This is a genomic window from Nocardia sp. NPDC055050 (assembly GCF_053608345.1).
Genome location: NZ_JBSGVG010000025.1, coordinates 1 through 109,712, shown reverse-complemented (window position 1 = coordinate 109,712; position 109,712 = coordinate 1). Strand labels below are relative to the sequence as shown.

The following is a 109,712-nucleotide window of genomic DNA, read 5'->3' as shown; positions in this document are numbered from 1 at the left end:
CATCCGAAGGGCGAGACGGAACGCCGAAGGCGCAGTATCGCCCTTCGGATGCGAGGCCCTCAGGGCCGAAAATCCCGCGGCGCCAGCCGCCAAAAAACACAGGAGCTACACATGACTGACCAGGTGATCTGCGCAGGCCGCACCGTAATCGTCACCGGCGCAGGCCGCGGAATAGGCCGCGCCCACGCCCTGGCCTTCGCCGCGGCGGGCGCCCGCGTGGTGGTCAACGATGTCGGCACCGCGCTCGACGGCGCAGCCACCACGGAAACCCCCGCTCAGCAGGTCGTCGACGAGATCGTCGCGGCCGGTGGCGAGGCCGTCGCCAACTACGACGACGTCGCCGATTGGGAAGGCGCCCGCCGCCTGATCCGTCAGGCCGTCGACACCTTCGGCGGCCTCGACGTGCTCGTCAACAACGCGGGCTTCGTGCGTGACCGCATGCTGGTGAACCTCGGCGAGGACGAGTGGGACGCTGTCGTACGCGTGCACCTCAAGGGCCACTTCGCCACCATGCGGCACGCGGCCGAGTACTGGCGGGGCGAGTCGAAGGCGGGCCGCCCGGTGGACGCCCGCGTGATCAACACCAGCTCCGGCGCCGGTCTGCAGGGCAGCGTCGGCCAGGGCAACTACGGCGCCGCCAAGGCGGGTATCGCGGGTCTCACACTGACCGCGTCGGCCGAGTTCGGGCGCTACGGCGTGACCGTGAACGCCATCGCTCCCGCCGCCCGCACCCGGATGACCGAGACGGTCTTCGCCGACACCATGTCCGCCCCTGATGCGGGCTTCGACGCGATGGCTCCGGAGAACGTCTCACCGCTGGTGGTGTGGCTCGGCAGCACCGAATCCGCCGGGGTGACCGGCTGGATGTTCGAGGTGGAAGGCGGAAAGGTGGCGCTGGCGCAGGGCTGGATGCACGGCACCCCGGTCGATCGCGGCGCTCGCTGGAACCCCGCCGAACTGGGTCCGGTCGTCAAGGAACTGATCGAGAAGAGCACCCCGCCGGAGCCTGTGTACGGTGCATAGCAAACTTTGAGGCGTGCGGCCGGGGAAATGTCCCCGGCCTGCACTTATGGCATGTCACACACGTCCAGGGGGCTGGACGACTCTTGCTCTCTTCTGCGGTCCCGGGACCGTGGGTTTACTATGGGCTACTGTTCGTCGATCCCGGAATGTGTCGCGACCGGGGGTAATTCTGCGCTGAATAACTAAGGGGATGATCTAGCGCATGGCCATTGGTCGCATGTTGCGCGTGTTTGCCGCTGCGAGTGTGCTGGCCGGCTGTGCGCTGTTAGGGCCCGCGGTCGCCATGGCCGCCCCGGAAAAGCCGCCGACGCCTGCCGCGCAGGCCCCCGGCAGCGGAAGCTCGGGGCAGGGCAACGGCAGCGGTGGCAACGGCGGTCAGAGCACCCCGACTCCCAAGCCCGATGAGCTCAGCCTGCCCGGTCAGGGGCAGAACCAAGGCAACGGCAACGGTCAGGCGACCAACCCGGCTCCCGGTACCGACCCGGTTGCTCCGCAGGCGGGCGCCCCGGTCGCCGGTGAAGGCGAATGGACCCCGCTCACCATCCCCGGCCAGTCCAGCGCTGACGTTCCCAAGAAAGAAGTCGCGGGCCCGCTCTCCGGATCGGCCGCCGCGGGCTCGGCCGCCGCGGGCGTGGTCCTCGGTACCGGTTCCGCGGGGCTCGGAGTGCTGCTCGGGACCGGTTCGGCAGGTCTCGGGGTGGTTCTCGGTACCGGTTCCGCTGGCGTGGCCGCCGTCCTCGGCACCGGCTCGGCAGGCGCCGCCGCAGTGCTCGGCACGGGTTCGGCCGGTGCCGCGGCGGTACTCGGCACGGGTTCGGCCGGTGCCGCGGCGGTACTCGGTACCGGCTCGGCCGCAGTCGGCTCGGCCGCCGCGGGTACCGGTTCGGCCGCCCTCGGCGCGGGCTCCGCTGTCCTCGGAACAGGTTCTGCCGCAGTGGGTTCCGCTGCCGCCGGTTCCGCCGCGGTAGGTTCCGCGGGTGCGGGCTCGGCCGCTGTCGGTTCCGCCGCTGTCGGTTCGGCGGCGGTCGGCTCGGCCTCGCCCCTGCTGTTGTTGCTGATCCCGATCCCTTCGGTCCCGGCCGTTCCGGCGCTTCCGTCGATCGCGATCCCACCCACTCCCGCGGTCCCCGGTGTCCCGAATATCGCTGTGGCAGTACCCATTCCAGCCGCCGCACCACCGGCGGCCGAGGCTCCGGCCCCCGCCGCACCACCCGCCGCGGCGGCACCGGCACCGGCGGCCAAGCCGAACCACGAGTTCAAGCCGACCAGTGACAACAGCGGCCTGCCCGAACCCGAACTCCTGTCGGTGATCGGCGGCCTGATAGCGCTCACACTGGCCGGAACCGGTTCGGGCGCAGTGAGTTTCCAAGGTGCCGCGGCAGCCCAAGCACGGGTGAACGCGGCGCGTGCCGAGTTCTTCGGACCGAGGTCGTGAGGGGATCTTCGATGAGTAAGAGCAAGACCCAGAGCACCTCCCGGTCCTATCGCCGCGTCGCCGCCGCCGTCGACGCGGTGTGCGCGGTGGCCGCCGACTCCGACGCCACCAGCCTCGACGAGGTGGTCCATGCCATCTCGCTGGAGCGCAAACGCGAAATCGAGATCACCAGCGCGAACCTCGGCCCCGGCGTGTGCGGTCAGCGCCGGTTCTACCCCGAACGCGACATCATCGTGCTCGCCGACGCTCTCCCGAGTCGCGATCACACCCTCGCCCACGAACTCGGCCACATCGTCTTCGACCACGAGGGCGCGCCCGCGGTGGAGACGACCCTCGAGGTCAGCGACGATCTGATCGCCTACATGCTCAGCCAGCGCGCCCACGCGCAGATCGTCGACGACGGCGCCGACGATCTCGCCGAATGGGAAGCCGAGACCTTCGCGGCCATGCTCATGACGCGCCTGCGCGTATTCAGCAACCGGGGCGCAGGCGTCTCGGTCCTTCGATTCGATGAGGCACTCGGATGACACTCTGGTTGACAGCCCTGCTGGTCTGGGTTGCCGCGGGTGCGCGAGTGGGTCGCGTGCTGGTGAAGCCCGCGACGACCGCCCGCGTGGCCATCGTCGTCGCGGTCGCCGCCGTGGCACTCGCGGTCACCGTCGCCATACCCGAGATGGCTGTTGCCATCGACAACCTGATGAAGGGCGGTGTGCACAGCGGCTGGCTGTCCACCGGTCTCGTGATCTCCGCCTGGATCCTGTTCACCACGGCCACCTCGGTGGTGGCCTCGGCGGCGTGGCCGGTGGTCTCGCGGCGCAACCTGCGCCAGGTCGCGATGGTCGTGTACGGCATCGGCGCGGTGGCGATCGCGATCACCCTGGCGTGGTCGTTCACCTTCGGCTGGATCGCCGTCGCGCTCGGCGCGGTGTTCATCGTCACCACCGGTCTGCGCAACCTGGACTGGACGATTCTCGGTCGTGGCATCGCCATCTACATCACGGGCACCGCGATGGTCGCGGTGCTCGCGGTCGCCAATGTGGGCCGCGCGTTCCGGAATGCCGCGCCGACGCCGCCCAACGAACCGCTGTGGGGCTGGGCCGCGTGGGAGATCGCGGCGCTGCTGATCGCGCTCGGTGCCGTGTCGATCGTGATCGAGCTGTGGTGGCGGGCCAAGCTCCTGCTGCGCAAGATCCGTCCGCTGCACCAGTTGATGGTCGGCCGGTTCCCCGAGGTGGTCGCGCCCGAACAGAACGCCACCTCGGCCCAGCTCAAGGCTTCCGATCACATGGCACAGGTGATGGACGCGCTGTATCTGCTCTCCGGCAGCGGCATCGTGATCCCGGCGGCCGGTGAGCCGCCGAGTTCGGTGCCGCAGCGGGCCGCGGTGGTGGCCGAGTGGGCGCGAAATCCGTTGGGGGACTTGTTTGTCGACGCGCGATGGATCGCACCGCCGCCCGGCATCAGTCCCCGCGGCTGGGTGCTGGCGCTGTCGAATCAGTACGAGTACGCGGTGGCCGACGCGAAGACGGCACCGCAGAACGCCGCTTCCTCGACCTAGGTCGATACGCAGAAAACGGGCCTGAGCTGGTGATTTACACCGTCTCAGGCCCGTTGTCTGCGTATCCGACCTATTTACGGCCGTACCCAGGACACCATCAGGTGCGTCAGGCCGGCCGCTGCGTGGATCCTATTCTGTTCCGTCCGGAGGAATTTCGGGCAAGCCTTCGCTGGCCCGTAGCTTCTCCGCCATCGAGGTGAGCAGATTCTGTGATTCTTCGGACAGGTCGAATGCCCTACTCGACAGTCGACGAAGTCCATAACCCTGCAGCTGCGCGAGCAGCTCCAGGTCGTGATCGATCTTGGCCGCGTAGATATCGTTGAAGAAGTAGTCAGGCTTGACCTTGAAGAACTTCGCCAGGGCGGCCACCGTCTCGTCGGACGGATTCGTTCGTTGTCCCGACCGCAACTGCGAGAGATACGGCTTCGAGATCGGATGCCCGGAGGCAGTCAGCGCAGCCGCAACCTCTGCGTTGGTGTGCGGCTTGCGCCCCGGGGGATGCACGGTTTCGAACAGCTTGTTCAGCCGCGCCGCGAAATCAGCCATTGTGAGCCGCCCAATTCCCTTCACTGTACTAACAGTCGTTATCTCGGATACGTATCATTGATATTAGCGGCTCAGTAACTGAAAACCTACGCCTGATTGGGGATTTCTCTACGATTTCCGACGCTCACCTGCGTGCAGGGGCGGCGGCGGTCGCGTTTGCGGGTCGCGCCAACGACTCTTGTGGAGCGCTGGGGTGCCCGGGTTCGTGCCCGTCGCGGGGTTCTTCCACCATGCCCCCATGATAGCCCAAAGATAGCTGACATCTCATGATCCCCCTGCCCCCCGTGACTTTGTGGCGTACGACACGTTCCGGGCGCCCTGGGATGAATGTTCAACCTGGGCGCCCGGTTTCGGTAAGGGCCAGTCTACAGGCGCTCGATGATGGTGCCCGTCGCCAGTGCGCCGCCGGCGCACATCAGCACCATGGCAGTGCCCTGACCTGTGCGTTCGAGTTCGTGTAACGCGGTCGTGATCAATCGGGAGCCGGTAGAGCCCACAGGATGCCCGATTGCGATCGCGCCGCCGTTGACATTTACCCGTTCCATGTCAGGTTGATGTACGGCAGCCCACGAAAGTGCGACCGACGCGAATGCTTCGTTGATCTCGAATAGATCGATATCGCCAATCGTCATTCCGGAGCGCTCGAGCAGTCGGGTGCACGCCTGCACCGGACCGTCCAGATGGAACTCCGGTTCGGCGCCGACGAGTACCTGGGTGTGAATCCGGGCGCGCGGACGCAAACCCTTTCGGCGCGCGACGGTTTCGTCCATCAGCAGCACGGCGGCGGCGCCGTCGGAGATCTGCGACGAGGTGCCCGCGGTGTGGATGCCGTCGGCCACGACCGGCTTCAGTGCCGCCAGCCCTTCGCGGGTGGTCGCCCGCAGACCCTGATCGCGGGCGACCTCCACCTTTTCGCCGGTGGCCACGCCCTCGCCATCGAGTACCGGCGCCGAGACCGGAAGTACCTCGCGGTCGTAGCGGCCCTCGGCCCACGCCTTGGCCGCCAATTGCTGGGAGCGCAAACCGAATTCGTCGATATCGGACCGGGTGATCCCGCGCCTGCGGGCGATGCGCTCGGCGGCGCCGAACTGGTCGGGCAGATCGATCGACCACGACGCGGGCCGTCGCGGCCCCGCCTCGGTGCCGACATTGGCGCCGAGCGGCACCCGGCTCATCGCCTCGACGCCGCACGCGACGCCGACGTCGATCGCGCCGGTGGCGATGAGGCCCGCGATGAGGTGGTTGGCCTGCTGGGCCGAGCCGCACTGGGCGTCGATCGTGGTCGCGCCGGTCTGCCACGGCAGGCCCGCGTGCAGCCAGGCGACGCGGGTGACGTTGTTGGATTGCTCGCCCGCCTGGGTGACGCAGCCGCCGATGACCTGCTCGACCTCGGCCGGGTCGAGACCCGCCCGGTCGAGTAGTCCGCGCTGGGCCAGGCCGAGCAATTCGGCGGCGTGCAGTCCCGAAAGTTGCCCTCGACGTTTGCCGATGGGGGTCCGCACGGCCTCGACGATCACGGGTGTGCCCATGTGATTCTCCCTTATAACTGCAACAGGTTCTGATCTTGAGCTCAGGGTAAAACCGCGAGGTTCTTCCGTCGCGGCGACCGCTATGCTTGAATGATTATAGAACGTGTTTCAGTTTGTCGAAGGAGACATCTGGTGGTAGATCCGAGCACCGCACACGCCGGCCCCGTGACGGGTGCCCGGCCGAACCTGCCGGACGGGTTCGACGTTACCGACCCGGCGATCTACGCCGAGCGGATTCCGGCCGAGGAGTTCGCCGAACTGCGTCGTACGGCCCCGATCTGGTGGAACCCGCAGTCGCCCGAGGTGGGCGGGTTCCATGACGACGGCTTCTGGGTGGTGAGTAAGCACGCCGACGTCAAAGAGGTGTCGCGCCGCAGCGATGTGTTCTCCACCTTCGAGAACACCGCGATCCCGCGCTTCAACGACGACATCCAGCGCGAGCAGATCGAACTGCAGCGCTTCGTCCTGTTGAACAAGGACGCCCCCGAGCACACCAAGCTGCGCAAGCTGATCGCCAAGGGCTTCACCCCGCGCGCGATCAACGGCCTGCGCGCCGAACTCTCGGCCCGTGCCGAAGGCATTGTGAAGCGAGCCCTCGAGTCCGGCAGCGGTGACTTCGTCACCCAGGTGGCGTGTGAGCTGCCGCTGCAGGCGATCGCCGAACTGATCGGTGTGCCGCAGGAGGACCGGATGAAGGTCTTCGACTGGTCCAACGACATGACCAGCTACGACGATCCCGACAGCACCGCCGATCCGGTCGCCGCGTCGATGGAGATCCTCGGCTACGCCTACCAGATGGCCGAAGCCAGGAAGGCCTGTCCGGCCGACGATCTGGTGACCACGCTGATCGAGGCCGACGTCGACGGCGAGCACCTCACGCCGGAGGAATTCGGCTTCTTCGTGATCGTTCTGGCCGTCGCCGGCAACGAGACGACCCGCAATGCCATCACCCACGGCATGATCGCCTTCATGGAGAACCCCGACCAGTGGGAGTTGTTCAAGAAGGAGCGCCCCGCCACCGCGGCGGACGAGATCATCCGCTGGGCCACCCCGGTGACCTCCTTCCAGCGCACCGCGCTCGAGGACACCGAACTCGGCGGCGTGCAGATCAAGAAGGGCCAGCGGCTCGTGATGCTGTACCGCTCGGCAAACTTCGACGAGGACGTGTTCGAGAACCCGGAGACGTTCGACATCACCCGCGCCGACAACCAGCACCTGGCCTTCGGTGGCACCGGCGCCCACTTCTGCGTCGGCGCGAACCTGGCTCGGCTCGAGGTCGATCTGATCTTCAACGCGATTGCTGATCATCTGCCCGATATCACGCAAATCGGTGATCCGAAGCGGCTGCGTTCGGGTTGGCTCAATGGGATCAAGGAGCTGCCGGTCGACTACAAGCCCGCCGGCTGCCCCGTCGCGCACTGAGTCGCTGACAACGAGAACAGCCCGAGACCGAAAGGTCCCGGGCTGTTCTCGCGTTTACTGCTAGACGACGGGACGCGTGGTCGCGACCGCGCGGTCCACTTCCCAGAACGCGCGCAAAGCGGCGATCTTCCCGTCGGCATCGACCTTGTAGGTGAACACGCCCTCGGCGTCGATGACGTGGCCGGCCATGGTGGTGCGGATCAGGCCGGTGAAGGCGATTTCGTTCCCGCAGGCGAAGGAGTCCTCGAAGCGGAATTCGATGGATTCGGTCAGGGCGATGGCCTTGTCCCAGAAGGCGCCGATGGCCTCGTGGCCGCGGTGGCCGACGCCCTCCGGATCGAAACCCGAAGGACCGACGGGATCTTCGACGATGCCGTCCTCGGCGAACAGGGCGACCCAGGCCGCCCGGTCCTTCGCCCTGACCGCGGCCTGAGATGCCAGGCCCGCGGCACGGGCGGTGCGTTCGATGGTGGTCATGGCTGCACCTTCGCGATGATGGGGTCGGCGATGTACTTCTCGGCGAACTTGCGCAGCGAGTCCTGCTTGGCCGCCAGCTCGCCGTCGAACCCGATGCCGTCGGCCAGCCACGGCACGACGATGTTGTCGGTGACGCCCGCGTCGGCCAGGTCCTGATAGCCGTCGCGGCCGAACTTGTCGATGCAGACGGACTGGATCTCGAAGGGCTCCTCGGACCGGCCGTATTCGGCACGCAGGTCGCGCAGCGTGCCGATGGTGGTGACCAGGTCGTCGAACTTCATCATCGCCGAGGTCCAGCCGTCACCGATGCGGGCGGCCCGGCGCAGCGCCGGGCCGGTGTGGCCGCCGATGTAGAACGGCACCCGCTCGCTCGGCGCGGGGCTCATCTGCAGCTGGTCGAAATCGAAGAACTCGCCGTGGAATTCGACCATGCCGCCGTCGAGGACGAGCCGGATGACCTCGATCATCTCGTCGACTCTGGCGCCGCGACGCGCGTACGGGACACCGCACCATTCGAATTCCTCAGGTGCCCAGCCGATCCCGATGCCGAACCCGAACCGGTTGCCCGACAGGTTGGCGATCGAGCCGACCTGTCGGGCCAGCAGCAGCGGATTGCGCGAGCCGAGCTTGAGGACATTGGTGTAGAAGCGCAGGTTCGTGGTGACCGCGGCCATGGACGCGGCGGCGATCAGCGGATCCACCCACGGAGTCTCCGGCCCCCAGAAGCGGCTGCCGTCCGGGGTGTACGGGTAGTCGGCGGCCTGTGACTTCATGTAGAACAGCGAATCGGGCAGGCCGATGGAGGTGAACCCGCATTCTTCGGCCGTCTTGGCCAGCTCGGTGAGCTGATCCAAGGGGCTCAGTGCGACACCGAGGGTGAATTTCATGCCGGACGCTCGCTTCCCACGACCCACATCGAAAAGTACTGGGAGCCACCGCCGTACGCATGGCCGAGGGCCTTGCGTGCGTTCGGTACCTGGTACGCGCCCGCGCGGCCCATCACCTGCTTGGCCGCTTCGGCGAACCGGATCAGGCCGGAGGCGCCGATCGGGTTGGACGAGAGGACGCCGCCCGACGGGTTCACCGGAATGCGCCCGCCGATCTCCGTCTCGCCCTTGTCGGTGAGCTTCCAGCCGTCGCCCTCGGCCGCGAAGCCGAGATTCTCGAGCCACATCGGCTCGAACCAGGAGAACGGCACGTAGATCTCGGCGACGTCGATCTCTTCCAGGGGATCGGTGATCCCGGCCGATTTCCACAGGGCCGTGGCCGCGTCCCGGCCCGCCTGCGGATTCACCTGGTCGCGACCGGAGAAGGTGGTCGGCTCGGTGCGCATCGCGGTGCCGTGTACCCAGGCCACCTTCTTGCCCTCGGCTTCGACCACCGCGGCGGCCTCGGCATCGCCGATCACCACGGCGCACGCGCCGTCCGACGACGGGCAGGTCTCATCGAAACGGATGGGATCCCAGAGCATTTGGGAGGCCAGCACCGACTCGAGCGTGATGTCGGGCTGATGCAGGTGCGCGAGCGGGTTCTTCGCGCCGTTGCGTCGATCCTTCACCGCCACCATGGCGCCGATGTGCAGTGGCGCGTTCGAGCGACGGATGTAGGAGCGCACGTGGGGGGCGAAGTAGCCGCCCGCGCCCGCGCCGACCGGCATGGTGAACGGCACCGGAATCGACAACGCCCACATGGCATTCGACTCCGACTGCTTCTCCCAGGCGATGGCGAGGACGCGCTTGTGCACCCCACCCTGCACCAGGTTGGCGGCGACGACGCCGGTCGAGCCGCCGACCGAGCCCGCGGTGTGCACGCGGATCAACGGCTTGCCCGCCGCACCGAGCGCCTCGGCCATGTACAGCTCGGGCATCATGACGCCCTCGAAGAAGTCGGGGGCCTTGCCGACGACGACAGCGTCGATGTCGGCGATGGTCAGACCCGCGTCATCGAGTGCGCGATCGATGGCCTCACGGCACATGCCCGACATGGACACGTCCGTACGTTTTGTCACGTGATGGGTTTGGCCGGTGCCGAGCACCGCTGCGGGGAAGCTCACTTGACCTCCATGACGGCGACCAGATTCTGTTGCAGCGCAGGGCCGCTGGTCGCATGAGCGAGGGTCCGGTTCGCGGTGCCGGACATGATGGCTTGGGCGGCGCTGCCGATTCGTTCGAGACCCGCGGCGAACATCGGATTGGCGGCGAGGGCGCCACCGGAGGGATTGATCCGGGTGTCCGCGGACAGCCCGATCGCTTCCGCGAGGATCAACTGCTGGTGACTGAACGGCGCGTGCAGCTCGGCGACGTCGAAGGTGGTGTTGCCGCCGGTCGCCACCGCGGCCGCCTTGGTGGTGGAGGGGGAGCGGGTCAGGTCGCGACCGCCGAGCGCCTGGGCGTCGATGTTGTGCGCGATTCCGGTGATCCACGCGGGCCGCTCGCAGAGCTCGCGCGCGCGATCGCCGACCGCGAGCACGATCGCGGCCGCGCCGTCGGTGATCGGTGCGATGTCGTGGGCGCGCAGCGGGTCGGCTACGTAGGGTGCGCCGAGGTCACCGCCCGCGACCGCCGCCATGTCCTGCTCGGTCCACCGGCCGGAGTCCAGGCCGGCACGTGCCTGCAGACCCGCGATCGAGACCGCGTCGGGCCACATCGGCGCGACCAGGTAGGGGTCGAGCTGCATGGTCAGCACCTGGCGCAGCGTGCCTGCCGACGACTTGCCGAAGCCGTACACGAGTGCGGTCTGCGCCTGTCCGGAACGCAGCTTCACCCACGCTTCGTAGAGGGCCCACGCGGCGTCCATCTCCACGTGCGATTCGTTGATCGGCGGGACGGCGCCGATCGCATCGATCGCCGAGATGAACGAGAACGCGCGTCCAGCGAGGAAGTCGGAGGACCCCGAGCACCAGAAGTCGATATCGGACTTGGTGATGCCGAGATCGGCGTAGAGCTGCTGGAAGCACGGCACGAGCATCTCGACGCCGTTGGTGGTGCCGTGGGTTTCGGGTACGTGTGGTGCGTGGGCGAAGCCCACCACCGCGATCTCGGGCAGGCTCGCGTCGCTGCCGGAGGATGCTGATGTGGTCAACGTCGCCTCTCTAGAGGTGGTGCTGGTAGGACTCGTAGGGAGCGTCGGGCTCCCCGGTGGGCCGGAAGTGGTCGATATTGGCCAGCGTGTGGCCCCACTCCTCGCGGGGTTTCCACACCGCCTCGACCTGCATGCCCATCCGCACCTCGTCGGCCTCGCAGCCGAGGATCAGGTGCAGGACCGGGATGTCGGCGCCGTCGAGGAGCACATAGGCGGCCACGTACGGCGGCTTGATCCGCTGGCCGAGGAACGGCACGTTGACGATGCAGAAGGTGGTCACCGTGCCCTTGTCGGACAGCTCGACCAGATCGTCGGTGGGTCTGCCGTCGGTCGGGTTGGCGCCGCGCGGCGGGAAGTACACCCGCCCGCCCGCTTCGGAGCGGCCGCCGATGAGCTTGCCTTCGGCCAGCCCGCGCAGATAGACGCTCTCCTGCGGAGAGGCCGTGTGCTTGTAGTCGAGGTCGACGGGCGTGGTCAGGATGGTGATCGGTGTTTGTTCGGAGTAGTCGGCGGGGCTGGTGCGCTCGCCGGGTTCGAAGCAGGCGATGTCCTGGATGCGGCCGGTGCGCTCGTCGGCCCAGCGGGCACTGACCCGCATTCCGGTGCTGAGTTGTCCTGGGTCGGTCACGTCCAGGGCATGCAGCAACGCCGTGTCGGCGCCGTCGAGCTGGATCAGCGCCCATGCGAACGGTCGGTCGAACGGCTGGCCGGGCAACGGCTCGGACACCCACGTCCAGGACGTGACGGTGCCGGTCGCCGCGACCTCGACCAGTTCGGCCAGCGCCGCGCTGGTGTGTGGATCGTATTCGGGCGGTGGCACGAGTATTCGCCCGTCGCTGCCGCGCGCGCCGAGTATCCGGCGTTCGCGCAGTCCGGTCAGAAATGCGCCGATGATGGGTCCGACGGACCTGGTGTAGTCGAATCGCACCCTCAGGGGTGCACTCAATACTTCCACTGCGGTATTCCCCTGGGTCACGATATCGAGTAGAACAGGTTCTTATTCTGCTCGCAAGGATTCGCCGAAAGGGCGCCGATCATGAAATTCGGATTGCAACTCGGATACTGGGGCGCGCAGCCGCCCGCCAACGCAGGCGAGCTGGTGGTCGCGGCCGAGGAAACCGGCTTCGACGCGGTGTTCGCGGCCGAGTCGTGGGGCTCGGACGCCTTCACCCCGCTGGCCTGGTGGGGGTCGTCCACCGAGCGCGTGCGGCTGGGCACCTCGGTCGCGCAAATGTCGGCCCGCACTCCTGCGGCGGCCGCGATGCACGCGCTCACGCTGGATCACCTCAGCGGCGGCCGGGCCGTTCTCGGCCTCGGCGTCTCCGGACCGCAGGTGGTGGAGGGCTGGTACGGACAGCCCTTCGCGCAGCCGCTGCGGCGCACGCGCGAGTACGTCGACATCGTGCGCAAGGTGCTGGCCCGCGAGGCGCCGGTGACGTCGGACGGCAAGCACTACGGTCTGCCCTACACGGGTCCCGCAGCGACCGGGCTCGGCAAACCGCTCAAGCCGATCGTGCATCCGCTGCGCGCCGATCTGCCGATCTGGCTGGGTGCGGAGGGTCCGAAGAACGTCGCACAGACCGCTGAGATCGCCGACGGCTGGCTCGCGATCTACTACGCACCCCGACTGGCCGGGATGTACAACGAGTGGCTCGACGAGGGCTTCGCGCGGCCGGGCGCGCGCCGTTCGCGCGACGACTTCGAGATCGCGGCGAGTGCGCAGGTGGTGATCACCGACGATCCGGCCGGCGAGATCGAGCGGATGCGGTGGGTGAGCGCGCTCTACATCGGCGGCATGGGCGCGCCCGAGCTGAACTTCCATGCTCAGGTGTACAAGCGGATGGGCTACGCCGCCGAGGTCGACGAGATCTCCGCACTGTTCCAGGCGGGACGCAAGGCCGAGGCCGCGGCGGCGGTGCCCGACGAGCTGATCACCGACACCGCGATCTTCGGCGACGAGGCCCATGTCCGCTCCCGGTTGAAGGAATGGGAGGACGCGGGCGTGACGATGATGCTGATCTCGGTCTCGGATGCCGAACAAATGCGTCGGCTCCAACCCCTTGTCACCATGTAGAACACGTTCTAAATTCGAGGGGTGAGCCAGCAGACAACGGAAGTCCTCGGACTGTGGAATATCGCCGAGGCCGATCCCGAACGGATCGCCCTCGTCGACCCGGACGGTAGAGAGATCAGCTATCGAGAATTGGCCACCCTCGCCAACCGGTACGCCAACGGGCTACGCGGCATCGGATTGCGCACCGGCGACGTGGTGGTCAGCATGCTGCACAACGGGGTCGAGGCCATCGCCGCGTACTTCGCCGCCTACCAAGCCGGTTTCTATATCGTCGCGGTGAACTGGCACCTCACCGCGCCGGAGATCGCCTACATCCTCGGCGACAGCGAGGCGTCGGCGTTCCTGGCCAGTGAGCGGTTCGCCGACACCGCAGCCGAGGCCGCCGACCTCGCGGAACTGTCCGCCGACGCCCGTTTCTCGGCGGGCACCATCCCCGGCTTCCGGCCGGTGTCCTGGCTCGGCGCCGCCGACACCGGTCGTCCGGACGAGCGGTCCATCGGCGCGCCGATGCTCTACACCTCGGGCACCACCGGTCGGCCCAAGGGCGTTCGCCGCCCGCTGACCGGTGCGGATCCCGATGTCGTTCCCGCGGCGAACCAGGCCTACTTCAGCCTGTTCGGCCTCGGTCCCTACGACGATCACGTGCACATCTGCGGTTCGCCGCTCTATCACACGGCCGTGCTGAACAACTCGACGATCTCGATCCAGATGGGGCACAAGCTCGTGCTGATGGATCGCTGGGACGCCGAAGGCATGCTCGCGCTGATCGAGAAGTACAAGGTCACCCACAGTCACATGGTGCCCACCCAGTTCAACCGGCTGCTGGCCCTGCCCGACGAGGTGCGGGCCCGCTACGACATGTCCTCGCTGCGCAGCATGATCCACGGTGCGGCGCCGTGCCCGCCGGACACCAAGCGACGCATGCTCGAGTGGTGGGGACCGGTCGTCACCGAGTACTACGCCGCGACCGAAGGCGGCGGCACGGTGATCACCGGCGCCGAGTGGCTGGAAAAGCCGGGCTCGGTGGGCAAGGCGTGGCCGTGGTCGGTGGTGAAGGTGCTCGACGAGCAGGACGGCACCGAACTGCCCGCGGGCAAAGAGGGCCTGATCTACATGAAGATGGGCGCATCCAGCTTCGAGTACCACAAGGCCAAGGAGAAGACCGAGGAGTCGCGCGTCGGTGAGATGTTCACCGTCGGCGACATCGGCTACTTCGACGCCGACGGTTACCTGTTCCTCTGCGACCGGCGTTCGGATCTGATCCTGTCCGGTGGGGTGAACATCTACCCGGCCGAGATCGAGGGCGTGCTGATGAGCCACCCGAAGATCGCCGATGTGGCGGTTCTCGGTGTGCCCGACCCGGATTGGGGTCAGCAGGTGAAGGCGTTCGTGCAACCGGTGCCCGGCACCGAGGGCAGCGACGAACTCACCACCGACATCCTCGAATTCGCCGCGAGCCAGCTCGCGAAGTACAAGCTGCCCCGCACGGTGGAATACCGTGCGGAGCTGCCCCGCGATCCCAACGGGAAGCTGTACAAGCGCCGCCTGCTCTGAATTTCGTTCCCGCTCAGACGGGCTCGCGCCACTCCGGCTCGAGCCCGAAGAGCGGGAACAGGCGCTGGGTGTCGAGGAAGAAGTTGAGGCCGGCGATGGTGTCGCCCTCGAGTTCGAGCACCGTGATCGACCACGGCACCCAGACGCCGGGCTCCTCGCTCGGCTTGTAGTGGCCGAAGGCGGGCGAACCGTTGGCGCCGACCAGCGGCACCATCCGCGAATTGCGGCACGCGCTGCCCGTGCTGAGCATGAACGCGGCCACGTTCTCCGGGCCCGAGATCCAGAGATCGAACGGCGGCATCGACAGCGCCACATCGGCTTTGAGCAGGGTGGTGAGCGCGTCCATGTCGTAGGCCTCGAACGCCTTGACGAAATCGTCGATCAGTTTGCGCTGATCCGGATCGGTCTCGTCGAAGCTGTCGGACACGGTCGGCTGCACCTTCGACATGGTGGCCCTGGCCCGCTGCAGCGCGCTGTTCACCGACGCCGGCGACATCATCAGCGCCTCGGCGGTCTCACCCGCGGAGAAGCGCAGCACCTCGCGCATGATCAGGATCGCGCGCTGAGTGGCGGGCAGGTGCTGGCAGGCCGCGACGAACGCCAGGCGCAGCGTGTCCCTGGTGGAGGCGTGGTCGGCCGGGTCTGCGCCGAAGGCCAGCGCGTTCGGGATCGGCTCGATCCACACGTAGTCGGGCTGGGGCATGGGCAGCGGGGAATCCGGGCGGCCCGGCCCGTTGAGATCCATCGGTCTGGCACGACTCTGGGGACGGTCGAGCATGTCCAGACAGATATTGGTGGCGATCTTGTAGAGCCACGAGCGCAGGCTCGCGCGGCCCTCGAAGGAATCGTAGGAGCGCCAGGCGCGGGTAAAGGTTTCCTGCACTGCGTCTTCGGCCTCGAAGGAGGACCCGAGCATCCGGTAGGCATACGCGCACAACTCGCGCCGATGCGTCTCGAATTCGGCGAGTACAGCGGGATCGGGGCCGGTGGTGGCGGTTGTGGCGTCGCTCATAGTTTCACGATGCCACAGGGGTCCGACAGCCGACAGAGGCGAAAACGGACTATCGCGATTTCGCGAACTTCGCGCCGCTGCGATGAATCCGCGTCGACCGCCACGTCTACATGTTCGAGACCGCAACGACGCCCCGAAAGGCTGAATCCCATGAGCAACAAGATGATCTTCATCAACCTCCCCGTCGCCGACCTCGACCGCTCGAAGAGCTTCTACGAGGCGCTGGGCTGGAAGGTCAACGAGGATTTCACCGATCAGAACGCGTCGTGCATCGTCATCGACGACAACATCTGCCTGATGCTGCTGACCAAGCCGTTCTTCTCGACCTTCAGCACGCGTCCGATCGCCGACACCATCAACACCGCCGCCGCCGGGTACGCGCTGTCGCTGGCCAGCGCCGAGGAGGTCGACGCGCTGACCGACGCCGCAGTCGCCGCGGGCGCCACCGAGCAGACCAACGAGGACAAGCGCGCCCAGGAGGCCCAGGTCGGCATGCACGGCCGCACCTTCCTCGACCCCGACGGCCACCAGTGGGAGCCGTTCTACATGAACTACCCGGGCGCGTAGGCCCCACCGCCATCAGGCCGCCGGGCACCGAGCCCGGCGCCCGGCGGCGTGTCAGGAGCCGGTGAAGTTCGGCTTGCGCTTCTCGGCGAAGGCTCGCGGCCCTTCCTTGGCGTCGGCTGATCGGAACACCTCGATGCCGATCTTCGCCTCGATGGGAAACGCCTCGTTCTCCGGCATGGCCTCGGTTTCACGCAGGGTGCGCAGCATCGCCTGGACGGCGAGCGGGCCGTTGTCGGCGATCTGGCCTGCCAGTGCCATGGCCTTGTCGAGGGCGGTTCCGTCGGGGACGACGTGTCCGATCAGGCCGATCTCCTTGGCCTCGGCAGCGGTGATGTGCCGACCGGTCAGCAGCAGATCAGCGGCCACCGTGTACGGGATCTGCCGGGCCAGACGCACCGCGGAACCACCCAGCGGGAACAGGCCCCAGCGGGCCTCGGAAACGCCGAACTTCGCGCTTTCCCCGGCCACGCGCAGGTCGGTGCCCTGCAGGATCTCGGTGCCACCGGCGATAGCGGGGCCCTCGACGGCCGCGATCAGCGGCTTGGCCAGTCGCCGTCCCTTCAGCAGCGCGGGGAGGTAGGCGGGGTCCCAACTGCCGGAGGAGGCGGTGTCCCCGGGATGCTGCGAGCTCATCGCCTTCAGATCCATTCCCGCGCAGAAGGCCCCGCCCGCACCGGTGAGGATCGCGACGCGGATGTCGGGATCGCTGTCCACCTGGTCCCAGGCGTCGCGCATGATCGCCATCATCTCGCCGGAGAGGGCGTTGCGCGCCTCGGGGCGGTTCATGGTGACGATGAGGACATGGTCGCGTTTCTCGACCAGGCAGTGGGCCATTTTCGTACTCCTGACAAGTTGAGTCTTGTCAGAAACAGTAACACGTTCTATTTTTGTCCTTGTGAGCTACAACATAGCCGATCTCGTCGAACATGCCGTCGACTTGATGCCCGACCGGATCGTGCTGGTCGGCGAACATCGAGAGTCGACCTACGCCGAACTGGAGGAGCGGGCCAACAAGTTGGCCCACTACCTGCTGGAACAGGGTGTGCGTCCCGGCGACAAAGTCGGAATCTATTCCAGGAACACCGTCGAGGCCGTCGAAGCGATGGTGGCCGTCTTCAAGGCGCGGGCGGTGATGATCAACGTCAACTTCCGCTACGTCGAGAACGAGTTACTGCACATCTTCGACAACTCCGACATGGTCGCGCTGATCCACGAGCGCCGCTACACCGACAAGGTGGCGGCGGTTCGGGAGAAGGTGCCCGCCCTGAAGACGGTGATCGTCGTCGAGGACGGCACCGATGGGCCCACCGGCGCGGACACTGTGGAGTACGAAGCGGCCTTGGCCGATTCGTCGGGTGAACGTGACTTCGGGGAGCGCTCGCCCGACGACATCTACATGCTCTACACCGGCGGCACCACCGGCCTGCCCAAGGGCGTGATGTGGCGGCACGAGGATGTCTGGCGGGTGCTCGGCGCCGGCATCAACTTCGTCACCGGCGAGTACACCAAGGACGAGTGGGAGCTGGCCAAGGTCGGCGCGGCCAACCCGCAGATGGTGCGCTTCCCGATTCCGCCGATGATCCACGGCGGCTCGCAGTGGGCCACCTTCCACAGCCTGTTCGGCGGTGGCAAGGCCGTGATGATTCCCGAGTTCAGCGGGCACGGAGTGTGGCAGGCCGTCGACAAGCACGGCATCAACCTGATCTTCATCACCGGCGACGCGATGGCGCGCCCGATGCTCGACGCGCTGGCCGAAGGCAACCCGGAAACCGGTGAGCCCTACGATCTTTCGACCCTGTACGTGCTGGCCAGCAGTGCGGCGCTGTTCTCGCCGTCGCTCAAGGACAAGTTCCTCGAGGTGCTGCCCAACCGGATGATCTCCGACTCCATCGGTTCCTCGGAGACCGGTTTCGGTGGACTCTCCCTGGTCGCCAAGGGCGCCACCCACACCGGTGGTCCCCGGGTGAAGATCGACGCGGCCACCCAGGTGCTCGACGAGGAAGGCAATCCGGTCGAACCGGGTTCCGGCGTCGTCGGCCTGCTGGCGCGCAGCGGGCACATCCCGCTCGGTTACTACAAGGACGAGGTCAAGTCGGCCGCGACGTTCAAGGAGTTCAACGGCGTTCGCTTCGCGATCCCCGGCGACTACGCGCGCGTCGAGGAGGACGGCTCGGTCACCATGCTCGGCCGTGGTTCGGTGAGCATCAACAGCGGTGGCGAGAAGATCTACCCCGAAGAGGTGGAGGGCGCCCTCAAGGCGCACCCCGAGATCTTCGACGCGCTGGTGGTCGGGGTCGAGGACGCCCGCTGGGGCCAGCGAGTCGTCGCCGTCGTCCAGTGTCGTGGCGAGAACCGCCCCACCCTGGCCGACCTGAAACCGGTACTGGCCCAGGAGATCGCGTCGTACAAGCAGCCACGCAGCCTGTGGTTCGTCGACGAGATCAAGCGCTCGCCCGCGGGCAAGCCGGACTACCGATGGGCCAAGTCGCAGACCGATGAGCGGCCTGCGGACGAGCACGCGGAGGCGGGCTCGGCGTAGTACCCGCACGATACGAACAAGCCCGCCCGGCAGCGTCGCCGGGCGGGCTTTCGTCGTGTTCGGAATCGGTGGTGGGGAAACGGGTTCCGGTCAGCGGTTGCCGAGTTCGGAGAGTTGGTAGGCCAGCTTGGCGCGGACCGCGGGGATGCGGGTGAGCAGGCGGAAGGCGGTGTTGCGGGCGGTGCGTGCCGGGGCGGACTGGAGGGTCGCCATCGAGGTCATGCGGTGGGTGAAGGCGACGACGTCGAGTGCGATGGGCCTGCGGGTGGTTTCGTAGGTGTCGAGAATCGAATCCGGTTCGCCTGCGTCGACTTTCGCCAGCAGAGAGCCCAGGAGTGCCGCGTCCTGGATGCCGGTGTTCATGCCCTGGCCGCCTGCGGGGCTGTGGACGTGGGCGGCGTCGCCCGCGAGGAGGACGCGGCCTGCGCGGTACTGGTCGGCTACGCGGTGGTGGACCCGGAATCGGGAGCTCCACAGCACCTCGTCCACGTGGATCTCGCCCGCTGGGCCGCGGGTGTTCAGCAGGGTCTGGATATCGGTGCGGGTGGGGTGTTCCGGGGCGTCGTCGACGGTGGCGACGACGCGGTAGCGGTTGTGCGCGTCGTCGGGAAGGGGCGCGACCACGGTGACGCCTTCGGGGGAGAGGTGCAGCGACACTTCCGAACGCGGGGTAGGCCAGCTCATGCGGACGTCGGCGAGGACGAAGGAGGCGGGGTAGGTATCGCCCGTGAAGCCGATGCCCGCTTGCTCGCGCACGACGCTGTGCATGCCGTCGGCGCCGATGACATAGTCGGCCTCGATCTCGCCGCGCTGGTCGTTCTCGTCGACGTATTCGACAGTGACGCTGTCGTTCTCGTCGCTGACCCGGGTGACGGTGAGCGGCCGGTGCACCGTGCCGCCCAGCTCGTGCAACCGGTCCAGGAGCACCTGCTCGGTGACGTCCTGCGGCACCATCAGCGTGTACGGGAAGGCGGTGGGGAGATCGCCGAACTCGATGGTGGCCAACGTCTTCGCGCCGTCGTGGAGCTTGAAGGTGGGCACCTGGATTCCGAGTTCGACGAGCTTGCTCGTGATGCCGAGCCCGTCGAGCACCTCGAGTGTCCTGGCGTGCACCACCGCGGCCCGAGAAGTGTTGGCGCCCTCGCCGAGTCGATCGATGAGCACATGGTCGACGCCGGCTTCGGCGAGCACGATCGCGGCGGTGAGCCCGGCGGGACCCGCGCCGACGATGACGACGGAGGTGGCTTCGGGAAGTGAGGTGGCGGGCATTTCGACTCCTGGTCAACGCTTGTTTGCCAACGCTTGTAGGCATAACGGTAAACCCGCTCACGGATGAAAGTCAACAGTTGTTGGCCTACAATTGTTGACATGCCTGACCAGGAGATTCCCACCCGTCGTTCCGACGCGACGAAGGCCGCCATTCTCGAGGCCGCTCGCGCCCGCTTCGCCGCCGACGGCTACGCCAAGGCCACGATCCGCGCGATCGCCGCCGACGCCGAGATCGATCCCTCGATGGTGATGCGCTATTTCGGCAGCAAGGACGGCCTCTTCGCCGCCGCCGCTCAGATCGACCTGGACCTCCCCGACCTGAGTGCCGCCGACCCGAACGCCATGGGCGAGTTGATGATCCGCCGCTTCCTCGAGATCTGGGAGGGCAACGACAACACCGTTCTGCTGATCCTGCTCCGCTCTTCGATCACCGACGAGGCGGTCGCGGCCCGCTTCCGTGAGATCTTCGCCGACCAGGTCCTGCCCGCCGTCCTCCGCTTCGGCACCCCCGCAGACGCCCCGCGTCGTGCCGCGCTTATCGTCACTCAACTCCTGGGCCTGGCCCTGTGTCGGTACGTCCTGCGGCTGCCGCCGGTAGTCGCGCTTACGCCACAGCAGATCGTCACCGACCTCGCCCCCACCCTGCAGCGCTACCTGACTTCGGGGTTGGATCTCCATCGGTAGGCAGGAGTGCATCGGTGCCTTGCGACGCCATTTGAGGCGCGGCCGGCCTACGGCGTCAAGAGTCGGTGAGAACCGGTGGTCAGTGCTTCAAAGCGGTAGCGAGACGGGATGCGATCTCGGGAACATCGATCACTGCGCCACTGGCGACGTCGATCATGAGGTTGTACGTGAGGTCTTCGTCGAGAGAGCTCGTGTCGATGCCGTTGTAGGCCAGGAAGACGATCGCGCCAGCGATGGCAAGACGCTTGTTGCCGTCGACGAGTGGGTGGTTGGCTGCGATCGAATGCAGGAGCGCTGCGGACTTCTCCCAGATGCCTGGGTAGGCGTCGGTCCCGAACACGGTGGTTGCCGGGCGCGCGGCCGCCGAGGCGAGCAGTCCCGCGTCGCGTACGACGTACGGCCCTGCCACATCCTCGGCGATTGCTCGCAGGTCGGCGACCGTGAGGTAGTAGATCTCCGCTTCGCTCACTCGGCGAGCCTGTCGAGCAGGCTCCTGTGACGCTCGGCGAATTGTCGCGATAGTGCGCGGACTTGGCTGTTTGCGGTCTCGGCCATCGAATCCGGCACCACGGCCGCTACGCGGCGGCCATGACGGGTCAAGTGCACGACGGTGCCGCTCTCGGCGGCCGCAATCACCTCGGCGAGGCGCTCCCTGGCTTCACTTACCGGGAGTTCCCAGTTCTCGGGCGAGGGGGCTGCAGTCATGCTTTGAATTGTACATCTTGGCCGACAGTTCGTACGAACTGTCGGCCAAGAGTTAGTTCGCCAGTTCCGCGCCGAGGGCGAGGAGGTGGGGAGTTGCGCCGCCGAGGGCGAATTCGTTGTGCTTGGCGGCGGTGAAGTAGTTGTGGGTGATGTGGTCGCGGTCGATGCCGAGGCCGCCGTGGATGTGGACGACGGTGTGGGCGACCTTGTGCCCGGCCTCGGCCGCCCAGAACTTGGCGATGTGAATGGACTCGGCGGCGGGGAGGTCCTCCGAGAGGCGCCAGGCGGCCTGGGTGACGGTGAGGCGCAGACCGCCGATGTCGATGTAGGCGTCGGACAGGCGCTGGGCCACCGACTGGAACGAACCGATCGGCTTGCCGAACTGTTCGCGGGTGCGGGTGTGCTCGGCGGTCAGCTCGAGTGCGCGCTCCAGTGTGCCGAGTTGCAGGGCCGACAGGCCGAGCCAGGCGTGTTCGCGCAGCCAGGTGAGGATGTCGGCGCCCGCCTCGATGCTGCCGAGCAGTTCGGCGGGGGCGGCGGCGAGGTCGACGGCGAACTCGGGGCTCAGGTCGACGACCTGCTGGGCGGTGCGGGTGACCGAAGCGTGCTCCGGATCGACCACGAACACGCCGACACCGGTAGAGGTGATGGCGGGCACCAGGATTCGTTCGGCACGATCGGCGACGGCGACCGTGGTCGCGGTACCGGTGAGCGTCCATCCGGCGCCGGCGGCCTGGGCGACGATCCCGGGTGCGTCGGTGGTGGCGCGCAGTTCCTCGGCCAGCGCGGCGGTGAGCACGATCTCGCCCGCGCTCGCGCGCGCGGCCAGCTGCTGCTGGTCGGCATTGCCGAACTTCGCCAGCGCGCCCGCGCCGAGGACGATCGACCACAGGTAGGGCACCGCGGCGACGACGCGGCCGAGTTCACGCAGGATCGCGGTCTGCTCGAGCATGCCGAAATCGCTGCCGCCCAGGGCTTCCGGCAGCGCGGCGGCCAGCACGCCGGTCTCGGCGAGCGACTTCCAGAGCTGCTCGTCGAAGCGGGCGGCGGTGTCGAGTTCGCGCAGCCGATCGGCGGTGACCAGCTTGGCGCAGATCTCGCCGGTCAGCCGGGCGAGATCGGTCTGGGCTTCGGTGGGAGTGAAATCCATGGGGAGATACCGGCTTTCGGAATCAGCGGGCGGACGCGGGCTGGCGCAGGGCGGTCATGGCGATGATGTCGCGCTGGACCTCGTTGGTGCCGCCGCCGAAGGTGAGAATCAGTGCGGCGCGGTGCATCCGCTCGAGCCGGCCGAGCAGTGCGGCGCCGGGGGAGTCCTGGCGCAGGTACGCGTGGGGGCCGACGACCTCCATCAGCAGGCGATAGGCCTCGGTGGAGAGTTCGGTGCCGTAGACCTTGCAGGCGGAGGCGTCCCACGGCTTCGGCGCGGCCTCGCCGCCCTGATCGGCGCGGCTGGCGATCTCCCAGTTCAGCAGCTTGAGGTATTCGACCTTGGCGTGCACCCGAGCCAGGTTGAGCCGGGCCCATTCCTGGTCGATCACGCGCTTGCCGTTGGGCAGGGTGGTTTCCCGTGCCCACTCCACGGTCTGGGCGACCGCGAGGCTCAGCGGACCCGCCGAGGTGAGGGCGACTCGCTCGTGATTGAGCTGGTTGGTGATGAGCGACCAGCCGCCGTTCTCGGGACCGACCACCGACGAGGCGGGCACCCGCACGTCCTGGTAGTAGGTGGCGCTGGTGTCGGGCCCGGCCATCGTGTGCACCGGCGTCCAGGAGAACCCGTCGACATCGGTCGGCACGATGAGCATCGTGATGCCCTTGTGCTTCTTGGCGGCCGGATCGGTGCGCACGGCCAGCCAGATGTAGTCGGCGTAGGCGATGAGGCTGGTCCACATCTTCTGGCCGTTGATGACGAAGTCGTCGCCGTCGCGCACCGCGGTGGTCCGCAGCGAGGCCAGGTCGGTACCGGCGCCCGGCTCGGAGTAGCCGATGGCGAAGTGCAGCTCACCGGAGGCGATCTTGGGCAGGAAGAACTTCTTCTGCTCCTCGGTGCCGTACTGCATGATCGTCGGCGCCACGGAATTGAGCGTCAGGAAGGGAACCGGCGCGCCCGCGATGGCCGCTTCCTCGACGAAGATCAGCTGATCCATCGTGGTGCGGTCCTGGCCGCCGTACTCCTTGGGCCAGCTCAGGGTGAGCCAGCCGTCGCGGCCCATCTCGCGCACGACCTCGCGGTACACGTTGCCGGAGCCGTATTCGCCGGTCGTCATGCTCAGCGCCGCGCGACGTTCCGGTGTCATCAGCTTCGCGAAATATTCGCGCAGCTCGGCGCGCAATTCTTCCTGCTGCGGCGTATACGCGACGCGCATGCTTCCTACCTCGGTGTCGAGCTGAAAGGGCGGGTGGCGGGGCGCAGGGGGTGAGCCCCGCCGAAACCGATCATTGCATATGAACTGGAACATGTTCCAGTATTGATGGTGATTCGGTGCCTGTTCCGCTTCGGGGACCAGGCTGTCTGGGTTAGTGTCGCGAAGACCGTGTGGAAGGAAGTTCTCATGAAGATCATCGTCGATTTCGACCGATGTGAAGCGAACGGCGTCTGTGTAGGAATCGCCCCTGACATGTTCGAACTTGATGACGACGACATGTTGACCGTCGCCGAGGGCGATGTCGCGCCCGATCGCCTCGCCGACGCGGAGGAGGCCGTGGCGCAGTGCCCCAAGGCCGCGCTGAGGTTGGCGTGATCCGCTCTTGTCGGATGGTGGAACACGTTCTAGAGTCGGCCGAATGAGTGTGACGCAGATTTCATTGGAGGGCCGGGTCGCCATCGTGACCGGTGCGGGCGCCGGGCTCGGCAGGGCCGAAGCTCTCGCGCTGGCGTCGGCCGGTGCGGCGGTGGTCGTCAATGACCTGACCGAGGACGCCGCGGCCGAGACCATCGCCGCCATCCGCGAGCTCGGTGGCAAGGCGGAATTCGTCGGCGGCTCCATCGCCGAACGCTCGACGGCCGACGCGCTCGTCTCGACCGCGCAGGAATCGCTGGGCGGGCTCGACATCGTCGTCAACAACGCGGGCATCACCCGCGACCGCATGCTGTTCAACATGTCCGACGAGGACTGGGACGCGGTGATCGCGGTGCACCTCCGCGGACACTTCCTGCTCACCCGCAACGCGGCCGCCTACTGGCGCGCGGCATCCAAGGCGGCGGGCGAGCCGGTCTACGGCCGGCTGGTCAACACCTCCTCGGAGGCGGGCCTGCTCGGACCGGAAGGCCAGGCGAACTACGGTGCGGCCAAGGCCGGCATCACCGCCCTCACGCTCACCGCGTCGCGCGTGCTGTCCAGGTACGGCGTGCGCGCCAACGCGATCTGCCCCCGGGCCAGGACCGCGATGACCGAGGCGGTCTTCGCCGACGCGCCTGAAGGCGCGGTCGACCCGCTGGCGCCCGAGCACGTGGCCAAGCTCGTGGCCTACCTCGCCTCGCCCGCGGCCGATGCCGTGAACGGTCAGGTCTTCGTCGTCTACGGACCGATGGTGGCGCTGATGGCGGCGCCGACGGTCGAGCGGCGATTCGATGCCGCGGGTGCCGAATGGTCCGAGGCCGACCTGGCCGCCACCCTCGGTGGCTACTTCGCAGAGCGCCCTGCGGATCACACCTTTTCGGCGCGCGACCTCCGCGATCTGGGCTGAGCAGTCCAGTCCGCGGTTTGCCTGATGTTGGCTGACCGCATACCCCGCCGGATTTGTCTCGCCTGTCGTGTTGATCACCAGTCCAGGTATTGGTAGACATGACCGTCGGGGTGTGTGCCGCCTCACAGGAAGGTCGCCGAATTGAATAAGTATCCGTTTCAGTTTTGACAGCGTTTTACGAGAAAAAGTCCTGCTCTGAGTCTACGAATATGGCAGACATTAGTAGGAACATGTTCTAGTCTTTGGGCAGTCTTCAGATCGGGGTGGCGGTGAAGTACGGGTACGCGGACACATCGGTCCGCCCGTCGAAAGAGGAGGATTCGGTATGAACAACCTCCTTGCTGTCCCGTTGCGGGCGGTCGGCGGATTCTTCGAACTCGGCGCGGAAGTGGCACGCGCCACCGTCCGTAAGCCATTTCAATGGCGCGAATTCATCGACCAGGCCTGGTTCGTGGCTCGCGTCTCGATCGTGCCGACGCTGTTGGTCGCCATCCCGTTCACGGTGCTGGTGGTCTTCACGCTCAACATCTTGCTGCGCGAGATCGGCGCCGCCGACCTCAGCGGCGCGGCCGCTGCGTTCGGCGCCGTCACCCAGGTGGGACCGATCGTCACGGTGCTGATCGTGGCGGGCGCGGGCGCCACCGCGATCTGCGCCGACCTGGGCGCACGCACGATTCGCGAAGAGATCGACGCGATGAAGGTGCTCGGCATCGACCCGGTCAGCCGACTGGTCGTGCCGCGCGTGTTCGCCTCGATGTTCGTGGCACTGATGCTCAACAGCCTGGTGTGCACCATCGGCATCGCCGGCGGCTTCGTGTTCTCGGTCTTCCTCCAGGGCGTGAACCCCGGCGCGTTCGTCAACGGGATTCCGCTGCTGACGAATCTGTCCGAGCTGATCATCTCCGAAATCAAGGCGGGCCTGTTCGGCTTGATCGCCGGAATGGTCGCCTGTTATCTCGGGCTCCAGGTCAAAGGCGGACCCAAGAGCGTCGGTGACGCGGTGAACCAAACAGTGGTATTCGCGTTCATGGCGCTGTTCGTGGTGAATGTCGTTGTCACCGCGATCGGCCTGAAATTCACGGTGCGGTGACCACGATGGCATTCATAGTTCGCAGTAAGTTCCCGCGCACGGTCCGCCGTTTCGACCGAATGTCGAAATCGGTGGATTCCCTGGGCGATCAGGCCATCTTCTACATCAAGGCGCTCGGCTCGGTGCCGCGCGCGCTGGTGCACTACCGCACCGAGACCATCCGCCTCATCGCCGAGATCAGCATGGGCAGCGGCGCTTTGGCCGTGATCGGCGGCACCGTGGTGATCGTCGGCTTCCTGACCCTCATGGCAGGCGGCACCATCGCGGTGCAGGGCTACAGCTCGCTCGGCAATATCGGTGTCGAGGCCCTGACCGGCTTCTTCGCCGCCCTCATCAATGTGCGCATCGCGGCACCGGTGATCTCCGGCATCGGTCTGGCCGCCACGATCGGCGCCGGCGCGACAGCGCAGCTGGGCGCGATGCGTGTGGCCGAGGAGATCGACGCGCTGGAATCCATGGCTATCCGGCCGATTCCGTTCCTGGTCGGCACCAGGGTGCTGGCGGGCATGATCGCGATCGTGCCGCTCTACGCGCTCGCGGTGATCGCCTCGTTCATCGCCAGCCGGTTCGCGACCGTCGTGATCTACGGGCAGTCGGCAGGCGTCTACGACCATTACTTCTCGACCTTCCTCATCCCGAGCGACATCCTGTGGTCGTTCGCGCAGGCGATCGTGATGGCACTGGCCGTGATGCTCATCCACACCTACTACGGTTTCCACGCCGCGGGTGGTCCGGTCGGCGTCGGCATCGCGGTCGGTAACGCGGTGCGGTCGTCGCTGATCGCTGTCGTCACAGTGACGCTGCTGATCTCGCTGGCGATCTACGGCACCTCCGGCAACTTCCACCTCTCGGGATAGCGTGATGGACACTTCACGGATCGTTGCCGCATTGCAGGGCGGGCTCGGGCGCAAGCTCGCCGCGCTCACGATGGTCGGCTTGCTCGTCGGGCTCGCGGCCTTCGCGTTCGCCCTCTTCCAAGGTGCGTTCACCACCACCGCCAAGGTGCTGGTCGACGCTCCCCGCTCGGGCCTCGTGCTCGACCCCGACGCCAAGGTGAAGGTGCGCGGCGTCGAGATCGGCCGGGTCGCCGAGATCAACCTGCGCGACGACGGCGCGCAGATCATGCTCGAGGTCGACCCCGAACAGCTGAAGCTGGTGCCGTCGAACGCGGGCGTCGACATTCGCTCGACCACGGTGTTCGGCGCCAAGTACGTGAACTTCGTTGTCCCCGAACAGCCGTCGTCCAGCCCGCTGAAGCCGGGCAGCACGGTCGCGGCGACGTCGGTGACGGTGGAGTTCAACACCCTGTTCCAGCACCTGTCCGATGTGCTCGCCCAGGTGGAACCGGAGAAACTCAACGCCACGCTGACCGCGCTCGGCACCGCACTGCAGGGCCGCGGCGACAAGTTCGGCGACCTGCTCGTCCGCTCGGATCGCTACCTGCGCGAGATCAACCCCTATCTGCCCACACTGCAACAGGATCTGGACAAGACGGCCCAGGTGACCAATATCTACGCCGATGCCTCCGGCGCGCTGCTGCGCACCGTGGACAACGCCACGGTCACCGCGAAGACGCTGTCGGAGATGCAAGCCGAGCTCGACAATGTGCTGGTGAACGTGATCGGGCTGTCCGATACCACCGGTTCGGTGCTGCGGGAGAACGAATCCGACCTCGTCACCGCGCTCGACCTGCTGCGGCCGACGACCAACCTGCTGTTCGAGTACGCGCCCGCGCTGAGCTGCATCATCAACGGCCTCGGCCCGCTGATGCCGTTGGCCGAGGAGGTATTCGGCGGCGTGCTGCCCGGCGTCGGTATGAACGCCTCGCTCATGCCCGGCTCCAAGCCCTACACCTACCCCAAGGACCTGCCCAAGGTGAACGCCACCGGCGGACCGCATTGTGACGGCGTGGTCACCCGTGCACCGGACAGCCACTCGAACTATGTGGTGACCGATACCAGTCAGGGCACGGTGTACACACCCAGTACCGCGCCGCTCGCGTTGAACGACAGCGCACCAAAGGTTTTCCAGCTCTTGCTGGAAGGACTGCCGGGAGTGACGCGGTGAGAAACACGGCGACGACAGTCAAGCTCGCGATCTTCACCGTGGTGATGACGCTGGTGTTCGCCGGCTTGGCGATCGTGCTGAGTCAGGCACGGTTCTCCAGCGAGAACGGGTACAAGGCGGTGTTCACCAACTCCTCGGGCATGCTGCCGGGGTCGAAGGTGCGGATCGCGGGTGTGCCGGTCGGCTCGGTGACCTCGGTGAAGGTCGGCGACGACGATCTCGCCCATGTCGAGTTCGACGTGGACACCAAGTACTCGGTGCTCTCCAGCACCCGCCTGGCGATCAAGTACGAGAACCTGGTCGGTGACCGGTACCTGGAGCTGAAGGAAGGTCCGGGCTCGGCCCGCGAGTTGCCCGCCGGCGCCACCATCGGCAAGGAGCAGACCACGCCCGCACTGGATCTGGACCTGCTGCTCGGCGGCTTCAAGCCGCTGCTGCGTGGGCTCGATCCCGGTCAGGTCAACGACCTGACCTCGGCGCTGCTGCAGATCTTCCAGGGCCAGGGCGGCACCCTGGTCTCGCTGCTCAACAGCGGTGGCAGCTTCGCCAAGACCCTCGCCGACCGCGATGCCCTGATCGGCAGCGTGATCGACAACCTGAACACCGTGCTGGCCACCATCGACGATCGCGACGAGCAGTTCGCCACCACGATCGACGAATTGCAGCGCCTGGTCAGCGGATTGGCCGCCGAACGCGACCCGATCGGCGCCGCGCTACCGCGGATCGCCGGTGCGACAAAGGAACTCAACGACCTGCTGACCACCGCCCGCCCCGACCTGCGCAACACGATCGAGCAGACCGGCAGGCTGGCCACCAACCTCGACAACGGCTCCGACCACCTCCAGTGGGTGCTCGAGAAGCTGCCGCAGACCTACAAGCAACTCGTCCGCGTCGGCGCCTACGGTTCGTTCCTGCAGCTGTACATCTGCGGCACCAACTTCGTTGTCGACGGCCCGAACGGTCAGCCGATGGAAGTGAAGGCGCCGGGCCTGCAGGCGACCGGAAGGTGTACGCCCAATGAGTGAGAAGAAGTCGTCGGCCGTCACCATCGGCATCGTCGGCATTGTGCTGGTGGTGACGATCTCGCTCGCCACCCTGCAGTACACCAAGCTGCCGTTCATCCGCTCCGGCGCGACCTTCACCGCGTTCTTCGTCGACGCGGGCGGGCTGGTGCCGGGCGACCCGGTGCACGTGGCCGGTGTGCGTTCCGGTGAAGTCGACCAGGTCTCGCTCGACGGTCCCAAGGTGCTGGTGAAGTTCACCCTCGACGAGTCGATCGTGCTGGGCCAGAAGACATCCGCCGCGATCAAGACCAACACGGTCCTCGGTCGCAAGTCCCTGGATGTGGTGCCGACCGGACAGGGCGCGCTGCGTACCTCCGACACCATCCCGCTCGACCGGACCACCTCGCCGTACTCGCTCAACGAGGCACTCAGCGACCTCGGCGCGACCGTCCGCGATCTCGACATGGATCAGGTCGACAAGACCCTGGATGTGCTCTCGGCCGCCTTCGCCGATACACCGGGCCCGTTGCGCAACGCCCTCGACGGCGTTACCGCGCTCTCGCGCAGCATCAATACGCGCGACCAGGCGCTCACCGATCTGCTCGGCCGGGCGCAGAACGTCACCAAGGTGCTGGCCGACCGTAGTTCGCAGCTCAACGCGCTCCTGCTCGACGGCAACAACCTGCTGGGCGAACTCGACAACCGCCGTGCCGCCATCAACCAGCTGATCGTTTACGTCGACTCGGTCGCCAAGCAGCTCTCCGGGCTGGTCGCCGACAACGAGGCGCAGATGAAACCGACACTGGACCGGCTCAATTCGGTGCTCGGCCTGTTGCAGCGCAACAAGGAGAACCTGTCGGAGGCGCTGGAGGGTATCGGCCCCTACGCCTCGGCACTCGGCGAGCAGGTCGGCAACGGTCCGTGGTTCAACGCCTACGTGGTGAACGCGACGAGTACCGAGCTGCGTCCACTGGTGGACGCGCTGGTCTGGCCCGAGCACCTGCCGCAGGACCTGATCGACATCTTCACGCACCCGGCGCCGCCGAGCATCGTGCCGACCGAGGAGGATCCGCCGCGATGAGTGGTATCGCATCGAAAGTCCGTGGCGTGCCGCGTTGGACGCTCGCGGTCGCCGTGGTGGTGATCGTCGCGCTGGTCGCGGTCGGGGTCTACACCACCCTCGGCATCGGCAAGACCAAGATCACCGCCGCCTTCACCTCGACCACCGGCCTGTACGCGGGCGACGAGGTGCGGATGCTCGGAGTCAAGATCGGCAAGATCGACTCGATCGAGCCCGGCGAGGGCCGGGTACAGGTACGGATGTCGGTCGACCGTGGCATCGACCTGCCCGCCGACGCCCGCGCCGTGCTGATCGCACCTTCGCTGGTGTCGGCCAGGTTCATCCAGCTCGCGCCCGCCTACGACGGTGGCCCGAAGATGGCCGACGGCGCGCAGATCCCGATCGAGCGCACCGCGGTCCCGGTGGAGTGGGACGACATCAAAGCCGAACTCTCCAATCTCGCCACCGCTCTGGGTCCGGTCGGCGACGACCAGCAGGGCTCGTTCGGGCGTTTCGTCGACACTGCCGCGAACAACCTCGACGGCAACGGCCAGAAGTTCCGTGACACCCTGCACGAACTGTCGGCGACGCTGAATACCTTGTCCGACGGGCGAACCGACTTGTTCGGCACCATCCGCAACCTGCAGAAGTTCGTCGAGGTGCTCTCGGCGAGCAACGAGCAGATCGTGCAGTTCGGCGGCCGCCTGGCCTCGGTGGCCTCGGTACTCGCGGGTGCGTCGGAGGAGCTGGGCGCGGGACTGGACAGTCTGGATGTGGCGCTCGCCGATGTGAAGCGCTTCCTCGAAGGCAGTGGCGCCGAGCTCACCGACGGTGTCGAGCGGCTCGCCGATGTCACCCAGACGCTGGTCGACAAGCGGCCGGAGATCGAACGGCTGCTGCATTCCGCGCCGACCGCGCTGGTGAACTTCTACCAGATCTACAAGCCGGCCCAGGGTTCGCTCAGCGGCTCTGTGTCACTGAACAATACGTCCAGCCCGCTGACCTTCCTCTGCGGTTCCATCCGCGCGCTCGAGCACAACGACTCGGACCGGTCGGCGGACCTGTGCGCGGAATTCATCGCTCCGGTGATCAGTTCGCTGGCGATGAACTACGTGCCGATCATGCTCAACCCGGTCGGCGGCACGCAGGCCCTGCCCGGCCAGTTGACGTACAGCCCGCCGAGTTTGGCCGCGGAGGTGCCGTCCGCGCCTGCGTCCCCGGCGACGGCTCCGATCACCGTGCCGAACGGTCTCGCCGGACTCGCGGTTCCAGGAGGACAACGATGACGCCCCAACGCATGCTCGCCGGGTTGGCGGTGGGCGTCGCCGTGACGCTCGGCGCGACCGGCTGTCAGTGGGACGGGCTGAACTCGCTACCCATGCCCGGCTCCGAGGGCTCCGGCCCCGGTTCGTACACGGTGCGGATCCAGATGCCCAATGTCACCACGCTGACCCGGAATTCGCCGGTGCGCGTGGACGATGTCGAGGTCGGCAATGTCACCGGGATCGACGTCGAGGGCTGGCACGCGCTGGTCACGGTGTCGCTGAATCCCGAGGTGAAACTGCCCGCCAACGCGATCGCCAAGATCGGGCAGACCAGCCTGCTCGGCAGCAATCACGTCGAACTGTCCGCCCCCACCAATACGCCCGCCGTGGGGCAACTACGAAACAACGACGTGATCCCACTCGAGCGGGCAGGTGCCTACCCGACCACCGAGCAGGTGCTGTCGTCGCTGTCGGTCGTGCTCAACGGCGGCGGCATCGCCCAGCTCGAGACCATCACCAGGGAGATGAACGCGGCGCTCAACGGTCGCGAGGCCGAGATCGCCGACCTGCTGCCGCAGCTCAACGAGCTGACCACCGGCCTGGACAGGCAGACCGGCAACATCATCGCCGCGATGGAGGGCCTCGACCGGCTGGCGGGCAACTTCGCCGACCAGAAGGACGTGCTGGCCCGCGCGATCGACGATATCCACCCGGCACTGACCGCGCTCGCCGACCGCACCGCCAACATCACCAGGGCGGTCACCGCGCTGGGTGAGCTCAGCGATGTCACCGAGCGGATCATCCAGACCAGCGGTGACGATCTGAAGGCCAACCTGGCCAGCCTCGGCCCGGTGCTGGAGACCCTGGCGAACACCGGCACCAACCTCGTCGACGCGATGGGCATCATTCCCTCCTTCCCGTTCCCGATCAAGAACATCGGCAACGCGATCAAGGGTGACTACCTCAACCTCTACATCACCTTCGACCTGACCGGTAAGCGCTTGGACAGCAACTGGCTCACCGGTACTCCGCTCGGCGGCCGCTTCGGTGGGGTCGAGGGCGTGCTCGGTAGTTTCGCGCCTACGACGGCGACCGACGCCGGCGATCCGACGAAGCTCCCGCAGGCACCCGCACCCAGTGCGGCGCCGACGCCGACCCTGCCCGGACTGCCGTCCATTCCCGGCCTGCCCTCCATCCCCGGAATCACCGTGCCGCTGCCCGGCCAGGAAGGGGCGGGACGATGAAACTCACCAGGTTCGTCCACGTTCAGCTCGTGATCTTCGCGGTACTCACCGTGGTCGGTCTCGTCGTGATGGGCGGGACATACATCCAGCTACCCGCGATGTTCGGGATCGGCCGCTACGGGGTGACGGTCCAGCTCGCCGCCACCGGCGGGCTGTATCCCACCGCCAATGTCTCCTACCGCGGCACCAATATCGGCAAGGTCGAGGCGGTGCGGCTCACCACGGCGGGGGTCGAGGCGGACCTGTCGATCGACAGCGATTACAAGGTGCCGTCGGACTCGATCGCCTGGGTGCGCAGTGTTTCGGCGATCGGCGAGCAGTACGTCGACCTGGTGCCGGAGGCGAATTCCACCTCGGGCGACCTGCGCGACGGTTCGGTGATCCCGGTGCAGCGCACCAAGCTGCCTCAGGACGTGGGCTCGCTGCTCGACCAGACCGACAAGCTGCTCTCGACCGTCGCCGATACCCGGCTGCGCCAGGTGATCGACGAGGCGTTCCTGGCGTTCAACGGCGCGGGCCCCGACCTGCAGCGGTTCATCGACTCGGCGGCGCTGCTGGTGCAGCAGGCCGAAACCGATGTGGAACCGACGAAGAAACTGCTCGATCAGATCGGTCCGCTGCTCGACACCCAGGTCCAGTCCGATGCCAATATTCGTTCCTGGACAACAGATCTCGCGACCCTCACCGATCAGCTCCGCGAGTCCGACCCGACCCTGCGGAACCTGTTGCGCGACAGCCCGTCCGCGATGCAAAAGGTGACCGAGCAGTTCCAGAGTCTGCGTCCGACGCTGCCGCTGCTGGCGGGCAATCTGGTGAGCCTCGGCCAGGTGGGGGTGACCTATCACGCTGGTCTCGAACAACTTCTGGTCGTCTTCCCGCCGTTGATCGCGGCGTTGCGGACGGTCCTGCGCGGACCCACCAAGTACGGCGCGATGGTCGACTTCATGACCGTGGTCCACGACCCGCCCGCCTGCACCACCGGCTTCCTGCCCGCCGACCAGTGGCGTGAGCCGAGTGATTTCAGCCCGATCGACACTCCGGAAGGGCTGTACTGCAAGGTAGCTCAGGATTCTCCGATCGAAGTGCGCGGTATTCGCAACAGTCCGTGCATGGAGTATCCCGGCGTCCGGGCGCCCACTCCCGAACTGTGCCGGACGGGGTACGTGCCGCAGGGCACGAACCCGCCGTTCGGCGCGCCGCAGCCGGTAGCCCCGGCCTCGGCCCCCACCGGCGCGTCCACCGGCGGAGTCACCCCCGCCGCCGCGCGCCCCTATGATCCGTCCACGGGCAGCTATCTTGGCCCGGACGGACGCATGTACCGCCAAGGTGATATCGCCTCCGATGGCTCGGGCACTGTCCCGGCCAGCTGGCAGGCGATGTTGGAGGAGCAGCAGAGATGAGTGAAAGCAACAACGGCCGCCCGCGTAGGCGGGCAGCTAGGTCGGCGGGTCCGCCGGTGGAGGATGTGCAGGTCGTCGACGTGACAGTCGACGCGGGTGCGGTCGAATCGGCCGAGGTGGCCGATGCCGAGGTGGCTACGGCCGAGGAAGCCACCGTAGTCGCGGCTCCCGTCGAGTTGACGAAGGCCGCGGTGGTGGACGAGGAGGCCGACGATGATTCGGCCGAGCTAGACGAAGAAGATGCGAAGCTGACGCGGCTCGGGCAGATCATCGGGCTCGCCGCCGCCGCGGTGCTGGTGTTGGCGCTGGTCGTCGGTGCCACGTTCACTGCGCTCGCGGCGCGGTCGGGCAATCAGGACGAGGATCTGCGCGCGCAGTACACCCAGACCGCCCGGCAGGCGGTCATCAACCTGACCACCATCCGCGCCGACTCCGCCAAGGAGGACATCGACCGGATTCTGGCGGTGGCCTCGGGCGAGTTCAAGAACGAGTTCGACGGTCGCGTCGACCCGTTCATGGATGTGGTGAAGCAGGCGAAGGTGGTCTCCACCGGCGAGGTCGTCGAGTCGGGGATCGAGTCCGTCGACGAGAACTCGGCCAAGGTGCTGGTGGCCGCGAAGCAGATGGTGAGCAACACCGGGTCGGCCGAACCGCAGTCGCGCCAGTATCGATTCCGGATCACCGTGTCGAAGGGCGATTCCGGGATGACCGTGTCGAAAGTGGAGTTCGTGGGATGAGCAAGCGAATCAAGATCGTCTTCGGCGCCCTCGCGGCGGCTGGTGTGATCGCGGCCGTCATCCTGGGCGTCAGCGGGTATCAGCTGTGGCAGCAGGACATGACCGAGCAGGCGCGCACCGACGCGATGAGCACCGCGAGCCGGACGGTGAGCGCGATGTTCACCTATGAGCCCGCCACCGTCGACACCGAGTTGCCGAGGGCGGCCGACAATCTCACCGAGTCGTTCCGGGCCGACTACCTGAAGCTGATCGAGCAGGCCATCGCGCCGGGCGCCAAGGAGAAGCAGCTCACCGTCAAGGCCACCACCCAGGCCGAGGGCGTGGTCTCGGCGGATCCGGAACACGCCGTCGTCCTGCTGTACCTGAACCAGCTGACCACCAGCAAGGACTCACCTGAGGGCGCCACCTCGGGCAGCCGGGTGCGGGTCACCCTGGACAAGGCGGACAACCGCTGGCTGGTCGCTCAGGTCACGCCGGTCTGATCGATGCACGCCGCGACCAGCCGGCTCGGTGCTCACGCTGAGCCGGCCTGGTCGCCGCGTGGCAGCCGCACGGCGAAGGTCGCGCCACCACCCGGAGTGGCCTCGACCTGAACGGTGCCGCCGTGGGCCGCGACGAGTGCCGCCACGATCGACAGGCCGAGTCCGCTGCCGCTCGTCATGGTGGCGTTGCTGTCGCTCGTGCCGCGGCGGGTACGGGAGATATCCGCACGGTAGAAGCGTTCGAAGACGTGGTTCGCGTCTTCGGTGGTGAGGCCGGGGCCGGTGTCGACGACCTCGAGGCCGACCTCGTCGGTGGCCGGGGTCAGGCGGACGGTGATCGAGGTGCCGTCGGGGGTGTGGGTGCGGGCGTTGTCGAGGAGGTTGGTGAGGACCTGGCGCAGGCGGTGTTCGTCGCCGCGGACTTCCAGGGTGCCGGTACCTTCGGCGATGTCGAGGGTGATCGGATGGTGTCGGCCCGCGGCGGCTTCGACCGCGCGGGCGCTGTGCACCGCGTCGCCTGCCACGGCCAGCAGGTCCACCGGGCCCAGTTCCACGGGCCGCTGGGCATCGAGTCGGGCGAGCATGAGCAGGTCTTCGACCAGCAGGCCCATGCGCTGTGCCTCGTGTTCGATGCGGTTCATGAACATCGCGGGGTCGGTGGTCGCGCCCTGACGGTACAGCTCGGCGAAGCCGCGGATCGTGGTGAGCGGGGTGCGCAGTTCGTGACTGGCGTCGGCGACGAAACGGCGCATCTTCGCCTCGGAAACGCGCGCGGCGGTCTCGGAGGCCTCGGTGGCGGCGAAGGCCTGCTGGATCTGGGTCAGCATGCTGTTCAACGACTGTGACAGTCGATCGACCTCGGTGACGTTGCCGTGCACCGGGATTCGATGATGCAGCTCGCCACCGGCGATCGCCGCCGCTGTCGCCTCGACCCGGTGCAGCGGTCGCAGACTGCCGCGCACCACGAAATAGGCCGCGATGGCCAGCGCGATCAGCACGATCGCGCCGACGATCAATTGCAGCACAACGAGATTGCGCACCGTCTCGATGTTCTCGGTCAGCGGCCAGGCGACCGTCGCCGTGGCGCGATGACCGTTGACAGTGAGCACCCGCCACTGATCGCCCGAATCGTCCGTCGAGCCGACCGTAATCGGCTGTAGCGCGGGCGGATCGGGTAGGTCGGGCTGGGAATCGGTACCGAAGACGTTGTCGAGGCGCACGTTTCGGGTGCCGTCCGTGCTCTCGGCGGTCACGAAATATCGCCCGGGCGGCTGTCCGGACTCCGAGGAGGGCGGCGGCAGATTCGGCGCGGGCAGCCCCACCCGCCGCTCCCACTCCATCGCCGCGTCCTGCAACTGCTGATCGGTGCGATTCTGCAGCGAGTTCTCCATCGCCTTGGTCACCACGAAACTCGAAGCGACCAAACCGAATCCGGCCAGCGCGACCAGCATCAACACCAGCGTCACCCGCAGGGGAAGTCTGCTCACCGCGTCGGCTCACGCATCACATAGCCGACACCGCGCAGCGTGTGGATCAGCCGCTGCTCGCCGGTGTCGACCTTCTTGCGCAGGTAGGACACGTAGGTCTCCACCACGCCCACCTCGCCGCCGAAGTCGTAGCGCCACACGTGATCCAGGATCCGGGGCTTGCTCAGCACGCTGCCCGCGTTCACCATGAAATAGCGCAACAGCGTGAACTCGGTGGGGGACAAGGCCACCGGCTCGCCCGCTTTCCACACCTCGTGCGTGTCGTCGTCGAGTTCGATATCGGCGAAGCGCAACCGGGTGCTCGCCTTCTCGGGTTCGGCGTGGCCCGCGCGGCGCAGGATCACCCGCAGCCGCGCCACCACCTCCTCCAGGCTGAACGGCTTGGTGACGTAGTCGTCGGCGCCGAGGGTGAGCCCGGTGATCTTGTCGTCCACCTCGTCGCGCGCGGTCAGGAACAGCACCGGCGCGTCGATCCCGTCGGCGCGCAGCCGGCGCAGCAGGCCGAAGCCGTCCATGCCGGGCATCATCACGTCGACGATCAGCGCCTGCGGGCGGAACGTGCGCGCCCGATCCAGCGCCTCGGCGCCGTCGGCCGCCGTCGCCACCTCGAACCCCTGGTAGCGCAGGCTCACCGCCAGCAGCTCGACGATCATCGGCTCGTCGTCGACGACGAGTACCCGCGCCTCGGGCACATCAGGCACACCGCTCATGCCCCTATGCTCCACCACCCCGCTGGGAAGTGGCTGGACCGACGCTGTGAGGTCGCTGTGTGCCGCTAGCGTTGGTCGGCGGGGTAGGTCTGCTCGTCGCTCATCAGCGCCGAACCCGCAACATTGCCCTGCGACAGCGCGTCGAGGAACGCGCGCGCCCAGCGTTCGACATCGTGGGTGAGCACCTGGCGACGCAGGGACCGCATCCGGCGGCGCTTGGTGTCGCGATCGTCGTCGAGGGCGCCGATGATCGCGTCCTTCACGCTGTCCAGGTCGTGCGGGTTGCACAGGTAGGACTGACGCAGCTCGGCCGCGGCGCCGGTGAACTCGCTCAGCACCAGGGCGCCGTTGAGGTCGCTGTGGCAGGCCACGTACTCCTTCGCCACCAGGTTCATGCCGTCGCGCAGGGGCGTCACCAGCATGGCGTCGGCGGCGATGAAGAATGCGATCAACTCGTCGCGGGGGATCGGGCGGTGCAGGTAGTGCACGACCGGGTAGCCGACGCGGGCGAATTCACCGTTGATCCGGCCCACCTGACGTTCGATGTCGCCGCGCATCTTGATGTAGCTCTGCACGCGTTCGCGGCTGGGGGTGGCCAGCTGCACCATCACCGTCTCGGTCGGGTCGACGCGGCCCTCCTCGAGGAGTTCCTGGAGCGCGTTGAGCCGGATGTCGATGCCCTTGGTGTAGTCGAGGCGGTCGACGCCGAGCATGATGTTCTTGGGATTGCCCAGCTCCGCACGGATTTTCGCGGCCCGCTCGCGCACCGAACGACGCCGCGACGACTCGTCGAGTTCGGCCGAATCGATCGAGATGGGGAACGCGCCGACGCGCACCGTGCGGAAACCGACCTGCACGACACCCAGTTTCGAGCGAACCCCGATCGTGCCGCGGGAGGTGGGCTGACCGGCCAGTCTGCGGGCCAGGTAGAGGAAGTTCTGCGCGCCGCCGGGCAGGTGGAAGCCGATCAGGTCGGCGCCGAGCAAGCCCTCGACGATCTCGGTGCGCCACGGCATCTGCATGAACAGTTCGACCGGCGGGAACGGGATGTGCAGGAAGAAGCCGATGGTCAGATCGGGGCGCAGCATGCGCAGCATCTTGGGAACCAGCTGCAGCTGGTAGTCCTGCACCCACACCGTGGCGCCCTCGGCGGCCACCTTCGCGGTCTCCTCGGCGAAGCGCCGGTTGACCTCGACATAGGCCGCCCACCACGCCCTGTCGTACACCGGGCGCACGATCACGTCGTGGTACAGCGGCCAGAGCGTGCCGTTGGAGAACCCCTCGTAGTAGTCCTCCACCTCCTGCGCCGTGAGCGGCACCGGATACAGCTCGAGCCCGTCTTCGATGATCGGCTCGACCTCGACATCGGGCACACCTGCCCAGCCGACCCAGGCGCCTTTGTTGCTGCGCAGCACCGGTTCCAGCGCGGTCACCAGCCCGCCGGGGCTGCGCTTCCACCTGGTGGTGCCGTCGGGCAGGCGCTCGAGGTCGACCGGGAGCCGGTTGGCGACGACAACGAATCCCGAACCAGCGCCGTTCGGCACGAGGGTTTCACTGTTTTCGGACGGACGGTCGTTGGACGGTTGATCGATCATTTGGTCCACTCACGCATCCTTATGCGTCGCAGGGGTGCGCTGTGTCAGGCGGGGGCGATGCCGAGCATCGACAGCAGCATGCGGCATTCGTCGGCGTCTTCGGCGTGTGCCGCGACGACCTTCTGTGCCTGGCGGGCGGTCTCGTCGGCAAGCGGCTCGAGTTCGTCGTCGGCGATGTCGTTGGCGGTGCTCTTCGCGGCCATAATGGGTTCGTCCTCCCGGTTTCCCTGCGCTCTACCTGCGAGTGATCAATACTATCGGGCGCCGGCGCACGGCCGATGAAGTAGCGACGCGTAACACCCCGCCCCGGTGCCGTGTCGTGGCGGTCCCGTTACCGTGGGGCAGTACACGATCGACCCCGCAGAGAGGTTTCTTTCATGCCACTTGCCACGGTGAACGGCATCGCACTGAACTATCAGGTCAAGGGCGACCGTACCAAGGGCACCGACGTCAAGGGCGGTGGTCCGCTGGTGGTGTTGATCATGGGAACGGGCTCGCCGGGCCGGGTGTGGGAGCTGCATCAGGTTCCCGCGCTGGTCGCGGCCGGTTACCGGGTCTGCGTGTTCGACAACCGTGGGATCGCGCCGTCGTTCGAGGCCCCGGGCGGGATGCGGATCGAGGAGTTGGTCGCCGATACCGCCGCGCTCATCGAGTTCCTCGACGAAGGCCCCGCGCTGGTCGCGGGCACGTCGATGGGTGCGCGGGTGGCGCAGGAGCTGGCGCTTGCCCGGCCCGATCTGGTGCGCAAGGCCGTGTTCATGGCCGGACACGGCAGGCTGGATCAGTTCCAGAAGACGTTGTCGGTGGGTGAGCAGGAGCTCGACGCCTCGGCGGTGAAGCTCCCCGCGAAATTCGAGGCGGCGTTGAGCGCGGTGATGAATCTGTCGCCCGCGACGATGGCCGACACCAACTCCGCGCGCGACTGGCTCGATCTGTTCGAGTTCAGCGTGGGGACGCCCTCGGCCGGTGTCCGGGCCCAGCGAGCGATGGATCACGAATTCGATCGGGTCGCCGCGTATCGTTCGATTACGGTGCCCTGCTTGGCAATTGGGTTCGCCGATGATCGGATGATTCCGCCGTACCTCTCGCGTGAGGTCGCCGAGGCCATTCCCGGCGCCCGCTACCAGGAGGTCCCGGATACCGGTCACTACGGCTACCTGGAGCAACCCGAGGCGATCAACAAGATCTTGCTCGACTTCTTCGCCGCCTGACCGCCGTGACCGGGGCAGCATCGGGTAACTCCCTACCAGTAACGTATGCCTTGCTAGGGTCGACACAACGCTCGTGGCTTCGCGGCCGCGCAGTGATCCTGTACACAGCGCCAGTATCCAGTGAGGTGAAATGAGCACCAACCCCTTCGACGACGAGGACGGCCGCTTCTTCGTTCTGGTCAACGATGAAGAGCAGCACTCCCTGTGGCCCGCGTTCGCGGAGGTCCCGGCGGGCTGGCGTGTCGTGTTCGGCGAAGAAAGCCGGGCAGCGTGCGTCGAGTACGTCGAGAAGAACTGGACCGACATGCGGCCCAAGAGCCTGCGTGACGCGATGGCCGCCGACGACGCAGCCCGCGCCCAGTCCTGATCTCCTCCGCCACCGCGTGACACCCATCCGGTGTCGCGCGGTTGGCGTGCGCGGCTAAGATAGTCGCGCACCACCCGCCTCCTTAGCTCAGTGGTAGAGCACCGCTCTTGTAAAGCGAAGGTCGTCAGTTCAATCCTGACAGGGGGCTCGACAAGGACCTGACCTGTGAAAGCAGGTCAGGTCCTTTTTCGTCTCGCGACCATTGTGGCAGTGGCCGGTTAGGGTCGGTGGATGGTTCCGCTGTCTCATGCGGCGGCATTCGTGGTTGCCGCGTTCGTCATCATCGTGATTCCGGGTCCGAATGTGCTGTTCGCTATCGGGCGGGCACTCACCCTGGGGCACAGGCAGGCGATTCTGTCGGTGATCGGCGCGGTGGCCGGCTCGGGGGTTCCGCTGGTCGCGGTGGCCTTCGGGCTGGGGGCGGTGTTGATGGCTTCGTCCGCGCTGTTCCTGATCGTGAAGGTCGCCGGCGCCGGTTACCTCGTCTACTTGGGCGTCGTGACGATTCGGGACCGGAAGAAATTGGTGACAGCGCTCGAAGCGGAGGTGCCGAACACCACGGGTCGGCGGGTGCTGTGGCAGGGCTTCGTTGTCGGCGCGACCAACCCCAAGACGATGGTGTTCTTCGGTGCGGTCCTGCCGCAGTTCACAGTGCCGGAGGCGGGCGCACTGCCCGCACAGCTGCTGGTGCTCGGGGCGATCTTCCTCGTGATTCAGATGGCTTCGGACAGTGCGTGGGCCCTGCTCGCCGGCACCGTGCGGACGTGGTTCGCGCGATCTCCGCGCCGACTCGAGGCGGTCGGCAGCGTGGGTGGGGCGATGATCATCGGAGTGGGCAGCAGCGTGGCGTTCTCCGGGGCCAACTGACCGGTGCGGTGGCGTTATGGGCGGTCGTAGATTCCGTGGTCGCCGATTCGTCGCCAGACCAGGATCGGCTCGCTCTCGTTCGTCTTCTCCAGGTGGAACGTGGCCCTACCGTCCGGTGAGGTGAAATTCCACGTGAGTGAGTAGACCTCGCAGTTGCTCAGTTTGTGAATCCGCAGGTGTGTCGGCCAAGGTGGTGAGCCCGCGAACGCTCCGGCGTCGATGGCCGGCAGGAAGAGTGAGCGTAGGGCTTGCTGAAACATGCGTTGATGTTCAGCGGGCAGACGTCGCAAGTCTCGATCGAACGATGCAAGCGTCCGGTATTTCACTCCACCGCCTCGCTGGGCCCCGACGCCAGCGTGTCGAGGTGCGCCAAGAACGATTCGGCGTTGTCGAAAGTGCTGTGTCGCCCAGCTTCGGCATCGGCTTCGGCCTCGCGTTCAGCTGCCTGGTGGCCCTCGCTCCAGAACCAGATCTCATCGACTGGGACCGGCAAGGTGGGCCGAAGCTCGATCACGCCGTCTTCGCGTTCGGTGATCTCCAGCTGCGCACCTGGCTCGTCCAGCCGGTACTTCTTCCGAAGCTCGGCGGGCAGCGCGACCGTGCCACGTCCCTGGATTGCCGCGTATCCGCGAAAATTGCCCATCGCCCCACTATCCCGCTGAGCAGTAAAGCGGTCAAGCAGCAAAGCTGCTATCCCGGAATGCTCGAGGCTCGTGGATCGATGCGCCCATTTCGGAGAAGATTCGGGGAATCTCGTCGAGAGTTGTCGTATCCGGGTCGGCCCGTTCGTGGTGTGGGTAGAGGCAGCCGATCGGCGGCCACCGAGGAAGGGAAATCGCCATGACTCAGTACCTGCTTTCCGTTGTTGTCGAACCGAGTGTTTATGACATTCCGCAGGAGGAGGCGCAGCCGCAGTACGAGGCGACGGGGAGGTTCAACGACGAGCTCAGGGCCGAAGGGGCGTGGGTCTTCGCGGGTGGGCTCGGACGGATCGATGAGGCCACCACGGTCGACAACACCGGTGCTGACGTGGTTGTCACCGACGGGCCGTATGCCGAGACCAAGGAATGCCTCGGTGGGTTCTGGGTCGTGGAGGCGCCCGACCTCGATGCGGCGCTGAAGATCGCCGCCAGGGCGTCGAAGGTCTGCGAGCAGAAGATCGAGATCAGGACGTTCGACGGCGCATGAGCGACGACACTCGCGCCCGGATCGATCGGATCTACCGCGAGGAGTACGGCCGGGTGGTCGCCTCGCTCGCTCGACGGTTCGGCGATCTTGACATCGCCGAGGACGCCGCGGGCGAGGCCCTGCTCACCGCCATCGAACGGTGGCCGGTCGACGGCATACCGCCCAACCCGGGCGGCTGGCTGACGAAGACCGCGGGCAACCGCGCGATCGACCGGATCCGCCGTGAATCACTGCGCGACGCGAAACACCAGGCAGCCATGATCATCGACGATCACACACCGCACGAACCGACCGGACCGATCAACGACGACCGTCTCCGGCTCGTCTTCACTTGTTGCCATCCGGCATTGGCGCCGGAGGCGCGAGTCGCGCTGACACTGCGCCTGCTCGGCGGGCTCACCGTCGGCGAGATCGCTCGTGCGTTTCTCGTTGCCGAAACGACCATGGCGCAACGCATCACCCGCGCCAAGGCCAAGATCAAAGCCGCGCACATCCCGTTCCGCGTGCCCGATCGCGAGGACGTCACCGATCGGCTCGGCGGTGTGCTCGAGGTCATCTACCTCATCTTCAACGAGGGGTATCTGGCAGGCGCGCAATCTGTTCGGGCCGACCTGACGGCCGAGGCCGTTCGGCTCGGCCGCATCATGCGCGATCTGCTGCCCGAGGACGGCGAGGTTGCCGGGTTGCTCGCGCTGATGTTGCTCATCGACGCCCGCAGCGCGGCACGTTTCGCGGGCGGGGAGCTGGTGACGCTCGACGAGCAGGACCGCGGCGGCTGGGACCACACCCTCATCGCCGAGGGACACGCGCTGGTACGCGAATGCCTGCGCCGAGTCGCGGCAGGCGGCGACCCACCTGGTCGCTATCAGATCATGGCGGCGATCAACGCGGTCCACACCGACGCGGCCGACCCCCGCGACACCGACTGGAACCAGATCGTCGCCCTCTACGACCAGCTCTACACCGTCACCCCGACCGCGATCGTCGCCCTCAACCGAGCCGTCGCCATCGCCGAACTGGACGGCCCCAATGTGGCGCTGGCACAGATAGATTCACTGCCACTCGACGGCTATCATGCCTGGTACGCCGCCCGCGCCGACCTGCTGCGCCGGTTGGGGCGCAGCGCCGAGGCGAGATCGGCCTACGACGCCGCGATTGCCGCCACGCAGAACCCCGCCGAGCGCGCGTACCTGAGCAGGAGGCGTGAGCATCTTGTGTAGAACTGCTGTGACGTCCGGCATGGACTCGCTTGGTCAGCGCGGCCCGTTCGTGTTGAGGTAGAGGACGGGGTCGTCGCCGAATGCGCCCTGCTCGTTCATCGCCAGCAGCGCCGCCATGGCCTTGGCGGTGTAGACCGGTTCGAGGTGCAGGTGCTCGCGGTCGCCTGACAAGGTTTGAGCGCGTTCGCCTTCCGACGTCGGGTGGCCGTAGCCGCTGCCGAGCCAGTCGGTGACGATATCGATGTCCTCGACTCGCGGTTCGAGATCGGACAGGTCCGCGCCTCGCTGACGCAGCAGGCGCGCGGTACGGCGGGCGAGCCGGGTGATCGTCGCCGGGTCCAACCGCAGCGTGTCGTTGACGACGACACCGACTGCCCGGGTCGTCAAGCCCGCCATCCGCAATCCGAGCTGCAGCCCCGCGATCGTGCCGCCGGATCCGACGGCGGTCACGAGGTGGGTGGGCTCGGGTAGCTCGCCGCGGTCTACTTGTCCGGCCAGTTCGAGCGCGGCCTCGACGTAACCGAGGACACCGACCGGCGAGGACCCGCCGGGCGGCAGGAAGTAGGGCAGATGCCACCCAGTGGTGTGCCGGGCGAGCAGCATCGGCGCGGTGAGGATGGTCCGCGTCTTCGAATGCGTGAAATACAGCGCGGCGCCACAGTTCTCGAGTCGGTTCAGCTGGGCACGAACGTGCTCGTCCACGGGCTGGTCGACGAGGGCGAGCGCGGTGCCGAGCCCGTGATCGCGTGCGTACAGGGCGACGGCCAGTCCCCAGTTCGTCCCCAATCCGCCGACGGTCAGGATGGTCCGGGAGCCGCGCCAGTGCGCGTCGGGCAGGATCCATTCCAGCTTGCGGACTTTGTTGCCACCCCACCCGCCGTCACCGAACGCGCCGTCGTCCTTGAGCCAGACCGGCGCGCCACCGGTAGGCAGCGCATCGAGCCTACGGACCGGTGTCGGGCCGGAGCTCAGTCCGATATGCGGCAGGGATTCGCGCAGGCGTGGAAAGCGTTGGTGCAGAAGCGGAGTATTCATCGGCCGGTGTCGCGGAACCAGTCGCCGATCCGTGGGCGCGGCACATTTTCCTCCTCGGATTCGCTACTGCCTACCGTATCGAATCCGCTCCGCGCGCTCACCGAAATCGCCGCCGCCCATGCCGTGACCGAGCGAGCCGGCTCGCTACGAAATCCTGCTGCCCGTGGCGCGAACGGCGGTGTCGTCGCTCGATGATCCGCCCGGCTGACGAGCGCTACGGCACGTAGAGGTCTGCGCCGGAGCACTGCATGGTCTGGCCCGCGGACAGACCGGAGGTGCCTACCGCACCGGTCAGGCGGACCGTGCCCCAGCCGGTGTTCACGTCGAAGCTCGGCATGTCGGCGCCGACGGTGCCGTCCTGGGCGACGACGCCGGATTCGCCGGTGTCGAGATTGGTCCAGTTCACGGTCGCGTGATAGCCGAAGGGACCGAAGTTCGAATCGCCGCGGGGCTGAATCGAAATGGTGCCGGGTCGGTCGTCCGATGAGGTCGCCACCAGCGACAGATAGAACGGGTACAGGTGGAAGTTCGCGTTCGAACCGAGGCACTGAATCTTCGCATCGCGTACCTCCGCCGACGCTGTGCCTGCCCCGAGTAGGGATATCGCAACGACGGTGGTGAGTCCAACGGTCAAACGCATCTGCGAAACCTTCCGATAGGAACGAACCGGAGCCCAGTACATCGTTTCCTGGGCGAAAGAGCAAGTGTCGCTCGCCCCGGCGCCGAACCGTACTGTCGTTCCCCCTTACTCGCTCGGATTCCGGGTAACCGTGCTGGCCGACGGAAATCCATGAGGGTAAAGTCGAATAGAATAACTGGTGCATGCAACCAAACTGTCCACATCGCCAGATTTCAACGCCAGGCACTTGATTCGACCCCATTTAGATTCATCCACCTCCGAAATCTGGAGTATCTCCAGGGACTGAGATCGGTCGGCCAGGTCGATCGTCATAGTGTTGAACAACGTCTTCATTTTCAAAGCGAATACGCTGAAGAATCTAATAGATACAAAAGTCGGATCCGGAGACCTGTCGAAACTGCGTAGCTCCAATTCCGACAGAGAAAGGTTGTAGCGCCACGGCCTGAACTTGAATCCAAAGTGGATCGGAAGATCGCCATCAATTCTCGTATACTCGCGATCAGGTGAAGGGGTTGTCATACCGACTTCCGTTTCGATAGAAGAACACGTTCGACAACGAGCTGCGATTATCCATGATATACGACAATTCCCAGGGGGTTACATGGCCGTCGAAAATTGGGTCAGTTCCTCTTGCTCGTCCAGCTGAAGTGATCCACTCTTGGTCATCGAGTCCGTCGAGGTTGAAATGGACAGGAGTATCTGGATCTTGTACAAAATTTTGAAATTCATTGACCCAATCATCGCCCTGCGAAGGCCAGTCATGATACGACCGCGCCCCGACCGAACTGGCAAAATCCTGTAGAGCCATCGGGTCGCCATCGATTTCGCTGAAGCCTAGAGCAATTCCGCCATCGCAGTCAGGCGCGAGCCCTAGGGAGTCCGACCAACGCGTCGGATTCCGTGGATACGTCGCCGGGTTAGGCGCGGGTGCGAGCCCGAGTGGATCTTGGGTGAGATAGCGACCGGTTTCTGGGTCGTAGTAACGGTGGTGGTTGTAGTGGAGGCCGGTTTCAGGATCGTGTTGTTGGCCTTGGAATCGGTGGGGCGTAGTGGTGCCCGTCCAGATAGTCTGACCCCAGAGGGTAGTGGTGGCTGTTGAGGCGATTTCGCCGGTGGTGGGGTCGGCGAGGTGAATTGGGGCGCCCTGGAGGTTGGTGACGATTGCCCAGAATTGGTCGTCGACCGATTGTGTGAGGGGGACATGAGTGATGGGATGGTTGGCCCAGGTGTGGGTTTGGGCGCCAGAATTTGCGGTAGTGGTGGTTTGTTCGGCGAGATGGATTCCCTCCCAGGAGAAGCGGGTTTCGCTCGATCGGTGACGTTTGGTGGTTCGGCGGCCGAAGGGGTCGTAGGTGTAGGTCCAGGTGTCGTTGTCGGGGGTGGTGACTTCGGTGAGCTGATCGAAGGCGTTGTAGCGGTAGTGCCAGATGGCGGGTTTGCGGGAGATCCGGGTCTTTTCTTTACGGATGAGGCGGCCGGCGGTGTCGTAGTGGTAGCGGATGCGACCGGCTCGGATAAGGAGGTTGTTGCGGTATTCGAACCGCGGATCAGTTGCAGGTTCGGATGGGTTGTTGTCGGGCGGGACAGGATCAGATGGTGCTGGTGATGAGGGAATCTCGGCCGTAGTGAGGTTCGACAGGGCGTCGTAGCTGTACTGCTCGGTGACACCGTCGCTTGGGGCGGCGATGTGAGTGATTCGGCCGAGGGCGTCGAGGGTGTAGTCGCGGCGACGACTGGTGGTGGGTGACGTGGTGGTGTGGCTGGTGATGTAACCGTCGGGGCGCCAAGCATATTCGTCGCGTTCGAGGAGTCGGGTGGGGGTGCTGGTGCGCGGGTCGAGTCGGACGAGTTCACGGCTGACGGTCTGGCCAGACGCGCTATAGATGTTGTGTTGTCCGATACCGGCACTGTGCCAGCTGTTCTGGCGTCCGATCGAGTCGTGGGTGAAGTCGAATCGGTGCCCGTTAGTAGTTAGTGCGGAGATTCGCCCGGTCGGGGTGCGTTCATATTTGGTCGACGCGCCGCTGGGAGTCGAGTATCCGATGCGGCGGCCGTGTTCGTCGTAGTCGTAGGTGACAGGTCTTCCGTCGACGTGCTGGGTCAGGACTCGGCCCGCTGGAGTGTGGGCGAAGGTGACCGAATGGACCACGTCAGCATGGATCCCGTTTCGGGCGGTCGCGAGTTGCCCGGTCGGGGTGTAAGTGTTGGTGATCCATTCACCGGTGTCTGTGCTGACACCGGTGAACCGGCCCAGGATGTCGAAGGTGAGGCGGCGTTGGACACCGGTGGGTGTGGTAATGATGCTGGGCCGGTTGAGGAGGTCGTAGTCGGTGCAAATGACTGAGCCGTTGAAATCGGTTTCGGTGCAGACATTTCCAGCCGGGTCGTATTCGTAGGTCCAGGTATCACCGAGTGGGTTGGTGACCGAGGTGAGCCGACGTTCGGTGTCGTGGGTGTAGGAGGTAACCGCACCATCGGGGGTTTCGCGGGTGGCTACCAGATCGAAAGTGCCGTATGTGTAGCGGGTGATCGCACCGACTTGGTTGGTGTGGGTGAGTAGGTTCGCTTCACCGTCATAGGTCCACGACTGGACAGTGCCATCAGCATCGGTACGTGACAGCCGCTTTCCCTCGACCGAGTATCGGTTGATGCTCGTGTAGCCGAGGGGATCTGTGATCGTGACCGGTCGACCGAACATGTCGCGTTCGACGACAGTGACGGCGTTGCCGGGTTCGACGATCCGGATCGGTAGGCCGGCGTCGTCGACGTCGATGCTGGTGGTGGCACCGGTCGAAAGCGTGACCGAGGCCGGTGCACCGCACCGATGATGGGTGTAAGCAGTGGTGACACCGTCCGCATCCGTGACGCTGGTGAGGTTGCCATGGTCGTCGTAGGTGCGGGTGGTGGTGGTGCCGTCGACGTCGGTGATCGTGGCCGGACGCCGTGGTGCGGTGTAGCTGATGCTGATGGTTTGTTGGTCGGGGCGTCGGACCAGGACCAGGTCGCCGTCGGGGTTGTAGAGGTAGACGGTGGTGTTGGCGTAGGCGTCGACGTGGCGGACTGGTTGGCGGTACTCGTTGTAGTCGGTGATCGAGGTGGCACCGCGTGGGTCGATCAGGTTGCGTAGGCAGAGGTCTTCGTCGAACTCGAAGGTGGTGGTGGCGCCGAGGGAGTTCGTGTGATGAGTGCGCGAGCGGCGGAAGTCGACAATCGCCTCATACGTGAAAGTCGCCGACAGGATGTTGTCGGTGCCGACCTGTTCGATGACCCGTCCGGATCGGTCGTAGGTGTTGCGCATTTCGGTGCCGCGGGAGTCGCGCCACGACAGCATCCGGTGTTCGTTGTCGTAGGCGAAGGTCGTGGTCGCGCCGACACCGTTGGTGACCGTGGTGAGATCACCTGCTGTGTAACCGAACTCGCGAACAGTCGTTTCCAGCGGCTCGCCGGTGGGGGTGGTGGCGAGGACGGTCAGGCCGGTGACGCGGTCGTCGGTGGTGTCGATGCGGACGCGGTATCCGCCGGTGTGGGTGACTTCGGTGGGTTGGCCGGTGCTGGTGTAGTGGAAGGTGATTCGGTTGTGGTGGTGGTCGGTGATCTCGGTGATCGGATAGGTGCCGAGTGCGGTTTCGGGCCCGTCCGCCACGGTCGGTCGGAATATGTAGGTGAGTTCGCGGTCTGGGTCGTGGACTGAGTATCCGCCGGTTTCGGTGCGGGTCATGGTCGCGCGGGTGCCCTGGTGGACCGGCCGGACTGGGACGTCGGGGGCGGTGTGGGGGAACTGCCACAGTTCGCCGTCGGGTCCGACGAACCGGACTCCGACCTGGTCGACTTCGACGCGCATGTCCAGGGTCGCGGCCCAGGAAGGCCCGAACCATCGGCCGAAGCGGTAGGACGAGCGGTGCCGGCGGGTCAACATCAGTGTCAGTACGCCGGGGAGTTCGATATCGGTTGCGGGGAGCAGGAATTCGCCGGTCGCGACGTCGACCGGGTCACCGCAGTCGGTGGTTTGTTTCGCGGTTTTGTTGAGGTCGGGTTTCTGCGAATCGGTTTGGTCGGGAAGCTTGCTGGTATCGCTCGGGGTGTTCGCGGGTTTCGTGCTGCCCGGGGTGTCTGGGTTGTCGGTGGTTTTGGACGGTGTGTCGGGTGTACTCGACGGATTCGTCGGTGTGTCAGGCTGTTTCGTAGTCGCCGGTGTTGTCGAGGTGTCGGTGTTCTTCGCGGCCGCGGGGCTCGTGGTGGTGGTGTCGGCGTTCTTCGAGGTCTTGGACGGGGTCTTCTTGAACGCCTTCGCGATATCGCCGAATGCCGACTTCAACTGCTTGAGCAACGGCTTCAGCTTCGACATCGTCTTGGCCAACTTCGAGAACAACTTCGAAATCGTCGCGACAGTCTTCGCGATGTAAGCGGTGGCTTGGACCGCGACCAGCGGGGTCGCCAGACCGACCGAGAACACCAACTCCGCCGCCCACACCGCAAGACGACCAACAGTCTGGGCTACCAAGTCACGCACGGTCTCGCGAACCGCGGCCACGATCCCACCCGCCATCCGGATCGCCGAAGCTGCCGCGGTCGCGGCGGTGTTGGCCGCAGTGAGCAAGTTGGTGGTGTTCGACGCCGCCGATTTGTAGGCGGTGGCGGTTTGACCAGTCCAATCCGCGACATCGGCTGTAACCGCGGCATTTTGGGCGGTCGCTACCTCGCTGATTCGGGCGGCAACGTTGTCCCAGGTCTTGGCATAAGCCTCGATCTGCGCGGGGTCACCCGCGATCCAATCCAGGGCATCCTGCAATGGTTGGCAGTGCTCGATCAGCCAACCCACGCCGTAACCGGCCAAGGTGCCGAGTGGGTCCACGACCAACGAAACCGCTTCGGCGCCGAGACCGACGACACCCAGACCTACTTCGATCCAGGAACCGCCCGAGATCGCGTCGGACAGGTCGGTGACCGAGCTGACCAGGCTGATACCGGTGGACCAGTCGGTGGTGTCTTCCTTAGCCGCGATCAGGGGATTGGCGGCCATTACAGACCGGACTCTTGGGTCTTGAGCGCAGTGGCGTTGGTGGTGTCACGAATTGTGAACGCGTCCGTGACCGCAGACATGTTCGAGCTGAGTTCTCCGCCTGCTCTTGTCATATTCAGTGTCCCACCCCCTGGTGTGATGCCACCCCTGCTCAGCGGGCAACCCTGCCCGCGACCTGCGGTGTCGAACTTGATCGGCCCGGTCCGAACCGGTCGCCATGACCCTGCGGCACGCAGTGCCAAGGGATGAGCGTACTGGAATCCCGAGGGCTGGTACCGGTGGTGAAATCGATGGAACCGCAAGGGCACTCCGTTGCGTCTACAGGCGTAGCGGAGTGCCATGCGATGGCATCGCTACAGCATGGAAATCCCGTAGATCGTCCAGACCCGTACGGAATTGCCATGGGATGACGGGCCACAGGGCCTGGTTGTGTTGATTACCAGGCTGATTGGCGGGTGCCGGCCGTGGCTTTCTCGATCAGGTGATGGAGGTGGGCTTCGATTCGGTCGGGGGTGGTGGGGGTTACTTCTACTCGTTCGCCTTCTTGGATGAGGTAGCGGCCGTCGTCGGTGTAGTCGACCAGTTGGAGGGTGGTGCCGCCTTCTTGCCAGCCGTCCAGGGCCGGGCCGGTTGCTACGCGGAATTCCGCGTAGGTGGTGAAGGGGCGTTTGAGGAATTTGAGGGCTTGTTCGGCGGGGGTGCGGTGGCGGGCGTAGGGGTCGGGGGTGGTGGTGAAGTCGTCGCGGTGGACGTTGAAGCCGCCGGTGGTGCCCGCGGGAGTTTTCGGGAGGATGGACAGCAGGCGGGTGACGATGGCGTGGGCCGGGCGCAGGGTGATCAGGATGTTGCCGCCCTGGCCGTATTCGGGACCGGGGAGCTGGGCGGCGACTACGCCGTTGCTCGCCTCGGTGGTCGCGCAGGCGCGGACCATCCGGGTGCGGCCGTCGAAGCGGTGCCCGAACAGTTCCACCCGGATTTCGGGGTGCGCGAGGGCGTGCAAGGCGTGGTACAGCGATTCGTCGGTGCCCATTTTGGCGATCAGCGAATCCGCGGCACGACGGCATTCCCGGTCGAACTCCACCTGCGTTTCGACACCTGCCGTGAAGGTGAGGGGCCAGGGCATACGGTCGCGGCCGAGCGTTTCCCAGGCGACCCAGAACTCGAACGGGGTCAGCTCCCAGGTGTCGGTCATGCGTCGCCGCCGATCACCGGCGGGACGTGCAAGCGTTCGGGGCCGAGCAGTTCTTCGTGGACGCCGCGCAAGTAGTCGGGGGCCTGGTGCTCGTTCTCGTCGTCCTTGCCGCCGCCGCGCGCGCCGGGGGCGCCCATTCCGCCCATGCCGGAGCGGCCCGACGACGTACCGGAACCCGCGCCCGCTCCCGCACCGGCGCCCTGCTTCTGACCGGCGGTCCCGGGGACCGCCGCGCCGGGCGTGCCCGCACCTGCTCCGGCACCCGCGCCTGCTCCGCCGCCGGAGCCGAGTCCGCCGGGGGACGTGCCGGCCGGGGTCGTGCCAGGGCTGGTGCCTGACGGGGTAGTGGTGGTGGGGGTTTCCGGAGTTGTCGTGGCCGCGGTGGTCTCGTCGCCGGTGGTGTCGTCAGTGGTGCTGTCGTCGTCACCAGGGTCGGTGGTGGTGGGGGTTTCCGGCTCCGTGGTGGAGGGGGTGGTGTCGTCGGTGCTCGGCTTGGTGGTGGTGCCGGTGGGCTTGTCGGTGGTGGTGCCCGTCGGCTTGTCCTTGTTGGTGTCGCCGGTCGGCTTGTCGGACTGGGGTTTCGATGGCTCGGGAACCTTCGGGACCTGGGTGTCGGACTGCTGCGCGACTGGCTTGTAGACGGTCTCCATCACCTGGCGAGCCGCGGCTTGGGCGGCATCGGAGCGGCCTGCGCTGGTGCTGTCCATGACGAAGTTGGTTACGGTGCCGAGCCCGGGCGCGACCGCGTTCGAGAGCGTGGTGGCGACTAATCCTGCGACGGTGCTGCTCTGTTGGTCGGACTCGTGCGGTACCGAGTACTTCACCTGGTTGAAGCCGGAGTAAGCCTCTTCCATCTTGTTGCCGATCAGGGAGGCAGCCTGGTCGACCTTGTGCACGTCGGCGAGATAGCTCTTGGTGCTCGCCAGCGCTTGGCTCGCTGCGCTTCCCGACCAGCCCCGCTCCATTTCCTTCTGGATACTGTCGTGGAAGGCGGTGGCTTTCGTCGTGGTGTCGGTTGCCAACTGCCGCCAGCCTTGAACGCTGGTGCTCATCGTCTCGGGGCTGATCGACTCGACAAATTTCATGATGTCCGAATGGCTCATGGTGAGGAACGATTCTAGAACGGGCGGCACGACCTGCGGTGTGAACTCGCCGGAAAATCCGTTGGCAAGGCTGGAATTCTCGGCGTAGATGCGAGACCGTGCGCTGTTGCCCGCAGCCTGGGCGTCTAGCTCGGACTGCGTGGCGGAGATATCGGAATCGAACAATGAGCCGATTCGGTCACCAATTCTGGACGGGCTCGACGCTGTCAATGCAACGCTGCCCAGTTTGCTCATGAAATCTGAAAAGGTCATTTATCCCCCCGGATTCAGTCTACTTTGTTGGTCTGTTGTTTGATAGCGAGCTGAGTGGCTTCGTCGCAGTTCTTGTATGCGGCACCGGCTTTGCGGTACATGTCGGCCATGGCTGCTAGCACTTCTTGATGGAGGCGGATGGCATCGGAGTAGGAACCGGTGCCAGGGCCGCCGATTGCAAGGTCTGCAAACTTCTGCCCAAGCTTGGTTGCTGAGCCCAAGCTGCCGAAAGACCCGACATTGACCATGCTCTGCGTCCGGGACTTCAGTCGGTCCAGGTCAGAAATGTAGTTATCGCAGTGCTTCGCGCATCTCTCGGCGGTGTCGAATTCGATCACCAGCCTGCCTGCGGCGGCTTCGCCGGCTAGCGTCTGAAATTTTTTTGTGAGCTCGTGAGGATCGGCCATTTCGTATATCTCCAGTGTGGATACGGTCGTCGCTAGCGGGGGATTGATGAAGCGAAATGAGGTGCCGCATCATTCACCCAAACGCAGGGGTCGGTGGTCGAGTTACTGCTCGAGGCTTTGCTTGCCGTCAAGGTGACCCGTCCCTGGCTCGTGTCGAAGGCGATTTCGCATTCTTCCGGAGGGTTGATCGTGCCCAAGTAGAACTGCAAGGCCGGCCTGCCGCTGACTGTTACATCACGAAAATCTCGAAAATACTGGTTCTCGCGAAATTGTTGCAGCGTATTTGTCGTGGAAAAGAACGAAACGAAGTGATCGCCTGCTCGCCAACTGCAGCCCTTCCAATCCGGTCGCGGTACCGAGAAGGGGTTGTCGTCCTTCGTTGCAGGATCGGCCCCCGCCGCCTGCAACACACTGTCCGACACAGCACACGGATCGAACAGCTGCTCCTTGGTCAGCGGAGCCCCGCTGGCCTCAGGCTGCCCGTCGACCGCTGTGGAACATCCGGCAAGCGCCACTACAGCGCACACCCCGGCGGCAAAGCCAACCACTCGCATCGTCTCTCCTCTTTCGCACACAACGACCACTCGATGTCTTAGACGCGCGCCCGGTCGTTTCGGTTCCATCCAGGGCAGAACTCAGGCTGGGACGTTCGCTTCGTGGCCGAGGTCGCGGAGGGCGGCCTTGATCTTGGTCTGGGCTTCGTCGAGGGATTCGGGGGTGGGGTCGGTGTTCGCGCCCGAGATGTCGAAGTCGCCCATGGTGTAGGCGGGGAAGACGTGGGTGTGCAGGTGGGGGACCTCGAGGCCGGCGATGAGCAGGCCGGCGCGGGGGGCGTCGAAGGCGACGCGGACGGCCTGGCCGATCTTCTGGGCCACGCCCATCATCCGGGCCATCACGGCGGGATCCACGTCTTGCCACTGGTCGATCTCCGCGCGCGGGACGACGAGGGTGTGGCCCTGGGTGACGGGGCCGATGGTGAGGAAGCCGACGAACTCGTCGTCTTCCCAGACGAAGCGGCCGGGGATCTGACCTGCGATGATCGCGCTGAAGACGGATGCCATACCGGTGAGCGTAGCTAGATCGACACGAAATGCGACAGGATGCCCTGCACCTCGTAGATGTCGACCTGACGGTTGAAACGCTGCTTGACCGGCTCGTCGCCGCTGCCGATCCAGATGTAGAGCTCCGCGTCGAGGTCGAAGGTGCCCGCGGTTTCGACGGCGAAGTGGCTGATCGACCGGTAGGGGATGCTGTGGTAGCTGACCTTGCGGCCGGTGACGCCCTGTTTGTCGACCATGATCAGGCGGCGATTGGTGAACAGCATCGCGTCGCGGACCAGGATGAACGCGGCGTACACCTGCTCGCCCTGCCCGAACAGCTTCGCGTATTCCTGCTGGGCGGCGGCCGGATCTATGCGACCGGCATTGCCCATCATCCCGTCGAGCAGGCCCATGGCATTCCCCCGTTTCGGTGGCGGCTGCCGCGCCACGCCTGGTCCCATTGTGGCGCAATCGAACCCGGGCCGCGAGGGCCGAGCCGCATCGCGACGGCCCGATCGCCGGCCCGAAGCGCCCTCGCGGGGGTGACGATCGCGCTACCCGATCGCGGACCTTGTATCGGAACGGGGCGTGCGAAGTACGCGCGAAGTACGCGACTAATCTAAGGCCGTGCGCGTACTCGTCATCGGTTCCGGAGCCCGTGAACATGCCCTCGTCCTGGCGCTGCGCCGGGATCCGTCCGTGACGGCGGTGATCGCTGCCCCGGGCAACCCCGGCATCGGCCAGCACGCCGAGCTACGCCCGGTCGATCCCTGCTCCGCCGACGACGTCGCCGCGCTGGCCGGTGAAGTGGCCGCCGACCTGGTGGTGATCGGCCCCGAGGTGCCGCTGGTGCTCGGCGTCGCCGACGTCGTGCGCGCGGCCGGATTCCCCGTGTTCGGCCCGTCGGCCGACGCGGCGCGGATCGAGGGGTCGAAGGCGTTCGCGAAAGATGTGATGGCGGTGGCCGGGGTGCGCACCGCGCACAGCGAGATCGTCGACAGCCCGGCCGAGCTGGACGCGGCGCTCGACCGCTTCGGCCCGACCTGGGTGGTCAAGGACGACGGGCTCGCCGCGGGCAAGGGCGTGGTGGTGACCGCCGACCGGCGCGCGGCCCGCGATCACGGCGCCGAACTGCTCGAGCAGGGACATCCGGTGCTGCTGGAGTCGTTCCTCGACGGTCCGGAGGTGTCGCTGTTCTGCCTGGTCGACGGTGAGACCGTGATCCCGCTGCTGCCCGCACAGGACCACAAGCGGGTCGGCGACGGCGATTCCGGCCCGAACACCGGCGGCATGGGCGCTTACACGCCGCTGCCGTGGCTGCCCGCGGAGACGCTGAACGAGATCGTCGACGACGTGGTGAAGCCCGTCGCCGCCGAGCTGGTCGCGCGGGGCAGCTCGTTCTCGGGCCTGCTGTACGCGGGTCTGGCGATCGGTACGAACGGCCCGGCTGTCGTCGAATTCAATTGCCGCTTCGGTGATCCCGAGACCCAGGCGGTGCTCGCGCTGCTGGACAGCCCGTTCGCCGAACTGCTGCACGCCACCGCGACCGGGCGCCTCGCCGAGGTCGACGCACCGCGCTGGAAAGACGGTTCCGCGATCACCGTCGTGCTCGCCGCCGAGAACTACCCGGCGCGACCGCGTACCGGCGATGTGATCACCGGTGCCGATGACGGCGCGCTGGAGGGCGAAACGCTGGTGCTGCACGCCGGTACGGATCAGCGCGCCGACAAGGCGCTGGTGTCGGCGGGCGGGCGTGTGCTGAACGTGGTCGGTGTCGGTGCGGACCTCGCGCAGGCGCGGGAGCGGGCCTACGCGCGACTCGCGGGAATCAAGCTCACCGGCAGTCATTTCCGGACTGATATCGGCGCGACCGAAGTTGTTGTCCCGGAACGCAACAGCGTCGCGGGGTAATTCGCGCGATCGGTGATCAGCGGTGCGCGACCGCTGATCACGATCGAGCGGGAAACGGTGGCGCAGCACGTTGCGCGGCTGCGCCGATCAGGCGGTGAGGTCGAGGACCTGGGCGTTCGGAGCATTCGTCTGGATGGAGGCGATCCCCTTCTTGGCGCCTTCCTTGCTTTCGTATCCCTGACTTTCGAGGACGATTTCGCCGTTGCCGGCCTTGAGGTGGAAACGGAACTTTCCCGCCTTGTCCTTGAATACCTCGAACTTGCCTGCCATGGTTGCCTCGCTTCGGTTCGGAGGAAAACACTCGACAGGTCTCACATTAACGTTCCCGTGATGTCGGTGGTCTCGACGCGATGTCAATCGAGACGCAATCCATGCACAGCGAGCCAGGCCTGCGGATCCACATGCTGACCGTTTTGCACGATTTCGAAATGCGGTCGGTGCGCTGGTGCTGCACGCCGGTACGGATCAGCGCGGACAAGGCGCTGGTGTCGGCGGGCGTGCGTGTGCTCAACGTGGTCGGCGTCGGCGCGGATCTCGCGCAGGCACGGGAACGGGCTACGCACGGCTTGCGGGCATCAAGCTGCCCCGGCAGTCATTTCCGGACCGATATCGGTGCGACTGAAGTTGTTGTGCCAGAGGATAATTCGTAGCTCTGGTCACGGCCAGGCGCAGTCGCCCGGGTTGGGAGTCATCGGTCCCAACCCGGTGCAACTCGGTTGTATAGCTGCGATCGACCGCGCGCAACGAATACTCGAAAAACCCGTCCGGCACAGACGAGCCGGTAGCTCATTGACCGCGAAACTCGATGTGAACTATTCGCAGGTCGGCGGAGCGCTCATCCACCATGACATCGCGAATCATGCCGTCACCTTTTGCGGACCTAAATGTATCTTGCGATCTCCGAACGCTCGGCGAAGTGACAAGGTCGGGTCCGGCGATTATTCGCTCTGGGTATGGCGGAAGACCGCCCTTGAATGGAGAGACGAACTTTGAATTCTCCAACATCGCGGCCAATCCATCAGGTGATGTCTCGACGACTAGATTGTATTTCACATCCGCCCGAGGCTGCTCCAATTTCCTGACGAGCAACACGTTTCCGTCCGCTGGAAGTACCCAGTCTCCATACTTCGCCGCTTCCGTAATCAGTTCCGGACTGATCGATGCCTCCTGGACTGTCCCCGATTCTCGGGAGCTTGGATCTGCACACCCGGACCCCACGAGTACTGACAGCCCGAGTATCCAGACAATCAGTGAACCGGGAATTCGCAGTCTTTCCCGAATCGCAACCATGATGGCGCTGGTTTTGTATGTGGTGTCCGCAGTACTCAAACTCTGGCCGAGACCTTTATCGCCGAAGCGTCACTTTGCAAATCCGTAGAATGGGCAGACCGAAATTTTTCGAACGGCGAAACGAGTTCTGCGAAACGTCCCGTAGCGCCAGGTAGTGATGAGTTCGACGCAATCTCTTGCAGATCCAACTTGAAGCCATTCAGGCGGGACACGTCGACCGACAGGTCGCTCACATTGCCTCCATGGCGTTTTGATCGTGTGACGCTGGTCGCGACCAGTCACCTATATGTTTCAGGCATGATCTAATTAATTTTCGCTGCAAAGACATTGGACCTCCCCTTGATCTCCCGGGGGAATAGTAGCCCACTTCACGCACGCTGGCGAGGTACTCGAATCGACTGGGCAGGTGTCCGCTGTGCGGTCAGTCGAGACGCAATCCATGCACAGCGAGCCAGGCCTGCGGATCCACATGCTGGCCGTTTTGCACGATTTCGAAATGTAGGTGCGGGCCGGTGGAATCGCCACGGTTGCCGATGCGCGCGATCTGCATTCCGGCGGGGACGCGCTCGCCCTGGGAGACGAAGAAGTCGTACATGTGGCCGTAGATGCTGATGGTGCCGTCGTCGTGGCGGATGCGGACCCAGAGGCCGAAGCCCTGCGCCGGGCCTGCCTCGACCACGGTACCGTCGGCGACGGCGTAGATGGGGCTGCCGATGGGGCCCGCGATATCGATGCCGCGGTGCATGGTGCCCCAGCGGGAGCCGAAACCGGAGGTGAACGCGCCCTTCGCGGGCAGGCTGAACCCGCCGACGGACGGGGTCGAGCCGGGCACCGGCACCATCGCGCCGGGAACCACCGGGGCGCGCTGGCCCATCCAGTCCTGCCATTCACCCGATGCCGCGGCCGCCGCCTCCGCTTTCGCGCGTTCGAGCGTGGAACGGGCCGCCGCGGCGACCACTTGTGCCTCGCGGCGCTTCTCACCTGCGTCGATGGCAGCGAGCATGCGGGTCGCCGACTGGGGGTTGGGGAGCAGTTGCGGGGGATAGGCGACGGCCACGTGGATCGCTTCGCCGGGTGCGAGCGGGGCACCGTCGACGACGGCGCCGAACTGTCCGTCGGCTGCCACGAACACCGCCACCGCGGCCATTGCGGCGATGAGTACGCGCCGTTCGACCAGCACCTGACGCACCCGATCGCGACTCGGCCGCCGTGCCCACAGGTCTTCGGCTTGCGCCTTCGGCCGCCGCCAGAAGACCTTGCGCATCTCACCGCTACGCAGCTCACCGGCGATCTCCCCGACCACCGGGTACCGTGCGGCCCACTCCGTCATACGGTCGCGCGCCGCTCCCTTCGACGGCAACTGCTCCCGCCAGTTCGCCTGCAAGATACGGCCATTGACGCTGACAGCCCGACGGCTCGCACCAGTTCTCGATCGCGTCGACTCGGCTGACCCGCTAGACGCGCTTGCCGTCGCAGTGTCTCCCGCCGACCCGCCCGCCGCTGTCGATTCAGCGTCCCCGTCGGCCGCGCGAATGTCGGCGGTGAGCTGTCCGGATTCGGTGTCCACGCTCTCCTCGGGGGTGCCCGCCCGCACGTCCCGTGCCGTCCCTGTCCGCTTCATCCCGCCCCCGCGCCCCGGCCCCGACGTGACCACAGAGGTCGCGTCGGTGGCTGCGTATTCGCTGTCGGAGCCATTGTGCCGACCATATCTGTGAACGCCCGCAATCGGGTGCTCTACCGTCTCTCGGGTGTCCAGAGAATCGCGCCGGTCGGCCATCGCCCCTTTCTACGTCATGGATGTGTGGAAAGCGGCCGCTGAACGCGCCAGGTCGCACGGCGATGTGCTGGTGCTCGCGGCGGGGCAGCCGTCCACGCAGGCGCCCGCGCCGGTGTTGCGGGCTACCAGGGCGGCGATCGATCACGAATTGCTGGGCTATACCGAGACATTCGGCATTCTGCCGCTGCGCGAGGCCATCGCGGGGCACCACAGCGAGACCTACGGCTACGACGTGCACCCGGACGAGGTGGTGGTGACGACCGGGTCGTCGGGCGCGTTCACGCTGATCTTCCTGGCCGCCTTCGACGTGGGCGACACAGTGGTGGTGGCGCGTCCGGGCTATCCCGCCTACCGCAACACGCTGTCCGCGCTCGGCTGCGAGGTCGTCGAACTGGACTGCGGCCCGCAGACCAGATTCCAGCCGACCGTGGCGATGCTCGAAGCGCTGCCGGAGCCGCCGAAGGGTCTGGTGGTGGCCAGCCCGGCCAACCCGACCGGCACCATGATCGACCCCGCCGAACTCGCCGCGCTGGCCCGCTGGTGCGAACAGCACGGCACGCTGCTGATCTCCGACGAGATCTATCACGGCATCACCTACGCGGGCGCGAGCACACCGACCTCCTCGGCGTGGGAGTTCTCCCGTGAGTCGGTGGTGATCGGTTCGGTGTCGAAGTACTTCTCGATGACCGGCTGGCGGCTGGGCTGGATGCTGGCCCCGGCCGACCTGCGCCCGGCGCTGCAGCGGCTGGCGTCGAATATGACGGTGTGCCCGCCCGCCATCTCCCAGTACGCCGCCGTGCACGCCTTCGGGCCGGAAGCCAAGGATGAGCTGGACGGGCATGTGCGCCGGTACGCGCGCAACCGGGCGCTGCTCCTGGAGGGTCTGCCCGCGATCGGAATCACCGATCTCGCGCCCGCCGACGGCGCCTTCTACGCCTACGCCGATATTGGTCATTTGACCGATAATTCGCGCGCCTGGTGTGCAGAGGTGCTCACCGAAACCGGAGTCGCGCTGGCGCCCGGACTCGATTTCGACACCACAAATGGAAACCACACGGTCCGTTTTTCCTTCGCGGGTGCCACCGACGACATCGCCGCAGCACTGGAGCGTCTGGGACGGTTCCTGAAGGGCTGATCTGGACACTTGTCAACAGTGATGTGCGACAACAACTTTGCGTAGTACGAACACATCTGTGCCGGGATACGGTAAAACTCAGTTATCCCGAATTCCCAGTGTTTCCCCGATGACGATTGCGCACGGTTGAACTGATGATGACTGGCACGTTGGCACGGTGACCACCGCAACGACCCCGAAAGGCGAACGACGTCGGCAGGCTCTGGTGGCTGCGGCGGCTGAGCTGTTGCTCGAAGGCGGCTTCGACGCCGTGCGACATCGTTCGGTGGCCTCGCGAGCCGATCTTCCACTCGCGTCGACCACCTACTACTTCGAATCGCTGGAGGATCTGATCGCCCGCGCCGTCGAGTTCAGCGGCGCGATCGAACTCGACGCGATGCGCCGCCGGGTCGGTGAGGTCAGTCATCGCAGGCGCGGCACCGAGGCGACGGTCGAGCTCGTGCTCGACGTGCTCGTCGGCCCCGACGACGGCGACCTCGACGCCCGCGGCCAGCTCATCGCCCGCTACGAGCGATCCGTGGCGTCGGCCCGTCACCCCGAGTTACGTGAGGTCCAGCTCCGACTACGCACCCAGCTCGAAGAACTGCTCGCCGACGTGCTGCGCCGCTCCGACCGAGTGGTGCGCCCCGAGCAGTTACGCAGGCTGGTGGCCGTCGTCGACGGTGCGGTGGTCGCCGCGCTGATCGAAGGCCACCCCGAACCTCGCCGACCCGCCAGGGCCGGTCTGCTCGAAATGATCGACATCGTCGCCCCGCCCGTGGTCCCCAACATGATGCCCCAGCAGGCCGAACGGGTGCGGCAATTAGACTGAGTGCTCGTGAGCCTCGTCCCGAATGTCCTCGCCACCCGATACGCCAGCCCGGAGCTCGTCGCGCTCTGGTCGCCCGAGAACAAGATCGTGCTCGAGCGCCGGCTGTGGCTGGAGGTGCTGCGTGCGCAGGCCGAACTCGGAATCGATGTCCCCGCAGGGGTTGTCGATGATTATGAACGCGTCATCGACCATGTCGACCTGGCCTCGATCGCCGAGCGTGAGCGGGTCACCCGCCACGACGTGAAGGCGCGGATCGAGGAATTCAACGCGCTCGCCGGGCACGAGCACGTGCACAAGGGCATGACCAGCCGCGACCTCACCGAGAACGTCGAGCAGCTGCAGATCCGGCTCTCGCTCGAGCACGTGTACCGCCACGGCATCGCCATCGCGGCGCGCCTGGCCGAGCGGGCCGCTGAGTACCAGACCCTGGTGATGGCCGGGCGCTCGCACAATGTCGCCGCGCAGGCCACCACGCTGGGCAAACGCTTCGCCTCCGCCGCCGACGAGATGCTGGTCGGGCTGGCGCGCGTGCGCGAGCTGATCGACCGCTACCCGCTGCGCGGGATCAAGGGCCCGATGGGCACCGCCCAGGACATGCTCGACCTGCTCGACGGTGACGCGAACAAGCTCGCCGCCCTCGAGCAGCAGGTGGCCACTCACCTCGGCTTCGCGAACGTGTTCACCAGCGTGGGTCAGGTGTACCCGCGCTCGCTCGATCACGATGTGCTGTCCGCGCTGGTACAGCTGGGCGCGGGGCCGTCGTCGTTCGCGCACACGATCCGGCTGATGGCCGGTCACGAGCTGGTCACCGAGGGTTTCCAGCCGGGCCAGGTCGGTTCGTCGGCGATGCCGCACAAGATGAACACGCGCTCGTGTGAGCGGGTGAACGGCCTGCAGGTGATCCTGCGCGGCTACGGCTCGATGGCCGCCGAGCTGGCGGGCGCCCAGTGGAACGAGGGCGACGTGTTCTGCTCGGTGGTGCGCCGCGTCGCGCTGCCCGACGCGTTCTTCGCCATCGACGGGCAGATGGAGACCTTCCTGACCGTGCTCGCCGAGTTCGGCGCCTACCCGGCGGTGGTCTCGCGTGAACTCGACCGGTACCTGCCGTTCCTGGCGACCACCCGCATCCTGATGGCGGCGGTGCGCGCGGGCGTCGGCCGCGAGACCGCGCACGAGGTCATCAAGGAGCACGCGGTGGCGGTGGCGCTGGCCATGCGCGAGCAGGGCCGCGAACCCGATCTGCTGGATCGTCTCGCCGCCGATGCGCGGATGCCGCTGGACCGGGCCGGACTCGACGCGGCGCTGGCCGACAAGGCGGCGTTCATCGGCGCGGCATCGGACCAGGTCGCCGAGGTCGTCGCGCAGGTGCAGAAGCTGGTCGAGGCGAATCCGGACGCCGCGCGCTACACGCCGTCGCCGATTCTGTAGTCCCGTGCGAATCAGCCCGCCACTGCCGCCTTTTCGGCGCCGGTGGCGGGCTTTCGTGCGTCGGGGTCGATACCGTGGTCGGGTGAATCCGTACACGATCTTCGCCGATATCATCGCCGGGGCCGCCCCGTCCTCGAAGGTGTACGAGGACGACGAAGTCCTCGCCTTCATGGATATTCGTCCTGTGACGCCGGGGCATGTGCTCGTGGTGCCGAAGGTGCCCGCACCGAGTCTGGCCGATCTCGATCCCGCGTTGGGCGGCAAGCTCTTTCAGGTCGGACAGCGGATCGCCGCCGCGTTGCGCAGCAGTGAAGTGGCGGCCGACGGGGTGAATTTCTTTCTCGCCGACGGGGTTACGGCGGGGCAGGAGGTCTTCCATGTGCACCTGCATGTGATCCCGCGAAGGCCCGGTGACGGCTTCGGTCTGCGCGCGCGGCCCACATCGCCCGCGCGGGCGGATCTCGACTATCTGGCCGGTTCGATCCGGGGCGCCCTCACCCGCTGACCCGAAATTCCGGCGAAGCGGTCATTGCAAACCGGAAAGTTTGCTGAAGAAACGCCGAACCGCCGAATGCTTCCGATTCGTTCGCCTGTGGGTTATTTTGGACTGTCATTGGCATGCGGTTATGGAGGGTAGATCGTGCGTCGTACAGGTGTTGCTGCTGCAGTGCTGGCCCTTGCCCTCGGTGTCATCGGACCGGCGGTGGTTCACCCCACGACGGCGTCCGCCGCGCAGATCATCGGAGTCAGCGAACTGACTCCGCACCGGACGGCGATCACCGTCACCTCGCCCGCGATGGGCCGCAACGTCGATCTCCAGGTCCTGCACCCCGCGGGCGGTGGCGCGCGGGGCACGTACTACCTGCTCGACGGCCTCGACCCCGGCATCGGCCAGAGCACCTGGACCAACGCCACCGACGCCGAAGCCTTCTTCCGCGACAAGAACGTCAACGTGGTGATGCCGATGGGCGGCCAGGCCAGCTACTACACCGACTGGGTCACCGACGATCCGCGTTTCGGCCGGTACAAGTGGGAAACGTTCCTCACCCAGGAACTGCCCGGCCTGATCGACGGTCAGTTCAACGGCACCGGCGTGAACGGCATCGGCGGACTGTCGATGGGCGGCAACGCGGCCTACATTTTGGCCGCCCGCCACCCCGGCCTCTACCGGGCCGTGGCCGGTTACAGCGCCTGTCCGGACATCGCCATGGCGGCGGGCGCGATGATGTTCTCCATCGTCAACCGGGGCGGCAATCCCGGCAACATGTGGGGCGCGCCCGGCAGCCCCGAGTGGGCGGCGCACGACCCGGCCCTGATGATCGATGGGCTGCGCGGCAAGGCGCTGTACATGTCGACCGGCACCGGCATCCCCGGACCGCACGAGGCCGAACTCAAGCCCACGTTGGCCGAGAACATCTTCCTCGGCGGACCCATCGAGCTCGGCGTCAACACCTGCATGGTGGCCTTCGACCAGCGCCTGCGCGCCGCGGGCATCGGCGCCAAGATCGACTACCACCCGGTGGGCACGCACTCCTGGTCCTACTGGCAGGACGCCCTGCACGCTTCGTGGCCGGTCATCGGACCCGCGCTCGGGGCCTGAGAATTCCCACAGGCGACCCGGTTCGACGGCGGTGACCGCCGAAGAGCCGGGTCGCGGTGCGTTCGGACTACCTCGCGGACCGCCGACGCAGGACCACGCTCGCGATCACGCCGATCAGTGACAACCCGGCGACGATCAAGACGTAACCCGCGGGCAGACCGAGGATCTCGACGTATTCCTTGCTCACCACTCGGTCACGCACGGGGACGTTCTCGGCGGCGGGACCCAGAAGGAAATCGCTGGTGATCGTCGCCGGGTGGGGGATGTAGATCGAGAGTTCGGTGAGGTAGTTGCCGCTCGCCGCAAGCGCTTTCAGGTCCGGATCGCTGGGTTCGCCGACCGGAGAGGCGAATTCGGTGGTGATGACGTGGGGTTCGGTATCGGGATCGATGCGTGCCACCCGGTGGTCGCTGAAGACGTACAGGTGGACCGATTGCGGTGTGGTCGCGGCGGCCGACATGCGCATCGGGTACACGAGGCGGTCGGAGTCGAAGGTGAGGCGGACCGGGTCCAGGGCGCCGGCGAGGGGCTTCGCACTGGTGAGGCGCATGGCGACGAAGGACCAGCCCTCGCGGAGATAGGGGTCGAGCGTGGCGCTCACCTCGGGTCGGAGCTGATAGCCGTTGGTGTCGAGCCACTCGCGCACACCGGTGAGATCGCCGCCGCGCAAGGTAGTCGCCTCCAGCGGGCCCAACTGCACTTGGCTCAGCACGTCGGGACCCGAACCCGGAGCGGCGCCGGATGCGTCGCCGCCGAGCGAACCGCTGCCGAACCAGTCGTATTCGGTGACCCGCTCGGGTGCGGTCATGCGCGACAGCTCCCTGAACGAGTCCGGACTGCCCGCCGAGACGGTCGCCGGCGTCGGCGTCGGCACGATCAGGGCCGCGTCGGCACCGGTGAACTGCATTCCCAACCTCATCAGCACGGTCTCGCGCCGCCCGTCCCAGCCCACGACCGCGGACTCGTTGTTCACCCGCGCCGAACTGTCCGCGCTCACCACGCCGCCGCAGGCGCACGCGTTCGCCGGCATCACCGCTCCCGATCCCGCGGCCAAGGCCACCCCGGCAGTCACGACCAACGAACGCATTGCGTACCGCATCCCCATGCGGGTCAGGCTACGCACAACGGGCCTGCGGCAGATGCGCAGAAATACTCACTCGGCCGGCGCGAGCCCGCTGCCGCCGGCCGCCGACGGCCGAGTTGGCGGGCCCGGTGGGAGCGGGGCGGCTACGGTGGACCAATGGCTGGCGAGAATGAGACCGTGTCGGCGCCGATCGCGAAGAGGGCGCCCGTCGAGCGGGTCCACCACGGTGACACGTTCGTCGACGACTACGAGTGGCTGCGGGACAAGGAAGACCCCGAGGTCATCGCGTACCTGGAGGCGGAGAACGCCTTCACCGCGGCGCAGACCGACCAGCTGCAGCCCCTGCGGGACAAGATCTTCGACGAGATCAAGGCCAGGACGCAGGAAACCGATCTCTCGGTCCCGACGCGGCTGGGCGACTACTGGTACTACTCGCGCAGTTTCGAGGGCAAACAGTACGGGGTGCACTGCCGCTGTCCCGTCGACGCGAAAGCCGAGGGTATCGACGCCTGGACGCCGCCCCAGCTGGAGGTCGGCTCGGCGATCGAGGGCGAGCAGGTGCTGCTCGACAGCAATATCCTCGCCGAGGGGCTGGACTTCTTCGCGCTCGGCGCGTTCTCGCTGAGCCACGACGGCAACCTGCTCGCCTACTCCGTGGACAGTTCCGGCGACGAGCGCTACACGCTGCGGATCAAGGACCTGCGCACCGGTGAGCTGCTGGCCGACGAGGTGGCGGGCGCGGCGCCGGGGGCGACCTGGTCGCTGGACGGCACGCACATCTTCTATCAGACGGTCGACGAGTCGTGGCGGCCCGACACCGTGTGGCGCCACCGCGTCGGCACCGGTTCCGACGCCGATGTGACGGTGTTCCACGAGCCCGACGAGCGCTACTGGGTGAGTGTCGGCGCGACCCGCTCCGAGAAGTACCTGATGGTCTGGCTCGGTTCCAAGATCACCACCGAGGGCTGGGTCCTCGAGTCGGACAATCCCGAGGGCGAGTTCCGGGTGCTGTTGCCGCGTCGTGAAGGCGTGGAGTACTCGGCCGAGCACGCGGTGATCGCGGGCGAGGACAAGTTCCTGATCCTGCACAACGATGTGGTCGACGGGGTGAAGGCGGAGAACTTCGTGCTCGCCGTCGCACCCGCCACCGACCCGTCGGACATGACGACCCTGATCGGGCATCGCGAGGACGTGCGGCTCGAGGACATCGACGCCTTCGCCACCCATCTGGTGCTCGGTTACCGGCGCGACGCGCTGCCGCGCCTGTCGGTGTGGCCGCTCACCCCGGAGGGCTTCGGCGAACTGACAGAGCTCGACTTCGGCCTCGAGTTGTTCTCCGCCGGTGCGGGTTCGAGCCCGGAGTGGGAGCAGCCCACCTTGCGCGTGGGGGTCGCCTCGTTCATCACGCCGATGCAGGTGTTCGACTATGTGCCCGCCACCGGCGAGCTGCTGCTGCGCAAGGAACAGCCGGTGCTCGGCGGGTACGACGCCGATGACTATGAGCAGCACCGCGATTGGGCCATCGCCGCCGACGGCACCCGCATTCCGATCTCGATCATCAAGCGCAAGGGTCTGGCCGACGGGCCGAAACCCACCCTGCTGTACGGATACGGCTCCTACGAGGCCAGCATCGATCCGTCGTTCTCGGTGTCGCGGCTGTCGCTGCTCGATCGCGGCATGGTGTTCGCCGTGGCGCATGTGCGCGGCGGCGGGGAGATGGGCAGGCTCTGGTACGAGCACGGCAAGACGCTGCTGAAGAAGAACACCTTCACCGACTTCGTCGCCTGCGCGAGTCATCTCATCGATACAGGTGCCACCGCGTCCGACCGCTTGATCGCCGACGGCGGCAGCGCGGGCGGGCTGCTGATGGGCGCGGTCGCCAACCTGGCGCCGGAACTGTTCAACGGCATCCTCGCCAATGTGCCCTTCGTCGACCCGCTCACCTCCATCCTCGATCCGTCGCTGCCGCTGACGGTGATCGAATGGGACGAGTGGGGAAACCCCTTGGCGGACAAGGACGTCTACGAGTACATGAAGTCGTACTCGCCCTACGAGAACGTCGAGGCCAAGGACTACCCGGCCATTCTGGCGATCACCAGCCTCAACGACACCCGTGTCCTCTACGTGGAACCGGCCAAGTGGGTCGCCAAGCTGCGCGCCACCAAGACCGGCGACAACGAGGTGCTGCTCAAGACGGAGATGACCGCGGGTCACGGCGGTGTGAGCGGCCGCTACGAGAAGTGGAAGGAAGTCGGCTTCGAGTACGCCTGGGTCCTCGACCGAGTGGGTCTCGCGGACGCCTGATGCGGTGGGCCCCGGCTTCGGCCGGGGCCCATTTTTTTGTGTCAGCGCCGGGGTTCGGTGATGAGTAGCTTGCCGAGCAATGTGGTGAGTTGGGTGCGTTCGCTGGGGGCCAGCGCGGCGAAGGTGTCGTCGAGGAAAGCGGGGGTGGCGGATTCGGCGCCGCGTAGGCGGTCGCTGCCCGCAGAGGTGAGGGTGACGGCGTAGGAGCGGCGATCGAGCGGGTTGCGTTCGCGCCGAACATATCCGGATGACTCGAGGTCGTCGCAGACCGTCACCATCACGCTGCGGTCGATGCGCAGTTCCTCGGCCAGCGCCTGCTGGGAGCAGGCGCCGACCTCGGCGAGCATCTTCAGGACCAGGTGCTGGCCGACGCCCAGGCCCTGCGCGCTCGCGTGTGCTTCCGCCGCGCGGGCGACCGCTGCCGAGGCCCGGCACAGGGCGATGTCGGGTCGTTCGGCGGCGAGCTGGGGGAAGTAGGTGGGCTTGGGCGGCATGCGACTCCTCGGGTCCGAGCCTCCATTAAATCATCTGTGCGCAGATTGTTTGACGACAGATGGTTGGCGCTCTAACGTCATAATCGTCTGAGCGCAGATTGTCCGGTGCCAGACGATTCCTGCGTGGCACGAGGAGCGCCCATGACTCTCGATCTGACCCCGGACCAGTTGCTGTCGACCACCCGCGCGGTTCGCAAGCGGCTCGACTTCGATCGGCCGGTGCCCCGGTCGCTCATCGAGGAGTGCGTCGATCTGGCCACGCAGGCGCCGACCGGGCGCAATCGGCAGCGCTGGCACTTCCTGGTCGTCACCGACAAGGCCCGCCGTGGCGAGCTGGCCGACATCTTCCGGCGGTCGCTGCCGCTGAGTCAGGGGACGCCGCTGACCGCGCGCGACGCGGAGCGGATGAACGTCTCCCCACGCTCCACCGAGCGGGTTTTCGACGGCTTGCGCTATCTGACGGCCAATATCCACCGGGTGCCCGCGTTCGTGATCCCCGCCGTGGAAGGCCGTACCGACCGCGCCTCGGTGGAAGTCCAGGCGGGCACGTGGGGCTCGATCCTGCCGTCGGTGTGGAGCTTCATGCTGGCCGCGCGAGCCCGCGGACTCGGCACCGTATGGACCACCGCGCAGGCGCCCCTGGAACGGGAACTCGCTGCGGTACTGGGTGTTCCGTACGACAAGGTCATGCTGGCGGCCTTCCTGCCGCTGGCGTTCACGATCGGCACCGACTTCAAACCCGCGGTGCGGGTGCCGCGCGAACAGGTATTGCACTGGCAGGGATGGTGAGAAGTGCGGCGGAATTCGTCGTGGCGTCATCGGGGTAGCACGCCGGCGTCACCTCGAGCTGTCACCGTAGGTGCATGAACGCTGAGTTGATCGTTTCGGTGTCGGGGATCCGGGATACGACTCGCGATGCCGCGATCGAGTTCGCCGGAGAGATGGACGCGCGAGGTGTGCGCCTGTCGCTGCTGGTCGCGCCGCGATTGAAGGGCAAGTACCGGTTGGTCGACGATCCGGCGACGCAGTCGTGGCTGCGCGGGCGGCGCCTCGAAGGCGACGCGATCGTGCTGCACGGCTACGACCAGGCCGCCACCAAGGCGCGGCGCGCGGAGTTCGCCGATCTGCCCCGGCACGAGGCGACGCTGCGGCTCAAGGCCGCCGATCGGGTGATGGAGCGGGTGCAACTGCGCACCCGGCTGTTCGCCGCGCCGCGCTGGGACGCCTCGAACGGTGCGCTGGCGGCGTTGCCCGACGTGGGCTTCCGCATGGCATTCGGGCTCACCACCATGCTCGACCTGGAACGCGATGTCGCCCAGCGCGCTCGGGTGTACGGGATCGGCGAGGGCTTCCGGGCCGAGCCATGGTGGTGCCGGGCGCTGGTGATGGGCGCCGCGCGCACCGCTCGACGCGGCGGCGTGCTGCGGTTGGCGGTGTCGGCGGCGCAGTTGCAGCGGTCGGGTCCGCGCCAAGCCGTGCTGGACGCGGTCGACCTCGCGCTCTATCACGGCGCCCACAGCGACGTATACCGCTGGGAGCCCTACCCGGCTGTCCGAGCCGCCTGACCGCCACCGCCGCGCGCGTAACCGGCGATCAGCGCGCGGCGGTGGCCCCGATAGCTTCCTGCGCGATTTATCATTCATCAGTTGATCGAGTGGTTTCCGCTAGTTGTGTGAACACAGCAGGAGGCAGCGCTGATGACGGGCACTTCGACGAAAGTCGCGACGACGACGAAATATATGTCCTGGGTGACCTTGGCGCTGATGACCACGAGTTCGGTGGCGAGTCTGCGATCAGCGCCCACCATGGCCGTATACGGATTGGCCTGCGTATTCCTCTATGTCATTCCCGCGATTCTGTTTCTGATGCCGACCTCGCTGGTCGCCGCGGAACTCGCGTCGGGATGGCAGGGCGGCGTATATCAATGGGTCAGTCAGGGGTTGAGTAAGCCGCTCGGATTTCTTGCCGTCTGGTGCCAGTTCGCCATGACGATCTTTTACTATCCGAGCCTGCTCGCTTATGTGGCAAGCACTTTCGCGTACATCATTCATCCGTCGCTGGCCTCCAACGGCCTGTATGTGGCGATCGTGATCATCACCGTCTACTGGGCGGGTGTGTACGTGTCCTCGCAGGGCACCAAGACCGTGGCCGGGCTGTCGAGTATGGGCCTGATCATCGGCACGCTGATCCCGGGCACCTTGCTGGTCGTGCTCGGTCTGGTCTTCCTGGCGCAGGGCAATCCGTCCGCGGCGCCGATGGATTCGTCGCACCTGCTGCCGGCCTGGGCGGGGTTGGCGAGCCTGGTGCTGATCGTGAACAACTTCCTGTCCTACGCGGGCATGGAGATGAACGCGGTGCACGTGTCGTCGCTGAAGAACCCGGCCAAGGAATTCCCGAAGGCGATGTTCCTGGCCATGGCCCTCGTGCTGGTGATCTTCATCCTGCCCGCGCTGGCAATCAGCTGGGTCGTCCCCGCGGCGAGCCTCAGCCTCACCGCGGGTGTGATGCAGGCCTTCGACGCCTTCTTCGCGCACTTCGGAATCGGCTTCCTCACCCCGATCGTCGGCATCGCGTTGGTGGCCGCGGCCGTCGGCGGCATGCTGACCTGGCTGGCCGGACCGTCGAAGGGGCTGTTGCTGATCGGGCGCAGCGAGGGGTATCTGCCGCCGTTCCTGACCCGGCTCAACAAACACGGCGTGCAACAGAACATGCTGGTGGCGCAGGGTGTGTTCACCACGTTCATCGCGTTGCTCTACGCCTTCATCCCCGATGTCTCGAGCGCGTATTGGATTCTGTCGGTGATCACCACGCAGGTGTATCTGATCATGTACGTGCTGATGTTCGCCGCGGCCGCCAAGCTGCGTCGCGACGATCCGGATCACCCGCGCGGCTACCGGGCACCCGCGCTGATGGCGCTGTGCGCACTCGGCGCGGCCTCCTCGATCGCCGCGTTCACGATCGGCTTCGTGCCGCCGTCACAGTTCGGCTCGGGCAGTCCGTGGGTGTACGTGCTCATCGTGGGTGGCGGTCTCGGCATCGTCGGGCTGCTCATTCCGTATCTGTTCTACCGAAATCGCAGGGACAGCTGGAAATTCGCCGTACCGGAAGGGCAGCAGGCATGACGACCGGAGACGCCCCCGACCACAAGCGACGCTGGATCTACATCACCTCAGGTGTGCTGCTGGTGGTGTTCGCCCTGATCGGCCTGTTCACCTTCACCGCGATCCGCGAGAACACCCAGGCGAGCGCGAAAGCCGAACAGCTGCACAACAGTCTGGTCGCGGCCGGTCTGCCCGCACCGGAGGCGAACGTGATCGCCGACGCGCTCGGCGACGACGGCGGGTCGGTCTGCCAGGACCCGACTTCGCCGATGATCAAGGCGAAATACCAGGCCTCGATCACCAACGGTGCGGCCGGACCCGGACAGCGTCCGGTGATCGGCCCGCGCGCCGCCACCGAGGCGGTGGCGCTCACGATCGCCACCTACTGCCCGGATCGCTTGCAGGACTATCTTTCTCATCTCGAGACCCTGAAGCTCGACGATACGACGAAGTGAGGCGCGAAGAGATGACCGACGACGTGACGGCGCTGCGCGGCAAGGTTTCCGGGCTGATGGGCCAGGCGAAAAAGGATCTGGCCCAGCTTGTTTCGTTCAAATCCGTCGCCGATCCGCGTCAGTTCCCGCCGGAAGGGTGTGCGCAGACCGCGCAGTGGGTGGCCGACGCGTTCGCCGCGGCCGGGTTGACCGAGGTGGGCCTGCACGAGACGCCCGACGGCAGCAAAGCCGTCATCGCGTCGAAGCCGGGGCCGCCCGGCACGCCGACGGTGCTGCTGTACTGCCACTACGACGTGCAGCCCCCGCTCGACGATGCCGCGTGGAAGACACCGGTCTGGACGCTGACCGACAAGGACGGGCGCTGGTACGGGCGTGGTGCGGCCGACTGCAAGGGCAATATCGTCACGCATCTGACCGCCCTGCGCGCGATCGGACCCGACTTTCCGATCGGGATCACGGTGGTGGCGGAGGGATCGGAGGAGCAGGGCACCGGCGGCCTGGAGAAGTTCGTCGTCGCCAATCCCGCTCTGCTGCAATCGGATGCGATCCTGGTCGCCGACTGCGGCAATTTCGCGGTCGGGGTGCCGACGTTCACCCAGACCCTGCGGGGGATGGTGAATGTGGTGCTGACGGTGACAACGCTGGAAGGGCCGATGCATTCGGGAATGTTCGGTGGACCGGCGCCCGATGCGCTCGCCGCGATGATCCAGCTGCTGTCGTCGTTGCGCGATGCCGAGGGCAACACCACGATCGACGGACTCACCGGCGATCAGAAGTGGACCGGCGCGCAGTATCCGTCGGCGGACTTCCGGTCGGACGCGGGTGTGCTCGACGGTGTCGGCCTGCTCGGCAACGGAACCGTGTCCGACATGCTGTGGGCGCGGCCCGCGCTGACCGTGCTGGGGATGGACGTGCCCGCGGTGGTCGGGTCGTCGGCGGCGATCCAGCCGAGCACCAGGGCCAGGCTCAACCTGCGCATCCCACCGGGCACCGACCCCAAGCAGGCCTACGACCTGTTGGAGAAGCACCTGCGCGCGCACGTGCCGTGGAACGCCGAACTCGACATCGAGGTCGAGGCGCTCGGCGAACCGTTCGTCGCGTCCACGCAGGGCCCCGCCCGCTCGGCCATGGAAAAGGCGATGGCGACCTCCTACGGCCGCGACGTGACCACCGAGGGGCAGGGCGGGTCGATCCCGCTGTGCAATGTCTTCGCCGATACCTACCCGAAGGCCGAGATCATGCTGATCGGCGTCGAAGAGCCGAAGTGCTTGATCCACGCACCCAACGAGAGCGTCGACCCCCGCGAGATCGAGCACATGGCACTGGCCGAGGCGCTGTTCCTGACCAGCTACCGCTGATCAGAACTGGCCCTGGTCCTCGGGTTCGAGTACGCGGAACTCGGTGCCTGCCGGGGCCATCTCGGTCAGCCTGCCGAAGTAGATGCCCTGGGCGGAGGGGGTGATGATGCCGTGGTGGATGGGCACCGCGGTGCGGGGGTTGACGGCGCGCAGGTAGTCGACGGCCTCGGCGATGCGCATCCACGGGGCGACGGCCGGGATGGCGAGCACGCCGACCGGGACCGGCGGCACCCACAGCGAGTCGCCGGGGTGGACCAGCTGGGCGGGGTCGGCCTCGGTGCCGAGCTGGAAGACGGTGTTGTCGATCACCGGGATCTCCGGGTGGATCACCGCGTGCCTGCCGCCGCCGCCGGTGATCTGTAAGTCACCGATATCGAGCACCTGACCGGCCGACACCGGCTCCCAGCCCTCGCTGCGCTGCTGTGCGGTCTGCGGATCCGACAGCAGCCGGGCGGTGGGGTTGTTCTCGATGAGATCGCCGATCCGATTCGGATCGATGTGGTCGGGGTGCTGGTGGGTCACCGCGATCGCGTCCAAGCCGGTGATGCCCTCGAACCCGTGCGCGAAGGTTCCGGGGTCGAACAGCACTTTCACGCCGTGCAGTTCCACGAGGATGCAGGAATGACCGAAGTGGGCGATGCGCATACCCGATGCTAAGCCGCCGTGACCCCGGAACGCGGGCACGACGGCCCGGTCAACTAAGATTTCCGAGGTAACCCCCACATCACTTGAGGAGCAACGCGTGGCACGAGTCGTGGTCGAGGTCATGCCGAAGGCCGAGATTCTGGACCCCCAGGGACAGGCCGTGGTCGGCGCGCTCCCGCGTCTGGGATTCGCTGGAATCTCGGATGTGCGGCAGGGCAAGCGATTCGAGCTCGAGGTGGACGACAGTGTGTCGGACGCCCAGCTCGAGCAGATCGCCGAGGCGCTGCTGGCGAACACGGTGATCGAGGACTGGAAGGTCGTTCGGGTCTCGTGAGCGCACGTATTGGCGTTATTACCTTCCCCGGCACGCTCGACGATGTCGACGCCGCTCGCGCGGTGCGGTTGGCCGGCGCCGAGGCTGTGAGCCTGTGGCATGCCGATGCCGATATCAAGGGTGTCGACGCGGTGATCGTGCCCGGTGGGTTCTCCTACGGGGACTACCTGCGGTGTGGCGCGATCGCACGGTTCGCGCCGGTGATGGGCGAGGTCGTTCGCGCCGCCGGGCAGGGTCTGCCGGTGCTCGGTATCTGCAACGGATTCCAGGTGCTGTGTGAGGCCGGGCTGCTGCCGGGTGCGCTGACCCGCAACGAGGGACTGCACTTCATCTGCCGCGACGAGTGGTTGAAGGTCGAGGCGACCGATACCGCGTGGAGTTCGCGGTACGAGCCGGGCGCCCAGATTCTTGTCCCGCTGAAGTCGGGCGAGGGGCGTTTCCAGGCTTCGGAGAAGGTGCTCGACGAGCTCGAAGGCGAAGGTCGCGTGGTGTTCCGGTACGCCGGTGACAACCCGAACGGTTCGCAGCGCGGGATCGCCGGGATTTCCTCGGCCAACGGGCGGGTTGTCGGTTTGATGCCGCACCCCGAGCACGCGACCGAGGCATTGACCGGACCCAGCGACGACGGTCTCGGCATGTTCTTCTCGGTGATCGATAGTTTCGTCAAGGCCTGACAGCCCCGCATCGGCACTAGAGCGTGTCGATGATGTCGAAGTCGACCCCGTTCGCCGTTGCCAGGTGGGCGGGGCCTACTGCTTGATTGCCCAGGAAACCCCGGCGGGTGGCCGGGCCGTCCAGCACCAGGCCCGTTTCCGCCGCGGCGATGATCGTTTTCACGTCGAGGGTGCCGGTGGTCTCGGCCAGGGTGTTCAGCAGGTGGATCGCCTCGTAGGTGGAGTTGCTGAAAGTGGTCAGCGCGGGGGCGAATCGACCCTGATGCCGGTGATAGCGGGCGCGGCGGGCACGACCTTCGGCGCTGTGGTTGTCGATGAAGAAACTCGACGCCACATAGAGGTTGGCGTTCGCTGATGGCCCCGCGCTGAGCAGGACGTTCTCGTCGACCGCCGGGCTGAGCCGGGGCATCATGGCGGGCAGGCCGGTGGCGGCGAACTGGCGATTGAAGCGGGCGGTGTCGGCGCCGACCATGAGGATCAGGACCGCGTCGGCCAGCAGCAGCGTCGGGTTGCCGAGGAAGTCGCCGAAATCGGCGGTGCCGAGCGGCACGTAGTGCTCGACGATGATGTCGTACGGATTCGGCAGGGATCGGCGCAGGGCTCGGGCGGTTCGGCGGGGCCAGATGTAGTCGTTGCCGATAACGGCCCAGCGGCGCACTCCCAGTTCGCGGGCCATCCACGCGGCCGCGGGAACTGTCTGGTGGTCGGGATGTTCACCCACCAGCAGGACGCCGGGGCGTTCGTCGGGCAGGCCCTCGTGGTCGGTGGCGTACAGGTAGGGAACGCGGGCGTCGACGGCTTCGGCGACCGCTCGACGTACCGCGGAGGTGTGCCAACCGGTGATCGCGCCGACCATTCCGGTGGCCAGGAAGGCCGCTACTTCGGCGGCGACTTCGTGTGGTTCGCGGCCGCCGTCGAGGGTGGTGAGACGAATTTCACGGCCCAGAATTCCTGTGCCGCTATTGATTTCGTCTACTGCCAGGGAAATGGCCGCGGTACACGATGGCGCGATGATGCCGCCAGGGCCTTGTGTGGGCACGATCGAGAGAATCTCGATCGTTTCATCCCGGCTCTGGTCCAACGAGGGCATTCTGTACTCTATCGCCTAGCGCGAACAGGATTGTTCGAATGAATTTCTCGGCAGGTGGGAATGCAATCGGTGTCCATCATAAGTGGGTATTCCACGCTGCACGGCGCCCTGCGCTCCGCGGAGCGCAACTGGGTAGGCCGGCTCGAATCGGCGCTGTCGGCTGACAATCTCACGGCCGACCACTGGGCGATCCTGTCGCAGCTGTCCACCGACGACGGGATGACGATGTCGGAACTGGCCGCCCAGGCGCGGCTGGCCCCGTCGTCGGCCACCCGGCACGCGGACAATCTCGCCGAACGCGGATTGATCTTCCGGGTCGCCGCCACCGACGATCGTCGCCGGATCCTGATCGGCTTGAGCAGTCTCGGGGCCAAACTGGCCGCCAGGATCCGCGCGCAGGAAAAGCTCGCGGAGGAAGAATTACGCTGCCGCCTGGGGAGTCGCCGCTACGGCGAATTACTGGCCGCGCTCGCGGTGATCGCCGAACGCGACGACTGATCCGAGCGCGGTATTCCGGGGCGGGGTGCCGGGGCACGGCATCGTGCCTAGGATCGCAGGATGCCGGTTTCCTTGACAGCGGCCACGGCCAGCGGATTGTGTGCCTTCATCGATGCGTCACCCTCGCCCTTCCATGTGTGCGCGACGGTGGCGGCCGAGCTGGACGGCAACGGTTTCACGCCGTTGACGGAGGCGTCGGCGTGGGACGACGCGGGCGGCAAACACTATGTGGTGCGCGGTGGTTCGCTGATCGCGTGGGCTGACTACGACGCCGTCCCCGCGGCTCCGTTCCGGGTGGTCGGCGCGCACACCGACAGCCCCAACCTGCGCGTGAAGCAGCATCCCGATCTGGCAGGGGCGGGGTGGCAGCTCGTCGGGCTCGAGCCGTACGGCGGGGCTTGGCTGAACTCCTGGCTGGACCGCGAGCTCGGTCTCTCGGGGCGGCTCAGTGTGCGCGAGGGCGCGCGGATGCGCGATGTGCTGGTGCGGATCGACGAGCCGATTTTGCGGGTGCCGCAGTTGGCCATCCACCTGTCCGAGGACCGGCGCGGGGTCACCCTCGACCCGCAGCGGCACGTGAACGCGATCTGGGGGATCGGCGACGCGCCCGCCTCGTTCCTCGACTTCGTCGCCGAGCGGGCCGAGGTCGACGGTGCCGATGTGCTCGGCTGGGAACTGATGACCCATGACCTCGCGTCGAGCACGATCGTCGGTCGCGACCTCGACCTGGTGAGCGCGCCGCGGCTCGACAACCAGGGCACCTGCTACGCCGGATTGCAGGCCTTCCTCGCGGCCGCCGACGAGCCGGGTGCGGCGACGGCGGTGCTGGTGATGTTCGACCACGAGGAGGTCGGGAGCCAGTCCGATCGTGGGGCGCAATCGGATCTGCTGCCCGCCGTACTGGAGCGGATCGTGCTGGCCCGTGGCGGTGGGCGCGCGGATTACCTTGCCGCGCTTGCCGGTTCGGTGGTCGCCTCCGGTGATATGGCGCACGCGACGCACCCGAACTACCCGGACCGGCACGAGCCCGCGCATCGCATCGAGGTCGGCGGGGGGCCGGTGCTCAAGGTGAATCAGAACCTGCGCTACGCCACCGACGCGGCGGGCGCGGGCGCGTTCGCCCTGGCGTGTGCGCAGGCCGGCGTGCCGCTGCAACGGTATGTCCACCGGGCCGACCTGCCCTGTGGCTCGACCATCGGCCCGATGACGGCGGCTCGCACCGGCATGTCGACCGTCGACGTGGGCGCACCCCAGCTCGCCATGCACTCGTGCCGCGAACTCATGGGTGCCGCCGACGTGCCCGCCTACGCCTCGGCCCTCGCGGCCTTCCTCACCCCGGAAGCGACGGACTGACGGCGGCGGGGGATCGGCTCGGCCTCGGTGGCCGCCGAGGTCAGGCCGACGCGAGTTCCGGTGCGGCCGAGGACTTTCGGCTGGGGTGGTAGGTGAGCACCGCGTAGACGATCACGGCGAACGTGGTCCACACATAGCTGCTGCCGATGATCTGCTGCCACCAGGCCCAGGCCAGTTCCTTGTCGCCCGAATGTGGCAACACCCACTGCGGGCCCACGATGAACATCACCGTGAACAGGGCGACGAGGGTGGTGAAGCCGCGAGAGCGGCGAGACACGGCCAGGCTGACCGCGACGACCAGCGCGGGCGCGACCCAGACCCAGTGATGCGACCACGACACCGGTGAGACCAACAGCACTGCCGCCGCGTTCACCAGCAGCGCGCCGACCTCGTTGCCCACGCCGATCAGGCGGTACATCCACACCGCGGCCAGCGCGATGGTGACCGCCGACAGACCGAGCCACAGGCCCGTCGCCAGCGATTCGTTCATGCCGAGGCGGAACAGCGTGCCCTTGATCGACTGGTTGCCCGCGAAGTAGGGCGTGCCGATGCGGCCGGTGTCGGAGACGGTGTGGAACCAGTATTCGACCGAGTCCTTGGGGAACAGCAGGAAACCGACGCCCACCGCGCCCGCGGCCGAGACGACCATGGTGGCCGCGGCCTTCCAATCCCGGCGCAGCAGGAAGTACAGCAGATAGCCCGCCGGAATCAGCTTGATCGACACCGCGATGCCGATCAGCATCCCGCGCGGCCAGAACGGCTTGCGCACGAGAATGTCGAGGGCGACCGCGGCCATCAGGATCAGGTTGATCTGGCCGAAGTTGAACGTCTGGCGGACCGGTTCGAGGTACTGGGCGAGGCCGAGCCCGGCGATCAGCACGGTGAGCACCGAGATCCGGTCGAGTTCGGGGCGCACGCGAACCAGTACCAGCCACAACACGATTCCCAGGCTCGCCAGCGAGGTCAGCAGCACGACGACCTCGGCGACCACCAGCGGCATCAGCGCCAGCGGCACGAAGAACATCGCGGCCAGCGGGGGGTAGGTGAACGGCAGGCCCAGCCCGTACACCGGCGGCATCGGGCCGTAGAGGTCGCCGCCGTCGAGCCACACCCGCGCGCCGTTGCGGTAGACCTGCAGGTCGATGAACCCGTGCCACCAGTGCGCCAGCAGTGCGACGGCGGCGGAGACCACGAACAAACCGATGGCGGCGGTCAGCCAGCGTCGTTGGCGGTCCGGGTTGTCGGAATCGGGAATACGCGGCTCGACCTGCTCGGCAACCCCCGGACTTTCGTTCACAGCGCCAGAGTAATGGGTACCCCGATGGCCCAACCGCAAGTGTGACCAGACCGAATCCGGCCGCCTCCCCAGCGTGAGGGCAGGACGGGCGGCAGGCGGTTACCCCGCAACCATTAGACTCTGCAGATCAAGTTCCCCCCGGCCGAAAGGACCCTGGTCTCCCGTGACACTGCAGGTCGACACCGTCGCTACCGCCGCAGCCACCCCGGATGCTCCGCAGCCGTACAAGGAACTCGGTCTCAAAGACGACGAGTACGCCCGCATCAAGGAGATTCTGGGCCGTCGGCCCACCGATGCCGAGCTGGCGATGTACTCGGTGATGTGGAGCGAGCACTGCTCCTACAAGTCCTCCAAGGTGCATCTTCGCTACTTCGGTGAAACCACCACCGACGAGATGAAGGCCTCGATGCTGGCCGGGATCGGCGAGAACGCCGGCGTGGTCGACATCGGCGACGGCTGGGCCGTCACCTTCAAGGTGGAAAGCCACAACCACCCCTCCTACGTGGAGCCCTACCAGGGCGCGGCCACCGGCGTCGGCGGCATCGTGCGCGACATCATGGCCATGGGCGCGCGCCCGATCGCGGTGATGGACCAGCTGCGCTTCGGTGCGGCGGACGCCCCCGACACCCGTCGCGTGGTCGACGGCGTGGTGCGCGGCGTCGGCGGTTACGGCAACTCGCTCGGCCTGCCCAACGTCGGCGGCGAGACTGTGTTCGACGCCTCCTACCAGGGCAACCCCCTCGTGAACGCGCTGTGCGCGGGCGCGATGCGCGTGGAAGACCTGCACCTGGCCTTCGCCTCGGGCAACGGCAACCGGATCATCCTGTTCGGCGCGCGTACCGGCCTCGACGGCATCGGCGGCGTGTCCGTGCTCGCCTCGGACTCCTTCTCCGGTGACGAGTCCGGCACCGGCCGCAAGAAGCTGCCCGCCGTGCAGGTGGGCGACCCGTTCACCGAGAAGGTACTCATCGAGTGCTGTCTCGACCTGTACGCGGCCGGGCTGGTCGTCGGCATCCAGGACCTCGGCGGCGCCGGTCTGTCCTGCGCCACGTCCGAACTCGCCGCGGCGGGCGACGGCGGCATGCACATCGACCTGACCAAGGTCCCGCTGCGCGCCGCGCACATGACCCCCGCCGAGATCCTGTCGAGCGAATCGCAGGAGCGCATGTGCGCGGTCGTCACGCCGGAGAACGTGGAAGCGTTCATGGCCGTCTGCAAGAAGTGGGACGTGCTGGCCACCGACATCGGTGAGGTCACCGACGGCGACCACCTCGTCATCACCTGGCACGGCGAGACCGTGGTGGACGTGCCGCCGCGCACCGTCGCCCACGAGGGCCCGGTGTACGAGCGCCCCGTGCAGCGCCCCGACACCCAGGACGCGCTGATCGCCGACACCACCGCCACCCTGACCCGGCCCAAGACCGGCGACGAGCTGCGCGAGACCTTGCTCACGATGATCGCCAGCCCGCAGCTGTGCAGCCGCAAGTGGATCACCGAGCAGTACGACCGTTACGTGCGCGGCAACACCGTGCTGGCCGAGCACGCCGACGCGGGCGTCGTCCGCATCGACGAGTCCTCGGGCCGCGGCATCGCCCTGGCCACCGACGCGTCGGGCCGCTACACCAAGCTCGACCCGTACACCGGCGCGCAGCTGGCGCTGGCCGAGGCGTTCCGCAACGTCGCCACCACCGGCGCCACCCCCAAGGCCGTCACCAACTGCCTGAACTTCGGTTCGCCGGAGGATCCGGGCGTGATGTGGCAGTTCCAGCAGGCCGTGCGCGGTCTCGCGGATGGTTGTGCGGCACTGGGCATTCCGGTGACCGGCGGCAATGTGAGCTTCTACAACCAGACCGGTAAGGACGCCATCCTGCCCACCCCGGTGGTCGGCGTGCTCGGCGTGATCGACGATGTGCACCGCCGCATCCCGACCGGCCTCGGCCTCGAACCGGGCGAGTCGCTGATCCTGCTCGGCGAGACCCACGACGAGCTGGACGGCTCGATCTGGTCGCAGGTCACCCACGACCACCTCGGTGGCGTGCCGCCGCGCGTCGACTTCGCCCGCGAGCAGCTGCTCTCGGAGGTGCTCACCTCGGGTTCGCGCGACGGCATGATCTCCGCCGCGCACGACCTGTCCGAGGGTGGCCTGGCACAGACCGTCATCGAGGCGGCGCTGGCAGGCGAAACCGGTTGCCGCATCGTGCTCCCCGAGGGCTCTGACCCGTTCGTGCAGCTGTTCTCCGAGTCGGCCGGCCGGGTGCTCGTCGCCGTGCCGCGTTCGGAGGAGACCCGGTTCACCAAGATGTGTGACGCGCGGCAGCTGCCGTGGGTGCGCATCGGCGTGGTCGACCAGGGCTCGGATTCGGTCGAGGTCCAGGGGCAGTTCTCCGTGACACTCGCCGAATTGCGCGAGGCATTCGAAGGCACGCTGCCTAAGCTGTTCGGAGCGCACACCGCCTGATCGGACAGAGGAGTCGAGCTTGTGACCACTGAGGATACGAGCTCGGCTTCTCCACCGGCAGTTCGCGAGAACCTCTTCATCAGGGGAATTCACCTGGTGGAGAGGTTTTTTCATCCCAACTACGCCGGCCTGATCGTGGCGACGTTGTTCTTCGGGTTGTCGCTGACACCCTCGCTGCTGCCGCGTGACTGGTTCTTCCAGGGGCTGGTCAGCGGCATCAACGCGACGATCGGCTATGGGCTCGGTTGCTTGCTGGCGTGGGCCTGGCGCAAATGGGTGGCGCCGCGGATCACCTGGCCCGAGCAAGTGCGCACGGCATGGGCTCGGCGGCCGAGCTGGCTGGTGGTGGCGCTGCAGAGCGCGATCGTGATGGCGTGCCTGATCTTCGCGGTGCTGATGAGCATCCAGTCCTCGAAGTGGCAGCGGCAGATCACCGATCTGATGGGGATGGAGCCGGTGTCCGACGCGGGGTATCCGCGGACGGTGCTGGTCGGCGCGGTCGTGGTCGGTCTGCTGATCTGGATCTCGCGTCTGGTGGTGCGATTGGTGCGCGCGGTGACGCGGGCGCTGAACCAGTGGGTGCGGATTCCGGCGGCGTTCGCGCGACCGCTCGGGGTGATCGTCGTCCTGGTGGCCGCGGTGCTGCTGTTCAATGGTGTGCTGGCGAAAGGCTTTTTCGCCGTCGCCAATTCGGCGTTCAGCGCGCGCAACAGTCACACCTCACCGAACGCGGTCCAGCCGACGCTGCCCGAACGTTCCGGCAGCCCTGAGTCGCTGGCCAAGTGGGACACGCTGGGTTCGGAGGGCCGATGGTTCGTGGCGAACGCGCCGACCGCTCTCGCGATCGGGCAGGTCACCGGAAAGCCCGCGCGCGAACCGATTCGGGTCTACGCGGGGCTGGAATCCGCGGACGGGGTCGAGGCGCAGACCGATGTGGCCATCGCCGAACTCGACCGCACCAAGGCCTTCGAACGCGAAGTGCTGGTGGTGATCAGCACCACCGGCACCGGCTGGGTCGATACCGTCAGCGCCGAGGCGATCGAGTTGATGTTCGGCGGCGACACCGCGCTGGTGGCGACGCAGTACTCGTATCTGCCCAGCGCGCTGTCGTTCCTGTCCGACCGGGACAAGTCGATGACCATGGGGCGCACGCTGTTCGACAAGGTGTACGAACGCTGGTCGGCGCTACCCGAAGACGCCAGACCCAAGCTGCTGGTCTATGGCGAGAGTCTCGGTTCGCAGGGGTCGGAGGGTGCGTTCTCCGGTCTGGCCGACATTCGCAATCGCACCGACGGCGTGCTGTGGGTGGGACCGCCCAACTCCAACCGGTTGTGGTCGGAATTCGTGACCCGACGTGACCCCGGCACCGACGAGATCACCCCGATCTACGCCGACGGGATGTCGGTGCGGTTCGCCGCCGACGACGATCAGCTGGCCCGGCCGACGCCGGCCTGGAACGACCCGCGCATCACCTACCTGCAACACGCCTCCGACCCGGTGGTGTGGTGGTCGCCGGATCTGCTGTTCAGTCAGCCGGATTGGTTGCGGGAGAAGCGCGGACCCGATGTTTCACCGGCCATGTCGTGGTATCCCATCGTCACGTTCTGGCAGGTCGCCGCGGATCTGCCGCGCGCGCAGACGGTGTCGGACGGGCACGGCCACAACTACGGCAACCTGGTGCCCGACGCGTGGGCCGCGGTGGCCCAGCCACCGGACTACACACCAGAATCGGCTGCCAGGATTCGGGTGTTCCTCGAAGAATCCATGGCTACCGAACGTCAGTTGAAGTGACGAGCCGGGGGCGCCGAACCCCTCGATCGGCGCCGCCCGACTCGGCTCACGACACCGATTTGAACGGATTGTGTTCGGCGATCAGCTGTTCCAGCCGCGCCTCGTCGATCCGCCCGATCAGTGACTGAGTCTCCTGCTGGTCGCGCACGACCTTGGCGAGGGTGAAGCAGCTGGTCACCAGGAACAGGCCCGACATCGCCAGGAACGCGCGCTGCCAGCCGTCCAGCGGCAGGTACGCGATTCCGGCGCCGGTCCCGAACAGGCTGACAGCGAACGCGATCGCGGCCTGGGCCATGTAGGCCGAGGTGTTCTTCGGCTTGGTGTTTGTGCTCATGGCTCTCAGTGTGCTGATCCGCGGTGTCGCGATCGCGCGTACAACTACTCGAGTGCGGTACGTAGTTTGTGAGCGGCTCCGCAGTCACAAATCCGGTGATTGTCGGTACCGGCCGCCATACTGGGGCGGTGACCGAGCGCGCTTCGACTACCGCGATGCTGCGTGCGCGCGGCGCCGTGGTCTTGCGGCGCGTCGAGGTCGTCGTCGATCTGAATTACGTCGGATTGGTGCTGGCGACGCTGTTCTTCGGGCTGTCGGTGACGCCTTCGCTGGTGCCGCGTGACTGGCTGTTCCAGGGGCTGATCAGCGGGATCAACGCCGCGATCGGTTACGGGCTCGGATGTGTGCTCGAGTGGTTGTTCCGGCGGTGGGTGCGGTCGCGGATTCCGATTCCGAGCCCGTCCGATCGGCTGCGATACGCGATCAAGGCGACCGTGCTGGTGGGGTGTGCGCTGGTGGCGGCGCTGATGCTGGTGCAGTCGGCGCGGTGGCAGCGCGAGATCACCTCGCTGATGGGGATGGCGGGCACCACCACGCCCGCCTATCTGCGGACCGGACTGCTCAGCATGGCCGTCGGGGTGGCGGTGGTGGCCGCGTATCGGACGGTGCGCGTCATGGTGCTCGGCCTGGCTCGCCAGCTCAATCGGTGGGTGCGGGTGCCGCGCGAAGTGGCGCCCGCCGCCGGGTTGCTGGTGCTGGTCGTGCTCGCGGTGACGATCTTCAACGGCGTCGCCTCGCGGGCGTTCTTCGCGGTGGCCAACTCGGCGTTCAGCGTGCGCAACGATCGGGCCACGCCGTACGCGGTGCAGCCGATCGCGCCGGAGCGTTCGGGGAGTCCGGGATCGCTGGCGCCGTGGCAGTCGCTCGGGTTCGAGGGGCGGTGGTTCGTGTCGAACGGGCCGAGTGCCGCCGCGATCACCGAGGTGACGGGAAAGACCGCGCGCGAACCCATCCGGGCCTATGTGGGGTTGGAGTCGGTGACTCGGGACCAGACCGCGGCGCAGCTGGCCGTCGCCGAACTGGAGCGGACCAAAGCCTTCGAACGCGAGGCGATGGTGGTGGTCACGACGACCGGGACCGGGTGGGTCAACGGGATGGCCGCGGGCGCCGTGGAATACCTCTACGGCGGGGATACGGCGATCGTGGCGACCCAGTTCTCGTATCTGCCCAGCGTGCTCTCGTTCCTGTCGGACCGGGACAAGGCGGCCGCGGCCAGCCGGGAGCTGTTCGACGCGGTGTACGAGCGGTGGTCGGCCCAGCCGGAGGGGCATCGGCCCAAGCTGTTCGTCTACGGGGAGAGTCTGGGTTCGCAGGGGTCGGAGGAGGCGTTCGACGGGCTGGCCGATCTTCGCGAGGAGGTCGACGGCGCGTTGTGGGTGGGGCCGCCGAATTCGAATCGGTTGTGGCGGCAGTTCGTCGACCGCCGCGATCCGGGGACGCCCGCGGTGGCGCCGGTGTACGCGGACGGGCTCGTCGTCCGATTCGCCGATGACGCGACAGATCTCGATCGCGCCGAGCCGTGGCGCGAACCCCGCATCGCCTATCTGCAACATCCGTCCGACCCGATCGTGTGGTGGTCGGCCGATCTGATCTTCACCCGGCCGGATTGGTTGAGCGAACCGCGCGGTCCCGATGTGTCGACACAGATGCGGTGGGCGCCGTTCGTGACGTTCTGGCAGGTCACGGCCGATCTCACCAACGCGCAGGGGGTGGTCGACGGGCACGGGCACCGGTACGGGAGTTTGGTGCTGGACGGGTGGTTGGCCGTCGCGGCGCCGCCGGGGATGGACGGTGATGTCGTCGAGAGTATCCGTGCCGCACTGGAATCGGCGGAAACCTACGAGCGGGAGGTGAAGTGAGAAGGCTCGAAGCTGTTGCCGCGCTGGCTCTTCCGCTGCTGTGGAGCAACCGGGTTCTCCCCGCCCTCGATCTTGCGCTGCGGGGCCGCACCGCGGCGAACATCGCCTTCGCGACGGGCTACACGAAACTCTTTCGGGGTAACCCGAACTGGTTGTCGCCCAGTGGCTTCCGCTGGGGTTTCGGCAGCGCGGCCGTCGTCGTCGCCGGCTACGCCGTCGCCCTGTCGATCCCGTCCCTGCGTCGCCTCCCGCTCGAGATCGCTGTCCGCGCACCGGAGACATCGACCCTCGAATGGATCGGCCTGCACATCCCCGTGGGTACCGTCCTGGCCGAGGAAGCCGTCTTCCGTGGAACCCTCGACCCGGTGCTCGCCGAGAGCGCCGGGTCGCTCGCACCCGTGATCAGCGCCCTCGATTTCGGCCTCTGGCACATCCGACCGGCACGGGTCGCGGGCGATCCGGTTGTCCCCACGGTGCTGGCCACCACCCTCGCCGGTCTCGTTTTCACCGAACTCCGGCGCCGGTCGGGTAGCGCCACCGCGCCCGCGCTCCTGCATCTGGCGATCAATGCCGGCGGAGCGCTCGCGCCCGCCGCCGCTCGGTGGGTGGACGGGCTGCGGCGGTAACCCCGCTCAGGCAGTCGCGACGAAATCGGCGACGGCCTCGGTGAAGGCGTCGTTGTCGTCGCCCGCGGCGGTGTGGGCCGCGGCGCTGATCTCGGCCAGGCGGGCGTGCGGTGTGAGCGCCAGGAATGCCGCGGCGCCCTCGTCGCTGACCACGTCGGACTTGCCGCCGCGGATCAGCAGGACCGGGATGGTGAGCGCCTCGGCGGCGGCTTCCATCTCGACGATGCGGGCTTCCGGGTCGTCGTTGACGTCGCTGATCAGATCCGGGTCCCAGTGCCAGTACCAGCGGCCCTCCCGCTGACGCAGGTTGCGCAGGAGACCGTCGGCGTTGTCGGGACGCGGGCGGTGCGGCAGGTAGGCGGCGACCGCGTCGGCCACCTGGTCGAGGGTGTCGAAACCGTCGCGGTGCCTGCCGAGGAAGTCCATCACGCGCGCCACGCCCGTGGACTCCGAGCGGGGCACGATGTCGACCAGCACGAGTGCGCGGATCGCGCTGCCACCCGGCGTCGCGGTGGCGAGCAGTCCGGTGATCCCGCCCATGCTGGCCCCGACCACCACCGCGCCCGCGTCCCGCGTCGCACCGAGCTGTTCGAGCACGGTGTGCAAATCGGCCACCATCACGGTCCTGGAGTAGTCCGCCTCCGGTGACCAATCGCTGTCCCCGTGTCCGCGCGCGTCGACGGCGACAACCCGCATTCCCGCCGCGGCCAGCGCCCGTCCCGTCCGCTTCCACGAATGCCGGTTCTGTCCGCCGCCGTGCAGCATCACGACCAACGGGCCGCCTTCCGCGCCGAAGCTGTCCGCGACCAGGGTGAGCCCGTCGGCAGCGCGCAATCGCAGCGTTGTCGGCTCGAGGGGATCGGTGACACTCATAGGACGAATGTACGACGAGCCCCGCCGATCGGCGCCGTCGGGCGTTCGATCGGCCGTCGGGGCGCTGCCATGAGCCTCTGTCTCAGCTGTCGGACCTGGTCCAGGTCAGGTACTCGGCGTCGCGGGACGGTGTGCCGTTCCACGGGTGCTCGGGGAAGTCCTCGTCGCGCACTTCGGTCCGGCCAGGGAGGTGGGCGCACACGCAGGCGATGGTCAATGTGTCTGTGCGGGAGCCGAGTTCGTCGGCCTTGAGCTCGTGAGCCAGGTCGGTGGCGACCGGGAGGAGGTCGTTCATCGTCGCGGTGCCCGGCAGGCAGAGGTCGAGGTACAAATCGACCGAGCCCGGTCGCTCGGGCGACACGGCCGATCTTCCCGCGGCTATGCGGACATCCGGTGGCAGGCGGGTGCGCTGCATGAATTTCGAGAGGTCGAATCCGGCGATCGTTTGTGGACCGGTCACATATTTGCCCTGGCACGCCAGCACGGTCTGCGGGGGCTCGGGCGGGGTGGTGTCGTCGGGTGTCTGGCAGGCGGCGATCAGCGCCGCCGCGGGGATCGAGATCAAGGCAGTCGCGCGTCTCATCGGGAGTCACGCTAGCGGGTGTTCGACGTTCGGGTCACGGAGTCGGCTCGGGTGACCGGAATGTCGGTGAACGTCGGTAGCGTCTCGCGGTATGGCTGGACGGAATGTGGTCGACCCCGCGCAGGTGCGGGCGGCTGTGCTGGGTGTGGGGGAGTGGTTGCGGGATCCGGCGTTGCCGGTGCCGGGGCGGGGGGAGTTGGGGGCCGCGGTGAAGGGGACGGCGCGGGCCCTGGCGGGGAGTGCGCCGGGGCATTCGGTGGAGGTGCGGGTGCCGCCGTTCGTGGCCGTGCAATGCATCGAGGGGCCTCGGCATACCCGGGGGAATCCGCCGAATGTGGTGGAGACGGATGCGCGGACCTGGTTGTTGCTGGCTACCGGGCTGCTCGGATTCGACGACGCGGTGCGGGCGGGGGTGGTGAGCGCCTCGGGGACAAGGGCGGGGGAGATCGCGGGGTGGCTGCCGATCGTGCCGTTGCCCGCGCGGGACGACCCGGCTGCCGAATAGCGGCAACCGGGTCGCCGGCTCACGCGGCCGCGGTGTGCTTGCGGTGCAGGCCCTTGTAGTCGTAGTAGCGGGTGATGATCGTGCCGAGGACGACGGCGATCGCGATGCCGAGCAGCGACATCCAGATGCCGCGGTCGAGACCCGCCGCATAGCTGGCGTCGAAGTACAGGATCGAGCGGACACCGAGGAACACCTGGTGCATCGGCTCGAATTCGGCGAGCCACGCGAGGTAGGTCGGCGTCGCCTCGATCGGGACGGTACCGCCGGAAGACGGCAGACCGAGGATGACGAACAGGGTCAGGTTCACCAGCAGACCCGCGGTGCCCAGGGCGGCCAGCGTCATCAGCGCGGTCCAGCCGACCGCGATCATGGCGAGCACCGAGAACAGGAACAGGGCGAGCGGATTGTCGACCGGCATGCCCACCACCTTCGCCACCAGCAGGAACACCAGCGAAACGATCACCGCGACCAGCGCCGAAACCCCCCACTTGATGAGCAGGGTGTGAAAGCGCGAGATCGGGGTCGGCGGATAGTGCACGGACCAGGGGCCGTATTCGGTGGGCATGAAGCCGAGCTGGGAATCGACCATCGTGTGGATCACCATCGCCCCGACCATCCCGGCCAGCAGCAGGAGCAGGGAGAAGAAGAATGCCGTCAGGCCGATCCCGGTGCCGCTCGGCAGCGGACGGAATTCCTGCGCGACCACATCGATCGGGCTCTCGAGGGTGATCATGGCCGCGCCGGACACCTGCGGCGGCGGTGCACCCGCCGGTGTTTCGGCCAGGGTCGCCCGTACCTGCTCGGTCAGTTGGAGCCCGACCTGCTTGTCGACCTCCGACAGCGCCCGGTCGCCGATGCGCTGCACGATCCCGACGCCGTAGGCGCCCATGCGCGGGTTGGTCTGCAGGGTGATGATCGGCCGTTCCATCTCGCCGGGCACGATGCTGCCCGTGCCGAGAATGCCCAGGCGTTTGCTGAAATCGCCGGGGATGATGATCGCGCCGTACACCTGTCCGGTGCGCAGCAACTGCTCGGCCTCCGATTTTCCGACGACGCGCAAGTCGATCTGATCGGCGGGCACGCCCGCGACGAGCGCATCCGCGATCTGCTTGCCGAAATCGACCTGCTTGCGCTGATCGCCCGAGCCCATGACATCGCCGACGTCGGAATCGACGAGCGCGATCGGGAAGTCGTGCAGATTCTTCTCCGGGTCGGCGATATAGCCGAGGTACATGAAGCCGAGCAGTGCGGTGAGCACGGTCAACACCGCGGTCGGCGCGAGCACGATGCGAGCCCAGTGGCGCCGGTTCAAGTTCGGTGTGGCGAACGTCGCTTCGCCGAGGGGTTTCTGGTCGGAATCAATCGGCTCCGCACCGGTGTTGTCGCTATGCGACCCGGTTCCACCGGCTGCAACGTGTGCACTGTCGTCCGTCGTCACGATGCGCACCGTAACAGCTCTGTGTGGCCGATCGGCGGGTTCGTGACCAGTGGATTGCTGCCGGGATGCGAGCGCGCGTACTACCCGCTGCGGATGACCCGTAGACTGACTAGTGCCCCCAGCCCGCCCGAACAGGGAGCAAACGGTGACCGACGTCGATCCCACGATCGTCCCCACGCCCAATACCCCCGACGAGATCGAACACGACCCTCGCGAGGAGTGTGGCGTCTTCGGCGTCTGGGCTCCCGACGAAGACGTGGCGAAGCTCACCTACTACGGCCTGTACGCCCTGCAGCATCGCGGGCAGGAGGCGGCCGGAATCGCCGTTTCCGACGGCTCCCAGATCCTGGTCTTCAAGGATCTCGGCCTGGTCTCCCAGGTCTTCGACGAGCAGACGCTCGCGGCAATGCCGGGGCATATCGCCGTCGGGCACTGTCGCTACTCCACCACCGGTGGCGTCACCTGGGAGAACGCGCAGCCGATCTTCCGCACCACCTCCGTCGGCTCCGGCCTGGCGCTGGGTCACAACGGCAACCTGGTGAACACCGCCGAATTGGCCGGTCGCGCACGCGAACTCGGCCTGATCGGCGCCGGTGTGATCGATGGCCGCCCGCAGATGACCGGCGCCACCTCCGACTCCGACATCGTCACCGCGCTGCTGGCGCACGCCTCGGCGGACTCCAGCATCGAGGCCGCCGCGATGGAGCTGCTGCCGCAGCTGCGCGGCGCGTTCTGCCTCACCTTCATGGACGAGCACACCCTCTACGCCGCGCGTGACCCGCACGGCGTGCGCCCGCTGGTGCTGGGCAGGCTCGACCGTGGCTGGGTCGTCGCGTCCGAGACCGCCGCGCTCGACATCGTCGGTGCCGCGTTCGTCCGTGAGATCGAGCCGGGCGAGCTGCTGGCCATCGACTCCGAGGGCGTGCGCTCCATGCGCTTCGCCAATCCCGAGCCCAAGGGTTGCGTCTTCGAGTACGTGTACCTGGCGCGCCCCGACACCACGATCGCCGGGCGCTCGGTGCACTCCACCCGCGTGGAGATCGGCCGCAAGCTGGCCAAGGAGCATCCGGTCGAGGCCGACCTGGTGATCCCGGTGCCCGAGTCGGGCACGCCCGCCGCGGTGGGTTACGCCCAGGGCTCCGGCATTCCGTACGGCCAGGGCCTGATGAAGAACGCCTATGTGGGCCGTACCTTCATCCAGCCCAGCCAGACGATCCGTCAGCTCGGCATCCGCCTCAAGCTCAACCCGCTGCGCGAAGTGATCCGGGGCAAGCGACTGATCGTCGTCGACGACTCCATCGTGCGCGGCAACACCCAGCGCGCGCTGATCCGCATGCTGCGCGAGGCCGGTGCGCTCGAGATCCACGTGCGCATCGCGTCGCCGCCGGTGAAGTGGCCCTGCTTCTACGGCATCGACTTCGCCTCGCGCGCGGAGCTGATCGCCAACGGCACCGGCGCCGACGACAGCTACGCCGACATGGTCGAGAACGTGCGTCGCTCCATCGGCGCCGACACTCTCGGCTACGTCTCCACCGAGGGCATGATCGCCGCCACCGAGCAGCCGCGCTCGCGCCTGTGCACCGCTTGCTTCACCGGCGACTACCCGATCGAACTGCCGCCGGAGGCCGCCATCGGCAAGAACGTGCTCGAGGGGATGCTCTCGGGCAAGGCCGAGTCGAAGCTGCTCGGTGAGAACGCCAACGTGGACGCACTGAGCCGTCCATAACACGTGTCGGCGGTAAAGACACGTCGCACTACGCCGCACCAGAGGGGCCGGACAGGATAAACCTGATCGGCCCCTTTTGTGTTGTGTACGAGAGTAATTCCGGTAACCGGCAATTTCGTAAGATTAGTTCATAACATGGCGGCAATAATTCGGACCATTTGAAACTGGGCGGTAATGGTTCACCTGTACGGTCCCTCGATATATCGCTAGCTCACCATGTAGTCGTCGCCCCTGTGATCCGGGTGCGACGGCTGCGCGGCGTTCGAGAATGGGACCTGATGTTGAACAAGGCACGAAGTACGCGCGCGAAACAAATTGCCGCAGTGGGTATTACCGCCGCTGTCGCCGCCGCGCTGGCCGGTTGTGGCTCCGGCCGCACCGATGAGGCGGGCTCCGGTGCGGGCCTGGTCGTCGGTACCACCGACAAGATCTTCTCGCTCGACCCGGCCGCGGCGTACGACAACGGTTCGTTGCTGGTGGAGAACCAGATCTATTCGTATCTGCTGAACTTCGCACCGGGCGATACCACGCCCAAGCCCGACGCGGCGGAAAAGTGCGAATTCACCACTCCCACTGTGTACACCTGCAAGATCAAGTCCGGGCTGAAATTCGCCAGCGGTAACCCGCTGACCGCGAAGAGCGTGAAGTTCTCCTTCGACCGGATGGTGAAGATCAACGATCCGCACGGTCCCGCGTCGCTGCTCGGCAATCTCGAGAAGACCGATGTGGTCGACGATCTCACCGTCGCGTTCACGCTGAAGGTCGCCAACGATCAGACCTTCCCGACCATCCTGCCGACCCAGGCGGGCCCCATCGTCGACGAGGCGGTGTTCCCGGCCGACAAGGTGGCCACCGACGACGAGGTCGTCAAGGCCAAGGGCTACTCCGGCCCGTACACGATCTCGAGCTACGACAAGAACAAGCTCGTCGAGTACCAGGCCAACCCCGATTACCAGGGCATCCTCGGCACGCCGAAGACCAAGACGGTGTCGACCAAGTACTACGCCACCTCCGACAACCTGAAGCTGGACCTGCAGAACGGCGCCATCGACGTCGGCTACCGCTCGTTCACCCCCACCGACATCGACTCCCTGCGGGCCGATTCCAAGGTGAAGGTCACCGACGGCCCCGGCGGCGAGTTGCGCTACGTGGTGTTCAACATGAACACCATGCCGGGCAACACCCCGGAGCAGAAGCTGGCCGTACGCAAGGCCTTCGCGTCCTCCGTCGACCGCGAGGCACTGGCCAACGGCGTCTACAAGGGCACCTATCAACCCGCCTTCGGCTACGTGCCCGCCGGCATGGCGGGTGCGGCCGAGCCGCTCAAGGACCTCTACGGCGCCAAGCCGGACAAGGCCGCGGCCGCGAAGTTCCTCGCCGACGCGGGCGTGACCACCCCGGTGACGCTGAACCTGCAGTACAACCCCGATCACTACGGGTCGAGCTCCTCGGAGGAGTACGCGGCGGTCAAGTCGCAGCTGGAGGCCTCGGGTCTGTTCAAGGTGAACCTGCAGTCCACCGAGTGGGTGACCTACCAGAAGGAGCGCGCCTCCGACGGTTACCCGATGTACCAGTTCGGCTGGTTCCCGGACTTCCCGGACGCCGACAACTACCTGACGCCGTTCTTCGGCCCGAACAACTTCCTGCAGTCGCACTTCGAGAACCCCGGCATCAATGCCCAGCTCACCGCCGAGACCACCGAGGGTGACCCCACCAAGCGGGCCGAGTTGCTGAAGAAGATCCAGACCGATCTGGCGCAGAACTTCCTGCCGACCCTGCCGCTGCTCTCGGGTAAGCAGGTCGCGGTGTCGAAGCCGGGCGTCGACGGTGTCGATCAGACCCTCGACGGCTCCTTCAAGTTCCGGTTCACGGTTCTGAGCAAGTGAGTGACGTTGCTGCTGCGCCCGGATCACCGATCCGGGCGCGGCGTTTCGGGTGGATGCGCGGCGGGGGTTCCCGCCAGGTGGCTTTGCTGCGGTACCTGCTGATTCGGCTGTTGCTGATTCTGCCGACCGCGTGGTTGCTGGTGACAGTGGTGTTCTTCCTGATGCGGGTGATCGGTGACCCGATCAGCGCGGCCATGGGTGGCCGGCTGACCCAGGACCAGATCGAGGACCGCAAGGAAGCCGCAGGGCTCAATCGCCCTATCCTGACGCAGTATTGGGAGTACATCACCGGCTTCCTGCACGGTGACTTCGGACGGACCCAGGACAACCAGGCGATCAGCGATGTGGTGATCACCTACGGTGCCGCCACCTTCGAACTCGTCTTCTGGGGTCTGCTCGTGGCGTTCGCGGTCGGTGTTCCGCTGGGCAGATACGCCGCGACACACCGGGATACGCCCTCGGACGCGTTCCTGCGGTTCTCCGCGGTGCTGGCCTACGCGGCACCGGTGTTCTTCGTGGGCATGCTGCTCAAGCTGATCTTCTCGGTGTGGCTGGGCTGGTTCCCGGTCGGCGGGCGCGCCAGCACCGACGTAGAGCTCGCGCTGCAACATGTCTCGCCGAAGACGAACATCCTGATCATCGATTCGATCCTCTACGGCGAACCGTCCTATGTGCTCGACGTGCTCGAACACGCGGTGCTGCCCGCGGTGGCCCTGGGGCTGCTCACCGGCGGCATCTTCCTGCGGCTGGTGCGGGTGAACCTGATCCAGACGCTGCGCAGCGATTTCGTCGAGGCGGCGCGGGCGCGCGGATTGTCCACGCGGGTGGTCACCGGCAGGCACGCGGTGCGCAACGCGCTGATCCCGATCATCACGGTGATGGGCATGTGCATCGCGATGATGCTCGGCGGCGCGGTGCTCACCGAGACCACGTTCGAATGGAAAGGCCTGGGCTATCAGCTCGCCGAGTATCTGCGGGCGCGCGACTTCATCGCGGTGCAGGGCATCGTGGCGTTCATCGCGCTGGTCGTCGCGGTGATGAGCTTCGTCGTCGACGCCATCGTCGCGCTGATCGACCCGAGGGTGAGGTTCTGATGACTACCGCTGTGAAACGCCGGCGTCTGCCCGGCGCCGAACTGTTGTCTAAAACCTCGGGGCTGCAACGGGTCACCCTCATCACCGGCTTGGTGCTGGTCGGTGTGTTCGTGTTCGTGGCGGCGTTCGCGCCGTTGCTCGCGCCCTACGGGCTGGCCCAGAATTCCGCTGACGGAGTGGCTTTCGTGCCGCAGCAGGGTCCGTCGGCCGAGCACTGGTTCGGTACCTCGGTGCGCAGCGAGGACGTGCTCTCGCGGGTGCTGTTCGGCGCGCGCACCGCGCTGCTGGTGATCGCGATCTCGGTGACGCTGTCGCTGCTGATCGGCGTGCCGCTGGGGCTGCTGTCGGGGTTCGTGGGGCGCTGGGTGGACAAGACGCTGGTGCTGATCATGGACGCCATCTACGCGTTCCCGTCGCTGCTGCTGGCGATCGTGGTGTCGATCGTCGTCGCGGGCGGCACGTCGAGCAGTCTCGGCGGCATGCTGTCGGCGGCCATCGCGATCACGGTTGTCTATGTGCCGCAGTACTTCCGGGTGGTGCGCAACGCGACGGTCGCGGTGAAGACCGAGCCGTACGTGGACGCCGCCCGGGTGACCGGGGCGTCGACGACGCGAATCATGTTCCGCCACATCCTGTCCAACGTCACCGGCTCGCTGCCGGTGATCGTCACGATCAATGCCGCCGACGCCATCCTCACCCTCGCCGCGCTCGGCTTCCTCGGGTTCGGCATCGAACCCACCCAGGCCGCCGAGTGGGGCTACGACCTGAACAAGGCGCTCAACGATGTCTCCAACGGCATCTGGTGGACCTCGATCTTCCCCGGCACCGCGATCGTGCTGGTGGTGCTCGGGATGACGCTGGTCGGCGAGAGCCTCGACGAAACGCTGAACCCGCTGCTGCGCACCCGGCGTGCGGTCACCTCGGCAGACAAGGAAACAGTCGATGAGTGAAAAGACCGCCGCACTGGCTGTTTCGGGGTTGTCGGTCACTTTCTCGACCGACAGCGGGCCCGTGAACGCGGTACGCAACGTGTCCTACGAGGTGTTCCCCGGTGAGGTGCTCGCCATCGTCGGCGAGTCCGGGTCGGGCAAATCGGTGAGTTCGCGCACCGCCATCGGACTGCTGCCGCATTCGGCGTCGGTGCGCGGGTTGGTGACCATCGGCGACCGGCCGGTCACCTCGATGACCGAACGTCAGCTCACCGCACTGCGCGGCGGCGAGGTGTCGATGGTGTTCCAGGAACCGGCGCGTGCGCTGGACCCGCTGTTCACCGTCGGCTTCCAGATCTGTGAAGCGCTGCGCGCGCACAGCGGGATGGGCCGAAAAGCCGCCAAGGCCAAGGCGATCGACCTGTTGCGCCTGGTCGGTCTGCCCGATCCCGAGCATCGCGTCGACTACTACCCGCACCAGCTCTCCGGCGGGCAGAAACAGCGCGTGATGATCGCGATCGCCATCTCGTGTGAGCCGAAGGTGATCATCGCCGACGAGCCGACCACCGCGCTCGATGTCACCGTGCAGGCCGAGATCCTGGAACTGCTGCGCGATCTGCGCGATCGGCTCGGCAGTGCGATCGTGCTGATCACCCACAACATGGGTGTGGTGGCCGACCTCGCGGATCGGGTGGTGGTGATGCGCGCGGGCGAGGTGGTCGAGCAGGCGCCGGTGCACGAGCTGTTCGCCAGCCCGAAGGCCGACTACACCAAGGCACTGCTCGATGCCGTTCCGCATCTCGGTGCGGCGACCATCGAGCGGCCCGTGATCGACCGGACCGTCGAGCCCGTGCTCGATGTGAAGGATCTGGTCGTCACGTTCCCCGGGCCGTTCGGCCGGCCCGCCTTCCGGGCCGTCGACGGCGTCAGCTTGCAGATCAGGCCGGGGGAGACCCTGGGGCTGGTCGGCGAGTCGGGGTCGGGCAAGTCGACCATCGGGCGCTGCGTGGCCGCGTTGCAACGGCCGAGCGAGGGGCACGTGCTGATTCGCGGGCAGGACATCGCGGATCTGTCCCAGCGCAAGCTGCGGCCGATCCGGCGGCGGTTCGGGTTCGTGTTCCAGGACCCGGCCGGATCCCTCAACCCCCGCCTGACCGTCGGCGAATGCGTCGCCGAGCCCCTGGTCGTGCACGGCATCGGTGACAAGGCGAGCATCCGCGCGCGGGTCAGGCACATGCTCGACGACGTGCAGCTGCCCGCGGGCACCGAGAACCGGTACCCGCACGAACTGTCCGGCGGGCAGCGTCAGCGGGCGAGTCTGGCGCGCGCGCTCGTGCTCGACCCCGATCTGCTCGTGGCCGACGAGCCCACCAGCGCGCTCGATGTGTCGGTGCAAGCGGCGGTACTCGAGCTGTTCGCCGAGTTGCAGCGTGGTTGCGGTTGGGCGTGTCTGTTCATCAGCCACGACCTCGCCGTCGTCGACCAGCTCGCGGACCGGATCATGGTCCTGCGCGAGGGATCTTGCGTCGAGGAAGGCGACAACGAACAGATCCTGCGCAACCCGCAGCACGAGTACACCCGCCGCCTCGTTGCCGCCGTTCCGGTCCCCGACCCGGTCGAACAGCGGCGGCGTCGCGCCGAGATCGCCGCCACATTCGCCACCGAACTGGAACAATGAGGTAGGAGCCGCACGACACCTGGACTGGCGGATCACATAGAGTTACTAGGCATCTATCCGCCGATTCGGTTTGGAGCTTTCCCCCACAATGACTGAACAGACACCCAGCGGTGCAGGCGCTTCCTACGCTGCGGCGGGCGTGAGCATCGAAGCCGGTGACCGCGCCGTCGAATTGTTCGGACCATTGGCCAGGAAGGCCAGCCGACCCGAGGTGCAGGGCGGTATCGGTGGCTTCGCCGGGCTGTTCGCGCTCAAGGGCGGATACCGGGAGCCGCTGCTGGCCGCCTCCACCGACGGTGTCGGCACCAAGATCGCCGTCGCCCAGGCCCTCGACAAGCACGACACCGTCGGCCTCGACCTGGTCGCCATGGTCGTCGACGACCTGGTGGTGTGTGGCGCCGAGCCGCTGTTCCTGCAGGACTACATCGCCATCGGCAAGGTCATCCCGGAGAAGGTCGCCGAGCTGGTCTCCGGCATCGCCGAGGGCTGCATCAAGGCCGGTTGCGCGCTGCTCGGCGGCGAGACCGCCGAGCACCCGGGTCTGATGGATCCCGATGACTACGACCTGTCCGCCACCGGCGTCGGCGTCGTCGAGGCCGACGCGGTCCTCGGCCCCGACCGGGTGCGTCCCGGCGACGTTGTGATCGCGATGGGCTCCTCGGGCCTGCACTCCAACGGCTACAGCCTGGCGCGCAAGGTGCTGCTCGACATCGATCGGATGTCGCTCACCGGGTACGTCGAGGAGTTCGGCCGCACCCTCGGTGAGGAACTGCTCGAGCCGACCCGCATCTACGCCAAGGACTGCCTCGCGCTGATCGCCGAAACCGACGTGCGCACCTTCTCGCACGTCACCGGTGGTGGCCTGGCCGCCAACCTGGCGCGGGTGCTGCCCGCAGGCCTGGTGGCCGAGCTGGATCGTGGCACCTGGAACCCTGCGCCGGTGTTCAAGATGATCGCTCAGCGCGGCCGCGTCGAGCGGATCGAGATGGAGAAGACGTTCAACATGGGCGTCGGCATGGTCGCGATCGTGGCGCCCGAGGACGCTGACCGTGCACTGGCGGTGCTCACGGCCCGCCACATCGACTGCTGGACGCTGGGTCAGGTCAAGAAGGCCGCCGATGTCGAAGCGCCGCGTGCGGTGCTGCTGGGCGATCACCCCAGGTTCTGATCTCCGCTACGCACGAGAGCCGGGTCGCGATGGTCGCGACCCGGCTCTCGGTGCGTTCAGGGTTTGTTCCGGCCACTGAGTGGTTAACCCATACCCGGAGGGTTTTGACCGTCGGCTCGGGGTGGTCGGGGCCTCGAGGCGGCGAACACGACGAGCGTCCTGTGCATCGCACAGGACGCTCGCCGCGTATTCAGGTATTCGCCGTAACTGCTACTGCGAGCCTGTCGTCACTCACCTGAGAACGGCTGGAAGGGGGAGGCCGGTCGGCCTCCCCCTTCGTCGCTGTCAGGTCAGCGGCGCCAGCTGTCGTAGCCGTCGTCCTCGTCGTTCCAACGAGACGGCGACTCGTCCGCATCATGCTCATCGGACAGCACTGCACTACTCCTGGGTTGGGAGTAGGGCGAAGCATCGCTATCCGACAGCTCGCGCTGAAGGCTCGCGAAGTCCGTCGGCGCGGAGCTGTACTTGAGCTCACGTGCGACTTTGGTCTGCTTTGCCTTAGCCCGGCCACGGCCCATGGCTGACCCCCTCGCGTCACTGCGGGGCGGCCTGGGGTTTGTTGGCGGCCCCGTTCGAATTAATACTCTTCCTGACAGACACTTTAGCGTGTGTCAGAGCGTCGCGCTCCCAGGAGTGGGTGAAGACCTGTCGAAGCGCCCCGGTTTGCCCCTTCTTCGCCCAGACCGCCCGGTCTCAGATGACTCCCGGAATCGCGCGGATCACACCGACTCTGGCGTCGCCGCCGAACACCGCGGTGGCCGCGAGCTGAGTGTGCTGATCGGTCCACTCGACGCCGAGTTCGCGCAGAATCGCCAGCGTCAGAGGCATCCGGGCCCGATCGTGACCGTCTTCGATCTTGTACGCGAAGGCCCTTCCGTCGGGTAGCGCGCCCGCGTGCACGCCGTCGGCGCCGATCTTGCAGAACAGTCCAGGGGTCGCCGACATGGCCAGCAGATCCGGGCCGCTCGTGCCGGAAATCACTCGTGGATTCGCCCGAACGGCATCGGCGATCCGGCGCGGCGCGGTGCCGGACTCTGCCGTGGTGAAGCCGGCGAAGGCGCGCGCGAGGTTGATCAGCGAGACGGGCACGATCGGCAGGCCGCAGCCGTCGATGCCCAGATCGGTCTCCGGTTCGCCGGTGACGTCGGCGACGGTGGCCAGGACCGCTTGCTGCAACGGGTGCTCGATCTCGAGGTATCCGGTGCGCGGCCAATCGTTGATCGCGCAGGTCGCCAACATCGCGGCGTGTTTGCCGGAACAGTTCATGTACAGCGGGCTCGGGCCCGCGCCGGTGATCGCGGCGGCGCGGGCCTTCTCCTCGAAGGGCAGGTCGGGTGGGCAGGCGAGGTCGCCGGCGGTGCAGCCGAAGCGATCGAGCAGGCGGCGGACGAGGGCGATGTGGTCGGGTTCACCGAAGTGGGAGGCGGTGGCGATGGCGAGTTCGTCGTCGTCGACGGGATCGAAACCGTTGCGCAGCAGGGCCAGTGCCTGCATCGGCTTGTTGGTGGAGCGCGGGAAGATCGGGCCGTGGATCTCACCGAGTTCGAGGGTGGGGGTGCCGAAGGCGTCGAGGATGACGACGGATCCGCGGTGCACGCACTCACGGAAGCCGGATCGGACGACTTCGACCAGTTCGACACTCATGCTGTCTCCCTCGGGCATGTGGTTACGCGAGCTGCCGCCTCCGCGCGCTGACCGCTCATGCCTCGACCTCCACGGCGACGGTTCGGGTTCGGGTGTGGCGGTCGATCTGCATGCGAACGTCGGCGGAGATGGTCGCCTCTTCCGCGCGCAGTCGTTCCAGGCGCACGGGGTCGGCGCCGGTGAACAGATCGCGCACGGTGATGCCGTGTTCGGGAACGTGGACGACGCGGACTTCGTCGCCCGCGCCGATCGTGCCCTCGGTGAGCACCCGGAAGTAGGCGCCGGTATCGGATCGCAGCGCGAACCGTTTCACCCACCGCTGCTCGCCCGACCACTGCTGGAAGGTCGCGCAGGGCACCCGGGGCGCGCTGACCTCGAGCAGGGTGTCGCCGATCGCCCAGTGCGCGCCGAGCACCGCGTCGCTGACCGGCAGGCCGGTCAGGCGCAGGTTCTCGCCGAACCAGCCCGCGGGCAGTTCGCGGTCGAGTTCATCCGCCCAGCGGCGGGCGTCTTCGTCGGCGTAGGCGTAGACAGCCTGGTCGATGCCGCCGTGGTGGGCGGTGTCGCAGACGTGGTCACCGTGCAGACCGAGGGCGGCCACGGCTACCCGACCGTCGACCGGACGCTTGTCGATGGCCGTGCGACCGACACGGGTGCGCACCTCGATCTCGGCGTGGACGACGCACACGGCCTCGACGCGGCCGGTATCGCCGACGCGCATGACCGGACGGTTCATCGCCCGCGCAACCGGTTGACGGCGGCGCGCCCCGCCTGCTCGGTGTCGTCGGCGGGGACCGAGTCGGGGTCGATGGCCGCGGCCATGCTGCCGACCACCAGTTCGGTGCCCGCGGGGACCGAACGCTTGATCAGAGCCAGGGCGATCGGGCCGAGTTCGTAGTGGTCGACGACGGTGCCGAGGCGGCCGACGGTGCGGCCGCCCGCGGTCACGTCGTCACCCGTGGCCGGGCGCTCGTCGGCCGAGCCGTCGAGGTGCAGCAGCACCAGATTGCGCGGGGGCTTGCCGAGGTTGTGGACCCTGGCCACGGTTTCCTGGCCGCGGTAGCACCCCTTGTTGAGGTGGACCGCCCCGTGCTCGTCGATGCCGCCGATCCAGCGGGCCTCGTGCGGGATGGTGCGTTCGTCGGTGTCCACGCCGATGCGCGGCCTCAGTGACGCCACGCGCAGTGCCTCGTAGGCCCACATACCCGCCGGTGCGGCACCGCCTTGGGTGAGCTTGGTCCACCAGGCCGAGAGCTCGGCCCGGGGCACGATCAGATCGAAGGAGTTCGGCATCCGCCGCAGGAATCCACCACCGGGCAGCGCGACCGCTCCGTAGATCTCTGGCAGTTGCGCGATGCCGAGAGCATCGAGCAGCGTGTCCACTCGCGGGCCCAGCAGGCTCAGCACCGCGTGATCCGGCGCGTCCTCGGGCTTGGCGTCGGCCCAGAAGACCATCTTCTGGAGGAACGCCAGCAGCTCGGCGCCGCGGTCGGCCTCGGTATCGAGCCACAGGGTGCCGTCGAGGTCGGTGAGAACGAAGTGATTGAGTACCCGGCCGTTGAGATCGAGGTCGAGAGTCTCGGCGCTGTGCCCGTCGGGTAGCGCGGCGATGTGCTGACTGGTGATGGTGTGCAGCCAGCTCAGGCGCTCGGCGCCGGTGATCGTGGCGACGCTGCGATGGGAGCGATCCACGACCGCGACCCGCTCCGCGGCGGCCTTCTGCTCACCGAACGGATCACCGTAATGCCAGGCGACCGCGGCGTCCGGGGTATCGGGTGCACCCGCGACGGCACCCGGAGTATGGAGAACAGGACTGGGGGAGACGACCTGTGACACGACACCCACTGTAGGCGCGTCTGCCGACACGCGCCGCACGTGGTCGTCTTCGCGGCGCGCGTCGCGAGCTCGATTCGGAGCAGCCATAGGCATAACAGAGCGATAACGCCTACGCTCGGCGCATGGGAGAACGGGTACTTGTGACACTCGACGGGACGGTCGCTGACGCGAACGTGCCGTCGCTCTATGCCGACGACATCGGCGCACTTCGCGGCGATGGCGTATTCGAAACGATTTTGGTGCGCGGCGGCACGGCCACCGCGCTGGAATTCCACCTGGCGCGGCTGCGCCGCTCGGCGCAGGCACTGGAACTGCCGGAGCCGGGCCTGTCGAGGTGGCGCACCGCGGTGGAACTGGCCGTGAAGGAATGGGGCTCGGAAGAGGAAGGAATGTTGCGGCTGATCTACACGCGCGGCCGCGACTCGGAATTCGACGCGCCGCGCTCGGAGCTGGCACCGGAGGATCCGCAACCCACCGCGTATGTGCTCGTCTCCCCGGTACCCGCGCGGGTCGCGACGGCGCGCGCCGAGGGCGTGAAGGTGATGTCGCTGGCGCGCGGCATCTCGGTCGACCTCGCGCAGGCGGCGCCGTGGCAGCTGCTCGGCGCGAAGACGCTGTCGTACGCGACCAACATGGCCGCGCTGCGGTTCGCGCGGCGGATGGGCGCCGAGGACGTGATCTTCCACAGCACCGAACACAAGGTCCTCGAGGGCCCGCGCTCGACGGTGGTGATCGCTCGCGGCAAGCAGCTGATCACCGTGCCCGCCAAGAGCGGCGTCCTGCCCGGCGTCACGCAGCGTGCGCTGTTCAATGTGGCGGAGAAGTCCGGCTGGGAGTGCAAGTACCAGACACTGTTCACCGCGGACCTTTTCGACTGTGACAGCATCTGGCTGCTGTCGAGCATCACCCTCGCCGCTCGAGTGAACCAGCTCGACGGCATTCGCTTGTCGGCGCCCGACAACGCTCAGGAGATCATCGACATGGTCGACCTCGGGATCGACCGGCCGGGGACCATCGGAGACTGGTGATCCGTGTGTGGGGCACGGGTGGGCGTGCCCCTGCGGGAAGGGTTTCCGCGGGCCGTGGCGGTTGTCACGCTCGAACGGGGTGATTCCGGGCGTACGATCTACTACAAGTCGTCGTAGTAGATCGGTGGAGGTCGGATGGACACCCTTGATGTCTCCCGGTGGCAGTTCGGGATCACGACCGTCTACCACTTTCTGTTCGTTCCGCTGACCATCGGACTCGCGCCGCTGATCGCGATGATGCAGACCGCGTGGGTGATCACCGGCAACGAACGCTGGTACCGGCTGACCAAATTCTTCGGCAAGCTGTTCCTGATCAACTTCGCCCTCGGCGTCGCGACGGGCATCGTGCAGGAATTCCAGTTCGGGATGAACTGGAGCGAGTACTCTCGCTTCATCGGCGACGTCTTCGGTGCGCCACTGGCGCTGGAAGCGCTGATCGCCTTCTTCATGGAGTCGACGTTCATCGGGTTGTGGATCTTCGGGTGGACCCGGTTGCCCAAGCTGGTGCATTTGGCGACCATCTGGATCGTCGCCATCGGGGTGAACGCGTCGGCGTATTTCATCATCGCCGCCAATTCGTTCATGCAGCATCCGGTGGGAGCCCGGTACAACCCCGAGACCGGACGCGCTGAGCTGGAAAGCATTGCGGCGCTGCTGACCAACAACACGACATTGGCCGCGTTCCCGCATGTGGTCGCGGGCGCGTTTCTCACCGCGGGCACCTTCGTGGCGGGTATCGCCGGCTGGTGGATGGTGCGCAACGCGCGCAGCGGCGATGCGGTGAAACGCGAAGAGGCGCGGACGATGTGGCGGCCGGTAGGGCGATTCGCCCTCGTGGTGGTGGCGCTCTCCGGCGTCGCCTCGATCTTCACCGGCGATATTCAAGGCAAGCTGATGTTCGAACAGCAGCCGATGAAGATGGCTTCGGCGGAATCGTTGTGCCACACGGCGACCGACCCCGATTTCTCCGTTCTCACTGTGGGCACGCACAACAATTGCGACGGTGTGATCCACGTGCTCGAGGTGCCCTATGTGCTGCCCTATCTCGCCAAGGGCGAATTCAGCGGGGTGACGCTCGACGGTGTGGTGGATCTGCAGAAGACCTACAACGTCGCGTACGGGCCAGGGGACTACCGGCCCAACCTGTTCGTCACCTACTGGTCCTTCCGCGCCATGATCGGGCTGGCAGGCGGGTCGGTGCTGCTGCTGTTGGCCGGGTTCTGGGTGACGCGCGGTGGCCGGGTGCCGGATCAGCGATGGTTCTCCTGGCTGAGCCTGCTCGCGATCCCCACACCGTTCCTGGCCAACAGCGCGGGCTGGGTGTTCACCGAGATGGGCCGTCAGCCGTGGGCGGTGGTGCCCAATCCGACCGGCGATCCGAATATTCGAATGACGGTGCAGCAGGCGGTCTCCGAACACTCGGCCGGGACCGTGATGTTCTCGCTGGCGGTGTTCACGCTGCTCTACGGTGCGCTCGCGGTGGTGTGGTTCTACCTGATGCGACGGTATGTCGTCGCCGGGCCGGACACCCACGTGCACGCCGAGAGTTCGGACAGCACGGACACTCCCCAACTTTCCTTCGCGTACTAGGAGCCGACGATGGATCTGCAACAGTTCTGGTTCCTCCTGATCGGTGTGCTGTTCACCGGCTACTTCGTGCTCGAGGGATTCGACTTCGGTGTCGGCATGCTGATGCCGATTCTCGGCAAGGGGTCCGATACCCGCAGGCGCGTCGTGCTCAATACGATCGGCCCGGTCTGGGACGGCAACGAGGTGTGGCTGATCACCGCCGCCGGTGCGCTGTTCGCGGCGTTTCCCGAGTGGTACGCCAGCATGTTCTCCGGGTTCTATCTGGCGCTGCTGCTCCTGCTCGTCGCCTTGATTCTGCGGGTGTGCGCGATCGAATACCGGGGCAAGATCAACGATCCGACATGGCGGGCCTGGTGCGATATCGGGATCGGGATCGGGTCGTGGATTCCCGCACTGGCCTGGGGCTGGGTGTTCGCGAACATGGTGCGGGGCGTGCCGTTGAACGCGGACCGGCAGATCGCCGGTTCGGTCGCGGATCTGCTCAGCCCGTACGCCTTACTCGGCGGGCTCACTACCGCTGTTCTCTTCGCGCTGCACGGTGCGGTGTTCCTGGTGCTCAAGACAGCGGGTGAGGTTCGCGCCGATGCCTTGCGGATGGCCAGGTTGCTGCTGATTCCCACCGCGGTGGTGGTCGGCGGATTCGGGCTGTGGACGCAGCTCGCCTACGGCGCCGGGTGGACCTGGATCGTGCTGGTGACCGCCGTGCTCGGGCTCGCGCTAGCCGCGGTGGCGAATTTCGCGGGGCGTGACGGCTGGGCTTTTGTCGGCACGACGCTCGGTGTGGTCTCGGCGACGGTGCTGATCATCGGGTCGATGTATCCGAATGTGCTGCCGTCGACCATCAGCCCGCTCTACGACCTCACCATCCACAATGCGTCCTCGTCGCCGTATACGTTGAAGGTGATGAGCTGGGCGGCGTTGCTCGCTACGCCGGTGGTGCTGATGTATCAGGGGTGGACCTATTGGGTTTTCCGGCAGCGGATTCGGGTGGAACAGATTCCGCCGCCGGTGGGTCTGCCGCGCAGCGGTAAGGGCTGACAGATGGCGTCGGCCCCGTCTCGGGAAATCGTCGCTCGCGAAAGGTCGGACGCTGTGGTGTCGGAGAGCTTGTCGCAGGAGGGACCCGAGCCGGGCGCGGTGACGCCGACACGGTCGAGGCGAGGCCCGGTGGATCCCCGGTTGTGGCGGTACGCGCGGTCGGCGCGGCCGCATCTGGTGATCGCTGTCGCGCTGGCGCTGGTGATCACAGCGACGATCGTGGTGATCGCCATTGTGCTGGGGCGGGTACTCGCCGGGGTCATCACGGATCCGGGCAAGCGTGAGTTCGGCACGTGGACTACGGAATTGGTGGTCCTTGCGGTGGCCGTCGCGGTGCGGGGGCTGGCGAGTTGGTGGCAGGCGCGGTTGGCTCATCGGGCCGGAAGCGCGGTGGTCGCGGAGCTCGAGACGGCGGTGCTGCGGGCCGGCGCCGAGCTGCCGCCACGGGACCTCGACGTGCGGCGAACGGAGATCGCGGTCGTCGTCGGTAACGGTCTCAGCGGATTGCGTGGGTGGTTCACCGGCTATCTGCCCGCGCTGTTGCTGGCCTGTCTCGTTCCGCCGGTGGTGCTGGTGGTCATCGCCCTGCACGACCGGACCTCGGCGTTGATCGCGGTGATCACCGTGCCATTGATCCCGGTGTTCATGGTGCTGATCGGGCTGCTCACCCAGGGGCGAGCCGAGGCGACGCTCGCCGCGACCACGCGGTTGTCGGACCAGATCCTCGACCTTTTCGCGGGCATGCCCACCTTGCGCGCGCTCGGGCGGGAGGGTGCGGACGGGCCCTCGATGGTTGATCAGGTGCAGGCCCTCGGCGATTCGCTGCGGCAGCGGACCATGCGCGCGCTGCGGATCGCGTTCCTTTCCTCGATGGTGCTGGAAAGTCTCGCGACGCTGAGTGTCGCGTTGATCGCGGTCGCGATCGGGCTGCGGTTGGTGTTCGGCGAGATGGCGTTGTACAGCGGCCTGGTGGCATTGATTCTCGCGCCGGAGGTGTACTGGCCGCTGCGGCAGGTGGGGGAGAAGTTCCACGCGGCGCAAGACGGAATGGCAGCCGCTGACCGGGCTTTCGCGGTGCTCGAACCGGCCCGGCGGGCCGAGTCGGCGCCTCCTCGCGCCGCCTGGGGCGAGGTCATCGCCTCCGGTAGCCGCACGGCGGCCGTGGCCGAACTGCCTGATGTGGGTGTCGGGCCGGCGCGAATCACCTTGCGTGGGCTGTCTGTTGCCGCCAGAACGGGCACCGCGCCCGATCGATTGACGGCCGTGCTCGAACCCGGACTGGTGACCGTCCTGACCGGGCCGAACGGGTGCGGGAAATCGACTACGGTGCAGGCGATTCTGGGGCTGGTCGAACCCGACGAAGGCGCCGTCTTCGTCGACGGCACCGATGTTCGTGAACTCGACCTCGACAGCTGGTGGAGTCGGATCGCCTGGTTGCCGCAGCGGCCGGTGCTGGTTCCCGGGACATTGCGCGAGAATGTCGAGCTGCTCGGGGCCGTCCCGGACCCGACCGTCGATGATCTTCGAGCCGTCAGTGCCGCAACGGGATTCGAGAGCGTGCTGGCCGAGCTCCCCGACGGCTGGAACACCGTCGTCGGTCAGAACGGCACCGGCCTGTCCCTGGGCCAACGCCAACGCCTAGCCCTCACCCGCGTCCTCGCCGCGCACCGCCCGATCCTGCTGCTCGACGAACCCACCGCCCACCTCGACCCCGAGAGCGAGCAGCGCGTGCTCACCACCCTGCGCGAACACGCCGCCGCCGGTGCGACCGTTGTGGTCGTCGCCCACCGTCCGACCGTGCTGGCAGCGGGCGATGTGGTGATCGACGTCGTCGCGGCGCACACGCCTGCAGCGGTCGCTCCGGATTCGGAAGCTACGGGCAACTCCGCACCTGTCACCGACACCGACACCGGCCGACCGACTTCTGCCCGCACGGTCGACGCCTCAGATCCCGTGGCAGCGAGCGGACCCCCGCCTGGTGCCGAATCGGAACCACAGCGCGCGGTGGGCTCCTCCGGTAAGTCGGCCGGTCGCGTGTACGGAGTGGAGGTCTCATGATCGGCGATCTGCGGGCGATGTGGCGGCTGCTCGCGTTGTCGCCCGCGCGGGTCACGGTGGCGATCGCCTGGGGCGTGGCGGCGTTGGGCAGTGGGCTCGGGTTGGCCGCGCTCGCCGCGTGGTTGATCGCGCGGGCCTGGCAGATGCCGCCGGTGCTGGATCTGAGCGTCGCGGTGGTCGCGGTGCGAGCGCTGGGCATCTCGCGGGGGTTGTGCCGGTACCTGGAGCGACTGGCCACCCACGATGTGGCTTTGCGGGCCATGACGACAGCTCGCACGTCGGTGTATCGCACGCTGGCGCAGTCGGATGTCCGGTGGTGGCGAGACCGGAGCGGCTCGTCGGTTGCGCCGACCGGTGTGGCGGACCACGCGGGCCCTGTCGGCAGCACGGGGCGTGCGCTGCGGCGCGGGGATGTGCTTGTCCGGACCGGCGCTGATATCGACGATCTCGGGGCGGTGGTTGTCCGGGTGTTGGTGCCCGTGGCGGTCGCGGCGGTGTTGTCGCTGGCCGCGGTGGGGCTGATCGCGATCATTTCGCCCCTGGCCGCGGTGATCTTGGCTGTCGCGCTGGCGGTTTCGGGGATCCTCGCGCCATGGCTGTCGGCGGCGGCCGCGCGGGAGGCAGAGCGGGCGGTGCGAGCCGATCGGGCCGAGTTCGCCGCCGGGGCGCTCACGGTACTCGATCACGCCGCCGAGCTGCGCGTCGTGGGGCGGCTGGATGCGGCACTCGCCGTGGCGGACAGGGCTTCTCAGCGGGCGGTGAGCGCGGAGGATTCGGCTGCCTCGCGCAGCGCGTGGGCGGCCGCGGCCACTCCGCTGTCGATCGGGGTGAGCGCGTTCGGTGCGCTGCTGGTCGGCATCGCCGCCTACGGGTCGACCGGCGGACTGCCCGGCGGCATGACTCCGATGGCTTTGACGATTCTGGTGCTGGTCCCGCTGTCGGCCTTCGAAGCCGTTGGCATGCTTCCCGCCGCCGCGACCACCCTCACCACTTCCCGTGCGGCTCTGCACCGCCTCCGTGGCATCTCGGCAGGAACCCGCGGCACTGCCGGTGCCGACAGTGCCGGGAGTGAGCGCCGCGAGTGGGCGGCGGTCGAGCCTGCTCCGGCTGACCTCGACTCCGCGGGAGTTCGAGAACGCGCGCGGTCGGTGGTTCCCGGGGGACCGGTGACGAGTCCATGGGCCACGGCCAGGCGGACACCGATGCCCGAAGGGTCGCGGGTGGTTGTCGTCGGGCCCAGTGGGGCGGGGAAGACGACGTTGCTGATGGCATGGGCGGGCCTGTTCGATACGCCCCGGGACGGTGTCACGTTCTTCGCGGAGGACGCGCATCTGTTCGGCACCTCGATTCTCGAGAACCTGCGAGTCGCGCGCGGTGACCTCACCCTCGACGAGGCCGAAAGCGCTCTGCGCACAGTCGGTCTCGGGCCGTGGCTGGATACGCTGCCGGACGGTCTGCACACCTCGCTCACCGCGGGCGCGGCCGCCGTATCCGGTGGTCAGCGCCGCCGCATCCTGCTGGCCCGCGCCCTCGTCGCCCCCGCGCACACCCTGCTCCTCGACGAGCCGACCGAACACCTGGCCGCCGCCGAAGGCGATCAACTTCTGCTCGACCTCCTCGACGCGGACAGCGGTCTCGTAGCTCCGGATCGCACCGTTGTCGTTGTCACCCACCAACTCCCGCGCGGGCACAGAGCCGGCACCGTCGTCACCGTCGATGCGACCGGCACTTGCCACATCGAGCATCATCACGCCACGACATCTTCGGCAACCTGACGCATTCACCCAGGTCAGAACCGCAATTAAATCAATTGCCGAGCGCGCCGAGCGCGGATAGATTCATCAGTACACAAGAGAGGAGGTGGTCTGAAGAATGTATGTTCATCGGATGCGTGAGGTGGCTGCCCGCTAGCAGCTCCACTGCGGGAGATTCCCCAGCGGTGCGCTGAGCGAATCCCAGGCAGTCACCCGACCCCCGAGCCCCCGGAAGATCCAACCGGGACCATCGCGTTCACAGATCGCGGTGGAACGGCTCGGGGGTCGCTCCATTTCCCGACGAGAACGGCCCGCCCAGATCAGATCTGGGC

General features: G+C 66.9%; 103 protein-coding genes and 1 tRNA gene. 61 read left to right on the top strand and 43 right to left on the bottom strand.

Annotation, left to right across the window (positions count from 1 at the left end):
• Positions 1–111 precede the first annotated feature (111 nt).
• The 4 genes from ACWGCN_RS24105 (at position 112) to ACWGCN_RS24090 (ending at position 4,016) form a co-directional block, all read left to right on the top strand.
• Positions 112–1,023, top strand: a complete 912-nt coding sequence (locus tag ACWGCN_RS24105) for an SDR family oxidoreductase (protein WP_452459884.1) — start codon at positions 112–114, stop codon at positions 1,021–1,023.
• Between the two features lie 202 nt (positions 1,024–1,225).
• Complete coding sequence (locus ACWGCN_RS24100; RefSeq protein ID WP_452459885.1) at positions 1,226–2,458, top strand: hypothetical protein; 1,233 nt, start codon at positions 1,226–1,228, stop codon at positions 2,456–2,458.
• An 11-nt stretch (positions 2,459–2,469) separates the two neighbouring features.
• A complete protein-coding gene (locus ACWGCN_RS24095) occupies positions 2,470–2,985 on the top strand; it encodes an ImmA/IrrE family metallo-endopeptidase (RefSeq protein WP_378631659.1) in 516 nt (171 codons plus the stop codon).
• On the top strand, positions 2,982–4,016 hold the full coding sequence (locus tag ACWGCN_RS24090) for a hypothetical protein (RefSeq protein ID WP_452459886.1): 1,035 nt from the start codon (positions 2,982–2,984) through the stop codon (positions 4,014–4,016). Before ACWGCN_RS24095 ends, ACWGCN_RS24090 begins: the two co-directional genes overlap by 4 nt.
• Positions 4,017–4,145: 129 nt before the next feature.
• On the opposite strand, the gene ACWGCN_RS24085 is transcribed toward ACWGCN_RS24090, so the two are convergent.
• On the bottom strand, positions 4,146–4,562 hold the full coding sequence (locus tag ACWGCN_RS24085; RefSeq protein ID WP_019044759.1) for a helix-turn-helix domain-containing protein: 417 nt from the start codon (positions 4,560–4,562) through the stop codon (positions 4,146–4,148).
• Positions 4,563–4,927: 365 nt separating this feature from the next.
• Positions 4,928–6,091, bottom strand: a complete 1,164-nt coding sequence (locus ACWGCN_RS24080) for a steroid 3-ketoacyl-CoA thiolase (protein ID WP_378990655.1) — start codon at positions 6,089–6,091, stop codon at positions 4,928–4,930.
• 132 nt (positions 6,092–6,223) lie between these two features.
• Between ACWGCN_RS24080 and ACWGCN_RS24075 the strand changes: the two genes are divergently transcribed.
• Entirely contained in the window at positions 6,224–7,513 is a 1,290-nt protein-coding gene (locus ACWGCN_RS24075) for a cytochrome P450 (protein WP_378990654.1), read from the top strand.
• A 60-nt stretch (positions 7,514–7,573) separates the two neighbouring features.
• On the opposite strand, the gene ACWGCN_RS24070 is transcribed toward ACWGCN_RS24075, so the two are convergent.
• The 5 genes from ACWGCN_RS24070 to ACWGCN_RS24050 are packed head-to-tail and all read right to left on the bottom strand — an operon-like array spanning position 7,574 to position 12,047.
• A complete protein-coding gene (locus ACWGCN_RS24070) occupies positions 7,574–7,990 on the bottom strand; it encodes a nuclear transport factor 2 family protein (RefSeq protein WP_378990652.1) in 417 nt (138 codons plus the stop codon).
• Positions 7,987–8,877: a TIGR03619 family F420-dependent LLM class oxidoreductase gene (locus ACWGCN_RS24065; RefSeq protein WP_379313557.1), complete on the bottom strand. Its 891-nt coding sequence runs from the start codon at positions 8,875–8,877 to the stop codon at positions 7,987–7,989. Before ACWGCN_RS24065 ends, ACWGCN_RS24070 begins: the two co-directional genes overlap by 4 nt.
• Complete coding sequence (locus ACWGCN_RS24060; RefSeq protein WP_378631669.1) at positions 8,874–10,043, bottom strand: thiolase domain-containing protein; 1,170 nt, start codon at positions 10,041–10,043, stop codon at positions 8,874–8,876. The genes ACWGCN_RS24065 and ACWGCN_RS24060 overlap by 4 nt, the downstream gene beginning before the upstream one ends.
• Positions 10,040–11,035: a thiolase domain-containing protein gene (locus ACWGCN_RS24055; RefSeq protein WP_378632448.1), complete on the bottom strand. Its 996-nt coding sequence runs from the start codon at positions 11,033–11,035 to the stop codon at positions 10,040–10,042. Before ACWGCN_RS24055 ends, ACWGCN_RS24060 begins: the two co-directional genes overlap by 4 nt.
• Positions 11,036–11,081: 46 nt before the next feature.
• The gene (locus tag ACWGCN_RS24050; RefSeq protein WP_378990650.1) at positions 11,082–12,047 is read right to left on the bottom strand and encodes a Zn-ribbon domain-containing OB-fold protein; all 966 of its coding nucleotides are present in this window, start codon (positions 12,045–12,047) and stop codon (positions 11,082–11,084) included.
• A 60-nt stretch (positions 12,048–12,107) separates the two neighbouring features.
• Here ACWGCN_RS24050 and ACWGCN_RS24045 point away from each other — a divergent pair, with 60 nt between their 5' ends.
• Both ACWGCN_RS24045 and ACWGCN_RS24040 read left to right on the top strand, forming a co-directional pair.
• Positions 12,108–13,145 (top strand): LLM class F420-dependent oxidoreductase, encoded by a 1,038-nt coding sequence (locus ACWGCN_RS24045; protein WP_378658154.1) that lies wholly within the window; start codon positions 12,108–12,110, stop codon positions 13,143–13,145.
• 21 nt (positions 13,146–13,166) lie between these two features.
• Positions 13,167–14,699, top strand: coding sequence for an acyl-CoA synthetase (locus ACWGCN_RS24040; RefSeq protein WP_378631673.1), 1,533 nt, complete (start codon positions 13,167–13,169; stop codon positions 14,697–14,699).
• 13 nt (positions 14,700–14,712) lie between these two features.
• On the opposite strand, the gene ACWGCN_RS24035 is transcribed toward ACWGCN_RS24040, so the two are convergent.
• Entirely contained in the window at positions 14,713–15,711 is a 999-nt protein-coding gene (locus ACWGCN_RS24035) for a sigma-70 family RNA polymerase sigma factor (RefSeq protein ID WP_378990649.1), read from the bottom strand.
• Positions 15,712–15,861: 150 nt separating this feature from the next.
• Between ACWGCN_RS24035 and ACWGCN_RS24030 the strand changes: the two genes are divergently transcribed.
• Positions 15,862–16,278: a VOC family protein gene (locus tag ACWGCN_RS24030; protein ID WP_378990648.1), complete on the top strand. Its 417-nt coding sequence runs from the start codon at positions 15,862–15,864 to the stop codon at positions 16,276–16,278.
• A 51-nt stretch (positions 16,279–16,329) separates the two neighbouring features.
• On the opposite strand, the gene ACWGCN_RS24025 is transcribed toward ACWGCN_RS24030, so the two are convergent.
• Positions 16,330–17,112, bottom strand: coding sequence for a crotonase/enoyl-CoA hydratase family protein (locus ACWGCN_RS24025; RefSeq protein ID WP_378913823.1), 783 nt, complete (start codon positions 17,110–17,112; stop codon positions 16,330–16,332).
• A gap of 61 nt (positions 17,113–17,173) precedes the next feature.
• On the opposite strand from ACWGCN_RS24025, the gene ACWGCN_RS24020 reads away from it, so the two are divergent.
• A complete protein-coding gene (locus ACWGCN_RS24020) occupies positions 17,174–18,817 on the top strand; it encodes an acyl-CoA synthetase (RefSeq protein ID WP_378990646.1) in 1,644 nt (547 codons plus the stop codon).
• A gap of 90 nt (positions 18,818–18,907) precedes the next feature.
• On the opposite strand, the gene ACWGCN_RS24015 is transcribed toward ACWGCN_RS24020, so the two are convergent.
• Positions 18,908–20,086 carry an FAD-dependent oxidoreductase gene (locus tag ACWGCN_RS24015; protein ID WP_452459887.1) on the bottom strand — a complete coding sequence of 393 codons (1,179 nt, stop codon included), beginning with the start codon at positions 20,084–20,086 and terminating at the stop codon, positions 18,908–18,910.
• Positions 20,087–20,185: 99 nt separating this feature from the next.
• On the opposite strand from ACWGCN_RS24015, the gene ACWGCN_RS24010 reads away from it, so the two are divergent.
• Entirely contained in the window at positions 20,186–20,770 is a 585-nt protein-coding gene (locus ACWGCN_RS24010; protein WP_378990644.1) for a TetR/AcrR family transcriptional regulator, read from the top strand.
• 79 nt (positions 20,771–20,849) lie between these two features.
• On the opposite strand, the gene ACWGCN_RS24005 is transcribed toward ACWGCN_RS24010, so the two are convergent.
• From ACWGCN_RS24005 to ACWGCN_RS23990, 4 genes are read right to left on the bottom strand one after another with little or no spacing between them, the layout of a single operon-like run.
• On the bottom strand, positions 20,850–21,239 hold the full coding sequence (locus ACWGCN_RS24005) for a type II toxin-antitoxin system death-on-curing family toxin (protein ID WP_379315298.1): 390 nt from the start codon (positions 21,237–21,239) through the stop codon (positions 20,850–20,852).
• Entirely contained in the window at positions 21,236–21,475 is a 240-nt protein-coding gene (locus tag ACWGCN_RS24000; RefSeq protein WP_378990641.1) for a type II toxin-antitoxin system Phd/YefM family antitoxin, read from the bottom strand. The genes ACWGCN_RS24005 and ACWGCN_RS24000 overlap by 4 nt, the downstream gene beginning before the upstream one ends.
• A 52-nt stretch (positions 21,476–21,527) precedes the next feature.
• Entirely contained in the window at positions 21,528–22,625 is a 1,098-nt protein-coding gene (locus ACWGCN_RS23995; RefSeq protein WP_452529103.1) for an acyl-CoA dehydrogenase family protein, read from the bottom strand.
• Positions 22,626–22,647: 22 nt separating this feature from the next.
• Positions 22,648–23,841 (bottom strand): acyl-CoA dehydrogenase family protein, encoded by a 1,194-nt coding sequence (locus ACWGCN_RS23990; RefSeq protein WP_452458804.1) that lies wholly within the window; start codon positions 23,839–23,841, stop codon positions 22,648–22,650.
• Between the two features lie 186 nt (positions 23,842–24,027).
• Between ACWGCN_RS23990 and ACWGCN_RS23985 the strand changes: the two genes are divergently transcribed.
• From ACWGCN_RS23985 to ACWGCN_RS23930, 12 genes are all read left to right on the top strand, one after another.
• Complete coding sequence (locus ACWGCN_RS23985) at positions 24,028–24,216, top strand: ferredoxin (protein WP_056819344.1); 189 nt, start codon at positions 24,028–24,030, stop codon at positions 24,214–24,216.
• A 43-nt stretch (positions 24,217–24,259) separates the two neighbouring features.
• Positions 24,260–25,162 (top strand): 3-oxoacyl-ACP reductase, encoded by a 903-nt coding sequence (locus ACWGCN_RS23980; protein WP_378990638.1) that lies wholly within the window; start codon positions 24,260–24,262, stop codon positions 25,160–25,162.
• A 325-nt stretch (positions 25,163–25,487) separates the two neighbouring features.
• Positions 25,488–26,252, top strand: a complete 765-nt coding sequence (locus tag ACWGCN_RS23975; protein WP_358180900.1) for an MlaE family ABC transporter permease — start codon at positions 25,488–25,490, stop codon at positions 26,250–26,252.
• A gap of 5 nt (positions 26,253–26,257) precedes the next feature.
• On the top strand, positions 26,258–27,109 hold the full coding sequence (locus ACWGCN_RS23970) for an MlaE family ABC transporter permease (protein WP_056819342.1): 852 nt from the start codon (positions 26,258–26,260) through the stop codon (positions 27,107–27,109).
• Between the two features lie 4 nt (positions 27,110–27,113).
• On the top strand, positions 27,114–28,319 hold the full coding sequence (locus ACWGCN_RS23965; protein WP_452458805.1) for an MCE family protein: 1,206 nt from the start codon (positions 27,114–27,116) through the stop codon (positions 28,317–28,319).
• Positions 28,316–29,344, top strand: coding sequence for an MCE family protein (locus ACWGCN_RS23960; RefSeq protein ID WP_378990635.1), 1,029 nt, complete (start codon positions 28,316–28,318; stop codon positions 29,342–29,344). The genes ACWGCN_RS23965 and ACWGCN_RS23960 overlap by 4 nt, the downstream gene beginning before the upstream one ends.
• Positions 29,337–30,404: an MCE family protein gene (locus ACWGCN_RS23955; RefSeq protein ID WP_378631693.1), complete on the top strand. Its 1,068-nt coding sequence runs from the start codon at positions 29,337–29,339 to the stop codon at positions 30,402–30,404. Before ACWGCN_RS23960 ends, ACWGCN_RS23955 begins: the two co-directional genes overlap by 8 nt.
• Entirely contained in the window at positions 30,401–31,669 is a 1,269-nt protein-coding gene (locus tag ACWGCN_RS23950) for an MCE family protein (protein ID WP_387446282.1), read from the top strand. Before ACWGCN_RS23955 ends, ACWGCN_RS23950 begins: the two co-directional genes overlap by 4 nt.
• Complete coding sequence (locus tag ACWGCN_RS23945; RefSeq protein ID WP_378990632.1) at positions 31,666–32,892, top strand: MCE family protein; 1,227 nt, start codon at positions 31,666–31,668, stop codon at positions 32,890–32,892. The genes ACWGCN_RS23950 and ACWGCN_RS23945 overlap by 4 nt, the downstream gene beginning before the upstream one ends.
• On the top strand, positions 32,889–34,292 hold the full coding sequence (locus ACWGCN_RS23940) for an MCE family protein (RefSeq protein WP_378990631.1): 1,404 nt from the start codon (positions 32,889–32,891) through the stop codon (positions 34,290–34,292). Before ACWGCN_RS23945 ends, ACWGCN_RS23940 begins: the two co-directional genes overlap by 4 nt.
• On the top strand, positions 34,289–35,029 hold the full coding sequence (locus tag ACWGCN_RS23935) for a hypothetical protein (protein ID WP_378990630.1): 741 nt from the start codon (positions 34,289–34,291) through the stop codon (positions 35,027–35,029). Before ACWGCN_RS23940 ends, ACWGCN_RS23935 begins: the two co-directional genes overlap by 4 nt.
• On the top strand, positions 35,026–35,511 hold the full coding sequence (locus ACWGCN_RS23930) for a h domain protein (RefSeq protein ID WP_452458806.1): 486 nt from the start codon (positions 35,026–35,028) through the stop codon (positions 35,509–35,511). The genes ACWGCN_RS23935 and ACWGCN_RS23930 overlap by 4 nt, the downstream gene beginning before the upstream one ends.
• Positions 35,512–35,543: 32 nt before the next feature.
• Here ACWGCN_RS23930 and ACWGCN_RS23925 read toward each other — a convergent pair whose 3' ends face one another.
• From ACWGCN_RS23925 to ACWGCN_RS23910, 4 genes are all read right to left on the bottom strand, one after another.
• Positions 35,544–36,998: a sensor histidine kinase gene (locus ACWGCN_RS23925; RefSeq protein WP_452458807.1), complete on the bottom strand. Its 1,455-nt coding sequence runs from the start codon at positions 36,996–36,998 to the stop codon at positions 35,544–35,546.
• On the bottom strand, positions 36,995–37,708 hold the full coding sequence (locus ACWGCN_RS23920; protein ID WP_378990627.1) for a response regulator transcription factor: 714 nt from the start codon (positions 37,706–37,708) through the stop codon (positions 36,995–36,997). The genes ACWGCN_RS23925 and ACWGCN_RS23920 overlap by 4 nt, the downstream gene beginning before the upstream one ends.
• Before the next feature lie 65 nt (positions 37,709–37,773).
• Positions 37,774–39,303 (bottom strand): alpha,alpha-trehalose-phosphate synthase (UDP-forming), encoded by a 1,530-nt coding sequence (locus ACWGCN_RS23915; RefSeq protein WP_378990802.1) that lies wholly within the window; start codon positions 39,301–39,303, stop codon positions 37,774–37,776.
• A gap of 44 nt (positions 39,304–39,347) precedes the next feature.
• Positions 39,348–39,506 (bottom strand): hypothetical protein, encoded by a 159-nt coding sequence (locus ACWGCN_RS23910; protein ID WP_165610244.1) that lies wholly within the window; start codon positions 39,504–39,506, stop codon positions 39,348–39,350.
• A 174-nt stretch (positions 39,507–39,680) separates the two neighbouring features.
• Here ACWGCN_RS23910 and ACWGCN_RS23905 point away from each other — a divergent pair, with 174 nt between their 5' ends.
• The 4 genes from ACWGCN_RS23905 to ACWGCN_RS23890 all read left to right on the top strand — a co-directional run bounded on the left by ACWGCN_RS23905 (position 39,681) and on the right by ACWGCN_RS23890 (position 41,748).
• On the top strand, positions 39,681–40,514 hold the full coding sequence (locus tag ACWGCN_RS23905; protein ID WP_379314840.1) for an alpha/beta fold hydrolase: 834 nt from the start codon (positions 39,681–39,683) through the stop codon (positions 40,512–40,514).
• A 130-nt stretch (positions 40,515–40,644) separates the two neighbouring features.
• Positions 40,645–40,881 carry an MbtH family protein gene (locus tag ACWGCN_RS23900; RefSeq protein WP_022565839.1) on the top strand — a complete coding sequence of 79 codons (237 nt, stop codon included), beginning with the start codon at positions 40,645–40,647 and terminating at the stop codon, positions 40,879–40,881.
• A 76-nt stretch (positions 40,882–40,957) separates the two neighbouring features.
• Positions 40,958–41,029, top strand: a tRNA-Thr gene (locus ACWGCN_RS23895).
• Positions 41,030–41,112: 83 nt separating this feature from the next.
• Positions 41,113–41,748: a LysE family translocator gene (locus ACWGCN_RS23890; protein WP_452458808.1), complete on the top strand. Its 636-nt coding sequence runs from the start codon at positions 41,113–41,115 to the stop codon at positions 41,746–41,748.
• Positions 41,749–42,070: 322 nt separating this feature from the next.
• On the opposite strand, the gene ACWGCN_RS23885 is transcribed toward ACWGCN_RS23890, so the two are convergent.
• The gene (locus ACWGCN_RS23885; protein ID WP_452458809.1) at positions 42,071–42,391 is read right to left on the bottom strand and encodes an AbrB/MazE/SpoVT family DNA-binding domain-containing protein; all 321 of its coding nucleotides are present in this window, start codon (positions 42,389–42,391) and stop codon (positions 42,071–42,073) included.
• Positions 42,392–42,588: 197 nt separating this feature from the next.
• On the opposite strand from ACWGCN_RS23885, the gene ACWGCN_RS23880 reads away from it, so the two are divergent.
• Together ACWGCN_RS23880 and ACWGCN_RS23875 are read left to right on the top strand one after the other, a co-directional pair.
• The gene (locus ACWGCN_RS23880; protein WP_387446296.1) at positions 42,589–42,936 is read left to right on the top strand and encodes a YciI family protein; all 348 of its coding nucleotides are present in this window, start codon (positions 42,589–42,591) and stop codon (positions 42,934–42,936) included.
• The gene (locus ACWGCN_RS23875; protein ID WP_452450113.1) at positions 42,933–44,156 is read left to right on the top strand and encodes an RNA polymerase sigma factor; all 1,224 of its coding nucleotides are present in this window, start codon (positions 42,933–42,935) and stop codon (positions 44,154–44,156) included. The genes ACWGCN_RS23880 and ACWGCN_RS23875 overlap by 4 nt, the downstream gene beginning before the upstream one ends.
• Before the next feature lie 33 nt (positions 44,157–44,189).
• Here the strand turns inward: ACWGCN_RS23875 and ACWGCN_RS23870 are convergent, their stop codons facing one another.
• The 9 genes from ACWGCN_RS23870 to ACWGCN_RS23830 all read right to left on the bottom strand — a co-directional run bounded on the left by ACWGCN_RS23870 (position 44,190) and on the right by ACWGCN_RS23830 (position 55,258).
• A complete protein-coding gene (locus ACWGCN_RS23870) occupies positions 44,190–45,191 on the bottom strand; it encodes a 1-aminocyclopropane-1-carboxylate deaminase/D-cysteine desulfhydrase (protein ID WP_452458810.1) in 1,002 nt (333 codons plus the stop codon).
• 214 nt (positions 45,192–45,405) lie between these two features.
• A complete protein-coding gene (locus tag ACWGCN_RS23865) occupies positions 45,406–45,831 on the bottom strand; it encodes a hypothetical protein (RefSeq protein ID WP_452458811.1) in 426 nt (141 codons plus the stop codon).
• Between the two features lie 499 nt (positions 45,832–46,330).
• Positions 46,331–50,851 (bottom strand): RHS repeat-associated core domain-containing protein, encoded by a 4,521-nt coding sequence (locus ACWGCN_RS23860; RefSeq protein WP_452458812.1) that lies wholly within the window; start codon positions 50,849–50,851, stop codon positions 46,331–46,333.
• Positions 50,852–51,287: 436 nt separating this feature from the next.
• Positions 51,288–52,043: an ESX secretion-associated protein EspG gene (locus ACWGCN_RS23855; RefSeq protein WP_378990618.1), complete on the bottom strand. Its 756-nt coding sequence runs from the start codon at positions 52,041–52,043 to the stop codon at positions 51,288–51,290.
• Entirely contained in the window at positions 52,040–53,128 is a 1,089-nt protein-coding gene (locus ACWGCN_RS23850) for a hypothetical protein (protein WP_452529102.1), read from the bottom strand. The genes ACWGCN_RS23855 and ACWGCN_RS23850 overlap by 4 nt, the downstream gene beginning before the upstream one ends.
• A gap of 284 nt (positions 53,129–53,412) precedes the next feature.
• The gene (locus ACWGCN_RS23845; RefSeq protein ID WP_378631722.1) at positions 53,413–53,805 is read right to left on the bottom strand and encodes a hypothetical protein; all 393 of its coding nucleotides are present in this window, start codon (positions 53,803–53,805) and stop codon (positions 53,413–53,415) included.
• 32 nt (positions 53,806–53,837) lie between these two features.
• Positions 53,838–54,359 carry a DUF3558 domain-containing protein gene (locus ACWGCN_RS23840; RefSeq protein WP_452458814.1) on the bottom strand — a complete coding sequence of 174 codons (522 nt, stop codon included), beginning with the start codon at positions 54,357–54,359 and terminating at the stop codon, positions 53,838–53,840.
• A gap of 81 nt (positions 54,360–54,440) precedes the next feature.
• Entirely contained in the window at positions 54,441–54,866 is a 426-nt protein-coding gene (locus tag ACWGCN_RS23835; protein ID WP_449968060.1) for an HIT family protein, read from the bottom strand.
• 14 nt (positions 54,867–54,880) lie between these two features.
• The gene (locus ACWGCN_RS23830; RefSeq protein WP_378966914.1) at positions 54,881–55,258 is read right to left on the bottom strand and encodes a PH domain-containing protein; all 378 of its coding nucleotides are present in this window, start codon (positions 55,256–55,258) and stop codon (positions 54,881–54,883) included.
• A gap of 214 nt (positions 55,259–55,472) precedes the next feature.
• Between ACWGCN_RS23830 and purD the strand changes: the two genes are divergently transcribed.
• Positions 55,473–56,756, top strand: a complete 1,284-nt coding sequence (gene purD / locus ACWGCN_RS23825) for a phosphoribosylamine--glycine ligase (protein WP_378990613.1) — start codon at positions 55,473–55,475, stop codon at positions 56,754–56,756.
• An 87-nt stretch (positions 56,757–56,843) separates the two neighbouring features.
• Here the strand turns inward: purD and ACWGCN_RS23820 are convergent, their stop codons facing one another.
• Positions 56,844–57,026 (bottom strand): YegP family protein, encoded by a 183-nt coding sequence (locus ACWGCN_RS23820; protein ID WP_194825705.1) that lies wholly within the window; start codon positions 57,024–57,026, stop codon positions 56,844–56,846.
• An 80-nt stretch (positions 57,027–57,106) separates the two neighbouring features.
• On the opposite strand from ACWGCN_RS23820, the gene ACWGCN_RS23815 reads away from it, so the two are divergent.
• Entirely contained in the window at positions 57,107–57,406 is a 300-nt protein-coding gene (locus tag ACWGCN_RS23815; protein WP_452458815.1) for a phosphoribosylglycinamide synthetase C domain-containing protein, read from the top strand.
• Positions 57,407–58,467: 1,061 nt separating this feature from the next.
• Here the strand turns inward: ACWGCN_RS23815 and ACWGCN_RS23810 are convergent.
• The gene (locus ACWGCN_RS23810; RefSeq protein ID WP_449968065.1) at positions 58,468–59,376 is read right to left on the bottom strand and encodes a M23 family metallopeptidase; all 909 of its coding nucleotides are present in this window, start codon (positions 59,374–59,376) and stop codon (positions 58,468–58,470) included.
• A gap of 418 nt (positions 59,377–59,794) precedes the next feature.
• Here ACWGCN_RS23810 and ACWGCN_RS23805 point away from each other — a divergent pair, with 418 nt between their 5' ends.
• From ACWGCN_RS23805 to ACWGCN_RS23785, 5 genes are all read left to right on the top strand, one after another.
• Positions 59,795–60,958 carry a pyridoxal phosphate-dependent aminotransferase gene (locus ACWGCN_RS23805; RefSeq protein ID WP_378990610.1) on the top strand — a complete coding sequence of 388 codons (1,164 nt, stop codon included), beginning with the start codon at positions 59,795–59,797 and terminating at the stop codon, positions 60,956–60,958.
• Between the two features lie 157 nt (positions 60,959–61,115).
• A complete protein-coding gene (locus tag ACWGCN_RS23800) occupies positions 61,116–61,769 on the top strand; it encodes a TetR/AcrR family transcriptional regulator (RefSeq protein WP_378631736.1) in 654 nt (217 codons plus the stop codon).
• A 6-nt stretch (positions 61,770–61,775) separates the two neighbouring features.
• Positions 61,776–63,197 (top strand): adenylosuccinate lyase, encoded by a 1,422-nt coding sequence (gene purB, locus ACWGCN_RS23795; RefSeq protein ID WP_378990608.1) that lies wholly within the window; start codon positions 61,776–61,778, stop codon positions 63,195–63,197.
• A gap of 82 nt (positions 63,198–63,279) precedes the next feature.
• Positions 63,280–63,702, top strand: coding sequence for an HIT family protein (locus ACWGCN_RS23790; protein WP_378990607.1), 423 nt, complete (start codon positions 63,280–63,282; stop codon positions 63,700–63,702).
• Positions 63,703–63,837: 135 nt separating this feature from the next.
• Positions 63,838–64,797, top strand: coding sequence for an alpha/beta hydrolase (locus ACWGCN_RS23785; protein ID WP_378990606.1), 960 nt, complete (start codon positions 63,838–63,840; stop codon positions 64,795–64,797).
• A 67-nt stretch (positions 64,798–64,864) separates the two neighbouring features.
• On the opposite strand, the gene ACWGCN_RS23780 is transcribed toward ACWGCN_RS23785, so the two are convergent.
• Positions 64,865–65,884, bottom strand: coding sequence for a DUF2330 domain-containing protein (locus ACWGCN_RS23780; RefSeq protein WP_379312192.1), 1,020 nt, complete (start codon positions 65,882–65,884; stop codon positions 64,865–64,867).
• Between the two features lie 153 nt (positions 65,885–66,037).
• Between ACWGCN_RS23780 and ACWGCN_RS23775 the strand changes: the two genes are divergently transcribed.
• Positions 66,038–68,185 (top strand): S9 family peptidase, encoded by a 2,148-nt coding sequence (locus tag ACWGCN_RS23775; RefSeq protein WP_452458816.1) that lies wholly within the window; start codon positions 66,038–66,040, stop codon positions 68,183–68,185.
• A gap of 41 nt (positions 68,186–68,226) precedes the next feature.
• Here ACWGCN_RS23775 and ACWGCN_RS23770 read toward each other — a convergent pair whose 3' ends face one another.
• Positions 68,227–68,679 (bottom strand): MarR family winged helix-turn-helix transcriptional regulator, encoded by a 453-nt coding sequence (locus ACWGCN_RS23770; RefSeq protein ID WP_452529100.1) that lies wholly within the window; start codon positions 68,677–68,679, stop codon positions 68,227–68,229.
• A 141-nt stretch (positions 68,680–68,820) separates the two neighbouring features.
• Here ACWGCN_RS23770 and ACWGCN_RS23765 point away from each other — a divergent pair, with 141 nt between their 5' ends.
• From ACWGCN_RS23765 to ACWGCN_RS23745, 5 genes are all read left to right on the top strand, one after another.
• Positions 68,821–69,468 (top strand): nitroreductase family protein, encoded by a 648-nt coding sequence (locus ACWGCN_RS23765; RefSeq protein WP_378990602.1) that lies wholly within the window; start codon positions 68,821–68,823, stop codon positions 69,466–69,468.
• A gap of 74 nt (positions 69,469–69,542) precedes the next feature.
• Positions 69,543–70,244 carry a DUF2334 domain-containing protein gene (locus ACWGCN_RS23760; RefSeq protein WP_378658062.1) on the top strand — a complete coding sequence of 234 codons (702 nt, stop codon included), beginning with the start codon at positions 69,543–69,545 and terminating at the stop codon, positions 70,242–70,244.
• 132 nt (positions 70,245–70,376) lie between these two features.
• Positions 70,377–71,801 (top strand): APC family permease, encoded by a 1,425-nt coding sequence (locus ACWGCN_RS23755; protein ID WP_378990601.1) that lies wholly within the window; start codon positions 70,377–70,379, stop codon positions 71,799–71,801.
• Positions 71,798–72,235, top strand: a complete 438-nt coding sequence (locus ACWGCN_RS23750; RefSeq protein WP_452459568.1) for a hypothetical protein — start codon at positions 71,798–71,800, stop codon at positions 72,233–72,235. The genes ACWGCN_RS23755 and ACWGCN_RS23750 overlap by 4 nt, the downstream gene beginning before the upstream one ends.
• Before the next feature lie 11 nt (positions 72,236–72,246).
• Entirely contained in the window at positions 72,247–73,593 is a 1,347-nt protein-coding gene (locus ACWGCN_RS23745; protein WP_452459569.1) for a M20/M25/M40 family metallo-hydrolase, read from the top strand.
• On the opposite strand, the gene ACWGCN_RS23740 is transcribed toward ACWGCN_RS23745, so the two are convergent.
• On the bottom strand, positions 73,594–74,238 hold the full coding sequence (locus ACWGCN_RS23740; protein WP_378990597.1) for an MBL fold metallo-hydrolase: 645 nt from the start codon (positions 74,236–74,238) through the stop codon (positions 73,594–73,596).
• A gap of 97 nt (positions 74,239–74,335) precedes the next feature.
• Between ACWGCN_RS23740 and purS the strand changes: the two genes are divergently transcribed.
• Positions 74,336–74,572 (top strand): phosphoribosylformylglycinamidine synthase subunit PurS, encoded by a 237-nt coding sequence (gene purS, locus ACWGCN_RS23735; RefSeq protein WP_056818769.1) that lies wholly within the window; start codon positions 74,336–74,338, stop codon positions 74,570–74,572.
• Positions 74,569–75,246, top strand: coding sequence for a phosphoribosylformylglycinamidine synthase subunit PurQ (gene purQ / locus ACWGCN_RS23730; RefSeq protein WP_378631755.1), 678 nt, complete (start codon positions 74,569–74,571; stop codon positions 75,244–75,246). The genes purS and purQ overlap by 4 nt, the downstream gene beginning before the upstream one ends.
• Before the next feature lie 16 nt (positions 75,247–75,262).
• On the opposite strand, the gene ACWGCN_RS23725 is transcribed toward purQ, so the two are convergent.
• Positions 75,263–76,336, bottom strand: a complete 1,074-nt coding sequence (locus ACWGCN_RS23725) for a substrate-binding domain-containing protein (protein WP_387446325.1) — start codon at positions 76,334–76,336, stop codon at positions 75,263–75,265.
• A 60-nt stretch (positions 76,337–76,396) separates the two neighbouring features.
• Between ACWGCN_RS23725 and ACWGCN_RS23720 the strand changes: the two genes are divergently transcribed.
• The gene (locus ACWGCN_RS23720) at positions 76,397–76,834 is read left to right on the top strand and encodes a MarR family winged helix-turn-helix transcriptional regulator (RefSeq protein ID WP_378990595.1); all 438 of its coding nucleotides are present in this window, start codon (positions 76,397–76,399) and stop codon (positions 76,832–76,834) included.
• Between the two features lie 60 nt (positions 76,835–76,894).
• Entirely contained in the window at positions 76,895–78,187 is a 1,293-nt protein-coding gene (locus ACWGCN_RS23715) for a M18 family aminopeptidase (protein ID WP_378658054.1), read from the top strand.
• A gap of 40 nt (positions 78,188–78,227) precedes the next feature.
• Here ACWGCN_RS23715 and ACWGCN_RS23710 read toward each other — a convergent pair whose 3' ends face one another.
• Positions 78,228–79,484: a glycosyltransferase 87 family protein gene (locus ACWGCN_RS23710; protein WP_378990594.1), complete on the bottom strand. Its 1,257-nt coding sequence runs from the start codon at positions 79,482–79,484 to the stop codon at positions 78,228–78,230.
• A 163-nt stretch (positions 79,485–79,647) separates the two neighbouring features.
• Here ACWGCN_RS23710 and purL point away from each other — a divergent pair, with 163 nt between their 5' ends.
• Both purL and ACWGCN_RS23700 read left to right on the top strand, forming a co-directional pair.
• Positions 79,648–81,942, top strand: a complete 2,295-nt coding sequence (gene purL / locus ACWGCN_RS23705) for a phosphoribosylformylglycinamidine synthase subunit PurL (RefSeq protein ID WP_452450082.1) — start codon at positions 79,648–79,650, stop codon at positions 81,940–81,942.
• Between the two features lie 21 nt (positions 81,943–81,963).
• On the top strand, positions 81,964–83,733 hold the full coding sequence (locus tag ACWGCN_RS23700) for an alpha/beta hydrolase (RefSeq protein ID WP_449968095.1): 1,770 nt from the start codon (positions 81,964–81,966) through the stop codon (positions 83,731–83,733).
• A gap of 46 nt (positions 83,734–83,779) precedes the next feature.
• Here the strand turns inward: ACWGCN_RS23700 and ACWGCN_RS23695 are convergent, their stop codons facing one another.
• On the bottom strand, positions 83,780–84,067 hold the full coding sequence (locus ACWGCN_RS23695) for a YiaA/YiaB family inner membrane protein (protein ID WP_056818759.1): 288 nt from the start codon (positions 84,065–84,067) through the stop codon (positions 83,780–83,782).
• Between the two features lie 128 nt (positions 84,068–84,195).
• On the opposite strand from ACWGCN_RS23695, the gene ACWGCN_RS23690 reads away from it, so the two are divergent.
• The gene (locus ACWGCN_RS23690; RefSeq protein WP_452459570.1) at positions 84,196–85,926 is read left to right on the top strand and encodes an alpha/beta hydrolase; all 1,731 of its coding nucleotides are present in this window, start codon (positions 84,196–84,198) and stop codon (positions 85,924–85,926) included.
• Positions 85,923–86,552 carry a CPBP family intramembrane glutamic endopeptidase gene (locus tag ACWGCN_RS23685; RefSeq protein ID WP_387446332.1) on the top strand — a complete coding sequence of 210 codons (630 nt, stop codon included), beginning with the start codon at positions 85,923–85,925 and terminating at the stop codon, positions 86,550–86,552. Before ACWGCN_RS23690 ends, ACWGCN_RS23685 begins: the two co-directional genes overlap by 4 nt.
• A gap of 6 nt (positions 86,553–86,558) precedes the next feature.
• Here ACWGCN_RS23685 and ACWGCN_RS23680 read toward each other — a convergent pair whose 3' ends face one another.
• Both ACWGCN_RS23680 and ACWGCN_RS23675 read right to left on the bottom strand, forming a co-directional pair.
• A complete protein-coding gene (locus ACWGCN_RS23680; RefSeq protein ID WP_452459571.1) occupies positions 86,559–87,425 on the bottom strand; it encodes an alpha/beta fold hydrolase in 867 nt (288 codons plus the stop codon).
• An 82-nt stretch (positions 87,426–87,507) separates the two neighbouring features.
• Positions 87,508–88,008 carry a hypothetical protein gene (locus ACWGCN_RS23675; RefSeq protein ID WP_452459572.1) on the bottom strand — a complete coding sequence of 167 codons (501 nt, stop codon included), beginning with the start codon at positions 88,006–88,008 and terminating at the stop codon, positions 87,508–87,510.
• Positions 88,009–88,099: 91 nt separating this feature from the next.
• Between ACWGCN_RS23675 and ACWGCN_RS23670 the strand changes: the two genes are divergently transcribed.
• Complete coding sequence (locus tag ACWGCN_RS23670) at positions 88,100–88,513, top strand: sterol carrier family protein (RefSeq protein ID WP_387446336.1); 414 nt, start codon at positions 88,100–88,102, stop codon at positions 88,511–88,513.
• 19 nt (positions 88,514–88,532) lie between these two features.
• Here the strand turns inward: ACWGCN_RS23670 and ACWGCN_RS23665 are convergent, their stop codons facing one another.
• Complete coding sequence (locus tag ACWGCN_RS23665; RefSeq protein ID WP_379311936.1) at positions 88,533–89,798, bottom strand: YhgE/Pip domain-containing protein; 1,266 nt, start codon at positions 89,796–89,798, stop codon at positions 88,533–88,535.
• Positions 89,799–90,096: 298 nt separating this feature from the next.
• Here ACWGCN_RS23665 and purF point away from each other — a divergent pair, with 298 nt between their 5' ends.
• The 6 genes from purF to purM all read left to right on the top strand — a co-directional run bounded on the left by purF (position 90,097) and on the right by purM (position 98,432).
• Positions 90,097–91,677 carry an amidophosphoribosyltransferase gene (gene purF, locus ACWGCN_RS23660; protein WP_378631779.1) on the top strand — a complete coding sequence of 527 codons (1,581 nt, stop codon included), beginning with the start codon at positions 90,097–90,099 and terminating at the stop codon, positions 91,675–91,677.
• 278 nt (positions 91,678–91,955) lie between these two features.
• Entirely contained in the window at positions 91,956–93,563 is a 1,608-nt protein-coding gene (locus ACWGCN_RS23655) for an ABC transporter substrate-binding protein (RefSeq protein ID WP_378990585.1), read from the top strand.
• Between the two features lie 53 nt (positions 93,564–93,616).
• Positions 93,617–94,657 (top strand): ABC transporter permease, encoded by a 1,041-nt coding sequence (locus tag ACWGCN_RS23650; protein ID WP_358070928.1) that lies wholly within the window; start codon positions 93,617–93,619, stop codon positions 94,655–94,657.
• The gene (locus ACWGCN_RS23645; RefSeq protein WP_378990584.1) at positions 94,657–95,607 is read left to right on the top strand and encodes an ABC transporter permease; all 951 of its coding nucleotides are present in this window, start codon (positions 94,657–94,659) and stop codon (positions 95,605–95,607) included. Before ACWGCN_RS23650 ends, ACWGCN_RS23645 begins: the two co-directional genes overlap by 1 nt.
• Positions 95,600–97,264, top strand: a complete 1,665-nt coding sequence (locus tag ACWGCN_RS23640) for an ABC transporter ATP-binding protein (RefSeq protein WP_378990583.1) — start codon at positions 95,600–95,602, stop codon at positions 97,262–97,264. The genes ACWGCN_RS23645 and ACWGCN_RS23640 overlap by 8 nt, the downstream gene beginning before the upstream one ends.
• A gap of 88 nt (positions 97,265–97,352) precedes the next feature.
• The gene (gene purM / locus ACWGCN_RS23635; RefSeq protein WP_101464588.1) at positions 97,353–98,432 is read left to right on the top strand and encodes a phosphoribosylformylglycinamidine cyclo-ligase; all 1,080 of its coding nucleotides are present in this window, start codon (positions 97,353–97,355) and stop codon (positions 98,430–98,432) included.
• Positions 98,433–98,722: 290 nt separating this feature from the next.
• On the opposite strand, the gene ACWGCN_RS23630 is transcribed toward purM, so the two are convergent.
• The 4 genes from ACWGCN_RS23630 to ygfZ form a co-directional block, all read right to left on the bottom strand.
• Complete coding sequence (locus ACWGCN_RS23630) at positions 98,723–98,950, bottom strand: DUF3073 domain-containing protein (protein ID WP_067448610.1); 228 nt, start codon at positions 98,948–98,950, stop codon at positions 98,723–98,725.
• Positions 98,951–99,125: 175 nt separating this feature from the next.
• The gene (locus ACWGCN_RS23625) at positions 99,126–100,076 is read right to left on the bottom strand and encodes an asparaginase (RefSeq protein WP_378990581.1); all 951 of its coding nucleotides are present in this window, start codon (positions 100,074–100,076) and stop codon (positions 99,126–99,128) included.
• Between the two features lie 55 nt (positions 100,077–100,131).
• Complete coding sequence (locus tag ACWGCN_RS23620; protein ID WP_387446337.1) at positions 100,132–100,797, bottom strand: MOSC domain-containing protein; 666 nt, start codon at positions 100,795–100,797, stop codon at positions 100,132–100,134.
• 11 nt (positions 100,798–100,808) lie between these two features.
• Positions 100,809–101,912 carry a CAF17-like 4Fe-4S cluster assembly/insertion protein YgfZ gene (gene ygfZ / locus ACWGCN_RS23615; protein ID WP_387446338.1) on the bottom strand — a complete coding sequence of 368 codons (1,104 nt, stop codon included), beginning with the start codon at positions 101,910–101,912 and terminating at the stop codon, positions 100,809–100,811.
• A 122-nt stretch (positions 101,913–102,034) separates the two neighbouring features.
• Between ygfZ and ACWGCN_RS23610 the strand changes: the two genes are divergently transcribed.
• The 5 genes from ACWGCN_RS23610 (at position 102,035) to cydC (ending at position 109,401) form a co-directional block, all read left to right on the top strand.
• Positions 102,035–102,940 (top strand): aminodeoxychorismate lyase, encoded by a 906-nt coding sequence (locus ACWGCN_RS23610; RefSeq protein ID WP_378631794.1) that lies wholly within the window; start codon positions 102,035–102,037, stop codon positions 102,938–102,940.
• A gap of 135 nt (positions 102,941–103,075) precedes the next feature.
• Positions 103,076–104,530 (top strand): cytochrome ubiquinol oxidase subunit I, encoded by a 1,455-nt coding sequence (locus ACWGCN_RS23605; protein WP_452459656.1) that lies wholly within the window; start codon positions 103,076–103,078, stop codon positions 104,528–104,530.
• A gap of 9 nt (positions 104,531–104,539) precedes the next feature.
• A complete protein-coding gene (gene cydB / locus ACWGCN_RS23600) occupies positions 104,540–105,568 on the top strand; it encodes a cytochrome d ubiquinol oxidase subunit II (protein WP_449968128.1) in 1,029 nt (342 codons plus the stop codon).
• A gap of 3 nt (positions 105,569–105,571) precedes the next feature.
• Positions 105,572–107,626 carry a thiol reductant ABC exporter subunit CydD gene (cydD, locus tag ACWGCN_RS23595; RefSeq protein ID WP_452459655.1) on the top strand — a complete coding sequence of 685 codons (2,055 nt, stop codon included), beginning with the start codon at positions 105,572–105,574 and terminating at the stop codon, positions 107,624–107,626.
• Positions 107,623–109,401, top strand: coding sequence for a thiol reductant ABC exporter subunit CydC (gene cydC, locus ACWGCN_RS23590; protein WP_452459654.1), 1,779 nt, complete (start codon positions 107,623–107,625; stop codon positions 109,399–109,401). The genes cydD and cydC overlap by 4 nt, the downstream gene beginning before the upstream one ends.
• The last annotated feature ends 311 nt before the right edge of the window (positions 109,402–109,712 follow it).

Excerpts from the sequence above, each read along its gene's own strand:
- ACWGCN_RS24105 (WP_452459884.1), top strand. The coding sequence starts at position 112 with ATGACTGACCAGGTGATCTGCGCAGGCCGCACCGTAATCGTCACCGGC.
- ACWGCN_RS24100 (WP_452459885.1), top strand. The coding sequence starts at position 1,226 with ATGGCCATTGGTCGCATGTTGCGCGTGTTTGCCGCTGCGAGTGTGCTG.
- ACWGCN_RS24095 (WP_378631659.1), top strand. The coding sequence starts at position 2,470 with ATGAGTAAGAGCAAGACCCAGAGCACCTCCCGGTCCTATCGCCGCGTC.
- ACWGCN_RS24090 (WP_452459886.1), top strand. The coding sequence starts at position 2,982 with ATGACACTCTGGTTGACAGCCCTGCTGGTCTGGGTTGCCGCGGGTGCG.
- ACWGCN_RS24085 (WP_019044759.1), bottom strand. The coding sequence starts at position 4,562 with ATGGCTGATTTCGCGGCGCGGCTGAACAAGCTGTTCGAAACCGTGCAT.
- ACWGCN_RS24080 (WP_378990655.1), bottom strand. The coding sequence starts at position 6,091 with ATGGGCACACCCGTGATCGTCGAGGCCGTGCGGACCCCCATCGGCAAA.
- ACWGCN_RS24070 (WP_378990652.1), bottom strand. The coding sequence starts at position 7,990 with ATGACCACCATCGAACGCACCGCCCGTGCCGCGGGCCTGGCATCTCAG.
- ACWGCN_RS24065 (WP_379313557.1), bottom strand. The coding sequence starts at position 8,877 with ATGAAATTCACCCTCGGTGTCGCACTGAGCCCCTTGGATCAGCTCACC.
- ACWGCN_RS24045 (WP_378658154.1), top strand. The coding sequence starts at position 12,108 with ATGAAATTCGGATTGCAACTCGGATACTGGGGCGCGCAGCCGCCCGCC.
- ACWGCN_RS24035 (WP_378990649.1), bottom strand. The coding sequence starts at position 15,711 with ATGAGCGACGCCACAACCGCCACCACCGGCCCCGATCCCGCTGTACTC.
- ACWGCN_RS24030 (WP_378990648.1), top strand. The coding sequence starts at position 15,862 with ATGAGCAACAAGATGATCTTCATCAACCTCCCCGTCGCCGACCTCGAC.
- ACWGCN_RS24025 (WP_378913823.1), bottom strand. The coding sequence starts at position 17,112 with ATGGCCCACTGCCTGGTCGAGAAACGCGACCATGTCCTCATCGTCACC.
- ACWGCN_RS24015 (WP_452459887.1), bottom strand. The coding sequence starts at position 20,086 with ATGCCCGCCACCTCACTTCCCGAAGCCACCTCCGTCGTCATCGTCGGC.
- ACWGCN_RS24010 (WP_378990644.1), top strand. The coding sequence starts at position 20,186 with ATGCCTGACCAGGAGATTCCCACCCGTCGTTCCGACGCGACGAAGGCC.
- ACWGCN_RS24000 (WP_378990641.1), bottom strand. The coding sequence starts at position 21,475 with ATGACTGCAGCCCCCTCGCCCGAGAACTGGGAACTCCCGGTAAGTGAA.
- ACWGCN_RS23995 (WP_452529103.1), bottom strand. The coding sequence starts at position 22,625 with ATGGATTTCACTCCCACCGAAGCCCAGACCGATCTCGCCCGGCTGACC.
- ACWGCN_RS23990 (WP_452458804.1), bottom strand. The coding sequence starts at position 23,841 with ATGCGCGTCGCGTATACGCCGCAGCAGGAAGAATTGCGCGCCGAGCTG.
- ACWGCN_RS23985 (WP_056819344.1), top strand. The coding sequence starts at position 24,028 with ATGAAGATCATCGTCGATTTCGACCGATGTGAAGCGAACGGCGTCTGT.
- ACWGCN_RS23980 (WP_378990638.1), top strand. The coding sequence starts at position 24,260 with ATGAGTGTGACGCAGATTTCATTGGAGGGCCGGGTCGCCATCGTGACC.
- ACWGCN_RS23975 (WP_358180900.1), top strand. The coding sequence starts at position 25,488 with ATGAACAACCTCCTTGCTGTCCCGTTGCGGGCGGTCGGCGGATTCTTC.
- ACWGCN_RS23970 (WP_056819342.1), top strand. The coding sequence starts at position 26,258 with ATGGCATTCATAGTTCGCAGTAAGTTCCCGCGCACGGTCCGCCGTTTC.
- ACWGCN_RS23965 (WP_452458805.1), top strand. The coding sequence starts at position 27,114 with ATGGACACTTCACGGATCGTTGCCGCATTGCAGGGCGGGCTCGGGCGC.
- ACWGCN_RS23955 (WP_378631693.1), top strand. The coding sequence starts at position 29,337 with ATGAGTGAGAAGAAGTCGTCGGCCGTCACCATCGGCATCGTCGGCATT.
- ACWGCN_RS23950 (WP_387446282.1), top strand. The coding sequence starts at position 30,401 with ATGAGTGGTATCGCATCGAAAGTCCGTGGCGTGCCGCGTTGGACGCTC.
- ACWGCN_RS23945 (WP_378990632.1), top strand. The coding sequence starts at position 31,666 with ATGACGCCCCAACGCATGCTCGCCGGGTTGGCGGTGGGCGTCGCCGTG.
- ACWGCN_RS23940 (WP_378990631.1), top strand. The coding sequence starts at position 32,889 with ATGAAACTCACCAGGTTCGTCCACGTTCAGCTCGTGATCTTCGCGGTA.
- ACWGCN_RS23935 (WP_378990630.1), top strand. The coding sequence starts at position 34,289 with ATGAGTGAAAGCAACAACGGCCGCCCGCGTAGGCGGGCAGCTAGGTCG.
- ACWGCN_RS23930 (WP_452458806.1), top strand. The coding sequence starts at position 35,026 with ATGAGCAAGCGAATCAAGATCGTCTTCGGCGCCCTCGCGGCGGCTGGT.
- ACWGCN_RS23920 (WP_378990627.1), bottom strand. The coding sequence starts at position 37,708 with ATGAGCGGTGTGCCTGATGTGCCCGAGGCGCGGGTACTCGTCGTCGAC.
- ACWGCN_RS23915 (WP_378990802.1), bottom strand. The coding sequence starts at position 39,303 with ATGATCGATCAACCGTCCAACGACCGTCCGTCCGAAAACAGTGAAACC.
- ACWGCN_RS23910 (WP_165610244.1), bottom strand. The coding sequence starts at position 39,506 with ATGGCCGCGAAGAGCACCGCCAACGACATCGCCGACGACGAACTCGAG.
- ACWGCN_RS23905 (WP_379314840.1), top strand. The coding sequence starts at position 39,681 with ATGCCACTTGCCACGGTGAACGGCATCGCACTGAACTATCAGGTCAAG.
- ACWGCN_RS23900 (WP_022565839.1), top strand. The coding sequence starts at position 40,645 with ATGAGCACCAACCCCTTCGACGACGAGGACGGCCGCTTCTTCGTTCTG.
- ACWGCN_RS23890 (WP_452458808.1), top strand. The coding sequence starts at position 41,113 with ATGGTTCCGCTGTCTCATGCGGCGGCATTCGTGGTTGCCGCGTTCGTC.
- ACWGCN_RS23885 (WP_452458809.1), bottom strand. The coding sequence starts at position 42,391 with ATGGGCAATTTTCGCGGATACGCGGCAATCCAGGGACGTGGCACGGTC.
- ACWGCN_RS23880 (WP_387446296.1), top strand. The coding sequence starts at position 42,589 with ATGACTCAGTACCTGCTTTCCGTTGTTGTCGAACCGAGTGTTTATGAC.
- ACWGCN_RS23875 (WP_452450113.1), top strand. The coding sequence starts at position 42,933 with ATGAGCGACGACACTCGCGCCCGGATCGATCGGATCTACCGCGAGGAG.
- ACWGCN_RS23870 (WP_452458810.1), bottom strand. The coding sequence starts at position 45,191 with ATGAATACTCCGCTTCTGCACCAACGCTTTCCACGCCTGCGCGAATCC.
- ACWGCN_RS23865 (WP_452458811.1), bottom strand. The coding sequence starts at position 45,831 with ATGCGTTTGACCGTTGGACTCACCACCGTCGTTGCGATATCCCTACTC.
- ACWGCN_RS23860 (WP_452458812.1), bottom strand. The coding sequence starts at position 50,851 with ATGGCCGCCAATCCCCTGATCGCGGCTAAGGAAGACACCACCGACTGG.
- ACWGCN_RS23855 (WP_378990618.1), bottom strand. The coding sequence starts at position 52,043 with ATGACCGACACCTGGGAGCTGACCCCGTTCGAGTTCTGGGTCGCCTGG.
- ACWGCN_RS23850 (WP_452529102.1), bottom strand. The coding sequence starts at position 53,128 with ATGAAATTTGTCGAGTCGATCAGCCCCGAGACGATGAGCACCAGCGTT.
- ACWGCN_RS23845 (WP_378631722.1), bottom strand. The coding sequence starts at position 53,805 with ATGGCCGATCCTCACGAGCTCACAAAAAAATTTCAGACGCTAGCCGGC.
- ACWGCN_RS23840 (WP_452458814.1), bottom strand. The coding sequence starts at position 54,359 with ATGCGAGTGGTTGGCTTTGCCGCCGGGGTGTGCGCTGTAGTGGCGCTT.
- ACWGCN_RS23835 (WP_449968060.1), bottom strand. The coding sequence starts at position 54,866 with ATGGCATCCGTCTTCAGCGCGATCATCGCAGGTCAGATCCCCGGCCGC.
- ACWGCN_RS23830 (WP_378966914.1), bottom strand. The coding sequence starts at position 55,258 with ATGGGCCTGCTCGACGGGATGATGGGCAATGCCGGTCGCATAGATCCG.
- ACWGCN_RS23820 (WP_194825705.1), bottom strand. The coding sequence starts at position 57,026 with ATGGCAGGCAAGTTCGAGGTATTCAAGGACAAGGCGGGAAAGTTCCGT.
- ACWGCN_RS23815 (WP_452458815.1), top strand. The coding sequence starts at position 57,107 with ATGTCAATCGAGACGCAATCCATGCACAGCGAGCCAGGCCTGCGGATC.
- ACWGCN_RS23810 (WP_449968065.1), bottom strand. The coding sequence starts at position 59,376 with ATGACGGAGTGGGCCGCACGGTACCCGGTGGTCGGGGAGATCGCCGGT.
- ACWGCN_RS23780 (WP_379312192.1), bottom strand. The coding sequence starts at position 65,884 with ATGCGTTCGTTGGTCGTGACTGCCGGGGTGGCCTTGGCCGCGGGATCG.
- ACWGCN_RS23775 (WP_452458816.1), top strand. The coding sequence starts at position 66,038 with ATGGCTGGCGAGAATGAGACCGTGTCGGCGCCGATCGCGAAGAGGGCG.
- ACWGCN_RS23770 (WP_452529100.1), bottom strand. The coding sequence starts at position 68,679 with ATGCCGCCCAAGCCCACCTACTTCCCCCAGCTCGCCGCCGAACGACCC.
- ACWGCN_RS23765 (WP_378990602.1), top strand. The coding sequence starts at position 68,821 with ATGACTCTCGATCTGACCCCGGACCAGTTGCTGTCGACCACCCGCGCG.
- ACWGCN_RS23760 (WP_378658062.1), top strand. The coding sequence starts at position 69,543 with ATGAACGCTGAGTTGATCGTTTCGGTGTCGGGGATCCGGGATACGACT.
- ACWGCN_RS23755 (WP_378990601.1), top strand. The coding sequence starts at position 70,377 with ATGACGGGCACTTCGACGAAAGTCGCGACGACGACGAAATATATGTCC.
- ACWGCN_RS23750 (WP_452459568.1), top strand. The coding sequence starts at position 71,798 with ATGACGACCGGAGACGCCCCCGACCACAAGCGACGCTGGATCTACATC.
- ACWGCN_RS23745 (WP_452459569.1), top strand. The coding sequence starts at position 72,247 with ATGACCGACGACGTGACGGCGCTGCGCGGCAAGGTTTCCGGGCTGATG.
- ACWGCN_RS23740 (WP_378990597.1), bottom strand. The coding sequence starts at position 74,238 with ATGCGCATCGCCCACTTCGGTCATTCCTGCATCCTCGTGGAACTGCAC.
- ACWGCN_RS23725 (WP_387446325.1), bottom strand. The coding sequence starts at position 76,336 with ATGCCCTCGTTGGACCAGAGCCGGGATGAAACGATCGAGATTCTCTCG.
- ACWGCN_RS23720 (WP_378990595.1), top strand. The coding sequence starts at position 76,397 with ATGCAATCGGTGTCCATCATAAGTGGGTATTCCACGCTGCACGGCGCC.
- ACWGCN_RS23715 (WP_378658054.1), top strand. The coding sequence starts at position 76,895 with ATGCCGGTTTCCTTGACAGCGGCCACGGCCAGCGGATTGTGTGCCTTC.
- ACWGCN_RS23695 (WP_056818759.1), bottom strand. The coding sequence starts at position 84,067 with ATGAGCACAAACACCAAGCCGAAGAACACCTCGGCCTACATGGCCCAG.
- ACWGCN_RS23680 (WP_452459571.1), bottom strand. The coding sequence starts at position 87,425 with ATGAGTGTCACCGATCCCCTCGAGCCGACAACGCTGCGATTGCGCGCT.
- ACWGCN_RS23675 (WP_452459572.1), bottom strand. The coding sequence starts at position 88,008 with ATGAGACGCGCGACTGCCTTGATCTCGATCCCCGCGGCGGCGCTGATC.
- ACWGCN_RS23670 (WP_387446336.1), top strand. The coding sequence starts at position 88,100 with ATGGCTGGACGGAATGTGGTCGACCCCGCGCAGGTGCGGGCGGCTGTG.
- ACWGCN_RS23655 (WP_378990585.1), top strand. The coding sequence starts at position 91,956 with ATGTTGAACAAGGCACGAAGTACGCGCGCGAAACAAATTGCCGCAGTG.
- ACWGCN_RS23650 (WP_358070928.1), top strand. The coding sequence starts at position 93,617 with ATGCGCGGCGGGGGTTCCCGCCAGGTGGCTTTGCTGCGGTACCTGCTG.
- ACWGCN_RS23645 (WP_378990584.1), top strand. The coding sequence starts at position 94,657 with ATGACTACCGCTGTGAAACGCCGGCGTCTGCCCGGCGCCGAACTGTTG.
- ACWGCN_RS23640 (WP_378990583.1), top strand. The coding sequence starts at position 95,600 with ATGAGTGAAAAGACCGCCGCACTGGCTGTTTCGGGGTTGTCGGTCACT.
- purM (WP_101464588.1), top strand. The coding sequence starts at position 97,353 with ATGACTGAACAGACACCCAGCGGTGCAGGCGCTTCCTACGCTGCGGCG.
- ACWGCN_RS23630 (WP_067448610.1), bottom strand. The coding sequence starts at position 98,950 with ATGGGCCGTGGCCGGGCTAAGGCAAAGCAGACCAAAGTCGCACGTGAG.
- ACWGCN_RS23625 (WP_378990581.1), bottom strand. The coding sequence starts at position 100,076 with ATGAGTGTCGAACTGGTCGAAGTCGTCCGATCCGGCTTCCGTGAGTGC.
- ACWGCN_RS23620 (WP_387446337.1), bottom strand. The coding sequence starts at position 100,797 with ATGCGCGTCGGCGATACCGGCCGCGTCGAGGCCGTGTGCGTCGTCCAC.
- ACWGCN_RS23610 (WP_378631794.1), top strand. The coding sequence starts at position 102,035 with ATGGGAGAACGGGTACTTGTGACACTCGACGGGACGGTCGCTGACGCG.
- ACWGCN_RS23605 (WP_452459656.1), top strand. The coding sequence starts at position 103,076 with ATGGACACCCTTGATGTCTCCCGGTGGCAGTTCGGGATCACGACCGTC.
- cydB (WP_449968128.1), top strand. The coding sequence starts at position 104,540 with ATGGATCTGCAACAGTTCTGGTTCCTCCTGATCGGTGTGCTGTTCACC.
- cydD (WP_452459655.1), top strand. The coding sequence starts at position 105,572 with ATGGCGTCGGCCCCGTCTCGGGAAATCGTCGCTCGCGAAAGGTCGGAC.
- cydC (WP_452459654.1), top strand. The coding sequence starts at position 107,623 with ATGATCGGCGATCTGCGGGCGATGTGGCGGCTGCTCGCGTTGTCGCCC.